Raw genomic sequence first — 114,516 nt, 5'->3', positions numbered from 1 at the left:
GTCTGCACCGCCGGCCGGAGCTGAGCTTTGAAGAGCATGAAACGGCAGCGTTTATTAGACAGGCGCTTGCCGGGCTTGAGCATTTAACAGTATACAGCGGAAGAGAAGAGACGGGTCTCGACACGGCCGTGATCGCAGAGCTCGGGGCCGGTGACGGCCCTCTCGTCATTCTGCGCGCTGATATTGACGCCCTTCCGATCCAGGAAGAAAATGACTGTGATTACACTTCCACGTATGAAGGGAAAATGCATGCGTGCGGGCACGATGCCCATACCGCCATGCTGCTTGGCGCCTGTTCTGTGCTTCACAAGCAGCAGGAGCATTTAAACGGAACAATCCGGTTTATTTTTCAGCCGGCTGAAGAAGATACGGATGAATACGGAAGCACCGGCAGTCCTTATTTAATCAGCCGTGGATGGCTCGAAGGAGCCGAAGCAGCCTTTGCGCTGCACATGGACCCTGAGTACACGCCGGGTCATGTAAGGCTGCAGGAAGGTCCGAGCATGGCAGGCATTGATACGTTTGAAGGGATCATCCGCGCAAGCGGCGGCCACGGGGCTTACCCGCACCTCGCCACGGATCCGGTCTGGATCAGCACATTTGTGATGCAGGCGATGCAGGGAATCGTCTCCCGCCGGACATCTCCGCTTGAACCGGCGGTTGTAAGTATCGGTGAATTAAAGGCAGGAGCGTCGACCAACGTTATACCCGACGAAGTCCGTATCCGCGGCACGATGCGCAGCTATTCGGACGCCACCCGTAAGCGGCTTCGCGAAGAGCTTCAGCAGGCCTTTCGCATAGCAGAATCGATGAACGCCTCCCAGGAGGTAACGATTGCTGAAGGCGAGCCGGCACTCGTTAATAGTCCCGATGCGGTAAAGGTTTACCGGGCGGTGCTTGAAGAACTGTACCCGGAAACGGTCATTCACGAAGAATCCTACGGCATGGGCGGAGAAGATTTTAGTTACATGGCCCGCCAGGTGCCGTCCTGCATGATGTTTCTCGGCGCAGGTTATCCTGATCGTGCAGACAGTGGGCTGCACATGCCCCAGTTTGATATTGAAGAAACCATTTTACCAATTGGCGCTTCCCTGCTTGCAGGAGCAGCTGTACACTATATGACAAAGCACAAGACAGATTAGACTGGGAGGAAAAAATATGCCGCATAAATTAGATTTTATCGGGTTTGGCGGAGTGGGACGCGGTCTTGCAGAAATACTGCTGGAACGGGGGAGCTGGCTGAAAGAAACCTTTGGTTCCGATTTTTTGGTAGTTTCCGTTTCCGATTTATACAAAGGCTCCCTTCACCACCCGGAAGGCCTTGACATGCAGAAGGTTCTTGATTGTCTGAAGAAAGACGGAACAGTGGAAAACTATCCTGATACCGAAGGGCTCGTGCGCGGTTGGGACAGCATCGAAACCATCACCCAGTCAAACGCTGATACTGTAATCGAAATCACGTTTACCAATGTGGAGACCGGCCAGCCTGCGATTGATCACTGCAAAACAGCGTTTAAGGCCGGTAAAAACGCCGTTCTTACGAATAAAGGCCCTGTAGCGCTTGCCTACAAAGAGCTTCAGGCACTGGCGGAAGAAAACGGAGTGCGGTTTTTATTCGAAGGGACGGTCATGAGTGGAACGCCGGCGCTCCGGATGCCGCTTACGAGCCTTTCCGGGAACCGGATTACTTCCATTAAAGGGATTATGAACGGCACGACAAATTACGTGCTCACTCAGATGGAGCAGGGCATGGGATACAGTGAAGCCTTACAAGAAGCCCAATCCCGTGGATACGCTGAGGCAGATCCGACGAGCGACGTTGAAGGCTACGACGTATTGTATAAAGTAGTCATCCTTGCCAATGTCGTCATGGGAGCCGATTTGAAAAAAGAAGATGTGGAGCGCCAGGGAATTACGTCTCTTTCTGCAGAAGATATGCTGCAGGCAAAAAATGAAAACAAGCATTGGAAGCTGATCGGGCGCGTCGAAAACGACCAGGGCACAATCAAAGGGTCTGTAAAACCGGAGCTGCTCTCCGAAGACGACGCTCTCGCCAACGTGGGAGGCGCGGTAAACGCAGTCACCTATGAATGCGACCTGAGCGGCCCGATTACGCTGATGGGCGCCGGGGCCGGCGTGCCGGAAACAGGATTTGCCTTGTTGATCGACCTGATTAACATGGACCGAAATACTATATAAAGGCGGGATAATATGACAACAAAAATCACAGAGCAAAAAATGCTGCTCGGCGGAGAATGGGTCGGCCGGGAGCAGACACTCGACGTCGTCAATCCCGAGGATCAGTCGGTTATCAGCACAGTGCCGATGGCAAGCAGTGACGATGCGCGTGAAGCCGTGCGGATTGCTGTTGAAGGAAAGGAAATCGCCGAAGCGCTAAGCACCCGGGAACGTATGGATATATTAAATAAAGTGGCGGATTATGTGCTCGATCATGCAGAGGAATTTGCGGAAATCATTGCTCTTGAAGGAAGCAAAACGATAGCGGAAGCTTCCGGCGAAGCACGGAGAACCGCTGAAACGATACGCCTTGGAGCGGAAGAAGCACGCCGTCTTTCCGGGGAATCGATTAATTTCGACCAGATGGAAGGCAATACGAACCGGATGGGCTACTACTATCATTTTCCGGTAGGTGTGGTAGCAGCCATCACGCCGTTTAATGATCCGTTGAATCTGGTGGCCCATAAGGTAGCACCGGCGATTGCCGCTGGGAATGCTGTCATTGTGAAACCAGCGACAGAAACACCGCTCAGCGCATTAAAGCTGGCCGAAGCGTTTATTGCAGCCGGTCTACCGAAAAAGGTGATGACAGTGATCACCGGAAGAGGCCGTGACATCGGCGATATCCTGGTGGAAGCAGAGGACGTACAGATGATCAGCTTTACCGGTGGCTATGAAACAGGAAAAAGCATTGCCCACAAAGCAGGGCTGAAAAAGCTGTCCATGGAACTCGGCTCGAATTCCCCGTTTATCGTATGGAAGGATGCAGACATTGAAAAGGCGGCGCAGTCCGGCGTGGATGGAGCGTTTGGAGCGGCCGGCCAGAACTGCCTGAGTGTTCAGCGGGTGTACGCTCATGAAGAAATTTATGATGCGTTTGAAGCATCGTTTGTGGATAAAGCTAAACAGGTGCGCGCCGGCAGAAAGATGGACAAAGATTCAGATATCGGCCCGGTCATCAACGAAAAAGAAGCCAAACGGATTGAAAGCTGGATTGAAGAAGCAGTGGAGGCGGGGGCCAAAGTGCTTGCCGGCGGTAAACGGCACGGGGCTTTTATTGAGCCGACGGTTCTTTCGAACGTGCCGGAACACTTAACGATTGTAAAAGAAGAAGTGTTCGGCCCGGTAGTGATACTTGCTTCTGTGGCAACGTTTGATGAAGCAGTCACACGCTCAAACGGAGTGCCTTTCGGCCTGCAGGCCGGCATTTATACGAATAATATTAATTTAGCGCTGAAGGCTGTGCGCAAGCTTCACGTCGGCGGTGTTATGGTAAACGACAGCAGCGATTTCCGGATTGACGCCATGCCGTTTGGTGGGGTTAAGCATTCGGGCATCGGCCGTGAAGGCGTAGCGTTTGCGATCGAGGAAATGTCGGAAAAACGGCTTGTATGCTTTACCATTGATGAATAATTAAGCGTAAACGGGATAAAAGGGGGGATCAGCTCATGTTATTTGAAAAAGATGAGTATCTGATGAGAATGAACCAGACGAAAATGAAAATGATGGAATATGGTATTGAAGTGCTATTGGTCTCCAATCCATCCAACATGTACTATTTAACAGGATATAACGCATGGTCGTTTTATGTGCATCAAATGGTGATTGTGATGATTGACGAAGATCAGCCGCTATGGATCGGGAGGGAAATGGATGCCCACAGTGCTGTGGTCACCACCTGGCTTGATGACGACCATATCATTCCGTATCCTGATGAATTTGTACAGTCAACGATCAAGCATCCAATGGATTTTGCGGCAAACATCCTGACCGAGATCGGCCAGGGCAACCGGAAAATCGGTCTGGAAATGGATGCTTTCTATTTTACAGCCATGTGCTACGAACGAATCCAGGCTGGTCTCCCAAATGCCGAATTCCGTAATTTCAGCACGCTTGTCAACTGGGTCCGGCTGGTAAAATCGGAAGCGGAAATTGAATGCATGTACCGCGCCGGCCGCATACTCGAAAATGCCATGCAGGCCGGATTTGACACGGTAGATGTGGGTGTGCGTGAAAATGAAGTGGCTGCGGCCATTACCAACGCCCAGATTCTCGGAACGAAGGAATTCGGGGGCGACTACACATCGATTGTGCCGATGATTCCCGCGAACGAAAATACAGCTACGCCGCATTTAACATGGACAGACCGCAAATATAACTACGGAGACTTTTTAACGATCGAAATTGCCGGAGCGTATATGCGTTATCACACTCCGATGGCAAGAACGATGGCGATCGGACAGGCTCCTGAAAAAATGTATGATCTGTCAGAAACAGTTGTTGAAGGCATCGAAACGACAATGGATGCGATTAAGCCGGGGATGACGGCAGAAGAGGTGGAAAGTGTGTGGAGCCGGACGATCGCAAGACGCGGGTACTTTAAGGAATCCCGCCTCGGCTACTCCATCGGACTGAGCTATCCGCCGGACTGGGGCGAGCATACGGTCAGCTTCCGGAAGGGCGATCACACTATTTTGCAGCCGAACATGACGTTTCATCTGATGCCTGGCATCTGGCTTGATGACCACGGAGTAGAGATTACCGAATCAATCCGCATCACGGAAAATGGCTGTGAACTGCTCAGCCACGTACCGCGGGATATGTATATCAAAGAACCTGGGGTGCTCGGTGACGGTTTTGCGGAAAACCGGATGAACGCCCATTACAAATAAAAAACAGGCAGCGGGCTCCCGAAAAGGAGTCCGCTTTTTTATGAATGGCACTCAGGCGTTGGCTATTTTTTCCGGATAGTGGTAGCATAAAGATGTTTGCAATGATGACTTGACTAAAAAGAGGAATGATCATGAACCGGCAGGCCTACATAAAACCAACACTAGGAGCTGCAGCCTTTGCGGCTGTATTTTTCTATTTTTTAGAAGTGCTTTTAGGCATTCCATTTGTCGAATACGGGTACAGCTTTATCGCCGGCGTGCTGCTAATGGCCTCGCTGCCTGTTATGCCTCCCCTTAACCGTCGGGTGGTTTACGTGCTGATTGCTGCCGGTATTGCTCTATTCTGGACTTACGGCGTCTCCTGGCAGACGGTGTGGACAAGCTTCGGAGAAAACCTGCCGCTGCTTGCGCTCTTTTTGACAGTGCCGCTGATTGGAACGTACATGTCGGAAGCGGGGCATCTGCATGCTTTTCAGCAGTACCTCGAACGCCAGAATGAAAAAAAAGGAGTGCCGCCGCACCGGCTTGGCTACGGCGTGACGGCAAGCATCGGTGCCATTCTTAATCTCGGCTCGATGCCGCTTGTGTACGGGATAGCCAAGGAAAGCTTTCCGTCGTTTGAACAAAAAAGAATGGCGTTAACGGTGCTCAGAGGATTTGGATCGTGTATGCTCTGGTCGCCGTATTTTGTAAACATGGCCCTGATTTTAAGCATCTATGATTTGAGCTGGGGAGAAGTCGGACCGTACGGGATTGTGATGGCTGCTGTATTCACGGGTCTGGTCGTTGTATTTTTCCGTTCGTCGGCATTCACCGATGACAGCTGGACGGTTCCGGAAAAAGAAAAAGAAGCAAATCCGCCGGTCTCTTCGATGCGCTCGTTTTTACTATTTTTAGGTATTTTGCTTGCTGCTTCTTTTTTACTTGAAGCACTGCTGCCCTACAGCATGCTGACGATTGTTTCGGTGCTTGCTCTTTTGTATCCGTGGGTATGGGCTCTGGCGCGACAACAGGCGGCCTCGTTTGCCCAGTCAACGTGGAAACACGTAAGCGGTTCGTTTGAGCGGCTGTACAACGAAATTGGTATTTTTGTGACGGCTGGGTTTTTCAGTGTTGCGCTTCGAAGCAGCGACGCCGGGGTATGGCTTTCTGAAGCCATCAGCTTTCTGTTCCAGGGCTATATGATTCTGCTGATTGCCTGGGTGGTCGCTATCGTGATGGGCCTCTCTGCGGTGGGCATTCATCCTGTTATCATTGTTACCGGACTCGGAGGGGCCCTTTCGCCGGAAATTTTCGGGGTGGGGGCTCCGTTTATGGCCGTGCTGCTGCTCATGTCCTGGATGCTCGGCGTCCAGGTGTCTCCGTTTACAGGAGCAATACTTATGACATCTCATTTAATGGGGGCGACCACCATTCAGGTGATCAGGAAAAATACAGCATTTATTCTAAGCGCAGCCGTCGTGCTGAGCATTGTATTATTTATACTGGGAGAAACAGTAATGTAAAATGAAGGAGAGAGGTTAGCATGCGTCCACTTGAAGCTGGAAAATTATATGGGTCGGTTATGCTTGTCATGCTGATGTGGGGGCTCAATGTCGTGGCATTGAAGGTGCTGGTGGCTGAAATAAACCCGGTTTATATGCAGGCTGCCCGCATTTTGCTCGCCGGCCTGTCTGTCGCCTTGTTTGTTTTTCTTCGCAAAGAACATGAACGGGTGCCACGGGCTGCTTTTATGTATATTCTGCTGGCCGCAGTGTTTGGCATGACCGGCCATCATACGTTTTTAGCTATAGGTTTAAGCGAGACAACCGCCGTGAAAAGCTCGCTCATCCTTGCGCTTCTTCCTATTACGACAGCGCTTTTGTCCATGCTGTTTTTGGGAGACGCCTTCACGAAGCTTCGCTGGCTCGGGGTATTTGCCGGGTTTGCAGGCGCAGTACTTATTAATATTACAGGAGAAGCCGGGGAGGCAGTACGGGGTGCTGCGAGGGGGGATGCTTTTATCTTTGCAGCCATGACTGCCCAGGCCGTGAGCTTTTTGTTCATTAAAAAAGCGTCTGAACTGGTGGCGCCAAGAGTATTAACGATTTACACCCTAATGCTTGGCTCTGTTGGTTTATTCGCGGTCAGCTTCGTGCTTTCCCCGTCTGGGTGGGAGTCGTATGTTACGGCTCCAGGCTGGGTATGGCTCGTGTTTTTACTTTCCGGGGTATTCGCCACCGGCCTCGGCCAGATTTTATATAACGCCTCGATTTCTAAAATCGGCCCGGGGAAAACAGCCATATTTAACAACTTTGTGCCCTTTTTCGGTCTGTTAAGCTCGGCGCTCATCCTCGGAGAAAACGTGTCGCCGGCCCAGCTTGGAGGATTTATATTTATTGTGGCCGGAGTGCTGCTTGGCACCGGCTGGGTGGACCAGCTGCTGTTAAAAAAACGAAAACAGACGTCCGTTAAGTATCATGCTTAGCGGACGCCTGTTTCTTTTTTTTCGGAACTTCGTCAAAACCGCCCGGGTGGAAGGGGTGGCATTTGACGATACGCCGCACCGTTAAAAAGGCCCCTTTCCAAAAGCCGAAACGTTCGAAGGCGGTAATACTGTACTGGGAACAGGTAGGATAAAACCGGCAGGAGGGAGGTGTGAACCGGGAGATATAACGTTGATACAGCCGGATCAGCGCCACCATTAATTTTTTCATACATACGCACTCCTATAGTCTTTTTTGCACTTAAAACGTAGCACAAATAAAAGCAGAACTGAAAAACCCCGCCTGAACCAGCGGGGTTTAAAACTGTAGACCTGTATTAGCCGACGTAAAAGGAGACAGCTGGTTCAACCACCTGGCGGAGAAGTGCTTCTTCTTCCGCATTTAAGCGTACCATTGGGAGGCGGACATCGCCGGAAATAATGCCGCGCATCTCAAGGGCTGCTTTGACGGGTGTTGGACTCGGCGCCGCGAACATGGATTTCATCAGCGGCAGCAGATCGCGGTGCCGGGAAGCGGCATGGACCGGCTGGCCATTAAAGAAGCTTTGGATCATGTCCTGCATGCTCTCTCCGGCCACATGGGCGGAAACAGAAACAACTCCGGTAGCTCCAACAGACAGAAGCGGAAGCGTCAGGCTGTCATCGCCGCTGTACAAGGTGAAGTCCTGCGGTGCATGCTGTAAAATATAGGCCGCAGCTTCGAGATCACCGCTCGCTTCTTTAATGGAGCAGATGTTTCTGACATGGGACAGTCGTACAATGGTTTCCGGTGTCATTCCGGCCGCGCTTCGCCCTGGAATATTGTAAAGCATAACAGGAGTGTTAATTCCTTCAGCAATGGTACGGAAATGCTGGTACATTCCCTCCTGAGAAGGCTTGTTGTAATAAGGAGTAACAAGCATGACGGCATCAATGCCGGTTTTTTCTGCTTCAAGGGATAAAGCAAGCGAAGCCCTTGTATCGTTGGAGCCTGTGCCTGCAATGACCGGCACCCGGCCGTTTACAGTCTGCACGGTGTGACGGAACAACGAGATTTTTTCCTCGTGGGAAAGCGTTGGGGATTCGCCGGTCGTTCCTGCGACCACAATGCTTTCAGTGCCTGTGCTGATCAAATGATTAATCAGTCTGGTTAATGCAGTGTAATCTATATCTCCGTGTTCATCGAATGGGGTCACCATCGCTGTACTCAATCTGCCAAAATTCATGTTTACTCACCCTCTTAAAAGTATAGTCTTGCCTAAAAAGAGAGGGCTTGCGGTTTCACGTCTTCGCCTCCGTCCGGACACGAAAAAAGCAACCATGGAAAGAGCCCATCGTTGCAGGAACGCTTCAGCTGTTAAGCAGAACCGCACGTGCGTGAGATAGCCCTCCATACAGAAAACCTGTATGACAGTCCCGTATTTATTCAATACGAGACCAGCGTTGAACGATTGAGTCGTTCGCAGCTTCGGCAAAAACCCCTTTCCGCTTTAATCACCAGAGCTCATTCTCTTCCTAAAGCGTACTAATAGTTTTCGCAGCCTCTAACCTCACTTCTCAAATAAAGAAGCAGGATATGAAATTAATTAACTACACCATAGCAGATAACGCCCCGAAAGACAATAGTACGGCTGAAAATCAATTGTATTTTCTGTATTGCCTGATTCCGGCTTGAGTAAACATAATTAAATATTGGCTGACTATCCCTTTACTGCACCTGTTTGGGCGGCTTCCTTCCAGGGCTCGCAAAAAATTTTTAAAAACACATTTCATTTTAGGGAATCTTTCTTATATAATGAGAGAGGGAAAACAGAACATTAGGGGGCCAATTACGTATGTCGCAGCTTCAGCAGATCGCTCTAGAACTTCCAGAAGAACTCTATACGGAAATCGAACATCTGTCCCAGTCAGAAAAGGATTCTTTTTTTCATCAGGTGTTAAAAGATCAGATTGAAAAACAAAAATCCAAAGACATGCAGGAACAATTGAAGAACGGATATGCAGAAATGGCTGCACTAAATGCTGAAATATGCGCTGAATTTGAATATGCCGAAACAGAATCTACACAGACGACAGAACGACGGCTGAACGAACAAGACTAGCTGTTCATCCTGTCCGGCAGCATAAGCGCGCAACCGGAAAAGGAGGTGAATGGGTGGTTTGAGTGATTCGAAACAAAACAATCAGCATCATAAAAAAGTAGTTAAACGGGGGGACGTATTTTTTGCGGACCTGTCTCCGGTAGTTGGGTCAGAGCAGGGAGGCGTCCGCCCCGTACTTATCATTCAAAATAATATTGGTAACCGCTTCAGTCCCACGGTGATTGTGGCTGCTATTACGGCACAGATTAAAAAGGCGAAAATGCCGACACATGTAGAAATTGATGCAGCCAAGCATCGGTTTGACCGTGACAGCGTTATTCTGCTTGAACAGCTTCGTACCATTGATAAGCAGCGGTTAACTGATAAGATTACCCACCTCGATGATGAAACCATGGAGCAGGTGCGTAAAGGTTTGGAAATAAGCCTCGGCCTGCATGAGTTCAATTAATCCATCATACATAACGACTGCGGGCCCCCGCCTGCATATTGATAAGTAAAACCTTTCCGGTCCGGAAAGGTTTTTTTGTTACAAAAAAAGAAGTGAATACCTTTAAAAAGCGATATATCATTCTGTGAGCCTATTAAAAGCTCTCAGTAGCGCAAAGATGTAAATTAATACGAAAAACTTTTAAATGCTCTATTTTATTTTAAGTTGTGATGTGATACACTGCTCTAGGAAATAAAGAGAGGGTTGGATAAACCAGCCTATAAGAGAGAGGATAAGGAAGGGAGGCTTTCATATGCTTAAAGCATTGAAGCAAAAATGGATGGATAAGCGCGACCAGCTCGCCCATCAGACAGAAGAACGGATTCAGGGTTATAATACGGATCTGCAGGTACAGATGAGGCAGAAACGTGAAAATGATGATTGGACTGATGAACTTCTCAATAAAGATATTGAAAAATATTTGTATACGATCCATCCGTCGTTTCTTCTGAACGACCGTGTGAACCGGGCACTTTACAACCGGCTGCTTGCCCGTGCGCAGGGGAAGTATTCGCTGACGCTTTCTGTTACAAGTGAAATGAAGCTTGCGCTCGATTTTTACAACACGGATCTTGCGGTATTTCTTCGTTTGATTGAAAAGAAAGGCTTTCAGCTTCAGGGAAATGAAGAGCGCTTTCTGCTGACGCTTATGAACCGCCTCAGCGAAAACAATTACCGCATGTATAAAGAACGTTACAGCGAATTGGATGCTCACAACGCTTCCTTATCAGATGCAGTCACTTCGTATCTGCAGCAGGTACCACGTGCTTATCAGCTGGAAACGGGGCGTCTTGACTTCTTTTACAAGTTCCTGATCAGTGAAGGTCTTCTTCCGGCAGGAACGACGAAGAAAAAGCTGAAGAAAGTAATTAAATCCTCAAATAAAAAGAGAGCAGGAGACCATCAGCTTGAGCGGATGGAGCGCCGGCTTGACCGGATTGGTTAATAGACGAACAAAACGCTGCAAAAATGCAGCGTTTTTTATTGTTCTGAAGACTCAGTGAGGACATAATCCTTTTCGATCAGGCGTTTCTGTGGCAGAATATAGGTAAATATACAGAAGGGATGGAGAGCTGATGAGTCAAAAGGAAACGAATCTCAGCACGTTTTTTGCCGGCAAATTGCAGGAAGCCAAAACTCAATTTGAGCGCACCATTGACTGTAAACACACAGCTTTTGACGATTTGTACCCTTATATGAATGAACAGCCGCAGTTTTTCTGGTATAAACGGTACGTAGCCTGGCAGGAGCTGCTGACTACTGTAGAGCTCGCCGAGGAACTAAATATCGACTGGCAGAAAGAGTTCAAAACGAAACAGCAGAAGTTTATTGAAAGCAAAATACTCGATGCAAAAGTGCTTGATGACTGGTACGGAAAACAACGTACAGAAGCATAAAGAAAGCCGGCGGATTCCCGCCGGCTTTTTATGACTTCTTCGATACATCTGCTGTTTTGTTAAAAGATAAAATGAGCGATCAAAACGATGACCGGAAGTGAAATGATGGTTCTTTCCAGAAAGATCAGCACAAGATCGATAAAGCGGACAGGAAGCTTGCTTCCGAGCAGCAGGCCGCCGACTTCAGACATATAAATGAGCTGACTGACCGACAGGGCCCCGATAATGAAGCGGGTCATTTCGCTTTCAATATCTGTACCAAGAATAGCCGGCAGGAACATGTCCGCAAAGCCAATGAGCATGGTTTCGCTGGCTGCTACAGCCTCCGGCACCTGCATCAGCTGCAGGAGCGGCACAAACGGAGCGCCGAGCCAGGCGAAAAGCGGCGTGAATTCTGCAATAACAACAGCGATGGTGCCAAGGCCCATAACGATCGGGATAACGCTGATCCACATATCAAGCACATTTTTTGTACCGCTGATCAACACGGAAGACCAGTGGGTACGTGATGCTTTATCGAGTGCTTTTTCCCACCCGGAGGATACAGGGTTTTTGCCTGTATGTCCGTTCTTGATTTCCTCTGCCGGCTGCTGGTTGTAATACTCGTTTTTCTTTCGCGACAGCGGAGGGATCCGGGGCATAATGAGTGCGCATACCACACCGGCTGCCACGATGGTGAGATAATATGGCAGCGTGTAGGCGAGCAGGTCAAGTTCCCCGAGGATCGTGATGGTGAATGTGATACTGACTACAGAGAACGTCGTACTGATAACAGCGGCTTCGCGCTGCGTGTAGTGGCCGCTTTCATACTGCTGGCTCGTCAAAAGCACCCCAATTGTGCCGTCCCCCAGCCATGAAGCAAGACCGTCAATCGATGAGCGGCCCGGAAGGGTAAATAATGGGCGCATTAAAATCGTCAGGATTGAACCGAAAAATTCAAGCAGCCCGAAATTAAGCAGAAACGGGAGAAAATAACCGGCAAAAAAGAAGACGGTAATTAAGAGAAGAATCAGGGAATAGAGCAAAAGACCACCGGTGGCGTCCCCGACAAGCCAGGCTGGCCCGATTTGAAAAAGAGTTAAAAAGGCAAAAATAAAGCCTAAAATCCGAATGAGCAGCCAGCCGTTAGTCACATGGAACAACGACACGGCAATACCTGAGGAAAACGGCCGGAACCTGGCAATAATGGCGCCGGCGACGGAGATGCCGATAAAAATAACGCCCATTGCAGGCAGTATACCGCTCAGTAAGCCTTCGAGCCATCCGGCAAGAAGAGCCACCGGAACGGTTAAGCCGTCCTCAGTAGAGATAGGTACCATGAATAAAAAGATCCCAATCAATGAAGGAATAATAAATTTAAGGGCGCTCGAGGCCCTGGTGGATGGGGTGGAACTCATTTTCTTCACCTCGATATTCATACAATTTTATGTATAATTACTACAAACATTGTACTAAATTAACACGAAACCCGCCATTTGCAAAGGACATTTTTATTCGTCTCAAGGGAAAGGAGCCACGATCAGGGCATGCCGCAGTATATCTTTGATGTTGAATCTGTTTATTTAAAGGAGCCGGAAGACGAACTTCGCACGCATATAGCGGAGGTGAGAACTGAAGTAATACACCGTGAAAAAGGAGATATTTTATTTGAAGCTGTCATTCCGGTAGCTTACCACGCTTACGGAGTTTATCCTGATGTGAAAGCAGTCGCCTCCCAGATCCCCCGTCCTTCGCTGCAGCGCGAGGTGCTGTTCCGCGTGAAGCGCTATGTCAAGAAACTTCGTCCATTTTTGTGAACCGGACGCCTGCTCAGCGAAGCAGAGGCACCAGATCCCCGAGAGCCGTCAGTTCATGCTCTGCCCGGAATTCATGGGCCGGGACGCTCCCATCGTGGTTAATCCAGGCGCTTTTGATCCCGGCTTTTTTTGCCCCGGCGATATCGGTGTTCATGTTGTCACCGACCATCAGCGTATCTTCCGGAGCAGCGCCTGCGAGCCGCAGAGCATGATTGAAGATTGCAGGATCAGGTTTTCCAATCCCGAATTCGCCGCTGATAATAATGTGGTCAAAAAAAGGCACGAGCGCCGGGGTCAGTGACAGCTTCAGCCGCTGCAGGCTTGGCGAGCCGTTTGTGAGCATCAACAGCTGATAGTCATCCTTTAATGTGTGAAGGACGTTAAACGTATCGGCATATACATAAGGAAGGTGACGCCGGTGCATAATAAAACGGTCTTTCAGCCATTCCCCTGTTGCCGGCTGATGGACGCCGTGGGCCGAAAGCGACCGGGTCCACGTTTCTTTTTGATAGGAGGAAATAAGCCGGCTCATCTCCTGGAAGCGCCGGTGTTCAATATCGTTAAAGTGTCCCCAGAGGCCTTCGAACGCGTTGATGCCTATCGTCTTAGTGAAATCATATACAGAGAGGTTCCTGTACAGTTCGGGAGCAGTCTGCTGCACGGTTTCCATGAGCAGGGGCGCCTGCACACCAGTTCGTATCTCGGCATCGAAAGCCGTAGCTCTCAGCGCTTCGGTAATGCTTTTTTTATCCCAGAGCAGGGTGTCGTCTAAATCAAAAATAAGTGTTTTCATGAAAATCCCCCTGTGAAAGTGAAAAAGTATGTATAAATCATAGCACAGCAATTAATGTTTAAGAAAAAGAAATATGCCTCTCTACCCGGAAAAGCAAATAATTCAGTTTAGGGACTGTCAAGTGAAAAGAATTAGTGTACAATATAGGTGTGTGAGAACGCTTCATAAGAAATGGCGCTTTAAAGATGCCGGAAAATAGAAATCAGGCGGATTTTCGGCCTCCTGCAGCGAGGAACATACATATTTTTCGTATACTTGGCTGTGCAAGGTTTTGAGCACCTGCTTTAAGCATGTTAAAATATGTCTGATTTATGAAAAGGCATGTTCTCGAAGAATTGGTTGAGTCGAAGAAGGGAAGTGATGGTGGAAACTCCATTCCAATGGTTCACCTTCATAGATATTAAACGACTAATATGATAATTTAGAAAACTTATTGATCACATAAGCTGGGGGTATCACTCGATGAGTAAGCATCAATCCAGGGCTGAAGAAGCCTGGCAGGAATTTTATGGTCCCAATCTGGGTTATATGTGGGAACAATACGACGTGTACAAAGAAGATCCAGACGCCGTGGAGCCGGAGATTAAAAGTTGGTTTGACCAGTACGGCCCGCCGTCTTCAAATGGGGAAGCAGCAGTCAGCTATGCTCCTGCTGTGGATGAAAAAGACCAGGCAGTCGGTGCCGGACTTAATATGGAAAAAATCGCGGATGCAGTCAAGCTTGCTGAAAATATCCGCATTCACGGCCATCTTTCTGCAGACATCAACCCGCTTCAGGAACCAAACGGAGAAACATCATTTCTTCGCATTGAAGAATACGGTTTAAGTGAGGAAGACCTTCGGACCATTCCAAAGGAAGTCCTCTGTCCGGACGCTCCGGCATCAGTGTCGGACGGCCTCGAAGCGATCGAGCATTTAAAGCAGATGTATACAAAAACCATCGCTTTTGAATTTGACCACGTCCATGATGTGGAAGAACACCGCTGGCTCAATCGCAAGGTCGAGTCAGGTGAAATTTACAGCGCGGTGTCGGAGGATAAACGTAAAGCCCTTTTGAAAAGCCTTACGGAAGTAGAAGCATTCGAGCAGTTTCTGCAGAAAACGTTTGTCGGCCAGAAACGTTTTTCTATAGAAGGAATTGACATTCTTGCTCCTATCATGGAAGAGCTCACTCACAGTGCGATGCAGGACGGGGCAAGAAATATTATGATCGGCATGGCTCACCGGGGGCGTTTGAGCGTCCTGGCTAAAGTCATCGGAAAGCCTTATGACCTGATTTTCTCCGAATTTCAGCACTCTCCGAACAAAGACCTCGTGCCTTCAGAAGGCTCCGTCGGGATTAACTACGGCTGGACAGGAGACGTAAAGTACCATTTGGGAGCAGATAAAAACATTAACCAGGAATCGTTTGAGTCCCGTATTTCCCTGGCCAACAACCCGAGTCACCTGGAATACGTCAATCCGGTCGTGGAAGGCTATACGCGGGCAGCGCAGGATGACTGCAGCGAACCGGGCTTTCCGCAGCAGGACGGCTCTAAGGCCATGGCTATTTTAGTGCACGGCGATGCGGCTTTTCCCGGCGAAGGTGTCGTAACAGAAACCTTGAACATGAGCCGGCTGAAAGGGTATCAAACGGGAGGCACTGTGCATATTATCGCCAATAACCAGCTCGGCTTTACCACCGATACGCACGATGCAAGAAGTACCACCTATTCAAGCGACCCGGCCAAAGGTTATGAAATCCCGGTTATTCATGTGAACGCAGACGAACCGGAAGCCTGTCTTGCGGCCGTGCAGCTGGCTTATGAATACAGAAACAAATTCAATAAAGACTTTGTGATCGATTTAATCGGCTACCGTCGTTACGGCCACAACGAAACAGACGAACCGGCAGCAACCCAGCCATACCTTTACGGCCTGATCCGTGAGCATCCGACTGTTCGGGAGCATTATGCGGATCATCTGGATCAAATCGGCTTCTGGAAAAAATCTGAAACCGATCAGCTGAAAGAGGATACGCTGAATCATCTGCGGGATCAATACAATAAAGTAGCGGAAGATAAAGAAGCGGAAACCGAGCTTGGACCGGTACCGGAAGAAGTGGAAAAACGTCTTCCTAAAGTGGAAACCGGCTATGACTTAAAGGAACTGAAAGAAATTAACCAGGAACTCATTACGTGGCCGGAAAACTTCAACGTCTTTCCGAAATTAAGAAAAATTCTTGAACGCCGCGGTCCGGCTATGGAAGAAGGCGGCAAAGTGGACTGGGGCCATGCCGAAGCGTTAGCGTTTGCAACGATTCTCGCGGATGGTACTCCGGTGCGTTTAACCGGGCAGGATTCCCAGCGAGGAACGTTCGCGCAAAGACATCTGGTGCTCCATGACCACAAAAACGGGGACATCTATTCCCCAATGCATGCGTTCTCGAAAGCAAATGCAGCCTTTGCACTCTATAACAGTCCGCTCTCCGAAAACGGTATCGTCGGTTTTGAATATGGTTACAATGTGCAGGCCCCGGAAACGCTGACACTCTGGGAAGCCCAGTTTGGTGATTTCGGTAACGCTGCGCAGGTAATATTTGATCAGTTCGTCTCTGCAGGCCGTGCCAAGTGGGGGCAAAAGTCCGGTATGGTCTTTCTGCTGCCGCACGGATACGAAGGACAGGGGCCGGAGCACTCGAGTGCAAGACTCGAACGTTTCCTGACGCTCTCGGCAGAAAACAACTGGAATGTCGCTTATCTGTCGAGTTCAGCACAGTACTTTCACCTGCTCCGGCGCCAGGCGGAATTTCTCGGAAAAGACGAAATGCGTCCACTTGTGCTCATGACGCCAAAAAGCCTGCTGCGTAATCAGACCGTCGCGAGTGAACCGGAAGCCTTCGGGGAAGGCGCTTTCCAATCCGTAGTGGAGGATCCGCTGACGGGCAAAGACAAAAAGAAAGTAAAACGTCTGCTTGTAGGTACAGGAAAAATGACTATCGACCTGCATGAAGCACTGGCTGACGGTGAAGTGCCGGGCGATATCCATATTGTCCGCATTGAAGAGCTTTATCCGTTTCCGGAAGAAGAAATCCGTGACATTTTAGAAACGTATCCAAACGTAAAATCAATTCAATGGGTCCAGGAGGAACCGAAAAACATGGGCGCATGGTATTACATGTACCCGCTCCTGCACAACCTGGCTCCAAAAGGAGTATCGGTGGATTATATCGGCCGCCGCAGAAGGTCGAGTCCGGCAGAAGGCGATCCGACGATCCATAAAAAAGAACAGAACCGCATCATCCAGGAAGCCCTAAAAGGAAACGAATAAGGAGGACGCAGTCATGGCAGAGATCAAAGTACCAGAACTAGGCGAATCCGTTACAGAGGGAACAATCGCAGAATGGTTAAAAAAACCAGGGGACAAAGTCGAACAGGGAGAAAACATCGCTGAGCTTGAAACTGACAAAGTGAATGTGGAAATCCCGTCGGAAAAAACAGGTGTCCTCCAGGAACTGTTAAAAGAAGAGGGAGATAACGTTGAGGTCGGCGAAGTAATTGCCGTAGTGGATGAAAACGGTGAAGCCGGCGGCGGAAGCTCAGAAGAGAAAAGCTCAGAGGAAGCGGCTCCGGAAAAGGAAAGCGAAGAAAAACAGGAAGCTTCCAAAGAGCCGGCAGCGGATAAATCGGAAGAAGGCACGAAAGAAGAATCGAAAGAAGAATCACCGGCAGACCGGCCGGTTGCTTCTCCTTCTGTACGCAAATACGCTCGCGAGCAGGGCATTGACTTGAACGAAGTGTCCGGAAGTGATCCAAAGGGACGCGTCCGCAAGGAAGATGTGGATAATGAAGTCAAAGGAAGCAGCAAAAAAGAGGAAAAACAGCCTGAAAAACCTGCTGCCAAAAGCGAGAAGGACGAATTCGAAGGCAAACCGGTGGAACGCGTCAAAATGTCCCGCCGCCGTCAGACGATTGCGAGCCGGCTGAAGGAAGTCCAGCAGGAGACAGCGATGCTGACCACGTTTAACGAAGTGGATATGTCAGCAATCATGGACCTGAGAAAACGCCGGAAGGATACGTTCCAGGAGCAGCACGACGTACGTCTCGGGTTTATGTCCTTCTTTACGAAGGGTGTTATCGCGGCATTGAAAAAATATCCGTTGTTGAACGCGGAAATCCAGGCTACAGAAGTGATTAAAAAGCAGTTCTATGATATCGGCATGGCTGTCTCCACTGACGACGGTCTCGTCGTACCGGTAGTCCGGGATGCTGACCGTAAAACATTCGCTGAAATCGAACAGGAAATTATGGACCTTTCCTTAAAAGCACGTGATAATAAATTAACCTTGAAAGATCTTCAGGGCGGTACTTTTACTATTACGAACGGCGGCGTTTTCGGTTCACTGCTTTCGACACCGATTCTGAACGCTCCACAGGTAGGTATACTTGGAATGCACACGATCCAGTGGCGCCCGGTAGCCATCGATCAGGATACGATGGAGAACCGGCCGATGATGTATACGGCCCTTTCCTATGATCACCGTATCGTAGATGGAAAAGAAGCAGTAAGTTTTCTCGTAACGCTGAAACAGCTGCTTGAAGATCCGGAAAATCTTCTGCTTGAAGGATAATATACGAGAAGAAAGCCCGCTTTCCGGCGGGCTTTTTTCTTTGCAGAAAAACAGAAGGCAGGGCTTATACCGGTGCCGGGCTGGCAATAAGAAAACTCATATTTTTTCATATTCCGCGATAATCTCTGATTTTTAGCCATTTTATCGTAAAAACAGAGCTGAAATGAAAATAAATGATTTTTTCTTCGTTTAACGCTTGCGTTCCGTTTCTATCTATTGATATAATCACTTATGTGATCGTTGAGAGAACACGATATACCAAGGAGGGATAGTATGAGCAATATTAAAATGGACCGAAAAACAGCTGCGCGTATTAGAAGAGATGGAGGCGTAGTTACGCTGGACCCATTTTATTTTTGGAATCAGAAAAAAGACAAAGGCCCAGTCGATACAGTAGTACAGGTAGGCACACCTGCTGAAACTGCCGCATATACGCGTTACCAGTTTGAAGACATCTCTGTGTACGTCCATGAACGCCTGCAGCTGAAAAAAGAATTGCGCCTATTCCTCCATGGATTCGGTCCGTTCGAACATCTCAACTGCGCAGGAGTTAGACGATTCAGCAAACCACAAAAAACAGCGAACGCTGTTTCTTAATAAGTTAAAAACGTCCTGGCAGCAGGACGTTTTTTGTATGGAAGTCAATTAATTTCACATACTGTATTAAACAAAAAAGTAAAAATCTGATATAATAAAACCAAACATATGATCCGGTTTTTAATCCGGCAGAGGAGAATGTTCATGAGCCTACAATTTTATCTTGGGCGTTCCGGGACGGGTAAGTCCACCGCCATGTATCAAGAGATTAATGAAATGATTACTCGTGAGCCTAACGGGCCGCCGGTAATCGTTATTACCCCTGACCAAATGACTTTCCAGGTGGAACAGCAGCTTGTCCGCCTCTCGGAAAAAGGAATGACGAGGGCCCAGGTCTACAGCTTCCCGAGGCTTGCTTGGAAGGTTTTTCAGGAAACAGGCGGTGCAGCCAAAACGGCCCTTCAGAAAACAGGCAAACAGATGCTGATCCGTAAAGTGATCAGTGAACAACGGAAGCATTTTCGCCTGTACGAAACCTCGAGCTATACTGATGGTTTCATTGATCAGGTGGATGAAGTAATTACTGAATGGAAAACACACAACGTGTCCAAAACGGTGATGCACGATATGGTGGCAGAGCTCGAAAGCACCGGAGCAACCGGGGCTGACCGCATTTTGACAGCAAAGCTTCAGGATCTTCTGCTGATTTGGGAAGAGATGGACAAGGTCATCGGTGACCGCTACATTGGAAGTGAAGAGCAGCTGTTCTGGCTGACTGAAAAAGTGGCCTCGTCTGCATACCTTGCAGAAGCAGTCGTTTATATTGACGGCTTCCACCGGTTCACTCCGCAGGAGCTTTCAGTAGTCGAGCAGCTGCTTCAGTACTCGCAGGACGTGCGGGTGGCGTTGACGCTCGACGATTTAACGAACAAGGAAGACGCGCACCCGGCTCCGGATATGTTCAGGCAGACAGCAAAAACGTATTACCAGCTGAGCGGACTGGCAGAAGAGCACGCTGTGCCGGTGGATAAGCCGTACTGGTTTAACGGGGGCAAGGTAAATAAGCACGAAGCACTGCAGCATTTAGAGAGATTCATGGAAAACCGTTCCTATAAAACAAGCTCGGGCGAAGATGCTATTACGGTCAAAAATGCGGTCAACCGCCGCACGGAGGTGGAGGAGTGCGCACGCGATATCGCAGCGCTTGTCCGGGATCATAATTACAGGTATGAAGACATTGCCGTCATCGCCAGAAACCCGGCGGACTACAATCATATAATTGAAACCGTATTCCAGGATTACCGGGTTCCGGTGTTTGTGGATGAAACGCGCCCGGTGCTGAATCATCCGGTAGTGGAATTTATCCGATCGGCGCTTGAGACGATTGCAGAACGGTGGAGATACGAATCAGTATTCCGGACATTTAAAACAGATATGCTGTTTGACGTGCATGAGTCCTGGACAGAAGCGAGAAAACAGGTGGATTTTCTGGAAAACTATGTGCTCGCCCGAAACGTTAAAGAAAAAGACTGGAAAAGCGAAGAGCAGTGGGTGTACCGGTATCATGCCACCAATGTGGAGGACGACTGGGAGCATAAAGACAACCACGAAATCGAAAGAGACATTCATCAAACACGAATGCGGCTGAGCGCTCCGTTGTTTTCGCTGCAGGCAAGACTAAAAAAAGCCCGGACTGTAAGGGAAAAAGCGGGCGCATTGTTTACGTTTTTAGAGGAGCTCCGGATACCGGAAAAACTTGAAATGATGCGCGATGACTGCCTTAAGCATAACCGTCTGGAAATGGCGAGAGAGCATGAGCAGATCTGGGACATGACCGTGGACCTCCTTGAGCAGATGGTAGAGGTCGCGGGCGATGATAAGGCAGGCATGCAGACCTTTCAACAGATGATGGAAGCCGGCTTTACGAAAGCGACATTTTCGATTGTGCCTCCTTCCCTGGACCAGGTTACCGCTGCTGATATGGAACGTTCCCGGCTGCTAGGTATTAAAGTAGTGTATCTGCTTGGCGTAAACGAAGGTGTCCTTCCGGCTGCCCTCGAAGAAAGCAGCATGCTGCAGGAGACAGACCGTGCCTGGCTTGAGCAGCAGGGCATTGAGCTTGAAGAAAGCGGGGAGGCAAAGCTTTTAAACGAAAACTTTCTCATCTACCGAACGATGAGTCTCCCCTCCGACAGACTGATTGTCAGCTATCCGATGGCTGACGAAGAAGGGAAGCGGCTGCAGCCGTCGATTGTGATCCAGCAGCTCTTGGATATGTTCCCGGACCAGGCGCTGGTGCTGATTCAAAACGAACCAGGGGTCTACAGCAACAAGGAGCAGCTGCATTTTGTGAATGCTTCCATGAAAACAATGAGCTTTTTGATTGGGGAACTCGAACGCCACAGGCAGGGAGAGGATGTAGCCGATCTTTGGTGGAGTGTGTACAATGTTTTTGTGAAAAACAACCGTATGGAAAAACTGACGAAAAGCCTGTTTTATCGTAATGAAGCAGTAGCTCTGTCGAGAGATACAACCCGGGAACTGTACGGCCGGAAAATGAAAACGAGCGTGTCGCGGATGGAGCAGTACGAAGCCTGTGCTTTCCGGCAGTTTGCTTCCTACGGGCTAAAGCTCAAGGAAAGGCAGCTGTATAAGCTCGAAGCGCCGGATATCGGGCAGCTGTTTCATGCGGCTTTAAAGGATGTAACAAAAGCGGTGTACCGGGACGGGCGTACGTGGGAGGAGCTTTCCGAACAAAACGCCCGCGATTATGCCGAAGAAGCGGTGCATGAACTGGCTCCGGCTATTCAGCGCCAGATTCTTTTAAGCAATTCCAGGCACCAGTATTTACTAAAAAAGCTCGAAGAAACCGTGCAGCGGGCTTCAATGATTTTAAGCCAGCAGGCAAAATCGAGCCGTTTTTCGCCTATCGGGCTTGAAGTTGGTTTTGGACCGAGCGAGGAAATTCCGCCGCTCCTATTTGAACTGGCGGATGGCACCCAGATGGAAGTGGCGGGAAGAATTGACCGCGTGGACCAGGCAGTGTCAGACAGCGGGGTGCTGCTCCGGGTAATTGATTACAAGTCGAGTGCCAAAGACCTGCGTCCGGAAGAAGTATTTTTCGGCCTGGCGCTGCAGATGCTCGTCTATCTGGATGTAGTGCTCTCCTTTTCCGAAGAGTGGCTCGGAACGAAAGCAGACCCGGCCGGTGTACTGTATTTCAACGTACACAATCCTATTATCCAGGCGGGACGGTCTTGGTCTCCGGAGGATATTGAACAGGAGATGATGAAGCAGTTCCGCATGAAAGGCATTCTGCCGGATGATCCCGGCATTGCTCAAATGATGGATGAACGGCTTGAGGCGGGCTCGGATTCGTTTATCGTGCCTGCGCGTCTGAATAAAGGCGGAGGGTTTAATAAACAATCACCGGTCGTGTCAAAAGAACAGTTTGAACGTCTTCGTGGACATATCCGTGAAAAAATCCGCCATATCGGTGAACAGCTGAGAGCAGGCGATACGAGCATTCAGCCTTTTCAAATGAAACAAAAAAAAGCATGTGATTACTGTGAATTTCATTCTGTATGCCAATTCGACCGCGGGTTTCCGGGCAACGAATTCCGGAGCTTTCGCAGCGGTGGCATGAAATGGGAAACGCTGTTCCAGGAGGAGGAAAACGATGAGTCTGAGGACCATTCCTGAAAAACCGACAGACGCCCGTTGGACGGACAGCCAGTGGGAAGCCATACAGGCAGAAGGATCAAATATTTTAGTGTCTGCCGCTGCAGGAAGCGGGAAAACCGCTGTGCTCGTGGAGCGGGTCATTCGGAAAATTACGCAGGCCGAAGAGCCTGTGGACGTAGACCGGCTTTTGATTGTCACGTTTACAAACGCAGCCGCAGCAGAAATGAAAACAAGGGTAGGCAAAGCGCTCGAGGAAAAATTAAAAGCAGACCCTTCCAACCTGCATATCCGCAGGCAGCTGGCGCTGTTAAACCGGGCATCGATCTCCACGCTTCACTCATTCTGTATGAACGTCATCCGGACGTATTATTACCTTGTGGATGTGGACCCGCAGTTTCGCATTATGGACCAGAATGAAGGGGCCATGATCCAGGAGGAACTGCTTGAGGAACTGCTCGAGGAAAACTATGCCGCCGAGAACAACGACGATTTTGTTCTGCTTGCCGACCGGCTGAATAAAGACCGCAGCGATGACTCGCTGCGTGAAGCAGTACTGCGCCTGTTTCAGTATTCCCGGGCCCACGCGGATCCGTCGGCATGGCTGCAGGAGGTGGCTGACCAGTACCGGACAGATAAAAGCAGGTCGGTTGAAGAGCTTCCGTGGGGACGCGAAATGATGCAGCAGGCAGAGACTGCTCTTGCCGGCGCTGTGCTGAAGTATGAAAATGCGATTGCAGCGGCCGGTCAGCCGGACGGACCGAAAGCAAACCTTGAACTTCTGCAGGAGGAGCTTGACACGTGCCGAAGGGCTCTGGAAGCCACGACGTGGAAAGACATGCAGCAGACGCTTGCCGGCTTTACCTTTAAAAAGCTGTCCAGCAAAAAGGAGGCGGACGCAGCACCAGAACGACGGGAACAGATAAAAAACAACCGGGACGGAGCCAAAAAGGTCATTCAGAAGCTTCAGGAGGAAATGGTGGCGGAAAACCCTGAGGATGCGTTGAGCGATATGGCGGCCCTCTATCCGTCGGTCCGGGAGCTGTGTCAGCTTGTGCAGACGTTCAGCGAGCGGTACTATGAGGTGAAGCAAAAGCGGGCAATGATGGATTTTTCCGACCTGGAGCATACATGCCTGCAGATTCTTGCTTTTGAAGAAGCTTCCGATCATTACCGCGGATTTTTCCAGGAGGTGCTCGTAGACGAGTACCAGGACACTAACTTTGTGCAGGAAAAAATCGTCACTCAGCTCGCTTCCGGTAATAATCTGTTTATGGTTGGAGATGTCAAACAGAGCATTTACCGTTTTCGTCTGGCAGAGCCGGATTTGTTTTTAGAAAAATTCCAGCGTTACGGAAAAAGCGATGACGGCGAACGGATTATGCTCGATAAAAACTTCCGCAGCCGCAGGCAGGTGTTAGATGCCGTCAACTACTTATTCCGCCAGCTGATGGATAACGACCTTGGAGGCATTGCCTATGACAGCGAGGCAGAGCTGAAATGGGGCAACGATCAGTATCCGGACCTCGGGGACATGGTAACCGAAGTGGCTGTAATTGATCAGGAGGATGTTGCAGAGAATGATCCGCAGGCAGCGGAGCTGACCAACGCCCGGGCAGAGGCCCGGTGGATCGCGCAGGCGGTCAGCCATTCGATGCAGAACGGCTGGGTGACCGATCAGGAGACAGGCGAAAAGCGCCGGCCGGTTTACCGGGATCACGTGATTTTAATGCGTTCGATGCCGTGGGTGAATGAAATGATGGAAGAAATGCAGGCGTACGGCATCCCTGTATACGCAGAAGTGTCCGGTGGGTATTTTCAGGCAGTTGAAATTCAGATTATGATTTCCCTGCTGCAGATTATCGATAATCCGCTGCAGGACATTCCGCTTGCTTCAGTGCTCCGCTCGCCGATTGTCGGCTGGGATGAAGAGATGCTCGCAGAGGTGCGGCTGGAAGACAAAAATGCTTCCTTTTATCAGTGTGTAGAGCTGGCCGCTGCCGGCTCCTCGAGTATGCAGCCGAGAGCCCAGGCGTTTCTGGAACAGCTGGAAGGCTGGCGCAGCCGATCCAAATACGAACCGTTGTCAGAGTTCATATGGGCGCTGCTCGAAGAAACCGGGTACCTGGACTTTTGTTCCGGTCTGCATGGAGGTAAACAGCGGCGGGCGAACCTTCTTGCCCTTTATGACCGTGCCCGCGTGTATGAATCGACGTCGTTTCGCGGCGTGTTCCGCTTCCTTCGTTTTATTGAAGGCATGAAAAACCGAAAAGAAGACCTGGGGACCGCCCGGGCGCTTGGGGAACAGGAAGATGTCGTCCGGTTTATGAGCATTCATAAAAGCAAAGGGCTGGAATTTCCGATCGTTTATGCTGCCGGGCTGCAGAAGGGCTTTAACGTGCAGGATCAGCGGCAGCCTCTCCTGTTTCATAAAGAGCTTGGCATCGGCATGAAATATGTCGATCCCAAGCAGCGCGTCAGCTGGCCGACCCTGCCGCACGCAGCCATCAAAAACCGGATGAAGACGGAAAGTCTTGCTGAAGAACTGCGTGTGCTGTATGTAGCGTTTACAAGAGCAGAAGAACAGCTGATTCTCGTAAGCTCGATGCAGAAGGTAGAAAAGAAATTTGAAGAATGGGAGCAAAAAAGCGCTCAGGCCGGAAGCACGCTTGAACTGCACGACCGCTTAGAAGCACAGCACGCATTTGACTGGCTGATGCCCGTCCTGCTGCAGCATGCTGAAGTGGATCCGTTAGAGCAGCAGACCTCAAAGAATGTGGCGGATCCTTCCTCCTGGAAGGTTCATATTGTACCGGCCTCGACCCTGCAGATTGGATCAGTGCAGGAGGAGGCGGCAGCGCAGGACTGGCTGCAGGCGGTAAAGGATAAAGAAGAAGTGCCGGCGGGAGAGGAATGGGACGAAGAAGTCAGGCGCCGTATGTACTGGCGTTATCCCTATAAGGAAGACACCCGTCATGCGGCCAAAATTTCGGTGAGTGAATGGAAACGACGTTCGGAAGATCCACAGGCTGAACAGCGGCATGCTGCTACTTTTACTTCCTCCTATGCACGAAGGCCGTCATTTATGATGGAAGAAGCCGTAAGTCCGGCAGAAAAAGGAACCGTTCTTCATATTGTCATGGAGCAGCTTTCCTTTACCGGTATCCCGGACGAAGAGCGGGTGCAGCGGCTGCTGCGCAGGCTGACAGACGATGAATACATTACCTCTGCCCAGGCGGAAAGTGTTGACACTGCTGCAGTCACTGCCTTTTTCGAAACTGAATTGGGCCGGCGCGTGCTGGCAGCCAAAACAGTTCAGCGAGAAGTCCCTATTACAGCAGGAGTGACCGGGGACGGGCTTTGGAACCGGCAGCTGCTTCAGGGAGTTGCAGACCTCGTGATACAGGAAGCGGACGGCCGCTGGGTGCTGATTGATTACAAAACGGACCGGGTGCAGTCCCGGTTCCCAGGAAATCCAAAGCAGCAGCAGGAATTTTTACGGGAACGCTACCAGACCCAGCTGGACTTATATCGCTCGTCCCTCGAGAGCATATGGGGAACGGCTATACCGGAAGCATACATTTTTGCCTTCGACGGCATGCAGGCTATTCCGATGAACGGCCGATAAGAAAAGAAAAGGAGGCAATAGTTTATGCGCTTACTGCACACCGCTGACTGGCACTTGGGGCGGACGCTTGAAGGGCGTTCGCGGCTCGAAGAACAGCAGGCCATCCTTGATGAAATTATCCAGATTATCGAAGAAGAAAATATTGATGCGGTCCTGATGGCAGGAGATGTGTTTGACTCTGTCAATCCGCCTGCTGCTGCAGAAGAAATGTTTTATGAGGCCATGGCCAAAATGAGCGATAACGGACGGGTGCCGGTCATCGTGATTGCCGGCAATCACGACCATCCGGAACGTCTGGCGGCCTCGCGGACGCTTTTGCAAAAGCACGGTATCCATTTACGCGGGTACCCTGGCATCGATCCGGTGATTGTCCCGCTTTCAGAGGAACGGCTGTATGTACAGACGCTTCCGTATCCTTCGGAATCAAGGCTGAAGCAGGCATTTATGCAGGAAGCAACAGAAATTGATCTCCGCGATGCGTACAATCAAAAAGTCCAGGAGATTTTTCAGCGGCTTGCATCCTCCCGGCGGCCAAAAGATACGCTTGTCGGCATGAGTCATCTGTTTATTGCCGGCAGCGATGCCAGTGATTCCGAACGTCCGATTGAAGTAGGCGGAGCTTATACTGTCACCGCCGACAGCCTGCCGGAGCACGCCGTTTATACGGCGCTCGGCCACATGCACCGGCCTCAGGATGTACGAGGAGCAGGCGGCCCGGCGAGATACTCCGGGTCTCCGCTTGCCTACAGCTTTTCTGAAGCAGGACAGCAGAAGTCCGTGACGATTATTGACACAAATGACAGTCAAAAAGAAGCTCATATTTCTACGGTTCCTTTAACGGCAGGTAAGCCGCTCAGCATATGGAAAGCAAGAAACGGGCTCGCCGAGCTGCAGCAGTGGGTGGAGGAGCAGCGGGACTGGAACGCCTGGGTAGAGGTGGATGTGTACGTGGAAAATCAGCTGTCGATTGAAGACATTCACGCTCTGCGGACAAAGCATACCGGCCTGTTGACGATTCGTCCGGTGTATTCCCGGCAGGAGCTTGAACCCGTGGAAAGCAAAAAACATATTCCCATCGATCAGCTGTTTGAACGCTTTTATGAAAAGCAGTCCGGGGGAGCAGTGCCTGACCCGTCGGTAACCAATCTTTTTTTAGAACTTATTCAGCAAGAGGACGGATAAAATGAAACCATTACAACTGCAGATACAAGGGCTGCACAGCTTCCGCCAAAAGCAGACAGTGGATTTTAAAACGCTTTGTGAAAACGGGGTATTCGGTATTTTTGGACCGACCGGCAGCGGGAAATCATCGCTGCTTGACGCCATGACGTTAGCTTTATACGGAAATGTGGAGCGGGCTTCCAAAACCGAAGGAATCATGAACCAGTCGGAAAATGAGCTGCGCGTCTCCTTTACGTTTTCACTCGGCCCGTCGGTGTATCATATCGAGCGCCATTATAAACGCACAGGGGAAGCAACCATGGCAGGAAAGCTGTGCCGGTTAACTGACCTCACGGAAGAGCCGGTAGTGCTCGCAGAAAAAACAAAAGCGGTCAATCTGAAAATCGAAGAACTTCTCGGCCTGACCCTCGATGATTTTACCCGTGCGGTCGTACTTCCACAGGGGAAATTTGCGGAGTTTCTTCATCTCGGGGGCAGTGACCGAAGCAAAATGCTCGAGCGGCTGTTTCATCTCGAGCGGTACGGCAACCAGCTTATTGCCTCCGTCAAATCCCGGAAAACCACCGCCGAGCAGGACGTACATAACATTGAAGCGGAACAGCAGGGACTAGGACCGGCTTCCGAGGAGGACTTAAAAAAAGCCGGAGAAGAGCATGCCCGTTGGGTGCAGCTTGTTCAAAAGCAGCAGAAGCATGTGGAAGAGCGAAGGAAGCAGTACGAAGAAATGAAACAGAAGTTTCATTGGACCGAAGAGCTTAAGCTGCTGGAAGCCTCCATGCAGGAATGGGAAAAAACGAGACATTCCATTGAACACAAACGGCAGACGTTAAAAGAAAATGAAATGTATGAAGCGCTGTATCCGTATGCGGACAGCTTTCAAAAAGCCCGTCAGGAATACGGGGAGCAGGAGCACGACTTAAAAGAAAAACAAAAGGCGCATGAAGAAGCAAAACGCAAAAAACAGGAAGCCGGAAAAAAAGCAGAGCAGAATGAAAAACGATGGGAGGAAGAAGAGCGTCTGCTTCAGCAATGGCATCGCCGGTTTGAGCAGATCGAAACACTTGAAGCTCAGTATCAGCGGCACAATGAACTGGAGAAACAAAAGCTTCAGGAGGTCGAAAAACAGCGCCAGTTTTATCAGGGAGCTTCCGATCAGTGGAACGACCTGCAGAATAAAGAGCAGGAAGCGCGGGAGCTGCTTGAAAAGCTCAAACAGGAACATGCCGAGGCCGAACAGAAAGAAGAGCACCTGCCGGATATGGGGGAGGCTTTGTCGCAAAAGCAATGGCTTGACGCCCTTCAGCAGCAGCTGAATGAACAGCGTACCCAGGAAGCTGCGGCTAAAGAAAAATTGGCGGAGACAGCTAAAGAAACCAATGAGGCAGAAAAAGAACAACAAACGCTTCAAAAACGTACGAAGGAAACGGCGCACAATATCTATTACTGGTATAGCCGGGCAGCAGCGAGCCTCAGGCTCATTGAGCAGGAGTTAAGGCGTTTTGAAAAAAAGCAGCAGGCCGAGCAGAAACGGCAGCTGCATGCGCTTGCAGAAGAACTGAAAGACGGAGAAGCGTGTCCGGTATGCGGGGCTTTGGAGCACCCGGCGCCGGCTGTGAGACCGGAGGAAGAAGCAGAGGGGTACACAGAGGAAGAAATCGAAGCGCTGCGCCAGTGGAAAACTGCCTGGGAGCACACGAAAGTCGGCCTGCAGCATGTGGCTTCGACGCTATCTTCCGGAGAAGAACAGAAAGAAGAAGGTCCTCCGGAGGAGACAGAGGAAAGCATCGCGTTTGCCCGCTGGGAAGCAGAGCTGGAGACGATAGACCGGCTAAAGGAGCAGGCGCAGGCATTGAATCGTTCCTGGGAGGAGTGGAATCGGCTAAATGACCGTCTTTCCATGAAAGCAGCCCAGCAGGAAACAGAAGCCAAGGAACAGGAAAATAAACTTGAACAGCAAAAAAAGCAGTGGCAGGAGCAAAAAAAGCAGTGGGAACAAACATTTGCGCCACTTTCCCTGGAGCAGTTTGACACGGAATACGAACAGGCGAAAAAGCGTAGAAAAGCAATCAAAGAGCTCCAGCAGCGCATTGATAAAGGCCAGAAGTATCTGGAAACAAAACGCGACGAACGCGCTGCCCGGGAGCGCGAATTCTATGAGGTGAAAAGTCGTGAGGCTGTAGCGGCGTCAGAATGGAAGCAGACCACAGAAGCCAGGCAGGAAGCGGAACAGAAGCTAAATGAGCAGCTCGAAGGCAGAACCAAACAGCAGTGGAAAGACGCGGTCGACAAGCGGGAGGATGCGCTTAAAACGGAAAAAGAAGAGCTGCTGGAACTGCAGAGAGAAGCGGAAAGGGAATACGAGCAAACTAAAGCCTCAAGCAGGGAAAGCGCTGAATCACTGCAAAAATCTGAAGCCAAATGGAAAACGGCTGAAGCCGAATGGTCCCGCCAGAAACAGCAGAGAGGTTCCACGGTTTCTCCAGAAGAGGTGCTTGCCTATTCGTTATCGAAAGAACAAAAAACAGAGCTGCAGCGTCAGGTAGAAGAGTATGACACGAAACAAAAAGAATTGCAGTACGAACAGAACCGGCTGCAGACAAAGCTTGAAAACGAACGGGTAACAAAAGAAGCTTTCAACAAAATAGAGCAGCAGTACCACGAAGCTTCTAATGAGTGGGACAAATACAAAGAAACGCTTGGCGGCATCAAAGAAAAGCTTGAAGATATCGAGCGGAAGGTAGAGCGTTATCAGGAGCTCGAACAAAACCGGATCGAGAGGCAGGCAGAAAAAGAGCGGCTGGCAGACCTCGACTATATCATGAAGGGAAGAAAATTTGTCGAATTTCTGGCCGAAGAACAGCTCGTGCAGGTGACAAGAGAAGCCTCCCAGCGGCTTCACGCCTTAACAAGAGGGCGCTATGCCATTGAGGTCAATGAGCAGAATGCTTTTGTGATTCGTGATGATGCCAACGGAGGAGTGTACCGCCCGGTTTCCACGCTGTCCGGGGGAGAGACATTTTTAACCTCCCTTGCTCTTGCACTGTCGCTCTCAACGTCCATTCAGCTGAAGGGGCAGTATCCGCTGGAATTCTTCTTTTTGGATGAAGGATTTGGAACGCTCGATCAGGACCTGCTTGATACGGTGATGGAGGCTCTGGAGAACCTTCACGGGGAATACTTATCGGTAGGGGTTATCAGTCATGTACCGGACATGCAGCAGCGGGTGCCAAAACGGCTGATGGTGACCCCGGCAAGTCCTGGAGGTAATGGATCGACTATAATGATGGAAACGATGTAGCCCTTGAGAAATCAGGGGCTTTTTTAATAGAATCAATAAAAATTTCATTTACTGTAATATAATTATTTTAAATTAATAACAAAAAAACACCTGCCGGTTTAAAACTGGCAGGTGCACAAGTGAAATACTATTGATCTTGAGTACTGTTCTGGTTGTTATTTTGATTGCTGTTTTGCTCCATGCTATCAATTACATTGGAATGGTCTGCTTCAAACACGAGGTGTTCTCCGTTTTCCACAATGGCATCTTTATTTTGGGTATCCTTCGTCAGTTGACGGAAGATCCGTTCACGGTGGAACGCACTTTCGACCGGGCGCGGGGTAGCTTCAAATACCCGGAAAGGCTGCATTTCCAGATGGGCAGTGCCGTCGGCACCAAGAGAATAGTTCGCAATGACGCTGTCTCTCGTTCTAGTCCAGCCCTGATCAAACACGAAGTTACCAATAGAGTGCATGATAAATGTGTCGTTGTATACTTCTGCCGATTGCAGCACGTGCGGGTGAGTACCGACAATTACATCAGCGCCAGCATCCGCGATCGCTTCTGTCATCTGACGTTGGCGTGTGGTAGGCGTGCTGTCGTATTCCTGGCCGAAGTGCACGTTCACGATAACCAGGTCCGCATTTGCATCTGCACGTTGAACAGCGTCAATATAAGCACTCGGATCCTGGCTCGTTAAAATACCAGGGGAGTTTGGACCAGCCTGTTCCATATTCGCATACGTAATATCGTTAACACCAAGTGTAGCCACATCCATGCCATTGTAAGTGTTCAATAAGTAGTCATGAGCTTCGGTTTCATTAGCACCGGCACCTACTACATTAATACTTGAATTTTGAAATGCTTGAAGGGTTTCATTCAAGCCAGCATATTGATAGTCCATCATATGGTTATTTGCCAGGTTGACAGAATCAAAACCTGCGTCTTCAAGTCCGCCAATAATCCCGGGCTTAGACGAAAGATTAATAATTTTATCTGCTGGTTCGGTCTGATCTGGATTAGCAACGATTGGATTTTCAAAATTTCCGGTCGTATAATCAGCTGCCTGGAGCGTTGGTTTTGCATATTGAAAAAGAGAGTCATACCCTTCCTGTTCAGCAATTTCTTCTACGTGACGCCCGGTCATCATGTCACCGACCATGGCAGAGGTGAAAATAGTGTCCTGCTCCTGTTCGTACTCGCTTTCAGCAGCAGAAGGTTCTACAACACGAATAAGGGTCATTGCCACCAAACATATAATAATGCCGAGTACAGCATGTTTACCAGCTTTACGCCGCTGGCGTTTGGTATAGGCTAAATATTTTTCTTTGAAGTTTAATAATCGCTTGGCCATATGTAAGAACCCCTAAATTAAATAGTATAGCGTGATGATTACAAATGTCGCAGCGGTAAGCACAAGCGTACTTGCCACGGTAGGAACAACGCCCTGGCGCTGCATTGCGTTTGCAATCAATCCCGGAACGATAACCCCGAGACCGCGAAACTCGTATATTTCAAAAGGCAGAATAGGGTAAAAGTAGTCAAAGATTAACTTTAACACAATCCCTGTGGACAACATGGCTGCAAATTTGCGGCGTCCGTAAAGAATCATAATGCGGGACAATCCGTGGGCAACAATCAAATACGTCAGGAAACTGATGAGAAAAATCGTTAATAGAAAGACAGGCTGATCAAAAACAATTGCCAAATAGCCGGGCGCAATAAGCCCGGCCGGCATAATTCCTGTCTTTTCTGCGTATATCAAACTGATAATAACTCCTACGACTAATGCGATATAAAGATCTGTACCAAACAATGTTACATGGCCTCCTCGCCGACTTTACTAATGAGTGTTTCCGGTGAATCATAAAGTTTTTCCATAAATTCTTCAGCAGCACCGTGAATGTTTCCAATCCCGAAGATAAGTGAGTGGGAAGCTTCCCGCTTCACCCGGGCCAAAATGGCATCTGCATCTTCGCCTTCCAGATTGATAACGGAATTAAATGGCAGATCGCCCTGGTCAAAAGCCTGAGTAATCGGCCGTACGTTTCCGCCGATAAGAATTAATTTCTCTGCCGGTAAATAAGGAAGAACGTACTTTGTAAATTCTTCGGTCCGGTCTACCCGGTCTTCACGGCAGTTGATAATGATCATCGGATTGTCGGTCATATAGCTCGAAGACCTCACGCGTGACCAGATCTCAAGTGTGGACCTGGCATCGTTTGCGGCGAAGCCGTTTACGAAGTGTGAGCGTTCCCGGCTGCCGTCTTCAAGAGTAACAATCCTTAGAGCACCAGGGTCCGGGTTGGCATTCAGCATTCCGGAAAGAGCCGTACGCTTATCGATATCGACAGCGCGGGCTACTGCAAGGGCTGCAGCAATGTTTTCCGGAAAAAGCATATAATCGAATTTGTCGATAAAACCGTCCGGAATTTCCTCCGGATTGGCAAGATAAACTTCCGTATTTCTTTTTTCGGCTATTTCACTGAAATAGTGGAAGTAAGGGCCATTGGACAAAATAAGTTTGCCGTTATACGGAATAGTGGAGCTGAATGCTTCTGCTACGTATTTCAGCGTTGGACCGAGCGTTTCCATGTGGTCTTCAAATACGTTTAAAATGACGCTGACGTTCGCCTGCAGGAATTTTTCCTGCAATACACGCTGATAGTCTGGATTAATTGCCATACATTCGCTGACAAATGCATTGGCTTCAAGACTCGAAGCGTGCTTTAAGATTTCTTTCTGTTCCCGAATATTCGGTCCCTCTAGTGAACGTTCGATTGGTTTTTCCGTCCGGTCCCAGTAAATTCTCCGTGCCTGTGTGCCTGTCGTTTTTCCAACTACTTTGTAATCAGCCTCGCTCAGCATCCCCGTAATCAATCGGGTTACTGTAGACTTGCCGCGAACGCCGTTTACATTTATGCGTAGTGGGATCTGATCGACCCTTTTCTGGTGCCGGCGCAGCTCAAAAATGCCCACTAACGCAATTGCAATACATGAACCGTACAATAATATCATCGACGCTTTCCCTCCTCAATACTCTCTAATTATTATCTCCCTTTGAATGTCAAATAACACCAACAGTATTCCATACCCGCTTATGCCAGGAGTAATCGCCTCATTGCAAGCGTAGAGTGTCTCTTGTATTTAAGAGACACTCCCCAAAAAACAATGCCTATACTAAGACGCTGATTCAAGAAAATAGTTACTGGGTATTTGTATTTTCTTGTTCAACTTCCGGCGGGCTATTCAATGCGCTGTTGATTTCGACTTCTTCTGTGGTGGACAGCTCAGCATCCACCTTAAAGAAATACATAAACAACACTAAAGCAAACAAAAAGAGGTAAGGGCCGATTTTTTTTAAAATGTTCACATTCACTTCTCCTTTATTGAGTCTGAGCAGAGCCTCCGCGGCGCTGGTCAATGATACCCTGCATTTCTTCATCGTCATAGTCTTTGATTAAAGCCGTGACGTTTCCAAAATAGGAAGGGCCTTTGTCCGGGGCAATAAAGTAGCGGTCCCCGTATTTGGTGTTAATTTCTTCAATGAGCTCAGCGTTCTCTTCCTGATCTCCGTTTTCGATAGCGAGTGTTGCCTGGCCTTCTACGACGTCCACAAAGGAACGGTTCGCTGCAAATGCTTCTTCATAGCTTTGGTCTAAGTATTCCATGCGGAAGATGACTTCTGCCATAACAACTGGGATACGTGACCCACCCGGGGAACCAATACCCATCACCGTTTCTTCCTCCGGATCCTGAATGATGGTCGGAGCAATAAAGCTTCTCGGACGCTTGCCGACTTCAATGTTGTTCGGGGAAGACTCCGTTTCATTATAGTTGTTCAGCTGGTTGTTTAAAAACATACCGCCAGACGTCTGGCCGCTGCCAAAGAAATTACCAAGCGTATTCGTAAGGGCTACTGTGTTTCCGTCTTGATCCATTACGTTAACGTGGGTGGTGCTGGAGTGGGTGATCGTATTTTGTCCGTCGGAAGACTCGTATCCTACTTCGTTTTCGAGCTCTTCTGTATCAAGACGATCTTCACGGACATTTTGTGCTAAATCATCGATGGTACCCTCACTCACGTATTCCTCTGTTGTAATTTCATTAAACTCCGGATCTCCTAAGTTTTCAAGGCGCTGATAATAGGCTTCCCGTGTAATGGCGCTCATTGTATGAATATAATCCGCTTCATTTCCACGCAGAGCTTCACCGATATTCAGGCGCTCGCCCATACCAAGCATTTGAATTAAAGTTACGCCAGACAGAGGGGACGGGGCACTGTACACATTCTGCCCTTCAAATGTCCCTTGAGCCACATCCGGTGTCTGCACATTATACTGTTCGAGACTCTCCGGAGTTATGTGCGAATAATCGGTCGTCAGCTGCTGAGAAATGGCTCCATCTGAACTGTAAAAGCTATCTGGTCCCTGCTCCTGGAGTGTGCGGAGCGTCTGGGCGTATTCCTCCTGGACGAGTGTATCACCTTCAGTAAGAATGTTTCCATTCTCATCGAAGAAGTCAGGAGAGTTTTGTTGATTTAACCTCGGCTGAGCGTAATACATGCGGCTGGCCAGATAACTATTAATTTCATATCCGTTTTCGGCATAATCAATGGCCGGTTGCATTAACTCAGCAAGCGTAAACTGACCGCTGCCTTGTTCTTCGTGCAGGGCAGCCATGCCTTTGACAAAGCCAGGGACGGCTACGTTCAGGGCCCGATTAGTGGTGGAAGCTTCCTCCCGGTAATCGTACGTAGCAGGTTCATCGTTTGGTCCATCCATCACGAGAGCCGCGCCACCGCCGCCGATACCGGAGCCGTATGGTTCAGTTACCGTCAGAGCGAAGGAGGTGGCAACTGCGGCATCTGCTGCGTTGCCTCCCTGTTCAAGGATTTCCATGCCTGCATCTGTAGCAAGCTCGTTATCCGTACTGACTCCGTATCCTTCATAGTCGGAACCGGAGGCTATGTCGCTTGAGGCACCAGAACTGGAATTTGAGTCATTTTGAGCACTTTCTTCCTCTGAACTGGAGCCGCTTTGATCGCTTCCTCCAAAATTTGTTACTCCTACGTAAATGAGCAGTCCTGCTACGACTACCGCAGCAAGTATGTACGTTATTTTTTGTGCATTCACGGGTCGGGTCAAACTCCTTTCTGGTTGGTCTGAGTAGTTTTTGAACGTCATTTGACTCCGCCTGTGCTTCACCTATTAACGACTAATCTATAATAAAGGCATTTATGTTGAAAAGAAAGGTCAGGAAGACCTAATGGTTTTCAAAAATTTCTCAGCCCTGTGACATCGAAAAATAGATAGAAGCATGGCGCTGGCATCCTGGGTTGAATGCCGCATGACAATTCGGGCATCGATGATCAGCATGAAGATAAGCAGACACGCTCATAGTGTGCCAGCACTTTCCACACAAAACTGCTTCTTCGGAAAATAAAGAAGAAGGCCAGGGTTCTATGGGGTGGCTCTCGCTTTCTTCATGACACGTGTGGCAACTGTACCAGCGTCCACAGCAATAAAACTTCATGGCAACAATATCGACAGATGTATGATAATGGGCGCATCTTGTTTCTTCATCTAAAGAAACGCCTCGAACTTTCACCTTTGAACAGCTCAAAAACTCATCTCCTTATATTAACACTCTCTATCGTATTCTAACAGTAAAAGTGCAATTTTTACGAGATGTTTTAAAAGTATGAAAATAAGGTATAATGAGAAAGCATTCCAAGTGAATGCAACAGAGAACATTGTTTGAATTTTCTTTCATTTTATCGACAACCGCTTTCAATTATGATATATTTATTTACACACATGGACGAATGTATATCGTGGGGAGTGGTAGGCAAACCAAGCGGTAAAACGAGATTTTTAAGGAGGCTATAAAATGGAAGTACAGGAAAATCAACTGACATTCGTTCAGGAAAAGGCGAAAGAATTGTCAAACGCGATGGAATTAAGAGGGTGGGCCAGTACAAAACTTGTCCCGACTCCTCCGTATGGATATACGTTAGTAAGCATGACCGGATGCCGTGCCTGGTTCGGAAAGCGCTGGGGCATGATTAATGATGACAGGGAAAACTTCCTGAAAGTGGTACTTGATATTCCGAAAGGCAGAACTTCCATTGAAGATGTAAGCGAACGCCTGGATCTCGATATTGTGCATGGTAATGAAGGGAAGACCGGCGTAGAAATGATTGATAACCGGGACCGCCATACCATTGTCATCTATCTGTTTAAAGAAACGCTCGAGCATACTGCTTTTCGCGACAGCGAAACCCTCGAACTCATCAGCGATGTAAGACGCTGGTCCTGCCTTTAAAAATTAAAATTTTTCAAACGCCCGGTTTCTGGGCGTTTTTTTATGCTGATGTGCATATGGTTCGATAAATGAGCTTATTTTTTCTATACTTAAAATCGAACAGAAAAGCAGGGCAAAGGAGTCCAAAAGACCGATGAAAAATATTCATGTTGACGTAAAAGCATACAAGGGAACCTATGCAGACATCGGCTATAAGCAGGGCCGCTACTTAAAAGACACGCCGCTCGTTCGTTACCATTATAATGAGCGTTTAAATCGTTCGCTTGCGAAATTTGATGTTCCGATAGAAGACGTAAAAAAACTTTACCAGCTGTACGTGCCTGGTTTGTGGGAAGAACTGAAGGGCCTGGCTGAAGGGCTGGAGTGGCCGTTTCAGGATGTACTCCAGGAATTCAGCGGCTATCAGGCATCAAAGGTGCGTTCCGGATGCAGCGGGCTGATGGCCAACGGCATGTACATTCGAAACTATGACTACCTGCCGAGTACGTATGAAGGACGGTTTTTATTCACTAAGCCAGTCAATGGACCTGGCACGGCGGGGTTTGCTCAGCGGATTATCGGCCGTTCGGATGCGATGAATGAATACGGCCTTTCTATCGGCTATCATTTTGTCCACCGCATTAAGCCAAAGCCTGGGATTGTCTGCTCCAACCTGCTCCGGATTGTACTCGAAACGTGCCGGAGCACAGCAGAGGCGGTCCGACTTCTGCAGGAACTGCCGCACCGGCACTCGTTCAACTACTCCATGATGGACGCCTATGGAGAGAGCGCAGTGGTGGAAGCGTCACCCCGTGGCACTGCTGTGCGTCCTCCAGGGGAAGTAGCCTGCACCAATCATTTTAACATGCCATTCATGCGGCAGGAAAACCGCCATTTGATGGGCAATTCCCGGGAACGAGAATCCCGCATCCGCTCCATCGACTGGAGCCGGGAAACAGCCTACAGTGCCTTCGCCCGCTTTAATCATGACACCGACTCTATTTATTCGAATGATTATGAACACTGGTCGGGCACTATTCATACAGCGCAATACCTTCCTGCGGAAAAAAAGATAAACGTGGGTATCGGCGGGAACCGGTATCCGGTACTTCTTCCGTTTGCGGGCTGGCTGAATGAAGAACCGCTGCGGATCACAAAAATCCGGGGGGCTGTAGATACGAACATGCCTTTTTCCTTTGAATGGTAGCCAGGGCACGGCCAATCTAAAAAAAGTAAGGAAAACAGTAGGAAACACTAGAGCAAGATGTTATAATATTTTAAAATATGCTCGAAAATAGTAGAAAGACGGGGTGCAGCATGAAAGCGTATCGTCGCAAATTCTTTTATCTGCCTTTACACCAGGAAAAGATGGAACCAATGAGTATGGACCGTGTCCGCCAGGCAGGCTTTGATATCGTTATTACAAGGGACGATCTTCCGTACATGATCAGTTTCTGCCGCGAATGGCGCTCGTATTTTGAAGAAAAAGCAAAAAGTGTTCAATCCGTGTATCGTCCGTACGTAGAGGATGCTGCTGCTTTTTTTGACGACCAGGTAGAGCAGATGACACTGTGCACATCTCCGCACCATGGCACTGATAAATATATTTTACCTCTTACAGAGATGGTCAGTTCATTAATGCTTGCCTACGACGCCTTTGACCGGGTGATGGATGAATATCATCATATGCCTGCACATTTTGAAACAGCATTAAAATATTACCGCCAGTTTAAAATGAAGGTAGACACAAATAAAGCTCAGTTTATTTTAAATCACTTGCCTGATCTGCGATTAAGCGTGGAGTAGATATAATATTGTGTAGAAAACCCTGAGGATTTACCAGGGTTTTCTAATTTTATCATCTGCGAATTTCGTAACCGCTTTCTTATTAATAGCGGTGTAAACTTACTGATAATTGAGAAATTACATAATTTTTAAGCATAAGAGTAGATAGTTATTTACTTCATGCCCGCCTTTTGATACATTAACTTTGATCTATTCTTTAAGGATTAGATCAATCTTACATACATGGTGGTGGGTATATGAACATATTATGGGGATTGATGGGAATTGTTTTTGTCCTGTTTTTAGCTTTTTTACTATCTTCCCGCAAAAAATCAATTCGTTTTCGTCCCGTACTCGTAGGGCTCCTGTTCCAGCTCGTATTTGCATTCTTAGTATTGGGGTCGCCTTGGGGAAGTAGTTTATTCGAAGGTTTGGTGCGTGCTGTCCAGGCAGTGATAGATACTGCCAGTGAAGGATACATATTCCTGTTTGGAGAAGATATTACAGAAACTGGCGCGTTTGCGTTTACCGTGCTTCCAGTTATTATCTTTTTCTCCTCACTGATCGGTATTTTGTACTACGTCGGAGTTATGCAGGTAATCATCAAATTTATCGGCGGGGTACTTTCCGCGCTGCTGAAAACGAGTAAAGCCGAATCCATGTCAGCGGCAGCCAACGTATTCGTCGGACAGACGGAAGCACCGCTTGTGGTTCGTCCGTTTTTGCCGAACATGACAAAGTCCGAACTGTTCGCTGTTATGACCGGCGGACTCGGATCGGTGGCCGGTTCGGTACTGTTTGGTTATGCAGGGCTTGGCATCCCATTGGATTATCTGCTTGCAGCGAGCTTCATGGCTGCGCCGGGCGGTCTGATTATTGCGAAAGTGATTTTCCCGGAGCCGGACCTCAGTCTGACCACGGATGAAATTAAAGTGGAAAAAGACACGGAGTCCCACAACGTGATCGACGCAGCAGCCCGCGGAGCTTCTACCGGCCTCCAGCTTGCTTTGAACGTCGGGGCGATGCTGATTGCGTTTGTTGCTTTGATTGCGCTGGTTAATCTGTTGCTTGGTGCAATTTTTGGGTTGTTTGGTGCTGACGGCATTACGCTTGAACTGCTTCTTGGTTATGTGTTCGCTCCAGTAGCCTTTATGATAGGCGTTCCGTGGAGTGAAGCTCTTCAGGCCGGCGGATTTATCGGCCAAAAGTTGATCTTGAATGAATTTGTCGCATACGCGAACTTTGCACCGGAAATTGATTCCTTCAGCGAAAAATCCCAGGCAATCATTACCTTTGCGCTTTGTGGATTTGCAAACCTTTCGTCCCTTGCTATCATTTTAGGCGGCTTCGCTTCACTGGCGCCGACACGCCGCAATGATATCGCTCAAATGGGATTGAAAGCAGTAGCAGCGGGGGCTTTAGTATCGCTCTTGAGTGCATCGATTGCCGGCATGTTCGTACTGTAAACCAAGTACTATCGCAGGCGCTCCTTTTCGAAGGAGCGCTTTTTGTATCAATGGCGGCGTCGCGGCAGGTGATATGCTACAATAAACAAATACTCAGATGATTAGGAGGCTTATCATGATCCATGAGCAGTGGAAAAATAGTGAAACCTTAAAATATGTAACATGCAGGCATGCACAAGCAGCCAAATACAAGGTGGACAGCGTGCTGACCCCGGGAAAGCAGTATCCGGTAAAAAACGAAACGGATGAATTTATTTTCATTATCGACAATACCGGGCGTGTCGGCGGGTTTTATAAAGACTACTTTGAAGAAGAATAAAAAAGGAGCTGCAGTGATTGCAGCTCCTTTTGGTTTACATAATGTAATTATGAGGAGAGAAATAATCAGCAGAAACGACCGAAGACATCCAGGAGGATAAACGTTCGGCAAGGAAATCCCGGTCAGCATCAAGCGTCGCTACATGATAGGAATGTTCGAGCCACTCAAATGATTTAAAAGAAGAAGAAAGGTTCTCGTGTATAGCGACGGCATTGGCCGGCGGTACAACATGATCGATTCGTGATGCTGCGACAAACGCCGGACATGAAATAGAAGATACCTGCGGGCTCACGGAGGCGGTTAACTCAAGCAGAGAATGTACTGAAGCTGTCGGAACGTGGGAATACGTAATTTCTTCTTCTTGAGGAGTCCGAATATCAGGACGCTCTTCTTTAATGAAAGCAGCAGACGTCTGCGTAACCGCACGCTCCATTTCCGGAACGTCTATGGCTGGGTTTATTAAAGCAATACCAGCAGCATCCTGAAAGAAAGCAGCGGTGTGAAGGGCGAGGGTTCCACCCATGGACTGCCCAGCAATAAAAACACGGCTGTGTTTAGCGCGGAGCGACCGGTACGCGGTATGAATGTCCTTGACCCAATCGTGGTGCGTAAAGCGTGCAAGATCTTGATAGGAGGTGCCATGGCCTTGTAGTCTGGGAGCATAAACCGTAAACCCATTTAGTGCTATCCGTTGGCATACATGCTGCACACTCTGCGGAGTGCCTAAAAAACCGTGACAGAACAGTACAGCTGTTTTGCCACCAGGGAAATAAAGCGATTCAGCGCCAGGGAGCACCCGGGGAACCTGAGGCATGGTTAATCCCTCCTTTAAAGTGAACTATTCTGATTAATTTACTAAGGATTATTATAGCTTCAGACATGAATTTTGTCAATTGGAGGAGGTTCATAATGCAGATAGTATTTGTATATGGAACACTGTTGCAAAAATTAAACAACTATCATTATATCGAGAATAGTGTATATAAAACAGAACAAGGAAGAGTGAAGGGATATTTATACAACACTGGGCCGTACCCTGCAGTTGTTGTCGATGATAACGGAATGATAGTTGTAGGCGAATGGATACATATAGATGAAGGAGCTATGAGCGTGTTGGATTGGCTTGAGCAGTATGAACAGCCGGGCCAGGTAAATGAATACGAAAGGGTGTGGGTAAAAGACGCTGAGAAAGAAAGAGAAGGGTGGATATACACGTACTCCCTTTCGCAGGCAGGGTGCTATCCACTTATTCCTTCAGGGTCCTGGCGTGAGCATCTGTTGTCCTGCGGGAAGAGACAGGATTGAAGCCAAAAATATATTCAAATAGTTTTATTGTCTCTTTCATGGAGACAGGCATTCCATTCTCCGCCTAGAAGAATGGCGAACCCTGTAAGATAAAACCATAGCATCAGCACGATTAAATTCCCCAGATTGCCATATATCATAGAATAATCACTGATGCTGACGTAAAACGAGAATCCAAAAGAAGCTGCCTGCCAGGTGAACAGGGCCAGGGTAGCCCCGGGAAGGGATTCCTTCCAGGTGGTTCTGCGGTTGGGTACTACTTTATAAATCATGGCAAGGATCGCCCCTATGACGAAAAAGCTGATAACCCAGCGAATCCAGCTCCACAGCTGCAGGAAATAACCATCGAGGCCGATAAAGCGAAAAAGAAAGGCACCGAGCGGTTGACCGTAGATAGGAAGCAACAGGGATAAAATAATGGCGAGCAACAGAGACAAAACAATAATGATGCCTTTTCCCAACATGGATAATAGAGAAGGGACCTTTAGGCGATAGGCAGCATTAATCGCACGAATAATGGCAAATGTCCCCAGGAGGCTCAGCCAGAGAGTAGCAGCTGTGCTAAGAGATACCAGACCAAATGACTGCGAATTCAAAATTGTATTCAGGTTGTTTTGAATAATGGTAAAGGCTCCGCCTGGAACGTAGGCGCTGATGAGTGAGAGGATATCGTCCGTTTCGATAGAGAAAAAGCCGATAATGCTGATCAACAGCATTAACAGAGGGAGCATGGCGAGAAGGAAGTAATAAGCCAGCTGGGCCGCGATGTCATAAATTTTATCTTCGATGCTTTTCTTAAAGAAAGATTGAAGAAAATGCATAAGATAATCCTCCTTTTTGCGGAAATCTCTTTTTCTCATTATAATACAGAAGTAGATAATGAGAAGGGGCGGAAAAGGAGAGGTGTATGAGAAGAGACGAAGACAGGGAAGAGCGCTTCGACGGTGAGCCGGATCCGGAAGACTTTGAGCCGGGACCGCCGCGGAAGCCGAAACATAAGCGTCGTGGTTTGTTTCGGGTAATAGCAGTGCTGATGGCAGGGATGCTGGTTTTTCAATCTGCCTATTATTTAATTGATACCTTTCGTCTGGACGCGTGGTCTTTTTTAACCGCTTCGTACGAGCTGTCCAAGCAGGAGGATGTGCAGGAGTGGCAGAATGCAGTCACGAAAATACAGGCCATTGAGAACGGGGAAACGTCTTTTGGTACCGGTTTCTTCGTCGAAGACGCCAGCGTTTTCATTACCAATTATCACGTTGTTGAAGGAGCGGACAGTGTAGCGGTCGAAACCGAAGAGGGCGATCTTGCAGAAGCCGCAGTGGTTGCTGTAGATAAACAGGATGATCTTGCTGTGGTGACGCTGGAAGAGCAGTGGCAAGGGGGCGGTGTTACACTGGCGGAAACGAGTGCGTCTGCCGGCTCGGATGTTATTGTAATCGGAAATCCGCTCGGCTTTTCAGATGTAGCCAATCGGGGAGCCATCATCGAGAGGGAGGAGGGCCGGTTAGTGCTTGACGCTCCTGTGTTCAACGGAAGCAGTGGCAGCCCGGTGCTGACAGAAACAGGAGAAGTGGCCGGTGTTGTGTTTGCGAGCAGAGAGCAGCAGGGGGAAAGCTACGGACTCGCAGTACCAGTAGAGCGTGTCCGTGAGATGATCGCTCAAGCAGAAGATAATTAAAAGCAGCGAATTACCGTAGACAGCAGAGGGTTGCGGTAATTATTATGTTTAAATAAAAATTTCATTTACCGTAATTATTATAGAACAAAAAATAACTTTTTAAGAAGTCAGTAGGTAAAACTTTATAAACACAAAAAAAGCACCGGGATGCGAACACCCTGGTGCCTGATAAATTACATAGAAACGTTATGCGCGAGCGTATTGCTCTTCGATATACTCGTCGTAGCTCATTTCTTTGTCGATCATACCTTCCGGAGTGAATTCAATAATCCGGTTGGCAATTGTCTGAACAAATTCATGGTCATGGGACGTGAAGAGGACCGAACCGTTAAACGACTTCAAGCCGTTGTTTAGCGCCTGAATAGCTTCGAGGTCCAGGTGGTTGGTTGGCTCATCCATAATCAGAACGTTCGCGCCGCTCAGCATCATTTTAGAAAGCATGCAGCGGACCTTTTCACCACCGGAAAGCACATCCGCTTTTTTGAATACTTCTTCACCGGAAAAGAGCATCCGTCCAAGGAAGCCACGGATAAATGTTTCGCTCTGGTCGTCCGGGGAATACTGGCGCAGCCAATCCACCAGGTTGATGTTCAGCCCTTCAAAGTAAGCGGAATTGTCCTTCGGGAAGTAGGAGCGGCTGGTGGTCAGTCCCCATTTATAATCACCGCTGTCCGGCTCCATTTCCCCGGCCAGAATCTGCAGCAGAACCGTTTTTTTCGTTTCCTCTTCGCCGACAAAGGCTACTTTGTCACCGCTGTTGAGGGTGAAATTGACGTTATCAAGCACTTTGACACCGTCGATTGTTTTCGACAGGTTTTCCACGGTCAGCAAATCCTTGCCAAGCTCCCGATTCGGCTTAAATTGTACGAATGGATACTTTCTCGAGGACGGCTTAATGTCATCAAGTGAAATTTTATCCAGTGTCTTTTTCCGGGAGGTCGCCTGCTTGGACTTGGAAGCATTCGCGCTGAAGCGGGCGATAAAGTCTTTCAGTTCCTTGATTTGTTCCTCTTTTTTCTTGTTCTGTTCGCGGGCCATCTTCTGGGCGAGCTGGCTGGATTCATACCAGAAGTCATAGTTGCCGACGTACAGTTCAATTTTGTTAAAGTCGAGGTCTGCAATGTGCGTGCACACCTGATTCAGGAAGTGACGGTCGTGGGAAACGACAATGACCGTGTTTTCAAAGTTAATCAGGAATTCCTCGAGCCAGTGCACCGCCTGCACGTCCAGGTTGTTGGTCGGCTCGTCCAAAAGCAGAACGTCCGGATCGCCGAACAGTGCCTGCGCGAGCAGCACTTTAACTTTCTGGGAGCCGCTTAACGAAGACATCGGCTTCTGGTGCAGGTCCTCGGTAATGCCGAGGCCCTGCAGCAGCTGGGCGGCTTCTGTTTCCGCTTCGTACCCGTTCATTTCCGCAAATTCCGCTTCAAGCTCTGCTGCTTTCATGCCGTCTTCGTCGGAAAAGTCCGGCTTCATATAAATTTCGTTCTTTTCGTTCATCACTTCATATAAGCGGCTGTGGCCCATGATGACCACGTCGATAACCGTATATTCTTCGTACGCGAAGTGGTCCTGTTTCAGCACGGCAAGCCGTGAGTCTTTATCCATGATTACGTTTCCGCTCTGGGAGTCAATTTCCCCGGAAAGAATTTTTAAGAACGTGGATTTGCCGGCCCCGTTCGCCCCGATCAAGCCGTAGCAGTTGCCGGGAGTGAACTTTATATTAACGTCTTCAAATAAAATTTGATCCCCGAACCGGAGTCCAACGTTTTGTACATCGATCATGTTCATATCTCCTTTATAAATAACAGTCTGTTTCATACTAACACGCGGCGGTTCAAAATGAACAGGGAAAGGAGGAGTTTTCCACAGAAAAGAAGACCGGCAGTGCTGTCAGAGACAGAAAAAGCATGATATAGTAAATGCAGAAAACGGATAGATACCAAAGGAGGCATTTCGGTGGCCAAAGGATTAAGCGGGCGGCAGGTAATTCTTGCCGCATCCCGGAAAACAGAGGAAATGGAAGAGTTGATTCGGCGGCAGGGGGGAGAGCCGCTTAACTATCCGCTCCAGGGAACATCGTTTTTAAATGAAGAACAGCTGCGGGCGCCGATGCGGGCCTATCTTGAGCAGCCGGTGGACTGGAGCATATTCATGACGGGCATGGGGCTGAACGCAATGCTGGGTATTGCCGAAGAGGAGGGCATCCGGGAAGCATTTGTGCAGAAAATTCAGCAGACGAAGGTAGCGGCACGCGGCTACAAGACCGCTAATGTCTTAAAGAGCCTGGACTGTGATATCGCGGCCCGCGATGATGATGGTACGACCGAAGGCATGATCCGTGCCTTTGACGGCCATGATTTCCGGCAGAAGCAGGTGATGGTGCAGCTGCACGGTATCGAAAATCCGAGACTCCGGCAGTACCTCGAGGAGCACGGGGCCGAAGTGTATGACATTCTGCCGTATCAGCATACGCCTCCCGAAGAGGCAGTCGCAGCCGAATGCCTCGAAAATATTTTGAATGCCGGCAGCGACGCGATCTGTTTTACCACCGCCATCCAGGTGCACGCTCTCTTTCAGTATGCCGCGCAGGCCGAACGCACCAGGGAGCTTGAGGAAGCACTTCGCCGTCAGGTGATGCCCACAGCGGTCGGGAAAGTAACGGCAGAGGCATTAAGAGAAAGAGGCATCGATGACTATGTGGTGCCGGACAACGAACGGATGGGCGCCATGATTGTCGCTCTGTCCAAACATTTTGAACAACGAAAGGACTAATCCATTGAAACAACTATTCTCACGCATGCAGCGATGGAACGTATTAAATGATAAAGGCGAGTACTATGTGCTCGCTTCGGGAGCCCAAATTGCCCGGCTGTACAAAGAAGATACGGACGGGGAGCTTTCCCCCGGAGACCAGGTGGAGGCGATCAGCTGGTTTGACGAAGAAGGAAACAAGCGGCTGGATGTGCATCTACCCGATGTAGAGGAGGAAGGCTTTGCCTGGCTCGCGGTCGTGACAAGCGACGCGGATCATGGCATCGAGGTAGCGGTTGATGAGCGGTGGAAGGCGCCGGTTGAACGGCATGACTACCTGCAGGACGAAACGTACTGGCCCGCTCCCGGGGAGTTTCTGTTTGTGCACCTGGAGTACACGACCGGCGGCCTGAGAGCCTTTCCGGCCAGTGAAGACGACGTGCAGCAGGTGATGGCCCAGGCACCGGCAGGCCTGCACCACAGCTGGGTCAACGCCACGGTTTACAGTTCGCCCCCGTTTGGTGCCTTTTTATTAACCGCCGACCGCTATAAAATATTTATTCATGAATCGGACTGGACCCACCGGCCGCGTGTAGGCGAAGAGCTGAAGGTACGTGTTACTCACCGCCAGGAGGACGGATCATTAAACGCCTCAATGTATCCGCCAAAGGAAGTAGCAATTGGCGAAGACGCCCGGCTGCTTCTCGAGCGGATCCAGCAGGAAGGCGGCACGCTCCCGTTTGGGGACCGGAGCAGCCCGGAAACCATCCGGAAGGAATTCGGCCTCAGCAAGGCGGCATTCAAGCGGGCGGTTGGCTCGCTGCTGAAGGAAAAACGCATCCGCCAGGAAAACAATACCCTTATCCTGGAGCCGTCGGAGGAGCAGACAGATTAACGGCTTCAGCTATACGTTGACGGGCAGTGTAGAAAAATAGAAAAAGCGGGCCTTGCCGGGACCGCTTTTTTTGTGCCCAAAACGCCTTAATCAACGGGCCTGACGTTAGCGGGAGCAGAGCCCGCCGCCTCTAGACCTAAAGTATGTTTATGATACGAGTTTGGCTTAAGAACAAACAGATACGGGTATGGTACATGCAATCATACCTTTGAATGGTGGTGGAACATTGAGCAGCAAGAAGAAAAGCTCCAGGGGCAATGACAACCTTACCTATGCGTTCATGGCTGCCGGCAGTTTAATCGGCGGGGCGCTGCCATTGCTGCGTAAAGACATCGGCAAAAAAGCAGAAAAAAACGTCAACCAGACCGCGAAAAAGGCCCGGAAGCTGAGCCCGGAGCCGCTGAGTCAGGCCATTAAATCCGGCCAGGGCATGGAGAAAAAAGCCAAAGGCACGGTAAAAACCGTCAAGCGGGCCGCCAAAGTATCCGCGGCTGCATTTGCGATGGCCAAGGTGCCGAAAAAAATCAAAAAGCAAATCTACACCCTGCGCTATCATGTCGGGGAAGCCGTCATCCATACTGGTGAAAAAATCCAGGGATCCGCCTATGCTCCTGACAGAACGGCCGCCGAGAGTACAAACAGCGAAGAACAGACTTCGTCTGCACCTGAAGAGAGTCCTGCAGAAGCTTCTGAGAGCAGCGGAAGCGAAGACGCCTGGGAACAGGAAGAGGAGTACGAGGAAGAAAAATTTGAAGGTACGAAAGCCTCGACGCAAAAGCCGGCAAAAACGATAAGAAAATTAAAAAAAGCATCCAATGCCTAAAACAACCAATACTAATTTTATGAGGTGAAGCGAATGGAACCTAAGTTCAAAATTTTCCATAACGACGAAACGTTGAGTGAAACGATTGATAAGCTCCGAAATGACGGTATCCGAGACGAAGACATGTACATCCTCGCGTACGATAATGACCACGACCGCCGGGCGAGAAAAGATACTGACGCCAAAAAAGTGGGGATGAAGGTGGTCGGTTTCGGCACGAGCCTGAAAAACGTCTTCCGTGGAAAAACGAAAACGATTTTAACCAAGCTGCAGAAGCTCGGCTTTGATTCGGAAAAGTCCGAACGCCTTGAAGAAGAACTGCAAAAAGGCAAGACGCTGCTTGTCGTGACCAATCAGGATCAAGTGGAATTTTAAGCCCTGCGCCGGGGCTTTTTTATTTTACCCATCATAACCATTTTTTTACATATAAATAGCTGATATAATAATGCTTAGCTTTGTTCCCGGCTCTTCGCCATTGGTCCTTTGCCTGAATCCTGTTATGGAGTGAAGGAAATGTGTTAGACGCAGGCAGGGCTTTTTATGCGTTATAAGACGCCTCCCAGAAAGAAGTTTTTGAGTAGCGTTTTACGAATATCCTATTCCCTTTACAACAGTAATCGGAAAGAATGGGCTCGGGTCCTGCTGATTACAGCGGGTTTCAGTGTATATTTCGTAAATTTATTTCAAAGGTGTGCCTATCCCCGGAGCGGGAGCGGACCCTTCTGCTGTTGGAAAATACGGGCAACATGACGTACGTCTATGCTAAGGTGGAGCGGGAGCTTCTTTCATTTTATATAAACAAGGAGGCGATAGTCTGTCTGGTGAAAAAGCAGGTCTCCTCGGAACATGAAAAGCCCGTGGCCGCTCCAGGCTTACGTAGATATATTTTTTAGGAGCGGTTAAAAGATGTACATATTATTTTAAATGAGAAAAGCAGCCTGGGAGAAATCCAACATGTCCGCTGTGAATTAATGACCGCTGGCTAAAAAGGCTGCTCACACTATTTTGATGCCTATCGAACCTAATTTTATGACGCTTGGAGTGTTTTTTTGACGATTTTACTGACTGCCTTACTTGTAATGATTTTTTCTTTTATTGCCGCTGTGGTTATTGCTGCGATCCGCCCGCGTTTACTGGTTAAATCCGTTCTACCTGCGCTTGGGCTGACATTTGTTTTAGCCGTCATTGCCAGCTACTTCTTCCTTCCGGCATGGACGATGCTGTCGCTGGCCGGCCCAAATCTGGTGGCGCTTCTGGTGTTCAGTGCGATCTTTTATACCCTGGCGAAGACTTCAGGAGAAGGGGTGCCTGATAAAAGCATCAACATATCCGCACTTGGCGGCGCGGTGATTCTTCTCTTTCTGCTTGTGCTTCTCGTGCGGAGCCTGTTTGGATACGAAAAGACCCATGAAGCGATTGACAACAACAGTCAGGTGGCGGACAATCCCCCGTCGTTTTCCGAGGAGGAGACGCCGGTACAAGTGGCGCCTGAGTCCGCCCGTAATAAAATGCAAAAAGCGATGTCGGAAGTGGATAATGCGCAGTTTTATGACTTTGGCGACATTCAGGCCCAGGTGATTGATGGGGAGCCGATGTATGTTGCCAACGTGGATTATACAAACCTGTTTCGCTGGTTCCGTGGTGATGGAACACCGGGATACTTCCAGATTTCTGCGGTCGATCCGAACGACAATCCGACCTTTGTGGAATCGTCCATGCAATACACGAACAGCAGTTTTTTTAACGAGAAGCTGAACCGGGTAATTTATAGCGCCTTTCCGTCCTGGTACCAGAGCGGGAGCACCTACCTCGAGGTGGATGAGGAAGGCAAGCCGTGGTACGTCCAGACCGTCTATCAAAACCGCGCCTTGACGTGGCACACGGATCACACGAACGCGCAGGTGGTGGTTGTAGACCCGGAAACAGGGGAGGCGTCCAAATACAAAGCGGATAACGCTCCGTCGTTTATTGAAAGTTCGTACAGTCCAGCTATGGCGAGCGACATGAATGACAAGTACGGAAAATACGGGCAGGGCCTTCTCAATTACATGTTTGGGAAAGAGGACGTCTTGATTCCAAATGAAAACGGCACGGAAAATAAGGTAACGCCTGTCTTTGATGCCGAGGGAAATATGAGCTATTTTACGGATTATACCAGTCCAAATGAAGATTCGGACTCCACGCTCGGTGTCTCCTTTATTGATGCCCGTACCGGAGAGCTTCGTCTGTACAACGGCGAGGAATATACAGGCGCCATGGACACTCAGGGGGCGCGAGGCATTGTAAACCGCCAGTTTCCTGAAAAAGAGTGGACCGGCAGCATGCCAATTATGTACAACATTAACGGTAACGCGACCTGGGTCGTTAATACACTTGATCCGTCGGGACTGTTCCGGCAGTACGCCTACATTAAAGCCAACGATGCCGATGTGTACGCGTTTGGCGACACCGCGCAGGGCGCCCTGGAAAATTACCGTTCCGCGCTTGCTTCCACTGATGAAGGCGTGGAAGCGAGTGAAGCTGACCGGGAAGAAGCCCAGGGAACCGTTGACCGGGTCGTCATCACATCCGGCGCCGAGGACGCCAATCTTGTGCAGTTTAAGCTCGAGGGCGATGACACCCTTTACGTCTACAACACATCCAGTGATGCCGATGCTGTGCTGATGCAGGAAGGCGACGAGATTACCTTTACCGTTAACCGCAGCGAAGACATGGGGACAGTCCAGGAAATCACCGACCATCCGTGGTAGGGATTTTATAAGCTGCGCGCTCTCAGGGATTTCACTTCATACAGAGACGTATATGTGTCCTTGAAGCGGCTCGGAGCGGGAGCGGTGTCTCAGGGCCATTAAAACAGGCGTTGTCTGCGGTTAAACAGAGCAAAAATGTCATGAAAGACTCCTTCGGGGGTCTTTTTTTGGTTTTGATGCGGAAAACATCTCCAGCTTTAATTAGCGGTGGTGGATTGAAACGGGGGTTGTCTCATTTGATTTTGAGACAGATGAAGAATTGATAAGTCGTGCAAATATAGCGGAGAATTAGATGGTAATTATGGAATAGCAAATAATGCAGCAAACTCTTAAAACAGAAATGACTTATAACAAGAATGAAAATGCGTGGAAAGAAAAAGAACAAAAAGCTGCCGGGCACTCACAAAGGTTTATTTGAACGACTGACAAAAATACGGCTGTTATGAGTTGGCTGATTCAAAAACCGCTACTGCGATTTACGAGTTCGGCTGTAATGAATAATCGCGCCTTGGCCACGGGCAGTTGTTCCCGTAAAGTTAAAAGCATACAAAAAATTTAGCATAGCTGAAGCTTATTCAATAGCTTGAGTTGAAAACACAGGGAAACGGATTTATAAAATTTGCCTGGAGAAGACGGGGAAGTGAAATGAAAATTAAAGACGCAGCCCGCATACAAAGTTGATGACTAAAAGGGAAGGTGAAGTTATAAAGCCAAATGTGGACCCTGGAGTGCTTTATTTATTTCTAGTTAACATAATATATATTATCGGAAGTTATCGATTTATTATTTCAATACTGAAGATAACTTCATGTTTTGAGACAGCACAAACAAAAAGCACCAGTATGATTCATGACTGATGCTTTCTCGTTGGAATTTGCTTTTTTATTGTACTGGTTTACAACGTGTTTACAGCGTGAGATCGATCGAAAACAGCTGAAAGCTCACGTAAAATAATCCGGCGATGAGCAACGCGTTGATCAGTCCTTCACCAAAGGTGGATCCGGTTTTTGTGGTAAATGGGAACCGAAAGGCATAGTGCAGCGGAAACAGCACATGGACGCCCTTGGTGGTCATCATGTCGAGCACGATATGGCTCACAATCCCGAGGCTGATGCCCCACTGCAGCGCGAGGCCCCATCCTTCCTGCCACTGGGCAAGTGACAGGAAGACGAGCAGCACGAGCAGAAGGCTGTGGGTGAAGGTGCGGTGCCCCACCAGCTTCGAAATCAGATGGGAAACGCCCGGCACCCGCCTCCCCATCCACGAGTTGGGCTGGCAGATATCCGGCGCCAGGCCTCCGAACACCAGGCTTGCGACATAAATGCTTGTCTCCCATTCAAAAAAGGCAAACGGCACCGGCGTCAGCCACTGAACGGCCAGGCCGCCTGTGACTGCTCCGATCACATGTGTTCCTGCTTTCATGGTTGTTCAGCGTCCTTTTTGTTAGCGAGCGGAGCGTTGTTTACTGGTACGGAACATCCTTCCATACCGCTTCAATTACTCCGTGCTTTTTCGTATCAATAACATAGGAACCGTTGCTGTAACGGTCGACCCGCCGGTATTTCGCCGGATCAATCGTGACGGTCGTGTTTTTCGTGCGGGCCTGCAGTACAAATGGTTCGCTGTCCAGGATATAGCTTGCGATGATCCGGTGCGGTTTGGATTTGACTTCTTTCCAGAGAACAACGCCCCGCTTGGCTCGGTTCGTCATCGGAATATCATCGAGGCTCATGCGTTTGACGCCACCGCGCTGGGTGACCATGACTGCATCCTCGGTTTTATAGGCTGACGTTACATGTGCCCCAGTGACCACATCGTCGTCTTTCAAATCAATGGCTTTGACACCGGCTGCCCGGACACCGACCGGGGACACCTCCTGTTCATGGAATCGGAGGCCGTAGTTTTGATGGGTGGTGAGAAACAGCTCCTGTTCCCCGTTCGTCTGGTACACGGAAAGCACTTCGTCCCCGTCCTTTACATTCACTCCGATCATGGAGCGTCCGTAGCGCGAAGCCTGGTAAGCGGTCATCGCCGTTTTTTTGATCATGCCCTGGCGGGTGATAAACACAAAATAATCTTCTTCGGTAAACTCCTGGACTGGCACTACTGCCACCAGCGCATCCCCCGGGTCAAGCGGGGAAACGTTGCCGATATGCTGGCCGTTATCCTTCCAGCGGATGTCGGAGAGCATATGTACCGGCAGATAGATAAACTGTCCTTTTTTCGTAAACAGCAGCAGCATGTCTGTGGTATTCATGTCGCGGAAAAACAACAGGGCGTCTTCTTCCTTCATTCCCGGCGGTTCGGTGTTCGAAGCCGCATAGGACCGCTGGCTCGTGCGTTTAATGTATCCCTCTGCCGTAGCGGTAACGATCACGTCCTCGGACGGAATCATCACTTCGCGGTCGATTTTAAGCTCTTCGATTTCCGCTTCAATCGCGGTGCGCCGGGTGTCGTCATACTGCTTCTTAACTTCCTCGAGTTCCTTTTTTACGACCTGCTGCAGCTTCTTTTCGCTCGACAGGATGCCGCGGAGCCGCTTGATTTCTTTTTCGAGCTGTCCGGCTTCTTTTTCGAGCTGGGTAACATCGGTATTGGTTAACCGGTACAGCTGCAGGTTCACAATGGCCTCGGCCTGCGCATCGGTAAAGGCAAACCGCTCCACCAGATTTTCCTTCGCATTTTTCTTGTTTTCCGACTGGCGGATCGTATCAATCACCTGGTCAAGTACGCTGATCGCCTTGATCAGACCTTCGACGATGTGCTGACGCTGCTCCGCTTTGTTGAGGTCAAACTGGGAACGGTTGGTGACAACGCTCCGGCGGTGGCTGATATAGGCATCAAGCAGCTGTTTTAAATTCATCAGCTGCGGGGTGCGGTTGCTGATGGCGACCATATTGAAATTGTATGACACCTGCAGGTCGGTCATTTTATAGTAAAAGTTCAGCACGCTCTGGGCGTCGGCATCTTTTTTCAACTCAATGACGACCCGAAGCCCGGTCCGGTCCGTATCGTCGCGCACCTCGGCGACGCCGTCCACCTTGCGGTCAAACCGGAGCTCGTCCATTTTCTTCACGAGCGTGGATTTGTTGACTTCGTACGGCAGTTCGGTGATCAGAATCTGTTCCCGGCCTCCCCGCACCTGCTCGATGCTCGTTTTGGCACGAACGACAACTTTCCCCCGTCCGGTCTCATACGCCTGGCGGATGCCGTCCTTGCCCTGAATAACGCCGCCGGTTGGAAAATCAGGACCCTGCACGTACTCCATCAATTCATCGGTCGACACCGACGGATTCTCGAGCTGGGCGACGGCAGCATCAATAATTTCCCCCAGCTGATGCGGCGGAATATCGGTCGCATAGCCGGAGGAAATACCGGTGGAGCCGTTTACCAGCAGATTCGGGAATTTCGCCGGAAGCACGGTCGGCTCCTCCTGGGTATCGTCAAAGTTTGTTACATGCTCTACCGTTTGTTTTTCAATGTCTTTCAACAGCTCCGACGAAACGTTGGCAAGCCGCGCCTCCGTATACCGCATCGCCGCCGGCGGGTCGCCGTCGACCGAACCGTTATTGCCGTGCATCTCCACAAGCGGGGCGCGGACCTTCCACTCCTGGCTCATCCGCACCATCGCTTCATACACGGAGGAATCGCCGTGCGGGTGATAGTTCCCGATCACGTTCCCTACCGTTTTTGCTGCTTTGCGGAATGGTTTGTCCGCGGTGTTACCGTCCTGAAGCATCGCAAACAGAATCCGGCGCTGGACGGGCTTTAACCCGTCCCGTGCGTCCGGGAGCGCACGCTCCTGAATAATGTATTTGCTGTAGCGCCCGAAGCGTTCGCCGAGAACATCTTCGAGGCGCAGGTCCAAGTATTGTTCTGCGTCAGCCACTTACGGTTCCTCCTTAATAATCTGCAAATCAGTGTTATCCAAAATATTCAAGTCCTCTTCCATGCCAAACGCCACGTTGGATTCAATCCACTTGCGCCGGGGCTCCACTTTATTGCCCATCAGTGTGGACACGCGACGGTCCGCGCGGGCGCCGTCCTCCACGGTAACCCGGATGAGGGTCCGGCTCTCCGGATTCATCGTCGTCTCCCACAGCTGGGAGGCGTCCATTTCCCCAAGTCCTTTGTAGCGCTGGATAGCGTAGCCTTTCCCAATGCGCTGAATGGCTTCCTGGAGGCCGTTCTCCTCCCAGGCGTATTCGGATTTCTGTTTGGCACCGCTGCCCTTGCTGATTTTATAGAGCGGCGGCAGGGCAATATAAACCTTTCCTGATTCCACAAGCTCCCGCATGTAGCGGTAGAAAAATGTCAGCAAAAGCACCTGGATGTGCGCCCCGTCAGTATCGGCGTCTGTCATGATGACGACTTTATCGTAATTCCGGTCCTCGAGGGTGAAATCCGTGCCAACACCGGCTCCGAGGGCATAGATGATGGTGCGGATTTCTTCATTTTTCATGATGTCATCGAGCTTCGCTTTTTCCGTATTAATGACCTTCCCGCGCAGCGGAAGCACGGCCTGGAATTTCCGGTCCCGCCCCTGCTTGGCCGAACCGCCGGCCGAATCGCCCTCGACGAGGTACAGTTCATTGCGGTCCGGGTTTTTGGACTGGGCCGGGGTAAGTTTCCCGCTAAGGAGCGCGTCTTTTTTCCGGTTCTTTTTGCCGTTTCTGGCTTCTTCCCGGGCTTTTCGTGCGGCTTCGCGCACCTGGGCGGCTTTGATGGCTTTTTTGATCAGCATCGTGCTGATCGTTGAATTTTCCTCCAGAAAGTACGTCAGGCGGTCGGTAATGTACTGATCCACCGCGGAACGGGCTTCCGGGGTCCCAAGCTTGCTTTTCGTCTGCCCTTCAAACTGCAGCAGATGCTCCGGGATCCGGATGGAAACCACAGCGGTCAGCCCTTCGCGGATGTCGCTGCCGTCAAGGTTTTTGTCCTTGTCCTTTAACAGCTGAAGCTTGCGGGCGTGTTCGTTGAGCACGCGGGTGAACGCCGAGCGGGCACCCGACTCATGGGTCCCGCCGTCGCGGGTGCGGACGTTGTTGACAAACGACAGCATGTTCTCGGTATAGCCGTCGGTAAACTGAAACGAAAAGTCCACCTCGATATCCTGCGACCGGCCCTCAAACGCCACGACCGGATGCAGGGTCTCCTTGTCTTCGTTTAAATATTCGACAAAGGCCTGAATACCGGTGTCAAACTGAAACTCTTCGGTTACCGGTTCCTTGTCGCGTTTGTCGTGCAGGCGGATGCTTGTGCCCTTTAACAGAAAGGCCGCTTCGCGCAGGCGTTCGGCAAGCACGTCAAACTGGTAGTGCACCGCATTGAACATGGACGCGTCCGGCTTAAATCGGATCGTTGTCCCGGTTTTTTTGGTGTTGCCCTTCTGTTCAAGCGTCGTCACCGGACGGCCGCCGTTTTCAAAGCGCTGCTCGAAAATCTGGTTGTCCCGGTAAATGGTGACTTCAAGCCATTCTGACAGCGCGTTGACCACCGAGGCGCCGACGCCGTGGAGCCCTCCGCTTGTTGCGTAGCCGCCCTGGCCGAATTTTCCGCCGGCATGAAGCACGGTCAGGATCACTTCCGGGGTCGGTTTGCCCGAGCTGTGGGTGCCGGTCGGCATGCCCCGGCCATGGTCAGACACGGACACGCTCCCGTCCTTGTGGAGCGTCACTTCGATCACGCTGCCGTAACCGGCGATCGCTTCATCGACCGAATTATCAAGAATTTCAAAAACCAGGTGGTGAAGCCCGCGGCTGTCCGTGCTTCCGATATACATGCCCGGCCGCTTCCGGACCGCCTCGAGCCCCTCCAGCACCTGAATGGATTCATCATTGTATTGATAGGGTTTATCTGCTGCCACTCCTGTCTCTCCCTTCTTCATTCTCCGTTCTAGTTATATTTCATACTAACACAGTTTGTCAATGAACGGGAACATATGTTTCGATTTTAGGACAATCCCCTCTGCAGACAGGAAAACCTTGGCAGGAAAACCCGCCAAGGTTGGTTGCTGTCCGGTATATCCGTGTTTAGGCGATCGCATGCTCCACTTTAATACAGCGGTCCATGATCACCGTCATGCCTGCGTTGACTGCAATGTCGTACGCGTCTTCGCTCACCAGGCCGAGCTGGGTCCAGAACACGTCTGCGTCCACCTGGGCCGCTTCCTCGGCTACGCCTTTGAGAAATTCGCTGCGACGGAAAACGTTTATGATATCAATGTGTCCTTCGATGTCTTTGAGCGAATCGACGGCCGGAATGTCAAAGACTTGTTCCACGGTCGGGTTGACCGGAATGATGTCGTAGCCCGCTTCAAGCATCACTTTGCTGATCTGGTAGGACGTCCGGTACGGGTTATCCGACAGGCCGACGACCGCGATACGTTTGCTGCGGTCAAGAATGGCCCGTATTTCTTGTCGTTCAGGGTTTTTCATTGGGTATCCCTCCTTAAGATAATAACGGGCAGTCCGTTAGTTGCTGCCGAGCAGGTTGTTTTCCTCAAGGTAGTCCCGGGCAACCTCCCGGTGGTCGGCGCCTTCGTAGTCCACCTCGTAGTTCATTTCCTGCATTTCTTCATTGGTAATCTGGCCGCCGAGGCGGTTTAACGCTTCTTCGAGGCCGGGATTGTCATCCAGGGTTTCCTGCTTTAAAAGCGGAGCGCCCTGGTACGGTGGAAACACATTTTCGTCATCCTCAAGCACGGTAAGCCCGTACTCTATGATATACGCATCGGTGGAGTAGGCGTCAATCAAATCGATCTGGCCCTCCTGCAGCGCGTTCGAACGAAGGCCGGCGTCGAGGGTTTCCACTTCGTCAAACTCAAACCCGTACGTGTCGACAATCGCTGGGTAGCCATCGGTCTGACGGTCAGCAAATTCAAAGGTGAATCCGGGAACAAGCTCATCGGTGTGCGGCTCGAGGTCCGAAATGGTTTCAATGCCCAGGTTGTCGGCTTCCTCCTCGCGGAGCGCCAGCGCATACGTATTGTTGTATTCCATCGGCTCGAGATAGGCCAGGCCGTCCTCGGCAAGCAGGCCGCGCGCTTCCTCGTACACTTCTTCGCGGGTGCTTCCGGACGGCACCCCCTGGTCATACAGGTTGGCGGTCACGGTACCGGTAAACTCCGGATAAATGTCAATATCGTCCGACTCCAGGGCGTTAAACGCGATGCTGGTGCTCCCCAGGCCGGCTTCCACGCTCGTTTCAAGATCGGTGTTTTCCTCAATCAAGAGCGAGTACATGTTGGCAAGAATTTCAGGTTCGGCCCCTTCCTTCCCGCCGATCACGAGCTCTTCCTGCTGAGTGGAGGCAAGCGCCGGCGTGATGACGACTAACAGGGCGACACCCAGCACAACCGCGACCGGAGCAAGCGCTTTGCCCTGGGACGTGCGTTCGGTGATGCGCAGCACCAGGTCGAAGAACAGAGCCAGAAGAGCGGCCGGAATGGCGCCGAGCAGAATATAGGCGTTGTCTGCCCGGTCGATGCCCGTCATGATGAAATCACCGAGGCCCCCCGCGCTGATCAGAGCCGCCAGGGTGGCGGTGCCGACAATCAGTACCATGGAGGTCCGGATGCCGGCCATGATCACCGGCATGGCCATTGGCAGCTCAATTTTGCGCAGGCGCCGGAAGGAATTCATTCCCATCCCGGTGGCCGCCTCCACCAGGGCCGGATCCACGCCGGCGATGCCGGTGTAGGTGTTACGCAGAATCGGAAGCAGCGCATAGGCGGTCAGCGCGACCACGGCCGGTACCGTGCCAATCTGGTTAAGAATAAGAATCATAAACCCGAGCAGGGCCAGACTCGGAATCGTCTGCAGTACTGCAGCGATGCCGATGATCGGCTCGGCGATCGACCGGCGGCGGGTTAAGAGGACGCCGACCGGCACCGCAATAAACGACGCGCACAGAAGCGAAATCAGACTCATGTTGACGTGCTCCCACACGAGAGTCCAGAACTGTCCCTGTTCATCGGTAAACAGCTGATAGGTGTTTTCAAGTAGATTCATGTTTCCGTGTCACCTCCCGCGGATGCGAGCTTTGCTTTCTGCAGAAACTGCATCACGTCCTTGTAGCTGAGCGCGCCGACGAGCCGTCCTTCTTCGAGCACCGGCAGCGCTTCGGCATCGGTATCGTTGAAGGTTTTGAGGGCGTCATACAGCACGTGATCCGGGGAAATTACGGTTTTCTGGGACGCAATGGAGTCGCCGTCCCGGCGGCCGAGAAACGTGTCGTTCTGGTCGAAGATATAAAGCGGCGCCGGGTAGAGCGGCATTTCGGGCATGTCGTGGACGCTTGCGATGTACTGGCTGTCGCGTCCGCTCATGACCGACCGCACCGGGGTGTCCCATTCGTCCCGGCGGTCCCCGATAAAGTCGCGCACAAAATCGTTGGCCGGCTCATTTTTAAGCTCGCGCGGCGTGCCGATCTGCACGATATCGCCGTCCTTCATGAGGCAGATCCGGTCGCCGAGGGCAAGCGCTTCGTCCATGTCATGGGTGACAAAAACGATCGTTTTCTGGATGTTCTGCTGCAGGGCGCGGATGTCCTCCTGCAGCTGTTCGCGGCTCAGCGGATCGAGCGCGCTGAACGGCTCGTCCATCAGAATGATGTCCGGATCCGCGGCAAGGGCCCGTATCACCCCGATCCGCTGCTGCTGGCCGCCGGAGAGCTCCGACGGCTTCCGGTTGCGGTATGTATCCGGATCGAGGCCGACCATCTGCAGCAGTTCATCGACCCGTTCTTTGATCTCGTTTTTCTTCCAGCGCCGCATTTCCGGAACGACCGCAATGTTTTCAGCAATTGTCATCGTCGGAAACAGCGCAATCTGCTGCAGCACGTACCCGACGTTCCACCGCAGCTCATGGCGGTCCCACTCCCGGATGTCCTTATCCTGGATTCGGATGGTGCCGGTGCTTGGCTCAATCAGCCGGTTGATCATTTTCAGCGTGGTCGTCTTGCCGCACCCGCTCGGGCCGATCAAAACGAAAAATTCCCCCTGCTCGACCGTGGCGTTAAAGTTTTGAACGGCCGGGTCGTCAGCGCCGGGAAACGTCTTTGCAATGTCAGTGAATGTAATCATGCCAATCCCCCTCTAATGGTTCTGGTGCAAGGGACATCTAAATTATTAGAGTCTCTACTTTATTTCACAAAAGCGCATCCTTCAAACGTCCCGGGGCAAAACCCCCGCTGCACCGGGCAGCGGGATCAGGACCAGCGGTACAGGCCCTGGTACTTATGGGACAGGTGGGCAAGCAGCGGCTCCGGGTTGGTCCCTTCCCCGGTCGCGGCCGCAATGATGTCGGCGGGCCGCTTCATCCGGCCGTGCTGATGAACGTGCTCGGTCAGCCAGTGCCGGACCGGCGCGAGGTCCCCGCTTGCGATCAGATCGTCGAACGCCGGCAGATCGCGGGCCATTGCCTGCTGGAGCTGGGCGGCGTAGATATAGCCGAGGGCATAGGACGGAAAGTAGCCAAAGGCGCCGCCCGCCCAGTGCACATCCTGCAGCACGCCCTCCGCGTGATTGGACGGCACGACCCCGAGGTACTGCTTCATTTTTTCATTCCACGCCTCCGGCAGATCCTTCACCTGCAGGCTGCCTTCGATCAGGGCTTTTTCGAGCTCGTAGCGGAGAATAATGTGCAGCGAATAGGTCATTTCATCGGCTTCAATCCGGATGAGGGATGGTTCGACGCTGTTGACGGCAAAGTAAAAATCGTCGAGGGCCACGTACTGGAACTGGCCGCTCAGCTCCTGGAGCCTGCCAAAGTTGTTTTCCCAGAACGAACGGGTCCGCGCCACGAAATTTTCCCAGAACAGCGACTGCGATTCGTGGATGCCCATGGACGCCCCGTCTGCGAGAATCGTCCCGGCCAGGTCCGCGCCGAGGTGCTGCTCGTACAGCGCATGGCCGCCTTCGTGGATGGTGCCGAACACGGCGGTCCGGAAGTCGGATTCGTCGTATTTGGTGGTGACCCGCACGTCGTTTCGGTTCAGGCCGACGGCAAACGGATGCACGGTTTCATCGAGCCGTCCGGCTTCAAAATCGTACGTCATCTGCCGGAGCACATGCTCACTGAAGGCGCGCTGCCGGTCCTTCGGCACATGGGCGTGCAGAAACGAGGTGTCCGGCTGCACCGGCGCTCCCTTCACCTGCTCCACAAGCGGCAGGAGGCCGTCACGGAGCCGGGAAAAGGTGGTATCGAGAGTGGAAACGGTCATGCCGGGCTCAAAGTCATGGAGCAGCGCGTCGTACGGATGCCCGTTGTATCCGAGGTACTCGGTGAACCGGCGCTGGTAGGCCACGATCTCTTCGAGGTACGGGCGGAACCCTTCGAAGTCCCCGGACGCTTTCGCCTCCTCCCAGTACGATTCGGTTTTGGATGTAAGCGTCGTAAACGCCTGATACTCGTCCTGGGGCAGGCGCTCCATCCGTTCCACCTCGGTGAGGGTTTCTTCCGCCGCTCTTCGTGCAACTGCAGAGACCTGCGAGGCCGCTTCCGGCTCAAGCAGATACTGGCTCATTTCCTTCAGGCGTCCGGAGGTTTTCCGGGCAAACAGCTCGGTGGCAAGCGCCCCCACCACTTCCGAACGCTCCTCCACCCCTTTTTTGGGCGCTCCGGTCCGGGCGTCCCATCCGAGCAGGCTGAGAGCCTGATCATAGGCATTCAGGCTGCGCTGCTCCGTCAAAAAATCCCGTTCGATCTGTGCATAATCCGGCATGGCGATTCCTCCTTGGTATGAACTCTGTTTGGTATGACTCCCTCCTTCATGATATAACAAAGAGTGGAAGGGAGCGAAAGATACGTATGCAAATGACGATTACTGAAGAAGCAGGACGCCACTACAAACAGGAAATGGAGCTCGATAACGGGGCGGCCGTGCGCCTGTTTGTCCGCATCGGCGGCGTGGGCTCCGGCGGTTTTTCCATCGGGGTGGAACCCGGGGAGCCGTCCGGCACCAGCTACCAGACCGAAGCAGGCGGCCTGCGCTTTTTTGTGGAGCCGCAGGACCGGTGGTACCTCGACGGCATGACGATCAGCTATCATCCGGCCATCGACTACCTGCATTTTGACAATCCCCGGCTCGGGGATACCGATCATCCGAACAATTAGGACGAACGGGGCGGCCGCGGTCCCCAGTACTGGTAATAATCCGTTTTGAGGTTGCCGTTGTAAAGCTTGCGCCGTTTGGTCGCCTCCCGGCCGAACAGCGCTTCAAACCGTTCATGCGACGTCAGCACGTAGTAGGACCAGGTTGGCGTATCCCGGGCGATACGCCCGAGGGCCCGGTACACTTCCTCCACCTCGGCAAGGTCCCCGATTCGTTCCCCGTACGGCGGGTTGCTGATCACCGCGCCGTACTCGCCCTTTGGCTTAAAGTCGCGGGCGGCCATCTGCTTGAACGTGATCAGGCCGTACATGCCGGCTTCCTTGGCATTTTCCTCTGCCACTTCGATGGCCTTCGGATCCAGATCGGTGCCGGTAATCATGAGCGGCTGATCGTCCCGGAGGAGGTCTTCGGCTTCCTGGCGGGCGTCGTTCCACCGCATGGCTTCCGCCCACGGCCACGTTTCGCTCACAAATGAGCGGTTCACGCCGGGGGCCATGTTCTGGCCGATCATGGCGGCTTCAATCGGAATCGTGCCCGAGCCGCAGAATAAATCCACGAGCGGGCGGTCCGGATGCCAGTTGGCAAGCATGATCAGGGCTGCCGCCAGCGTCTCCTTGAGCGGCGCCCGGGCATGCGTTTCCCGGTAGCCGCGCTGGTTCAGACCGGGGCCGGACGTATCGAGCGACAGCACGGCTTCATCCTTATGCAGCGCCACGTCGAGCTTAAAGAGCGGTCCGTCTTCCGGGAACCATTCGCGTTGGTAGGACTGCTTCAGCCGTTCCACGATCGCTTTTTTGACGATCGCCTGGCAGTCCGACACGCTGAACAGGGTGGATTTGACCGAGCGGCCGCTGACGGGAAATTCGGCATTTTCAGGCAGAAACTTCTCCCACGGGAGGGCCTTCGTCTGTTCGAACAGCTCATCAAACGTTTCGGCGGTAAACGAGCCGATTTTGATTTTAACCCGGCCGGCGGTGCGCAGCCACAGGTTAGCCCGGGCGATGCCTTCGGCGGGCGCTTCGAATTCCACGCGGCCGTTTTCGGTGCGCAGGTGCCGGTAGCCGAGTGCTTTGATTTCTTTGGCGACCAGGGCTTCGAGGCCCATCGTCGCCGTGGCGATTAAGGTGTATGTTGGTTGGGTCATAGGTTCCTCCTTGGACGTTAATGTCCGTTCATATCTACTAAAAAAACCCCTGAATTCCTCCAGGGGTTTTGCTTCAAGAAGCCGGGACCGTTCGTGTAAGCCATGTTCTGTTCCCTTGTGCTGCTAGCGGCTGTTCACCTTGCACTCGGGTGGTAATCATCTATCTGCAGAAAGAATTCTGCCCTTTCGTTCCGTTGTGTTCCTTCCGAAAGGCGCCCCTACCTAATTTTGGGTTTCTCGCTCGAGGGGTTTACCGCGTTCCACTCCGGCCGTTTCCAGCCGGACTACGTCACTGTGGCACTGTTCAGGGGACTCCAGCCATATCCGGACGGACACAGGCTGTTTCCCCGCCGTCAGCTCCGAAACGAAGCTGCTCTGACTTATGGTTTCGTCAGACACGAACACTACAGCCGTCTCAGGCTGTGCGAGCATGGACTTTCCTCTGTATGGGTACATACAGCGATCACCTGAACGAATCCCGGCTCTTTATGGCCAGGTGCTATTATATCGGTTCCGGGCGGAAGAAGCAAGAAAAGAAACTGCAGGTCAGCACGGATCTTTTTTGCCCGAAGCGAGCACGGCCTGTCTGGCCAGCCGGTCCGCCGCCCGGTTGTCCCGGGAGGGCACCCATTTGAGAAAACAAAGGGGCAGCTCCTCTTCGGCGCGCAGAATTTTGGCTAAATACGGCTGATAGAGCTTTCGTTTCACAAACCGCTTTTCCACCGACGCATTCACAAGCTGCGAATCGGTCCGGATCGAGGCTGAATGCCAGCCGCGCTCGCGGCAGAGCTCGTACGCCTGCACGCACGCTTCAAATTCCGCTTCGTTGTTGGTCAAGCACCCGAGCGGGCGGGAAAACTCCTCCACGCTGCCGTCATCGTGCTTGACGAATATGCCGATGCCGGAGGGCCCGGGCTGCCCGGCGCTTGCCCCGTCAATATGAATCGTCCGCATATTCACGCGTCCCCGCCTTTAATCGTATAGTTTTTTGCCGAATACTTCTTTTTCAAGGTTCGAGAGCCGTTTTAAAATATCGTAATTGGTTGTCCCGGCGGCCGGCTCGGCTGCGGTGGTGTTCGAAGCGGTGTCCGTACTGCCGGCGCCGCTTTCGGACCGGGTGGAAATCGACGACGTTACGGTACGCTGGTAGCGGGAATCCCCTTCCGGCGATGCGGCTGTCCGCTGTTCCGGCGAGCGGTTCAGCTGGTCTTCGAGCTCGCGCACCTTTTGTTCGAACCGTTCATAGTCCTGAATAATAATGTCTAAAAATTGGTCGACTTCGTCTTTGTTGTAGCCTTTGACACTGTTTTTAAAATCTTTGTCTAAAATGTCTTTGGCAGATAACTGTGTCTGTTCCATCAGCAAGGACCACCTCTGCTTTATTTGTATGATACATTCGCAGCCGCCGGCGCCTGCCGGGCGGACGACCACGCATTTATCTGCTTATATTCTTTCAGAATACATAAAAAAAGTCAATTTCCTTCCTGTATCTATCCGTCCCATTCCCGTTCGGCTTCCTCGCGCACGGTTTCCTCAAGGTCCTCCGGCACGATCGTATAGACCGGATAATGGTCGCTCTGCTGGCGCCGCTCGGCGGAGGCGAGCATATATTTGGGCACCCCCTCCTGCTCCTCGTCATACAGAATCAAAAGGGCGTCCGTATGGGAAATAATAAAGTCGTTTTTGGCCTTCAGCTGTGACGGATTCACATACGGGCGCTTGGAAATCGCATCCACATAGTCGGCGCTCTGCTTCAGCTGTGCATAGGCGGTGCGGACGTGCTCCGGCCAGATGGAATCCTGTTCGAGAAACGGCTCGAGCACGGCGAGCTGAATGTGGTCATACTCCTTTCGCAGCCCGTTCCAGGCTTCGGCGGCCCACCATTCCACCCCGGGCTGGCCGGAAATAATCAGCCATTCGCTTCCCTCTTCAATCAGGGCCCGCAGCCGCTTCTCGAGCGTTTTCCGGATGTAGGCAATTTCCGGGGCGTCGTCCTTGAAGATCCCGATCTCTGCCGGCTTGTAGCCGGTGGCGGCCAGGCGCCTCAAGACGTCCGCCCCCGTTTATGCATCAGCCGCTCGAGCCGTTTATGCAGATCCGCCTGTTTCCCGGTCGAGAGCTGGATCCCGGCCCGTTCGGCCTTGCTCTGGACCCCTGCGGCGTACAGAAGCGCCCGCTCGGGATGCTTCGCCTGGTGCTCCTCCCATTTGGCAAGCTCCACGCCGGCCTCGAGGGTATACCGCGAATCCTCGTTGCGCTCCCAGACCTTCTCAAACCAGGAAACCGCTTCGGCGTACCGGTGCTGTTTTTTTAAATTGAGCCCGTAGCGGTGCATCGTTTCGCCGTCCTCGTCCCCGTTTTCGACCATGGCCGTATAGTGCTGGGCGCTTTTGGTCCACTCCTTCTGCTGGTCAAACCATTTGGCGACGGCAAGCGACTGCTTTTCGCCCGTGCCGTCAGCAAGAATTCGTTTGGAAATATCAATGTAAAGCGTGATCAGCGACAAAATATCCTGCTCGTTATGCTCCAGGATCCCGGTTACAAACTCGGGAAGCCCTTCGTTCACATAGTCAAAGTACAGCATCGGCGCGAGGTATCCCGGCGTGTCGTCCTGGCGGACAAACCCGAGAATATCCCGCTCCACCACGCTCAGCCGGCACGATTCCAGCCGCTCGGCAAACAGGCGGCGGCTCGCGTGCAAAAGATCAAAGTGGCCAAAGGCCGGAAGCTTCGGCACCTGGTTGCGCACGAGCGTATGCCGGGTCTGCACCTGCGGCCAGTCAAACGATTTCCCGTTGTAGGTGACCAGGTTTTCCGCCGAATAGCATTCGGTCAGAAAGTAATGATACAGCGCCACTTCATGCTCCGGCCCGGGGAGAAAGTACTGTGACACCTCGACGCGGTCGGTGTACACCCGGGCGCCGCCAAGCAGAAAGATGGTGGTGCCGGTCCCTCCTTTCAGCCCGGTCGTTTCCGTATCAAAAAACAGCAGGTCCTCCGGGCGCCGGCCCTCCGGATGGAGCGGATGAAACGCGGGCTCCTGCTGCCAGCGGTCAAACACCGTAAACAGCTCGCCAAAGGAGGCGCTTCCGTGGATGTAGTCCAGCGGATACGTAACGGTCCGCTTTAAAATCGTTTCCCCGTCGTAGTGCTTCGGCACTGCGCCGAAGGCTTTCCATTCCTCCAGGTGCAGGATGCTTCCCTCTTCCCTGTTTTCTTCGGGCGGAGCGGGAGCAGCCGGGGTTTCTTCCTGCAGATGCGTTTTCATTCGCTTGAGTTTATTTTTCATGCTCACCGGTTGAGCTCACCTCCTGTTCGGCCTGAAGCCGGTGAATGAATGCGAGCACGGTCGCTTTCGTGTTTCCACTCAGCATAATATCCGATCCGATGCAGGACGGGCATCCGTCGTGGCACGGACAGGCCTCGATTAACGAAGCGCAGTCGCGGAGCACGTCGGGCAGGTCGGTAAAAATGGTGGACGAAAGACCGACGCCGCCCGGATAGCGGTCGTATAAAAAGATGGTCGGCTGCTCCGAATGGGTCGCCTTCATCTGCGGCACCACGTGAATGTCGGACGGGTCGCACATGACCCGCACGGGCGCCGTGTGCCGGAGGACATTCGCAAGCCCCATCATCGCCTGCTCGAGGGTATCGCGCCCGAATTCCCGGACGGTCTCCTCGGGAAAATGGAGCCAGCAGGCATTTGTATGCAGCTCCTCCTCCGGCAGGTGCACGGTTCCCGAGCCGATATTTTCAAACGTCGTCAGCTTGATTTTTTTAAAGATCGTCACCTTGGCGTGCACCATCACATCGCCGAAGCCGGCGTGGTAGGACGGGTAGCCGGCCGTTTTATCCTCTTCGAGCACCTTCAGCTCAACGGCCATGTTGGCATCAGTATAGTAGTCGACCCGCACCTCTTCCACGTACGCTTTTTTCTCGTCCCAGTCCAGATAAACCACCTGGTACTGCACGCCCTGGTGAATGTAGATGGCTTCGTCATGCAGCAGGGTCATTGCGCTGAAGCGGTCCATCTGCCCGATCACCTTGGACGCGGACGGCACCGTCTGGTCGATGATGACGACGTTTTCCTGCGAGGCGGAGCGCAGGCTGATGCCGTGTGCCGGAAACGCATCGCTCATCCAGTACCATTTGGAGCCCCGGTGGTGCACGACGTTTTCCTCCGACAGGTACTCAAGCACGTCGCGCACGTCAACTCCGCCGAACGTGTCATCGTCCCGGAACGGCAGTTCAAAGGCGGCGCATTTCACATGGTCCACGAGAATGATCAGGTTATCGGGATGGATGCGCGCGGTTTCGGGATTTTTCTCGAGAAAGTAGTCGGAGTGCTGGATCATGTACTGGTCGATCGGATTGGAGCTTGCGATCATGACGATCAGCGACTCCGACTGGCGTCGTCCCGCGCGTCCGGCCTGCTGCCAGGCACTTGCAATCGAGCCCGGATAGCCGGACATGATGCACACCTGCAGCTGGCCGATGTCGACGCCAAGCTCAAGCGCGTTGGTGGAAATCACGCCCATGATATCGCCGGAGCGAAGGCCCTCCTCAATAGCCCGCCGCTGGTTTGGCAGGTAGCCGCCGCGGTAGCCGGTCACGAGGCTCTGCTGGCCGGTCTGCCTGCTGTTTAAATGCTGCAGGTGACTTAAAATCACCTCCACCATCACCCGGCTTTTCGTAAACACAATCGTCTGGACGTGCTGCTCGAGAAATGTGTTGGCAAGCCGGTTGACCTCAGAGAGAACGCCCTTGCGGATGTTCATCGCTTCGTTAATCACCGGCGGGTTGTAAAACACAAAATGCTTTTTCCCCTGCGGTGCCCCGTTGTTATCCACGAGTGTAAAGGGCTGTTCAGTGAGAGTTTCGGCAAGTTCGCGCGGATTGGCGATGGTTGCCGAGGTAGTGATAAAAGTCGGCTCTGCCCCGTAGTAGCGGGCGATACGCAGCAGCCGGCGGAGCACGTTCGCCACGTGGCTGCCAAATACCCCGCGGTACGTATGAATTTCGTCAATGACGATATAGCGAAGGTGCTCAAACAGCGACACCCATTTGGTATGATGCGGCAGAATGGCCGAGTGCAGCATGTCCGGATTGGTCATGACAATATGGCCGGCACGCCGGATCGACTGCCGGATGGTCGGTGGCGTGTCCCCGTCGTACGTGTAGCTGTTGATGGAAGCGCCGATTTCTTCGATAAACTCATTGATCTCGCTTTTCTGGTCCTGGGCGAGGGCCTTGGTCGGAAACAGATACAGGGCGCGTGCTTCCGGCTCGTCCATGATCGTCTGCAGCACCGGGAGGTTGTAGCACAGGGTTTTCCCGGAGGCGGTCGGTGTGATGGTAACGACATTGTTCTTCTGGCCGTAAGCCTCCTCAAACGCCGAATGCTGATGGGTGTACAGCGAATCGATGCCGCGGGCGGCAAGACCGGCGCGCAGGCGCTCATGCAGCTGGTCCGGGTACGCCGCCGTTTTCGCCGGCCGTTCGTCAACGGTATGCCAGAATTCTATATTGGGCGCAATGGATGGGTCAGTTTTCATCCACTGCATTAACTCCTGTAAGGATTGTTTTTTCATGGTTGCTCACCTCAGCATATCCCCATTATAGCGAATGTACGTTTGTTTTTCTATCCAGGCTGTTTTTGGTGTTATAACACAGAAAAGGCCTCCCGCAACGTTGTGCGGGAAGCCTTTTCGGGACGTGAGCGTTATTTAGTGTTGGTGTGATAGTCATTAATCATGTCGAGAATCGTCTGATTTTCCTCTTCCGGGGTATAACGGTCTTCTTTCGATCTAGTGAAATGACGCATCCTAAAATCGCTCCTTTTCGTTAATGTTGTTATAATGTAATTCAAATTATATACTGTTGTTATAATACAGTCAACGGTTATTTCAAAATTTTTTCGAATTTTTTATAAAAAAGCCCCTCTGCCCTGTGGCAGAGAGGCTCTATTTATGGCTTAGCGGCCGGCAGCGGCACGGATGCAGCTGTCGATGGTTTTTACCAGGGTATTAATTTCGGGCTTGCTCACCTGGGCGTCGGCCCCGACTTTTTCCCCTTTGTGGAACAGATCCGCCGTGATCAGCGACGAAAAAATAATGACCGGAAGGCTTCGGAGGTTTTCATGGTCCTTGATTTTTTTCGTCAGATGGTGGCCGTCCATCTGCGGCATTTCAATGTCAGTGATTACAAGGTCCGGGAGGCTTGATGCTGCGTCGTCTGCGAGTAATGCTTCTAAGTACTCGTACGCTTCCCGGCCATTTTCAAAGGAGCGGTGCTGTTTGTAACCGGCCTCTGCGAGGGTATCAACAATCAAATGCTTAAGCACCGGCGAATCCTCCGCAATTAACACGGTCGTGTTTTCCCGGTCCGGCTTGTATGCCGGCAGGTGCTGGTCAAACAGCGTGTCCGGGGAAATGTCGCTTATGATTTTTTCATAATCGAGCAGAAAGACCATGGCGTGCTCCATTTTCACAATCCCGATGGAGCGTGCTTCAAGTCCCTGGGACAGGGCGTTGGGCTTTTCAATATCCTCCCAGCTGATGCGGTGGATACGTGAAACCTCCTCCACATGAAACGCCACCTTCACCTGGTTCAGCTCTGCGATAATGTACTTGTCGTGCCGGGCGTCGTCCGCCCCCTCATGATGGAGTACTTTTTTTAAATCGATCACCGGAATCACTTCATTGCGCAGCCGGACGATTCCCTTCACGTGCTCGTGGTGATTGGGTACGGGAGTCACCTCCACCTGATGAATGATTTCGCGAACCTTCAGCACATTGATACCGAATTGACTGTTTCCGACGGAAAAAAGAACGATTTCGAGCTCATTCGTCCCGGATTCTAATAAAATATTTTTTTCACCTGCTAAGGACATGCCGTTTCCCTCCTGGTCTCTTTACTTCATATATCGGCCCGTGTCAGCATGTGTTAAAGATTTTCAGGCAGGAGTTTTTATTTTTTGGATGTTTTTGGGCCGGGCACGGAAGGTATAGATGAACAGGAGGCTGATAGAATGAAAGCACTTGTACTGAATGAAGCCGGAGGACCCGGTCAGTTAAAGGAAGAAAATATCGACATGCCGGAGCCGGAAGCTCATGAGCTCCGGATCAAGGTACACGCCGTTGGATTAAATCCGGTTGATTATAAATTAATGGGCTCTCCCCTCCCGGAATGGTCGTTCCCTCATGTTTCGGGGCTGGACGTTTCCGGGGTAGTCGATGCCGTCGGCGCGGAGGTAACCGATTGGTCGGTCGGCGATGAAGTGTATTATCACGGAAATATGACAGAGGACGGCGGGTTTGCGGAATTTACGACCACGCGTGCAGATGTGGTTTCATCCGTGCCCAAAGGACTGACGCATGTGGAAGCAGCATCCATGCCGACAGCCGGTTTCACGGCCTACCAGTCGCTGTACCGGAAGGCGCCGCTTCGCCCCGGGCAGACGATTATGATTCAGGCCGGATCCGGCGGTGTCGGCAGCTTTGCCGTCCAGCTCGCCAAGCACCTCGGCCTTACGGTCATTTCCACCTGCTCGAGTGACAATGCGGACTATGTCAAAGACCTGGGCGCCGATCATGTGGTGGACTACCGCCGGGAGAATGTGGTGGAGGAAGTACACAAATGGACCGACGGCCGCGGTGTTGATGTAGTGCTTGATCTGGTAGGACAGCAGACGGCCACAGAAGCACTGGATTATCTTGCCTTCAACGGGCATTTGATTGCTGTTGTGGAATGGCCGGATCTTTCCCACTACGTAGCGAAAACGCTCGCCCCTTCCATTCATGAAGTGGCACTTGGGTTTGTGTACCGCTCCGATGACGAAGCGCAGATTAAAGATCTCGGGTTCATCGCCCGGGAGCTTGGAGAACTGGCTTCTCAGGGAAAAGTGAAGCCTTCCGTCAGCCGGACCGTCAGCTTTAGTGATATTCCGGATGCGTTAAAGGACATGCAGGACGGTCATACTCGCGGGAAAATCGTCGCGTCGTTCGAGGCATAACCACATTCCCGGGCCCTTTCCTGTATTAGGAAGGGGCTTATTTTTGGCATTTTTGCTTGACTCTTTAATTATATATTTTTTTATTTATATTAATTACGGTAATTGAAATTTTTATTGTTAACCGAACAGCTAGGTTCGGCGTCAGCGTATCGGCGCTCCCCCGATGATAAACCACGGCCGCTGTTCATGCCACTGGATGCTTCCGTTTACGTCAAATGCGGTCGAAATTTCCTCATCTGTCAGCACGTCCTGTTTTTTCCCATCTGCCTGCACCCGTCCGTTTTTCATAATCGTTGCAGCTTCCACAGCTCCCGGCAGTTCTTCGAGATGATGGGTTACATACAGTACCGTCGGGGCCTCGGGGTTTTGCAGTGATGCTTCAAGCCCTGCGATCAGCTCTTCTCTTCCCTTTACATCAAGCCCGGTGCATGGCTCGTCGAGAAGCAGCAGTTTTGCTCCTGTTGTCCAGGCTCTCGCAAGCATCACCCGGCGCTTCTCTCCCTGCGAGAGCGCTGCGTACGGCACATCCCTGTACTGGGAAACCCCAAACGTGTGCAGCGCGTTTTCCGCCCGGGCGGTGATTTCTTCCGGTGCCTGCTCGTAAATACCGATACTCGCAAAATAACCGCTTAACGCGACATTAAAGGCGGTTTCCCCCGCCCGGTGCTGGTACTGGTCATCGAGGGCGTTGCTGACGATACCGATTTCCCGGCGGAGATCCTGCATGTTCACCCTGCCGTGACGGCCAAACCAGGTATGCACTACGCCTTCCGTGGCCCAAACCTGCCCTAAAATCGCCTGCAGCAGGGTGGTTTTGCCGGATCCGTTCAAGCCGAGCAGCGCCCGGTGCTCGCCCTGATTGACTTCAAATGAAACGTCTTCAAGCCTGACCCGTCCGTTGGTCCGGACGCTGACGTTTTTCATGTCCACTAAACGCTCCATTGCCTGGTCCTCCTTACGCTTCGGTGTGTTCATACAAATGAATATTGTTTGCGATCGTCTGGTTTTTATTTTTCAGCATCCACTTGAGCGTTGGGTGATAGTCGAGCACCGGCGACGGCTCGATCAGATGCAGGGTGTCTTCATCGGCAGCCCGGACGTCCGGTGTTGTACCCGGGGAGGCGTGCAGCTGGAATTCCTGAAGCCCCTGACACCCTCCCGTGAATTCATAGGCAATCGTTATCGTCTGGTTGTCCCCGAGACGGCGGATCGCCTCTTTCGCCCGGTCCGTTACATGTATTTGCATAGCTTCTGCCTCCTTTTCCTCTGTTCATTATAGCAAAGCTTGTCCCGGTATATAAAAAAAGAAGCCCTGAAAGGCTTCTTTTTAGGCATTCAATGGAAGCGGCCGGTGCAGAATCTTCACTCGTTCCGGAAGTTCCCCGGACCTGCGTGCTTCCATCAGTCTCCGGTACATCCGTTTACCGCCAACTGCATTAGCTGAGTGTATAGTAATTTTTGAAGGGATAATTTGTTTTTCAAGTAAATACAGCACGACGGAAAATCCATTAAAGTACTTCGTTCCCAAATCGTGGTCAAGCGACAGATGACTCACATCAGCCGTGTTTTGCAGCAGTCGCATACATTCTTCTGCTGTTTTCACTAATACGTGATTCTCCGGAGACTGTCGGACGTCGTCTAAAAAAATATTTGTTCCGTTCATGTCCCCATCCTTTGTCTTACAGAGTACTTGTATTATAACACACTCACTCTTTCTGTCCAACCAGCCTCCGGACCTCTGCTTCAAGCTCGGCCCACTGCCGTTCGCTTTCCCCTGTTTTTTCCTGCCGGAGCCACTCCGCCTGCCGGCGGGCCGCCGTTTCCCAGTCAGCGGTGCGCTCTTCCCAACGGGCCCGGGCGGCTGCCTCTGCCCAGGCGTAGACCTCTGCTTTAACGATCTGCAGTTCTTCTTCGACGACGGGACGCAGCTGTTGTTCCAGCGCCTCCCGGTACCCTTTGTTCTGCCCGTTCATAAAGAAATCATGGTGGGTCAGCGTTTTCCACTCGCCTTCCACTGCTTCTGCAATTGCCGGCACCTCCGGCGGGGAGAATTCGATTGGCGGAAAAGCTGCTTGCTCCCCCGAAAATACATAGCGCAAATGATCCGGAAGCTGCTGTCTCCAGTGCTGTTCTTCTTCGTCCATGGTCCGCTGCATCCACTGTTCAATCCGGGCGGAGGTGATCCTTGTTTCCTGCAAAAACCGCTGCAGCACCTGCTGCACCGCCTCCGTCGTTTTTCGGCGGAGCTGAGAGCGAAACGACGGCTGCTCATAAAAGTAAGCCCGTGAAAACCAAAACATAAATTCTTCCCGGTAGTAATAAAACAGGCGCTGGCGCACGTAAAAAAACAACTCCTCCGTTTCCTCCGTGAGCCGCTGTTCGATCCGTTTCCATGATTCTGTCCATTTGTCCTGTGTGATGAACTGCTCGAGCTGTGCGATATCGTTTTGCTTTTCCTGCTCCTGTTCGGCATCCGTCCGTTCCGCCTGTGCCCGCGCTCGTTCCACATAGGCCAGCACCTCCGCTGCTTCCCGGCTGCCCTCTTTCATGACAGTCGTCTCAAGCGTCGAGAAAAGAAACTGCTCAAACACGGCGTCGAACCCTTCCAGGCCGCCGGCCGTTTTATCCTGAAGCGATACCTTCCCGGAAACAGGCAGGACGAGTGGCTCACGGATGCCAATCGCGGACAGCTCCTGCCGGACGTAGTGAAGAACCTCTTCGAGCTCCTGGCGCCCCGCGGCCAGGTCCGATGCATTAACCAGGAAAAGGAGCTTATCATAGGAAAAGGTCTGGTTCACCGCAGCCAGCTGTTCCAAAAACGCTTTGTCCCCGCGGGAAAACGCATGGTTATAATAGGATAAAAACAAAATAGCGTCCGCCCGCTTCATTTCCTGAAACGAAATGTCCGCATGCCGCTGGTACACGGAATGGATGCCGGGCGTATCAACGACTTCCATTCCTCTTTCGGTCCACCCTGTCGAAAGGTAAACATCCGCCCGCTCGATCATCATGGCGGCTTCTTCAGTGCCTGCGGCCTGCTGAAACGCCTCCAGGGACACCGTATCCGGACGGCCGGCACGGCTTTTTTGCTTTTCATAGGACGCCACATACTGATCAAGCATCCTTTTTTCTTCCTCCCGCATGGCGTCAAACGCGAGCGGCTCCAGGTGCTGCTGCTCGAGCTCCGTCCGTTTCTGCTTTTCAGCCTTCTCCGCCCGCTCCTGCACCTCTTCTTCATAGGCGGCGTACCGGCTGTGCCACTCCGACACATGCGAAAGACGCACCTCAAACGGCGCGAGCAGGTCATTCATATCCTGCAGGACGTCAGCCTGCTGTTTATAATAAATGACCGCGCTCCGGTCTGCGTGCCGGTCGTCCGGCGCTTTCATATGCGTGATGGCTGCTGTGGTCGGGTTCGCTGACACCGGCAGAACGGCTTCTCCGGCCATGGCGTTGGCCACGGTGGATTTTCCGGCGCTGAAGCCGCCGAAAAAGGAAACACGAAACGCCTGCTCCCGAAGCCGCCTTGCCCGGGACTCAAGCCTCTGGGCAAAGCCTTCAAGCGGCGCATACGGCTGCACGAGACGGGCGAGCTTCTGCCACTTCTCTGCCTCGGCCTCCGGATCTGCGAGGGAGGACCGCTCCCGGCCGGCGCGGTCCAGATAATCCCGGTACCATTCCTGCACCGAGTAACCTTCTGCACCCGTCGAAGGGGCCACGGCCTGCATGACCGGCTCGCGCTCTTCCGGCTGCGCGAGCGGAACCGCCTCCTGGGCCCACCACTGCTGCTGGGCTTCGAGCAGCTCCTTCTCTTGATAAAATTCCTCCCGCCACGCTTCGTAGGCCCGCCATGCCTGCCGATGGGCAGCCGCGTTTGATTCCTGGCGCTCGGCTTCCGTCTGTTTGTGGGCATGAGCCTTCTCTAAAAACAGCGGCATCCATTCGGCGAGCTGGCGCCGGTACGCTGTCTGCATTTTTTCCTCGAGCGTGCGGCAGTAGGTTCTTGCATAGGCCTCCGTGAGACGCGCTCCCTTATTTTCCGCTTCCTCGAGCATCGCGGAGTCTGCGCGCACCTTCATGGCATCAATAGCAGCTTCCACCTCCGGGCTTTTGCCCGCATACCGTTCGGCGGTCTGCTTCATGTCACGTTTTAAATGATTTTCGAGCTCGTTTTTTATGTTTTCATTCAGTTCTTCGAGCACCCGGGCCTCGCGCTCTTTCCGTACCCGGGCTGTCTTCCGGGTGCCCAGCCAGCTTTTCACCCGGAACGTGACCAGGCGGGATTCCAAATACGCGTGCACGGCGGCCCGGGTATGATAGGGCATCAGCTTGGCACGGGCAAAGCCGTCGTGGATGGTCCGGCGCATTGCTTTTTCCGCCTTCGTTTCCCAGTGCCTGAACTCGCCGGCGGCCTCTTCGTCGGCTAAGAGTGCCTCGTAAAGGGCCCCCGGTGTGGAAAACGTCTCCCAGACGCGCTGCATGTCCCCATCCGGCTCCGCAGCAGCAAGACGCCGCTTTAAATGGGAAACCGTGATGTAATAGGCTCTCGAGGCGCATGTCTGCCGGATGCGCTCCTCCCGCTCCCGGGAACCCTCGGGCAGCATTTTCTCCTGCAGCGCTTTCCAGGAAGCAGCGGTCCGTTCCGGATAAAGAGCGGACACAAAGAAAATGGCTTCGTATTCGATCTGCCGGCGCTCCAGGCTCTGACGGATCCGGTCCTGATACGCCTGAAACGAAAGCTCCCCCTCCTCATGCTTATCCACCTGGTTCACGATAAGACACGGGCGGACGTACTGCTCGTTCAGCTGCTGCAGAAATAAGAAATTTTCCTCCGACTCCACCTGCTGGTAGTCGGTGACGTAAAACAGCTCATCGGCTACCATCCATTCCGACTCCGCCGCCCGCTGATGAGCCGATTCGGTGGAATCGATGCCCGGCGTGTCAAAAAGCGTCACCCCCGGCGGCAGCGGAAGGGCAGGATGCTTCACTTCCACCCGCTCGGTCTCTCCGGCCATCATCCATGCGTTCGTCCATTCCCCGGGCGGTACGGCCGTTGTTTCTCCGCCGGTGGTCACCTCATAGGAGGAAGCGCTTCCGGTCGTAAACGAAACGATATTGGCACTCGTTGGCACCGGGTGGGCCGGCAGCCATTCTCCGTCGAGCATCCGGTTGATCAGCGTGCTTTTACCGGCGGAAAAATGGCCGCAGACGAGCACATGGTACGCCGCCGCGCTGTTTTTCGCCTTCAGCCGCTCAAGGTCCTTCTGCTCCTCTTCGCTCAGCGCCGCCGCGGCCTGAAGCTCTTCCAGGCCGTCCGCGACCGCTGCCTCTGAAAACGTATGCCGGGAGAAAAAGCTCCGGACCGTGTCATTATTCCATTGATACATTTCAAGACTTGGCCGCTGCACCGATACCGCGCTCCTTTTTATGTAAAAACGCCGCCCCTCCGCAGAAGGAGAAGCCGGCGCTGTTTACAGCAGATAATCTTTTTCATACAAAAACGCATAAGGAATGTCCACAAACACGTACAGATCCTCCGTGATCGGATGGGAATACGTCCGGATCATTTCATCGCTGTGAAAGTCCGTATACATATCAGAAAGAATCCCCCGCTGTTCAAAGTTCATGCGCACAATGTTTTCGAGGAAATACGGCCGCCAGCTCCAGTTGCGGTTGCGCTCCTCCGTCCGGTATTCCCAGGCTTCACCGCTCTGACGCGAGGCGTTGCCGGAAAGCTGATACCCTTCCCGGTCGCACACGTACACCCTAAAGCTCATTTCCTCGAGCGACTCGGCGGTTTTCATCGTCCAGCCGTCAATGTCCTCCATCACGTCCGCGTGCTTGAGCCGGTCGTTCAGCCGCTTGTTCAGCTCGGCGGTCAGCTGGATCTGGGCTTCAATTTTTTTGCGTTCCACATCAATAAAATGGTGGATGTCTTTTTTCATCCGTTCCTGAAACTGATCCTTTTCAATGAACGTTTCTTTCGGCTTATCCAGATAAAATCCCTGGTAGTACCGGGCGCCGTTTCTCCAGGCGTAATTCAGCTGATTAAAGGACTCGATCTTTTCAAATAAAAGCGAAGCCCCGATTTTTCTCGACAGCGTCGATAGCGAATGCAGCACGTCCCGGTAAATGCTCGGGACGGCAAAATTTTCAGAAAACGTCACGTCCACCTTCAGGACATTCGGCTTTAAGTAGGCAATTTGCTCCAGATGAATCGCTTCCTTGCCGAGATTGTCAATCGCAATCGACAGGCCGGCACTCTGAGCATACTGCATAAAATGCTTCAGGCGGGACAGGTCCTGCTGAAAGTCCGTCGCCTTCAGCTCCAGGCAGATCGAGGTCGGGGCGATGCCCCTTTCTTCGTAGCCGAGCAGAAATTCAACGAGCCCGTCTCCTCCGTCGCCCAGGATGGTGGCCGCATCCACGTTCAAAAAAATCATGTCCGTCCGCTCTCCGGTCACAAAGGTATCCAGGGCAGCCTGGTGCACGGCACGGTCGATTTCCTGCTTGTACTCCCACGGCACGCCCGGGTCCCGAAAGCAGCTCTCGAGCGTTTCGGCGTTCCCGTTGTCGTTTTGGAAGCGGCCGAGCACTTCATACGCAGAAATTTCCAGCTTATCTGCACTCAGTATCGGCTGAAAGTATACCATGATCCGTTCCTTGTTCATCAATACATCTAGCGCATCCAACTCCATCACCCAATCTTTTGCTCTCAGTCTTCGGCGGCTCTGCCATTTTATCATTGCCTGCTGTTCACATACGCGTCTATTATATCATCTTTTCTCCGCCGACTGAAAAAACTGTTTCCAAATTGGAAACAGTTTTAGGCAAAATCGAACGGCGTCTCCTGATACACATAGTAGTTCAGCCAGTTCGTAAACAGAAGCGTCGCGTGGGCGCGCCACATTTTCAGCGGGGAATACAGGTGGTTGTCGTCCGGAAAGTAGTTTTCCGGCACCTCTGTCCCCAGGCCGCGACGCATATCGCGTTCAAATTCGTCGCGCAGGGTTTCTGCATCGTATTCGCTGTGGCCGGTCACGTAAATCCGCTTGCGGTCCTTGGTCGCTACGATATACAGCCCGGCTTCGTCGGATTCCGACAGAATATCAAGGTCCGGACAGGCTTCCACGTCCTCGCGTCTCGTTTTTGTGTACCTCGAATGCGGCACGTAAAACTGATCGTCGAACCCGCTCAAAAGCTTTTCATTGCGTCCGTTAATATAGTGCGGGTACACGCCGAACTGCTTTTTCGGGAGCGGATATTTATCGATGCCGTGGTGGTGGTACAGCCCGGCCTGGGCGCCCCAGCAGATGTGCATCGTGTTCGTGACGTTCTGGTCGCTCCAGTCGAGAATGCTCTGCAGCTCTTCCCAGTAGTCCACTTCTTCAAATGGAATTTTTTCAAGCGGAGCGCCGGTAATGATCATGCCGTCGAATTTTCGGCTCCGCACTTCATCGATCGTTTTATAGAACGACGACAGATGCTCGCGCGGCGTATTTTTGGACCGGTGGGTGTCCGGATGCAGAAACGATACGTCCACCTGCAGCGGCGTGTTACTGAGCATCCGCAGAATCTGGGTCTCGGTGCGTTCCTTTAGGGGCATCAGGTTTAAAATGACAATTTTCAGCGGGCGGATATCCTGCAGATAGGCCCTGCTTTCGTTCATGATGAAAATATTTTCTTTTTCCAGCGTATCCTTGGCCGGTAAATAGTCAGGCACTTTAATAGGCATGGCACTATCGTACTCCTTTAGCGTATTTCGGTGTTCTCTCCTTTTCTTTCTGTTATCTGTATATCAAACATCGCGCCCGGCGTCCAGTATTTCTGTATTTGTGAAAAACGGATGGCCGCAAGGGACCATCCGCAGACGCTTGTTATTCTTTCCACCACGTATCGTATAACGATGCCGGCAGCTCCCGTTTATGCGCCGTTTTGTTATACATATCCACCAGCCGGTCATGGGCCTCAGGATCGATGCTGCGGCCTTCGAGAAAGTCGTCAATCTGGTCGTACGTCAGCCCGAGCGCTTCCTCGTCCGGAAGACCGGGACGGTCGCTTTCAAGATCAGCGGTCGGCACTTTTTCAAACGTCGACGCCGGTGCCTCGAGCTCGCGCAGCAGCATTTTGCCCTGCCGCTTGTTCAGGCCAAACAGCGGTGCCACATCACAGGCGCCGTCCCCGTGCTTCGTATAAAAGCCGGTGACCGCTTCTGCCGCATGGTCGGTGCCGAGCACAAGCAGCCCTTCGGCCCCGGCGACGTCATACTGGGCCTTCATCCGCTCCCGGGCCTTGGTGTTGCCTTTGATAAAGTCGGACATGGTGGTTCCGAGGGCTCGTTCAAACGCCTGCACCGACGCGTCCACGCCCGGCTGCACGTCAATCGTATACGTTTCCTGCGGCTCAATGTAGTCAAGTGCCTTTGCCGCATCATCTTCATCATGCTGTTTGCCGTACGGCAGACGAAGAGCGACGAATTTAAACGGCACGGCCTGCTCGGTTTCGAGCTCATCGACCGCCATCTGGGCGAGCTTGCCGGCGAGCGTCGAATCCTGGCCGCCGGAAATGCCGAGCACAAAGCCTTTGGCCCCGGCCTGCTTCGCGTATTCCTTTAAAAAGTGCACGCGGCGCTCGATTTCCTGCTTCGGGTCAATCTCCGGCGTCGTCTGCAGTGCTTCAATAATTTCATTCTGCGTTGCATTCATAGATCGTGCCTCCAGATTAAATTATTTGTTTGAACGAGGAGCCTGAATACCAAACCGCTGCATCTGCGCCCACTGTTTTTCCTCGGACAGAATGTGCGCTTCGTAATCTCCCAGCAGGTCAAAGTGCGGGTAGTCGTCGCGGTAATGGATCCAGCCGGCCTTCAAGCCGTACTGCCTGCCCCAGCGCGCAAGTGTTTCCACGTCCCGGCAGGAGGCTTTTGTGACCGTATCACAGTCGGGAAAGCGCGGGTCATACCAGTAGTGCGTTAAGAGGGCGACCTCGCCCGCGGCAGCCTTTCGTTTCCAGGCTCTTAGTTCCTGGGCTTTAATGCCAAATGCCATCATCTCCACCGCCTTTGGCAGACCCGGCGGCTGTGGACGCCGCCAGCCGGTTGTATGCCTCGTGCCAGTCCGGCAGTGCCCTTCGGATAGCCACCGGTTTGAACGTTTCCTTGCGGACGCACACGTGGCTTGAAAACGCCCGGATGCACGTCTCGTTTTTAGCGTTAGTCACAATATACCCATATTTTACACGCACTCCGTCATAAGAATCAATCCACGTTTCAATTTCCACATCCTCGCCGTAGACGGCCGGCGTTTCGTAATCGATATTAATGCTGAGCACCGGAAACAAATAGCCGGCCCTTTCAATATCCGGATAGTAAAAGCCCATCTCCTTCATATGGTGTGTGCGTCCGATTTCGCACCATACCACATAGGAGCCGTGATGGACGATGCCCATCTGGTCCGTTTCAGCATATCGTACTTCAATTGGTGTATGAACGCTCTTCATGTCCTTCTTCTCCTTCAGATTTCACCCGTACTTCAAGCGCATGCTTCACGTCTTCAGCCGTCAGCTCGTGCAGGTCTTCATCGTTTTCCTCCGACTGGAACAGCCGGAAGGCCTGCTGCTGAAAGATTTCTTCGGCCACGTCTTCGGCGAGCCGGGCGTTGCCGTCCGTGTTGGAAACGGCGTATCTGCTTTCAAGCAGCTCGCGCGCCTCCGGCTCAAAATGATAGCCAAAACGCTCCACCGAACGCTCTGTGATCTCTGCCAGATCCTCCGGCGTGTACGGCGGGAAGTAAAAGGTTTTTTTAAAGCGGGATTCAAGACCCGGATTCATTTCAAGCAGCTGCTTCATCGGCTCCGGATAGCCGGAAAGCACAACCACCAGATTTTCGTCGTGCTTGGTCATTTCTTCGACGAGGGTATCCATCGCTTCGCGGCCGAAGTCACTCCGCGAACTCGACATCAGGGCGTACGCTTCGTCAATAAACAGTACCCCGCCGAGGGCTTCGCGGACCTTGCGTTTCGTTTTCGCGGCTGTCTGGCCGACGTACTCGGCGACCAGGTCGCTGCGGCCGGCTACGATGCAGTGGCCGCGCTTTAAAAACCCGTATTCCTTCAGGATACCGGCATACACCTGGGCAAGCGTCGTCTTGCCGGTGCCCGGCGGCCCGGAAAACACGGTATGGAGCTGAATCGGCACAGTCGGCGCGCCTTCTTCGCGGCGCTGCTGCTGCACACGGATAAAGGAGGCCAGCTTTTTCATTTCCTGCTTCACATGGTCAAGGCCGATAAAGTCATCGAGCTGCTGGACGGCAGAGCGTTTGTCCTTCGACTGTTCGCCTTCAGGCTCCTGAATGTCATCGGCCGTCAGCAGCGAAAAGTCATCGATGCCGATATAGTCCTGGTTGCCGATCGCCGCCCCTTTCTGGAAAATGCTGTCGAGCACAATATTTTTCACGGTCCGGCCGTTGCCAAACGTTTCGTCCACCTGTTCTTTTTCGATCCGCTCTTCAAGGACCCGTTTGCTTTCCTCGCTCAGGAAAAAGTCATTTTCAAGCGCAACCTTTTCTCCAATTTCCATCAGCTCATCCATGCTGTAGTCGGGCAGATGAATATGGTTGCTTTCCGGAAACCGGCTGCGAAGTCCCGGATTGGCGTGCAGAAACTGCCGCATTTCTTCCGGGTAGCCGGCCAGAATAACGGCAAACGTACCGGCGTATTCCCCGCTCGTCATGGCAGAAACCAGGGTATCAATCGCCGTCTGTCCAAAGTCGTTTCCAGCCATGCCCTCGCGTTTTAAGCTGTAGGCTTCATCAATGAACAGAACGCCGCCGACCGCTTCCTTGATCAGCGCCATTGTTTTTTCCTCGGTCTGGCCGACGTACGAGCCGACGAGACGCGAACGGTCGGTTTCGAGCACTTCATCGCGCTGCAGCAGGCCGAGCTGGTGATAAATTTTAGCCAGCAGGCGGGCGAGCATGGTTTTACCCGTGCCGGGGTTTCCCGTCAGGATCATATGAAGGCTTCGTTCATCCTTCCACTGGTATCCCTGCTCCTTGCGCCGCTTCTGATACTGCAGATAATGATACATGTTATGCACGCGGGACTTCACGCCGTGAAGCCCGATCATGTCATTGAGCTCTTCAAGCGGGTCGGCATACTCCTCGCCCACCTTCGTGAGGGAGCTCGACGCCTCGTTCCATTTTTCCTTCAGCTGCTCCACATGGCTGATCGCTTCTTTAATTTCGCGAACGGCTTCAGGAGAATAAAACGACCCCGACGCCGTATCCATATAGGCCTGGGCACTCGACGCCAGCCGTTCGCACGCCTGCTTGATGTTTTCAAGCAGAAACGGGAGCTCGCGCAGGTGTTCGTTTTCCACCACGTTCAAAAAGTCCACTGTCAATTCTTCCGGATTCCACGTGTCAAGCGTGTCATCGAGATACTGAATCATCTGGCGGCACTGCTCGCGCAGCTGTTCAGCCACGCGGTAGCGGGCCGACGCCGGATCCGTTTCGCGCAGCGGCGTCAGCTGGGTGTCCAGAATGTTTTCCTGGATGCTGTCGATCCGCTCCATCGGCCGCAGCTGCTGCAGAAGCGGCACCGAATCGTCGAGCTCCTCTGCTTTTTGCAGCCAGTTGCGGATCATCGGATCAAACCGGCGCTGGTGCTTCCACCGGTCTCTGGCCATCAGCGCATATACGCGGGCGCAGCCGGAGGGCTGCTCGTTTTCTTCGAGCGTCCGGATGCACTCGTAGGCCCGTTTGACCGTAATATTATTTTCTTCTTTTTCCCATCTATCGATTATATCGTAAATGTTATTTTGCTCGTTAATTTGCAATAAAGGCACCCCCTATCGGGAAAAGGACGAAAATGAGTTGTCATCTTTATCGTATTCCCTGGTTGAACACGCATTAGTCCTTATTTTTATTATAAGAGGTTGAAGAATGTGTGACAAATTTTATCATTACGGTATGTGAAATTTTAAATGCCTTTCAAACGAAAGCCCCGGCGGACCGGGGCCTTCTTTTAAGCAATTACTGATTGCGTTTTGCTTCTGCCGCTTCAAGGTTGTTACGGAGAACCATCTGCAAAATACCACCGTGACGATAGTAATCCATCTCAACGTCACTGTCAAAACGGGCAACCACCTGGAAGGTAGTCGTTTTGCCGTCCTGGTCAGTAGCAACGACGTCTATCATGTCATGCGGTTTTACGGTATTATCAATTTTCACATCGAACTGCTCTTCTCCGGTCAAGCCAAGAGAATCAGCGTTTTCCCCTTCCTGGAACTGCAGCGGGAGCACGCCCATCAGCACAAGGTTACTGCGGTGAATACGCTCGAAGCTTTCCGCAATAACAGTCTTAATGCCGAGCAGGTTTGTTCCTTTCGCTGCCCAGTCACGGGAGCTTCCCATGCCGTAATCTTTGCCGGCCATTACAAGCAGGCCAGTGTTTTCCTCTTTGTATTTCATCGCTGCATCATAGATGGACAGCACTTCGCCGTTTGGCCAGTAGGTCGTATAACCGCCTTCTGTGCCAGGCGCCAGCTGGTTTTTAATCCGGATGTTGGCGAACGTTCCGCGCATCATCACTTCGTGGTTACCGCGGCGGGAGCCGTACGAGTTAAACTGCGCCGGCTTGAGGCCTTTTTCCATCAGGTAGCGGCCGGCCGGGCTGTCCTTTGCGATGGACCCTGCCGGGGAAATGTGGTCGGTCGTAACCGAGTCGCCGAATTTCGCCACGGCCCGCAGAGCAGCCAACGGTTTAATATCTTCCGGCTCCTTGGACATTTCTTCAAAGAACGGCGGGTTCTGAATGTACGTGGACTCATCGTCAAAGTCGTACAGCTGCGCATTTTCGTCCGATTGCAGCTCGTTCCAGCGCTCGTTATTGTCAAAGACATTCTCGTACTCTTCTTTAAAGAGGTCCGGAGACACGTTTTGCGTGATAAAGTCTTTGATTTCGGTCGCGGACGGCCACAGGTCGTTGAAGTATACGTCGTTGCCGTCTTTATCCTTGCCGAATGAATCACGGTACATATCAAAGTCCACCGTACCAGCCAGCGCGTAAGCTACAACGAGCGGCGGCGATGCCAGGTAGTTGGCTTTGACGAGCGGGTGGATCCGTCCTTCAAAGTTACGGTTACCGCTCAGTACAGAGGAAACAAGGAGATCGCTGTCTGTGATCCCTTTTTCGATCTCTTCGAGCAGCGGGCCGCTGTTACCGATACATGTCGTGCAGCCGTAGCCGACCAGGTTAAACCCGAGATCGTTCAGATACGGCATCAGGCCGGAATCGTCGAGATAGCGGGTCACAACTTTGGAACCCGGCGCGAGCGACGTTTTAACGTATTCCGGTACTTCAAGCCCTTTCTCCACCGCGTTACGGGCGACAAGGCCTGCACCGATCATCACGTATGGATTGGACGTGTTCGTACAGCTTGTGATGGCTGCGATGGCGAGCGCCCCGGTTTTCATCGTCGACGTTTTGCCGTTTGGATGTTCGATTGTCGCTTCGTTGTCGATCTCCTCCGGAGACAGGCCGAATCCCTGGTTGCCGGCTGGAGCCGTCAGCGCTTCATTGAACTGTTTTTTCATGTCGGATAAAGTAATCAGGTCCTGCGGGCGCTTCGGTCCGCTCAGGCTTGGTTCAATCTCCGCGAGGTCAATTTCAATCACCTGGGTGAACTGCGGTTCTTTTTCGGATGGATCAAAGAAGATGTGGTTGTGCTTGCAGTAGTCTTTAACAAGCTGCACATGCTCTTCGTCGCGGCCGGTCAGACGCAGATAGTTGAGCGCTTCTTCGTCAACCGGGAAGAATCCACAGGTCGCGCCGTATTCCGGTGCCATGTTAGAAATCGTCGCCCGGTCAGCAAGCGGCATTTCCGCCAGACCTTCGCCGAAGAATTCTACAAATTTGCCGACAACGTTCGTTTCCCGGAGCCGCTGGGTAACGCGCAGCGCCAGGTCTGTCGCTGTTGAACCATTCGGCAGGGAGTTTACGAGACGAACTCCGACCACTTCCGGTGCCGGGAAGTAGGATGGCTGCTGCAGCATGCCCGCTTCCGCTTCGATACCGCCAACACCCCAGCCAAGCACGCCGAGGCCGTTGATCATGGTCGTGTGGGAGTCCGTACCGACGAGCGTATCCGGATACGTGTCCACTTCGCCGTTTTCAGTTTCCTTCGTGTGTACGACGGAGGCAAGATATTCCAGGTTCACCTGGTGCACAATGCCTGTAGCCGGCGGCACAGCGCTGTAGTTGTTAAACGCTTTGGTCGCCCAGCTGAGGAGCTTGTAGCGCTCTTCGTTTCTCGAAAATTCAAAGTTCATGTTCTGGTTTAACGAGTCATTAGTACCGTAACGGTCCACCTGTACCGAGTGGTCCACCACAAGATCAACCGGAATCGCCGGGTCGATGACATCCGGGTCTCCCCCAAAATCATTCATTGCTTTTCGCAGTGATGCAAGGTCCACGACTGCCGGAACCCCGGTAAAGTCCTGGAGGATAACGCGGGATGGTTTGAATGGTACGTCATACTTGGATCCTTCTTCCGAACCCCATTTTGCTAAGCTTTCTACGTGTTCCTGTTTAATTACGTGTCCGTCCAACTGTCTTAGTACAGATTCGAGCAGCACACGAATGGAATATGGCAGCTTCGATACATCGCCGACTCCTGCATCCTGAATAGCTTTAATGTCGTAGTAGTGATACGTTTTGCCATTCGATTCAAAAGCCTTGCGAGCATTGAATACGTCTTGATTTTGAGCCATATGTACCCCTCCTTCTTGATCTATTATACAACAATCCAATAACGTTGTCGAAAAAGTAGATGAGGATAAGCAGAAAGGCCTGCAGCTGTATTACTTCACTGCCGCCTTTCCTGATCTGTTTCTCGACCCACTTTCATAGAATAGCAAAACTTTCCTCAAAGATAAATATTTTCGGATAAAAATTCGGAAAACGCTTGCCTCTTTTTCGTTTTTCAGATGCCAAGCAGCTTTTTCCACCACGGTTTTTTCTCTCCCGCGGCTGCTTCTCCGCTGTTCTCTTCCGGCTCATCCTCGGCAAACACGTCCTCACGGTTAATGGCCGTGTCGGAGGTGACGACCAGGCCGTAGGTGCCCTCCGGGTCGTCGAGCGTGACGCGCCGGTAAGGTACGCGCCGGGTTTCGGCTGCTTTCCGGTACGGCCGCAGCGCTTCGAGGCTCAGGTGACCGTCGACCAACACTTCTTTCGCCTTCCGGTCATGCATCGCATTCAGCACTTCCTGGCGTATGCCTTTTTCCATCACCTGTTTTTTCGTCAGCGCAAGGATAACGCGTTCCCGGTACGTATCGAGATACAGACGCCGCTCCGCTTCATTGGGCAGTTTTTTGCCATGAATTTCATTTTGCAGGTGTTCATTTACATCGTTTGACATCGGCACTTCTCCCTTTCCTTAAGATGAATGGCGGGAGGATACAGAGCTCTCAGGCTCCGGGTCCCGCTGAAGAACCTTTTCAAGCTGTTTGTATTTCACGGCCATGTAGACGCGCCACGGCACAAGCATGGCAAAGGCCAGCAGGAAAAACATTCCGGCAAGCACCGCCGGCTCAATGGCATCGCCGATGATCAGCTTAATAATCGTACGTACGATTAACAGGCCGACCAGAATAAAGGAAAAGGCTTTGGACCGGCGCACAAAAATCCGGCGCTCCCTTATTTCAAACGACGTGGTGGCCATCAGCAGAAAGGAGAAAATAAATCCGACGAGGAGCGCCTCGCCGACTTCCAGTCCGGTTGGCCGCGCCGGCGGATAAACAAACATCAGCGCTCCCGTCGCCATAAAAAACGGCGGCAGCACGATTTTTTTAAAAGTCGCGGGCTGCTTGATGGCTTTCATGCGGATAACAATCACGACAGAAGCCATAAAAAAGGCCGTGAGGGTCGTAATAATCAGCAGTGTGCTCACTTCGGCCGCCTTCCTTTCTATAAAAATAGGGTGTATCACATGAAGGCTTTCCTGCCTTTATGATACACCCCGCAGCGGCGGCTCGCAATTATTCGCTCTTTTACAGCACCTCTTCATTTTCATGCTGCAGCCGGTACATTTTCTCATACAGCCCCCCGGAGGCAAGCAGCTCCTGGTGCGTGCCGCGTTCGGCGATTTCGCCCTGGTGCAGCACGATAATCTGGTCGGCATGCCGGATCGTGGACAGCCGGTGAGCGATCATGATGGTTGTCCGGTTCTCCACGAGGTTCGCAAGCGCCTGCTGGATCACCGCTTCACTTTCGCTGTCAATGTTGGCCGTTGCTTCATCGAGCACGAGCACCTTCGGGTCATGGGCCACGGTACGGGCAAACGTAATCAGCTGTTTTTCGCCGTTTGAAAACGAGCTTCCCCGCTCGCCCACCTGCTCGTCGTACTGGTTCGGTAGTGCTTCAATAAACTGATCCGCGCCGACAAAAGCAGCTGCCTGCCGCACGTCCTCATCGCTTAGTCCGTGGTTGTGCATCTCAATGTTTTCGCGCACCGTGCCGGTAAACAAAAACGGATCCTGCAGCACGAGGCCAACGTGGCGGCGCAGCGCCTGCTCCGGCCAGCGCTGCAGCTCCTTTCCGCCGAGGAAAATGGTACCGGCATCGTGTTCGTAAAACCGGAGCAGCAGGTTAATGATGGAGCTTTTGCCGCTGCCGGTGTGGCCGACAATTGCAATGGTTTCGCCTTCTTTGACCGACAGGTTAATGTCCCGGAGGACCGGATGCTCGCCGTCATAGCTGAACGTCACGTGGTCAAACTCAATCTCTCCGCTCTCTGACGCCTCCCCGGTCTGCCGGTCCCGGGCGACTGCTGATTCCTGGCCGGTCACATCCATTAAATGAAACACCCGGCCGGCGGACACAATCGACTGCTGATACAGCGACATCTGCTGCATGATTTCATTCACCGGTTCGAAGAAGCGCTCAAAATAGTTGACGAAGGCATAAATCACCCCGACCTGCACCGCCCCTTCCATGGATAAAATGCCAAAATACGACAGTACGCCGACGAGCGCCAGCACCGACACGAGGTCGATCGCCGGGCGAAGCAGCAGGCCGTCGATTTTCATGCTTTTCAGCCCGGCTTCGTAGTGGGCGTCATTGATCCCGGAAAATTCCTGCTTCATCCGGCTCTCCTGCCGGAACAGCTGGATCACCGACATGCCCTGCAGGCTTTCGTTAATTTTCGTGTTCAGCCGGCTCAGCTTTCCACTCATCTCGCCGTAGTACCTGGCGCTGTAGCGGCGGTAGAGCATCATCAGAAGAAGCAGAAGCGGCATAATCAGTATCGCGGCGGCGGCCAGGCGGACGTCCAGAAAAAACATGGCGATAAGCACCCCGACGAGAAACACCCCGTTCTGGATAAAGGTCGAGAGCACCTCCATGTACAGCTCCCGGATCCGCTCGGTGTCGTTGGTGATCCGGCTCACAAGCGCTCCGGACGGCGTCTGGTCGTAAAAACGCATTGATGCGCCCTCGACGCTCGAAAACACATCGACCCGGATCTGCTGGATGCTTTTCAGGGCGATGCGCTGAAACCAGTAGGTGTGAAAATACACCATTACCGCGGAAAGCACGGTGGCTGCCGCAAAAATGGACGCCAGCCACGTTAATTCACCCGCCGGAAACACTCCCGGTGTCACGTAGCTGTCGATAAAGATCTTTACGAGATACGGGCTGAGAAGCTCCGCCCCGACCCCGATGACGAGAAACGTACAGGCAAACGCCAGCAGCCGTTTATGCACTCCTGCGTATTTTAAGAGCCGCTTCACGATCGCCCGCTGCTCCTGTTTGGTTAACACTTTATCTTCGTGCAGCATCAGCGGTCCCCCCTTTCCACCTGGGCCTTCAGCTCTTCACGCTTCACCATTTCTGCATAAATGCCTTCGGCTTCCATTAATGCACGATGGGACCCGTGCTCAACAATGGTGCCGTGCTCCATTACCCATACCGCATCCGCTTCTTTTACCGTGCTCATGCGGTGCGTGACGATAAAAGTTGTTTTTCCCCTCCGCTCCTGCTTCAGCGCTTCGAGGATCTGCTGCTCGGTATTTGCGTCCACAGCGGAAAGAGCGTCATCCGGAATAAGGATTTCCGGATTCTGCAGAAGCGCCCGCGCAATCGAAATACGCTGCTTCTGGCCTCCGGAAAGCGTAACGCCGCGCTCACCGACAGCTGTCGCATAGCCGTAGGGAAGCGCCACGATATCGTCATGAATGGCTGCAAGCCCGGCCGCGCGCTGAATGTCCTGCTGGGTGGCTTCGGGATTTGAGAACGCGATATTGTCTGCAAGCGTCATCGAAAACAGGAAATGCTCCTGCGGGACGTTTCCGAACGCCAGTCGGTACGTGTCCAGATAATAGGCCTCCGCCGGGGTCCCGCCGATCGTAATGGCTCCGTCCCCGCTTTTCAGCTCACGCAGAAGCAGCCGCAAAAGCGTGGTTTTCCCGCTGCCGGTCCGCCCGACGATCCCGATCGTCTGTCCCGGCTGCACCGACACGTGAATGTCGTGCAGCGCTTTCGTTTCCGCCCGCGGATAAGAAAATTCGTCTATGTCGATCTGCACCGCCCCGGCCGGCACTTTATCCACTCCGGCTTTCTGGTCGGTAATATCGGTCCGTTCGGCCATCAGGCTGCGAATCCGGTCATACGAGGCGTGGCCGCGTTCAATAATGTTAAAAAACCACCCGAACGCAAGCATCGGCCAGATCAGCATGCCCAGATAGACGCTGAACGTCGTTAACTGACCGATGGTAATGGTTCCGTCAGTCACATACCCGGCCCCAAACCCAATCGCAAGCAGATAGCAGACGCCGATAATGAGCGTGATCGTCGGATCAAACAGGGCATCAATGCGGGCGACCCGCTCGTTTTTATTTACGACGTCACGGGACTGCTCATCAAATGCTTCGATGTCTTCTTGTTCGTAGCCGAACGTTTTTGTTACCTTCACGCCGGAAATGCTCTCCTGCGTCCGGTTGTTCAGCTGCGAAAAAGACTGCTGGGCAGCACCGAACCGTTGATGAAGCAGATGGCCGTACCAGCTCGTCAACAGCGCCATCAGCGGCATCGGCAACAGCGTAATCAGCGTCAGCTGCCAGCTGATGCCAACCGCCATGGCCAAAACCACGAACCCTCCCATGACGAGCGAGTCCACAATCGTTAACACGCCCTGTCCGGCCATCATCTGGACCGCTGTAATATCGTTGGTGGCATGCGCCATCAAATCCCCGGTCCGCTTCCGCCCGAAAAAATCGCTGCTCATCCGCGTAAAGTGCTGATACAGATTATAGCGAAGCGTACGGCCAAGATGGAGCGAGGAACCAAAAATCATAATACGCCATACGTACCGGAGCACGTACATGCATATTCCAGCCGCGACCATCGCCCCCATCCAGCCGGCAAGCATTCCGGTCGTCAGGCGGTTTTGTTCGATGGCGTCCACCACCACCCCGACCACATACGGCGGCAGAAGCGACAGCAGTGCCACAATGACAAGCAGCAGAATGCCGAAGCTGTACTTAAAGCGCTCCTGCCAGAAAAACCAGCGCAAATCCCAAAAAGCGCGCATTCGCCTCACCCTCTCTATGGATAAAAAAGCACCCTCTAGAAGCTAGAAGGGTGCTGACCGTTATTTCTTATCTTGTTGTCGCTGCATTGCTTTCATCATTTGGTTGATTTTTTTCTGGGACGGGTTCTGCCCCATCTGCATCATCATGACGCGCAGCATCTGTTCATTAATAGGAGGATTCTTTTTCAAATAATTCATCATCGTTTTTCTTGCGATAAAGAAACCGATGGCTATACCAACTAGTAAAATGACGATGCCGATAATTGTTAACCATAGCCAGCCCATGTGTCTTACCCCTTTCCCGAATACCTAACATATATACGTGTTCCTGTTAGTGTCTCTAAACAGACCTTGTTTATTATAACGCATTCTTTTATGTAAAGAAAGCACCGATTCGAAAGATTCAGCCATGCTTTCCGTTTTTCCCATTCGATGAAGATAAAATAAGAAAAAGCAGCCTGCGGGCTGCTTTTCCCCAACACATAGTTATTTGATCAGCTGTCTGGCGGCGTCTGCGACCTTGTCCGGGGTAAAGCCGTACTTTTCGACGACTTCCCCGCCCGGCGCGGACGCCCCGAAGCGGTCAATGCCGTACACGGAGCCGTGGGAGCCGACGTACTTGTACCAGCCGAAGGACGATCCCATTTCCACCGCCATCGCCGGTACGCCGTCCGGGAGCACCGAGCGGCGGTAGTCCTCGGACTGATGATCGAACGCATGGAAGTTTGGCATGCTGACGACGTTGACCGTCCAGCCGTCCTCCTGCAGCTTCGCTTTCGCGTCCACCGCGAGAGACACTTCGGAGCCGGCCGCCACAAGCAGCAGGTCCGGGCTTTCGGCCTGTTCGCCGATCACATAGGCCCCTTTGCGTACGCCTTCGACCGCTTTTTCCTTCGTATCCTCCAGCGTCGGCACGCCCTGACGGGTCAGCACAAGCGCCGTTGGCGTTGTTTCACTTTCCATCGCCACGCGCCACGCCGCGACCGTTTCGTTGCCGTCCGCGGGACGGATGACATTCAGGTTCGGAATCGCGCGGAGAGCAGCCAGCTGTTCCACCGGCTCGTGGGTCGGGCCGTCTTCGCCGACCGCGATGCTGTCGTGGGTGAACACCTGGGTGAGCGGAAGCTCCATCAGCGCACTCAGGCGCAGCGCCGGACGCAGATAGTCGGAAAAGACCAGGAAGGTCGAGCCAAACGGCTTCAGGCCGCCGTGCAGCTGGATGCCGTTGACGGCTGCGGCCATCGCGAATTCCCGGACACCAAACCAGATGTTGCGGCCGGTGTAGTCGTTGCGGCTGAAATTATTCTCCGCTTTGATGAGCGTCTTATTGGAGCCGGCCAGGTCCGCCGATCCGCCGAACAGGGACGGCACGGCTGCCGCTACTTCCTGCAGCACGTCACCGGAAGCGGCACGCGTCGCGACTTTTTCATCCGTAAAGACCGGCAGCTTCGCATCCCAGCCTTCCGGCAGCTTGCCGGCAATCGCCTGCTCGAGCTCTTCGGCGAGTTCCGGATTCGCCTGCTTGTAGGCGTCAAACAGCTCGTTCCATTCCTGTTCGGCCTTCGCGCCGGCCTGTTTCACTTCGTCAAACAGCTCGGTCACTTCCGGCGGAACGTGAAACGCGTCGTATTCCCACTGATAGGCTTCTTTCACCAGGTTGTACTCGTCTTCACCGATCGGCGCGCCGTGGGCGGCATTGGTGCCGCCTTTGTTCGGTGCTCCGTAGCCAATCACGGTTTTCACTTCGATCATGGATGGCTTCGGGGACTGCTTCGCTTCTTCGATCGCTGCCTCCAGGGCATCGACGTCGTTGCCGTCCTCGATAAAGATCGTATGCCAGCCGTACGCCTCATAGCGCTGCAGCACGTTTTCGGAAAACGACTGGTGGAGCGCCCCGTCCAGGGACACGTCGTTGGAGTCATACAGCACCACGAGGTTGCCGAGCTTCAGGTGGCCGGCGAGCGAGGCCGATTCCGACGCCACGCCTTCCATCAGGTCGCCGTCTCCGCAGAGCACGTACGTGAAATGATCCACGACCGCGTGGTCGTCGGTGTTGTACTTGGCCGCCAGGTGGCGTTCGGCCATCGCCATGCCGGTACCCATGGCGAGTCCCTGCCCGAGCGGGCCGGTCGTTGCTTCCACGCCGGCGGTGTGTCCGTACTCCGGGTGGCCCGGCGTCTGGCTTCCCCACTGGCGGAAGTTTTTCAGTTCCTCGAGCGACAGGTCGTAGCCGCTCAGGTGCAGCATGCTGTATAGGAGCATCGATCCGTGTCCGGCGGACAGCACGAAGCGGTCGCGGTTAAACCAGGACGGATTGCCCGGGTTATGGTTCATCGCTTTGGTCCAGAGCGCGTACGCCATCGGCGCGGCGCCCATCGGAAGCCCCGGGTGACCCGACTGGGCTTTTTCAATGCTTTCGATGGACAACGTCCGGATCGTATTAATTGCTAATTGTTCTGTGCTAATTGCCATGCATATGTCCCTCCACTGTATGTATTTTTGGGTGGAAACCCGCACCTGTGAGTTGAATCCGCGGGAATTTCCGTGTTCATGTACGCTTTTATGATAAAGGTTTTAAAACGATTACACAAGCGGGTTCATAGAGAAAGAAGAAAATCAAAAGGCCTGCTCTTTTTTAAGACCAGGCCTTTCTTTTCTCTTAATGCCGGAAGCTGCGGTTCCGGCGTTTGACACGCTCAAGCTTGCTCGGAGTTACGTCCGTGCCTTCTTCATCCACCACTTTAACGTTTTCGAGCTGGTTTTTAAACGAAGAACGGAATTTACTTAAATATTCTTGACGCAGCGCATGCTGTTCTTCTTCTTCTTCAGCCGTGAGTCCCGTCGATTTTTGACGTTTGGCCAACTCATTAATTCTGTCAATTTTTTCTTTCGAAAGCATAAGTTGCCTCCCTTAAAATGTGCGTTCCTTTTTTATTATATTAAAAACAGCGCCGTACCGCAAACAAATCACTGCGGATCCGTGTCTGCACGCTGATGTTCATATTCTTTATAACGGCGGTGCACCGTCGCTTTGGAAATATCGTAGCCAAGGCCGCGGAGCGTGGAGGCAATATCTTTAAACGTCAGCTCCCGCTGTTTCAGTTTAACAATTTCTTCAATAGGAACCTCTTTTTTCTTCCGGCCCCCGCTGCGGTTCAGACCGAAGTTTTCTTCCGGGTGATACCCGTTTTCCACCGCCCGCTGCATCCCCCGTTTAATCTTAAAATTATGCAGCCGGCGCTGATGCTCTTCCACAATAGACAAAATCTCCATAATCATATGATCCGTATCCGCAATTTCAAGCTCTCCGCTGTCTTTTACTGTATAGATAAACGTGCCCCTTTTCTGCAGTTCATGGAGCACGGCAATTTTAGCGTTTCCACGTCCAAGGCGCGTGTCATCGGTGATAAGCAGCGTATCCGCCCCGGTGTCATCGAGGAGTTCAAACACACGGAGAAGCCCATCCCGTTCCACCGAATAGCTGCTTTCCTGTTCTGTGACGGTCTGCTGTACCTCCCAGCCATTCGCAGCCGCAAGAGCCTCGAGCTCTTCCTGCTGTCTGGCAAGCGAGGACTGCTGTTCTTCTTTTTCCGTACTTACCCGGGCATAAATAATGCAGGTTTTCATGTGTCAGCGGTCCTTTCCGTTCGCGTTTTACTGTTCGGGTGCATCAAACGACACCGTTTGCTCCCATGGCTCTTCCTGATAGCCCGGCCTGTCCTTTAAAACCGGATGCTCCTGTTCATAGACGATTTCTGCCGAACGGTCTGATTCCGTGCCGCCCAGCGTATCCGGAGTGATGGAAGCGTCCGCTGAATATACCAAAAATAAAAGTGCAAATGCAAATAAGATAAGCATGGTCCAGTCCGTTGAAGTAAAAGCTTTGAGTTTATTCATATGCATGTTCCCCCTGAATGAGAATGTATGTTCTTATATTCACCCAGTATACCAGAATACCTGTTCCCGTCAACAAAAATATTAGAACGGGTGTTTGCGTTTTTGTTCCCCTCATGCTATACTTTATTCAGAAAAATTCCTCAAAAGGAGGTGCGGAGATGAAGCTATCCAAGCGCCAGCAGCAAATTCTTGATTATATAAAAGAAGAAGTAAAAGAAAAAGGCTATCCGCCTTCGGTACGGGAGATCGGGGAAGCCGTCGGACTCGCTTCGAGTTCTACGGTTCACGGGCACCTCGCCCGCCTTGAAAATAAAAACTTAATCCGCCGCGACCCGACAAAGCCACGGGCGATTGAAGTACTTGAGCTTGAGGATCAGGGCAGTGAGCCGATCCACGAAAGCAAGGCTGTGTACGTGCCGGTCATCGGTAAAGTCACGGCCGGCGAGCCTATTACCGCGGTGGAAAATGTCGAAGAATACATCCCTCTTCCGGAACGCATGGTTACCGATGAAGAACAGGTCTACATGCTTACCATCCAGGGCGACAGCATGATTGAGGCCGGCATTTTTGACGGGGACCTTGTCGTCGTTCAAAAACAGCAGACCGCAGACAACGGCGATATTATTGTCGCTATGACCGATGAAATGGAAGCAACGGTTAAACGGTTTTATAAAGAAGAAAACTTTATCCGGCTGCAGCCTGAAAATGCCACCATGGATCCGATTATTCTAGAAAACTGTACGATACTCGGCAGAGTCACCGGCGTTTTCCGCACCATCTTTTAATCACACAAAACAGGCCGCCTGCTTTTTTTAAAAAAGCAGGCGGCCTGTTTCATTATTATGCCCGGATGGCAAGCGTCTGGTAGTCCGTAATGATTTTGTCTTTTTGAATATCCCGGTCAGTAATTACGATCACCGTGGCTGACGTAATATTTTCCCGTTCAATAAATTCGAGCCCCCGGTGCCAGAGCCATTCATACACCGTGGTCATGTCTACATTCAGTTCGTTTTTCTGGAGCGCCTCTGCCGTAATCTGCATCGACAGGAGCAGCTGTTCGCGCTCAAAGATGTGAAGCACCGGTCCATTAAAATGTTCAGACTCTCCCGGGCTACCTTCGTACGGTCCGTGGTAAAAATCAAGCAGGCGTGCCATCACGATTCCCCCTTTAACGACTCCGGCATTAATTCCTGTCCGAAGCTCGTCTTTCTATTGGTGAATTGTGATTCCTTTTCCCGGCCACCCTCCTGCTAAACCCGAATTTCCCACGCGCTTCCTAAAAGGTTACTGGTCGAGCCACTCTTTAATCTGCTGTTTGTCGTTTTCATCCAGGTTGCCTTCCTCGATCCAGTAGCTCACCAGCTTCATCATGCCCTGCTTGGACAGCCCCACCCGGCTGCTGTCGGAGGGATGGCTGCTGATGTCCGTTTTTCCGTATTGGTAAATGGATACATACGGCGCTTCCGCATGGTTTAAGTTGTGAAGATCCTTCTTTTCAAAATGCAGCATTGGTATGCCCCTTTCTATTTTCCGGAATGTTTTTATACCTGCGCCCGCCACAAAAAAGAGCCTCCCGGGAAGGAAAGCTCCGCTTAGCGTTTACATAGATTTAGAATACGGTTTGTGACAGATCGAGTGATCGATCGTTTCATCGGGCTCACCGCTGTACACACAATCGCAGGTGTCTAACACGTAAGTATGCTCTTTGGCGTGAATGACCTGACTTCCCTGATGAAATAACAGTTTTTCATCGGCCGGCTGAAAATTACTCATCGAATGAAGCACCACTTCATAGCCATCGGCGTATTCAATCACCTTGTAATGAATTTCATGACCTTCACTGCTATACGTCACCTGCGGCTGCGTTCTGCATTTGAATTCCACTAAAGCCACTGTCATCCACCCCCTCCACTTATTTATACCACAGTTTGTGCTGTTCGAGAAGACACCCGCCTGTTTTTTTCAGAAAGAATTTCCTGCCGGGCCCAGTGAAAACCGTTTCTCAGGACCGCCCCCGCAAACGATCAGTCAGCCTGTTTCTTCTATAATAAATACGATAGAAATATAAATTAATAACATTATGAAAATACTAGTAGAAAATGGAACAATTTGTCGCTATTATAAGTATAAAGACTCTCATATGAAAAATACAGCTTCATTTTAGCTGTATTTTTATCATACATTATACACAAAGGGGATAGTCTCATGAGAAGAACACCTTGGTTAGGTTTTATTGGAGCAGGTATAGTTGTTTTAACTGGATGCGGAGCTGAAGATGTGGACAGCGAAGCCCCCGAAGCTAACGAAGAAACTACCTCTGAAAACGATAAAGCGGAGGAAGGATCAGAAGAAAATTCTACTGCCAATGAGCAGAACTCTGAAGAAGATTCAAAAGATGAATCAGCAGAAGAATCCTCTTCCATTTTTGACTTTTCTGGCTTAGGTCAAGCGGAAATTATCAAACACGGCACCGGTGAAGCGATAGGAAACACTATGTCGATTGGGCCTATGGAATTTTCGGTGAATCACGTGGCTCTTATTGAGCTGGAAACGTCTCAAGAAGCCAAGGATTATTATTTAGACGAACCAGCTGATCAAGTAAAACTGCTGGCAGTAGATGTGGAGGCGACAAACACCACAGAGGATGATGTCTCCTTTTATCCGGGTTCGTATTTGACTACGGATTCCGGCGAACAGTTGGAAAGCGACATGATGTTCAGTACTTGGCTTGGGGACGATTTCCTTGGAGACGTCAGCATGGGAGGGACAATGTATTACGTACTGAGTGATGCTGAAGCAGAGGTTTCAGAAGTCACTTACATTATTGATGCTCCGTATGATTATGATGACATGGACGACCTTGCCGAAGAAGAGCGCTATACATTTCCATTAGAAGAAGGTTCCGGAAATTTGACTCAAGACGATTTGGAAGTGGATACTTGGTAAAAGTCGATTAAGCGGGTGTTTTCAGCCCGCTTTTTTTGTTACTTCTCTCATGGGGTAACAACAATTAAACTTCCGCCATCAACTTTCGATTTCATGAAATTTTTTATTATTTACTGTCTTCTATATAACAGAAACAAAAAAGCGCCCTCTCAGCTTGAGGGCGCTTCAAAATCTCTTAATAAATTGTCATACGATTTGTTTACTTCTCCGTCCGTGACGTCCTGGACGGTGAGGACGAGACGTTTTCTTTCCGTGGGCTGTTCCTGCTTCAAATAGTCCATGCCAATGTCCCACAGCCATCCCGGCACGTTTTCTTCCTTTAAACTGGCTTCGGCTGCCATCGCCGAGGTGGTCACCTGGACGAGCAGCACCAGTTCTTCGTCCCGGTACACTTCAACTGATTCTCCGGCAAAATGGGTCGGACGTACGCGGTAGCCTTTCAGTCCCTCCTGGGAAAAATCCGGTTCCTGTGCCATAGTTATCCTCCTTTTATCCGATTACGATTGCTCCTGGAGCGCACTGCTTCCTTCAAGCTCGATGCTTTCCTGATCCACCCGGGTAATATACACCTGGCCGCCAAACTGAAACCCTTCCCGGGTGTAAAAATACAGATCCAGTGCAGGCGAGGCACTGTTGAAGGCCTGGTGGAAAAATTCCTCGTTTTCGCAGTCTGTAATGGAGACGGTCCAGCGCTCGAGCGGCCCGTCTCCAGCCTGCAGCTGTCCATCATTTACATGGATAACTTCATTTGTGGAGATTGTTTTAACAGATTCAAGTGCTAATGTCGGCATCGCGTCCTCCTGGGTGTTGTTATTTCTTTTAGCTTCATTCTTTAAAAAAGGCGGCTTGTTCAAAATCTCCTGTTGGGTGCATTAATTTCTATTCGTCCACCTGCCGTTTATATTCTTCATAAAGCTCGCGGCCTTCTTTTGTAATCTTAATGCCGCTGTAAACCGCCTGATCTTTCTCTCCGGAGGCGTCGTCATACGTCACGTATCCGTGCTCCGCAAGCTCCTGAAAACGGTCCTGCTCGATTTCATCTACCGGCGACCACTCGGCTCCGATCTCCCCGCGCTCGACTCTTCCAGCGAGCTGGGCCATCGCTTCTTTTCTCGGACTCATGGCTTTCTCTCCTTTCCCAATCATTGAGCATCTTTTCACAGCTATAATCCCCGAATTCACGCGTATTAAACGTTCATCCGGCTGCCAGCTTCCCAACATGCAAAAACAGGCGCCAGCTTCAGCTGACACCCGTTTTCTAGTTCTTCTTTATATTTGCACCAGTTCATCGAGGCCGTCGAGATGACAGTGCTTCTTCTCGCTGCCTTCAATATTTTTAAATTTAACGAGTCCCTGGTACTCTGCTTCTTCGGTTTTGATCCGAATGCTGATGCTGTTTCGGTTCGTAAACTCCTCGGAAAATTCCTGCTCTGCATTGTAAATGACTATCGTCCAGGCGCTTTCCCCGATCCGCTCCGGACCGGACGTTTCCAGATACAAATACGCAGAATCAAATCGCAGCTCCGATTCGTCGAGTACAATTTCGTTGATTTCCTGAGTTTCCTGTTTCATTTTTGTCGCCCCTTCACTCTAATAGGTGCTGCACATGCCGGCAGAATCCCCGGCTTCTTTTTACCCTATTACACCCGGACGGTGATTTGAAACCTCGGAAAAGAAGCGCCCGGGTAGAAGCCCAGGGTCATTCCTTCCATTTGTGAATAACATAAAAAGCGACTGCCGGGGTCGGAAACTGCGTTAATCCCCACAGGCCCCATGTCCATTTTGCTTTTCCCTGCTTTTCTGCTTCCCGGTAAAGCCACCAGGCCTGCAGAAGCAGCAGCGGGACCAGCAGCCAGGCGGTATTTCTTCTCTTTTTCATCATCATCTTCCTCTCTGACAAAGACTGGGAGGTACTTTGTTCATTATACTACGTCAGCGCTTTCAAAAGCCTTCCGCCTGACAAAAAAAACGGACTTTTCTGAAGAAAGTCCGGTACGCACCTAAGTAATAAATAAAACGCCCGCCTGCTCCGGCATAAGCGAATCGTTTTTACATATTGTCTTTGTTTTTCCACTGTTCATTTAAAACCGGCAGGTCGCTTACCACAGATATGATTCGTTCATTTTCCCGAAAATCCCGTATGCCTTTCAGCAGGTCCTCTTCGGTGTTAAAAATATGCTTTTCCCTGTCCGGAAACTTTTCCTTAATGTCTTCTTCTGTCCCTACGAAAACTTCATTTCCTTCTTCATCAATCACATAAGAAAATTGAGAGATAGCGCATGCTCCTTTCAACTCCTGTTCCGCCCAAAGCATAACACTCCCACTTCCCGATGTATAGGAAATATATGGTGCCCGGTATGCTCAGCACACATCCCCTGTTAAAACTACAAAAATTCGTCCTTTGAATAAGTGTATATAAAAAAAGAAACATGAATCGATTTAGAAACACATCAAACGACACACTTAGTTTTTATACATCAATTCAACATGTATATAAAATAATACAAAGAGGTGCCGTGCATTTCCGGACACCCCTTGATTTATTGCCAGCCAAAATATGATTAATATAAAATATATGTGTTTCCATGGAGCGTCATTGTTTCCTGGTCAAACGGCATATAGATCCGGTCGTACTTAGGGGAAAACGAGCTGTCATCAAGCGCATGTACGTCAAACACAAATCCTTCATCGGTCTCCCAGGTTAAACAGTGCAACAGACTCCCCTCATCGCTTAACAGCACCTGAACATAACGAACATGGCGGTTGACATACACGGTAGCCATCGCTTATCCCCCTCTCTTTTATAATACTTCAATTTCAAGTAATAAAGTACTATTATTTTTCAAATTAAGGAATTTATTTTCTGATGCTTTTTAACCTGGGCGACCCGTGTTCCCACTGTATATTTTTTTGTTGTTTTTGTGCATCAATACACTGTTTTCTTTTTTATTAAAAACACTACGCTTAAAAAATAAAAAAAACAGCCCGGGTTGTTTTCCGGACTGTTTATGTCGATTTTATTCTTCAATATAAGGAAGCAGTGCCTGTTTAAATAATATCGACGCCTGTTCTTCACTGAATACAGCACCTGTTTCCGTTTCCCATCTGCAGGAGTTTAAGTCCTTCAGGTAAGCACTGCGCGGCCTGACGTCGCTGACGTTATAGGCAGAGTCATTAATACGAATTTTAAAGCTCATTTCCAAAAAGCCTTTACGGGTGAAAATCTCCCCGGACTCAATGATCAGCTCGGAAACGCCGTAAAAATATTTTACATGCTTGTTGCTTTTTACCTTTTCCACTTTTAAGTCTGACCGGCCGTTGATGGTCCCCATCAATTCATCGAACATGCCTGTCAGCTGCTCGGAGCAGGCACGTATGCTTTCCATCTGCTTTTCTTCTTCCACGGTGGACGCCTGTTTTTTATTCTGGCGGGCCGTGCTTGATAATTGATGAATCCAATTGTCCATGTAAGACCCCTCCTTTTATCGCAGGAATTTCATTTTACTGTTTACGTCATCGTCAAGCGGCGCATAGGCCCCTTCGATGTAGTTCCACTTGATGAGAAATTTTGACCGGACGAATTTTTTCTCGCGCTGCGTCTGCAGCAGCTTTTCTCCGTCTTCATCTTCATCGAACTCAGCTTCTATTTCGTGTTCGATCCATATGCCCATCTCATCGATGGAATCGATTTTTACGATAATAAATTTTTCCATCGTTTTAGGCGCCAAAATTAATTGCAGTACTTTATCTTCTTTGGCTATATCTGCAAGAGCAATTCTAACATTTTTTCCTATAGAATTTCGAAATGACATATTTACCTCCTGGGGAAACTTTTTTTACTCTGCTGTTTAGTACCCGGACCCTTCGAATTCTTTCAGAAGATCTTCATAGGAGGTAATCAATTTCCCGTTTTCAAGATCTGCTTCTGTAATCACCATCCGCTGGCGCTCGCCGGGATCATTTTTCTCCAGATAGCCGACGCCGGTGTCCCACAGCCAGTGCAGCAGGTTGTCCCTGTCCGGCCGGTGCGGTGAATTTACTGCCTCATCGGTCATCTGGATAAGCAGGGCCAGCCCGTCGAAATCCAGTATCTCGATGGAATGCGCAGCGTTCAGGGCATTTGGAAAAAACGGACGGTATTCCGGGTGTTCATAATACGTGTCCATACAAGTCGTTCCTCCTCTGCGTCCGACGTATTCATTGAAAAAGCACCCCGTCCGGGATGCTTTATTAGTACTTGCTAATTTTCCCCTGGCCTTTAATGATTATATTTCCTTCCGAGTCTTCATCGCCTGCTTTCGACGCCCTGCCTTTTCCTTCGTACTCCACCAGGCTGTTATCCTTAATGCGGAACTCATTGCCCTGATCGGAGAACAGCTCCATGCCGCCGGTGAAATTAATTAATTCCGCCTGCCATGTATTGTCGTTTTCGATAGTCAATATGCCGCTTTCTATCGGGATTTCTCCCCGTTTATCGACCGTTATAAATTGGAATTCCAGTTTCTCCATTACCAGAGTCCTCCTCCACATGCTGTGCGGCAGTGCAGCTTCCGTCTGCCGTTCTTTCTATTCTCGTCTTTCCCCGTTCTGACCGGGTTAAAAACCAGGATCCTCGTTTTTTATGAATGAAACTACAGTTTTTTTGCCCAGACGATTGTATCGTGCACAGCTTTGGCCTCATGCCGCAATTCGTTGCTTTTTTTCATCCGGTCAATTCTGACCAGTACGGTAGCAGCATGCAGCTTTCCTTCAAACCGCTCCGACAGCTCGTCTGCCACCTTCAGCTCATGAGATTTTCCCCGGTCCTTCAGATAATCAATAATCAGCCTGTCCAGCTGCTTTTTCTGCTTTTTATTCACGGCGATCCCTCCTTTAACGTACGCATCATGGTCGTTAATCCCTTTTACCCGCTTTTACTGCGGTCGTAATCCTTTTTCTGCTTCGCTTTAAGATATTTTTCAGTTAACATAATTATATTATGCATTAAACGAAAAGCGTCTCTTCCCAGAGACGCTGCCGGCTTTTACAATCTTTTCACTAGTGCTACTACCTCTGTAGTCGCCGCGTTTTCCCCAAACATTGTATACTCTATATCAATCACCCGGAATTTTTCGTCCGGTTCGAGGGCTATAGTTTCACCGATGCGGGGGATAAAGCTTGTTTTCTGTTCTTTTCTGATCTCGTTTTCTCCCTGTACAGCGAGTTTCACGGTTGCTTCACTCATGCTGAAAGCTCCTTTCTTTTTACGGCCCGGGGATTATTGCCCCAGCCATTCACGTGCCTCTATCTTTTCTGTCTGCCCGAAGTGCTTTGTTTCGATTCCAGGCATAAGCTTACTGAAGGTTTCCACTGCTTTCATGCCTTTTTCATCACTGACAATTGCCATTTTTTGAAATTCATTTATGCGTCTCAGCCATTTCAGATCCTCTACAATCGCCTGGGGCGTCATGCCCTTCCAGTCGCCCGCCACCGCAAGCAGATTAATCGGAGTTTCGTCCTGCTTCACAGAATGAAACCACTTCCGGAATGTTTCATAATCCTCTTCTGTCAGCTTTCCGCTGATTTCAATCTCGATTATACGATCTGTTTCTGCCGAGGTAACGCTCAGCATGTTTAAACACCTCCCGGAAAAGTCTACTGGTGTAATTCCCGGCAGTCACCTGTCTTAATCGGTCAATGTGGAATTTTCAGCTCCCGGAAAACAGGAAAATGCATATAATAACTAGAAGTAAACGAGTGGAAACACAATTATTTCTTTAGGAGGCAAATCATGCATACCATGGACGTTATTTTAGTTGCCGTAGATGGTTCCGAGGAAGCCGATTACGCGTTTGAAACTGCTCTTCCGATTGCTAAAGCCCAGGGGTCGCAGCTTGTGATCACCCAGGTGATCAACCGTAATGCCTACCGGCCGATGAGCAATTACGATTCCACCGTTATCAGTAATGTAGAGGATGATGCACGCCAGCTGCTTGATAAATATAAAAAGCAGGCAGAAGAGTTTGGCATCACGGACGTGGTGGCTGACATCGAATACGGATCGCCAAAAACAGCCATTCCACGCGATCTTGTGCCAAAATACAACGTCGATTTAATTGTCACGGGTGCGACTGGCTTAAATGCCGTCGAGAAGATTTTTCTTGGCAGCGTGTCCGAGCACATTACAAAAAATGCCGACTGCAGCGTGATGGTCGTACGGTTATAGTCCGGTAAACATGATAAAACCCCGGGGCCTGAAAGAGGCTTCCGGGGAAATTCACATCATTACAGACGGCATATTTCGCTCGAGCAGAGGTTGTGCAGCGGGCAGTTGCACAGCTCTCGCAGATAAAGCATGTCGTGAATAACAATGCGGCCGTTCTCATAGGAGAGGACGCCGGCCTTTTTCCACTCATTCAGGCAGCGGTTCACACCCTCTCTCGACAATCCGATGTATTCCCCGAGATCGGCGTTCGTGAGCTTCAGCTGCAGTACGGTCCCATTCTCCGTACCGGCGCCGTACGTGGTGCTGAGCCGGATCAGCGTTGAAGCGAGGGCGCCGTTTTTCCCGTACAGCAGCAGATCCCGGAATTTCGACTGTTCCTTTAACGTATTGCTGCCCATCCACTGCATCATTTTCAGGGAAAAGGTGCCGGACTCTTTAATCAATGCTTCGATTTGTGTTTTTTTAATAGCGCCGACCAGGCTGTCGGTGGCGACTTTCGCGGAAAAATCATGGCGCACCGCGTTCAGATTGCCGTATTCACCGGCCAGATCTCCGCTCCCGAGCAGCGTGATCGTCAGTTCCTTGCCGTCGCTTGTGCTTTTTTGAATTTTCACGGTTCCGTTGTAGAGAAAATAGAAATAATCAGAAGGGTCTCCTTCTAAATACAGGTACGTGCCGGCCCGTTTGTGCACCGGCTGCGTGCGCGCCTGGAAACGGTCAAATTCTTCAGGTGACAGCATACTCGCAAAAGATCCGCCCGGTTTCTCGTGCACTGGAAGACTTTGAAGGGGCCTGCTCATTATTTCCATCTCCTTCGATAGTATTACCATGATACTATCAAAGGGTATTTTTAAAAAATATAAGGGAAAACCCTTAATTATTTTTTCCTGCTTTTTTAACACTTCGTGGTTAATCCTCTGGGCAGGAGTTCCCGAAGCGCCTGATTGTATGAATGCCTAACCATGCATAAGAAGGTGACTGTATGATTTCGATTGTATTAATAAGCAGACGCCCGATTTACCGCAAAGCGCTAAGAACACTGCTCGACGAAGCGCCTGACTGTACCGTCGTTAAGGAAGCAGCTGAGTGGCCTTCTGCAGATGCTTTTCCGTCCGGCAGTCCGCGGACCGTCTGTATCGTTGATGCCGGCACGTTGTCGCTGGTTCCGGCGATCGCGAGCCGTCCCCTGCTTCCGGCCGTGTTTTTAGTCTCCGGAGAGGAAACGCCCGCATTTCTGCAGCAGGTATACGAACGAGCGGCCACCGGGTGCCTGCTGCACACCGATCCCCTGGACGATTTATACGGGGCCATCCGGGCCTCCGCCCGGCACACCCGCTACGCCTCTGCTTCCTTCCAGGCCTTAATGCAGGCCCAAAGCCTCCCGTCTGCCGGCCAAAGCCCGAGGCGGCTGTCCCCGCGGGAGTGGGAGGTGCTTTATTATATAACGCTTGGCTACGCCAATAAAGAAATTGCCGATACGCTCGTGATCAGTGTTAAAACCGTGGAGGCCCACCGCACCAATTTAATGGAAAAGCTCGCAATGAAAACCCGCAAGGAGCTCGTGGAGTACGCCTATCAAACCGGGCTGATTCATTCCAGAAAATAGCCCTACTGCTCTCTATGCTCGAGCGGCTGGCGCACCACCAGCACGTCACAGATCGCCCGGTGGGCAATTCCCTCCGCCACACTTCCGAGCAACAGCCGCTCCGTCCTGTTCCTTCCGGACGCGCCGCTTACGATCAGGTCAATTTCGTGCTGCACGGCATATTCCTGTGGAATAATCAGCTTGGCCGCCCCGTAGAGCAGCGACGTCGTTACGTCTGCAACACCGAGACGCTCTGCTTCTGCTTTATAATCCTCCAGCATTTTCCGGTCATCGTCCTCGATCGTTTTCAGAATATGGGCGTTCAGGGAGGTGGAATACAGCAGATACGAATTAAATACGTGCACAATAAACAGTTCCGCCCCCGTCTGCAGCGCAAGCTGGACGCCTTTTTCAAATGCGAGCCCCGCCTCCTCAGAGCCGTCCACGGCTATCAGAATTTTTTTATAGGCACCGGCGTCTTCCTTCCGGACGATGAGCACGTCCTCCCTGGCCCGGCGGAGGATGCCGCTCGACACGCTCCCCATCACCAGTTTTTCCACGGTACCCATCCCGGAGGCCCCGGTCACGATCAGGTCAGCCGCAAACTCCGGGGCGAGCTCCTTTGGAACCATTGACTTAGGAGCACCGGAGCGCAGCACCGTCTCCACCTTCGTCACTCCCCCGCTTTCGGCTTCGGCTGTAAACTGCTGCAGCATCGCCTCGTTCGTTTTTTTCGTTTCCTCCCAGGCGGACGGCACGTAATACTGAAACGCGCTGAAATCCCGTTCGTTCACTACATGCGCAAAAACAAGCGTAGCCTCAAAACGGCCGGCAAGCATGACAGCGGTCCGGGCTGCCCGTTTTGCTTCCTCAGAACGGTCCACTGCAGCAAGAATGGTTTTATACATATCGCATCTCCTCTGTACGTTTATTTTCTGTTATGTTTCCTGCCTTCAGGACAGCGGCAGATCCGCTTCCGAAAAATAGTACGTCACCATGCCGCCCCGGTACGTCCGGTATACCGTCTCAAACGGCGGAACCCGTTCAATTCCGACAATTTTAAACGTCCGGTTCCCCACCGTCACAGCGTCCGCAAGCGCAAGCTCAATATTTAAAAGATCCACGCTCGCACTCTTTCGGACGTTTTCCCTCGTGCCGATGTAGAGTACCTCCTCCCGCCGGTACGGCTCGTCAAAAATGTACACAAACCGTATATACTCTTCTTCTCCTGCCTCTTCCGTGCTTTCTCCGGCATATCCGTAGTGATGCTTCTGCATATTCAAGCAGTCCTCCTTTATTACTTGGGCGCTTTGAGAACGTTCTCATTTTTGCGGGCCATATCTACATCACCCGGAAGGTCCACGTGCCGGACCACCTTTTCGCGTTCGCCTCCCCGGCCGGAAGGGCTGCTTTTGTCGTTAAGTAATAGTATTTCCGGAAGACGTGCAGCGTCCATTCCTCAAGGGTAAACAACGTCACTCCGTCCTCCGGGAGCCTGCTGATGAAAGACAGCCCGTAAAAGTACCGCTTCATCTGCGCCGAGGCCTGCAGGGACGGGGTGTCGAGTGCAATAAAGGCGGCGTGGTTCAGCGTGCCGGGAAGCGCGCGCTCTGTCATCAGCGAGTATTCCTGCCACTCATACGTATGAAAGTAATACACGTAAAAGGGAAGCAGGCAGGCGATTTCTGTATTGCCGTCCGCTTTGTCATTTAATTCCGGCAGCGTACGCGGCACTTCTCCATACTCATTCAGCATTTCCTTCCAGACAATCTGCTTTAATCGATCCGTCATACCGAAACTCCTTTGTGCTTTATTTTCACAGCCCATCCAGGCTGTACCAGTTTTCATTTACAGCTCCTTGTGAGCACAGTATAAATAAAAAAGTCCCGGTTGGATGTGAGGTTCCTCACACGCAGCGAAGAAAAAATGAGCTAAACTATAGATACCATCAAAAAGCCAGAAGGGACTGATTGCAATGACGCTGCACTATGAACGTATTCTCGTCGCTCTCGACGGTTCGGATGAGGCGGAATACGCTCTTCAAAAAGGCATCGAAACCGCCCTCACCTACGAAAGCGCACTTGCATTCTGCTACATTATCGATTATCACAACATCCGCGAGCTCCGCCAGGAATCGCCGGATCTGTTAAGCGCGTCGGAGCGTATCGGCACCGACATTTTAAACCGGGCCAAACAAAGCGCCGAGGACCAGGGCGTAAAACAGGTGCTGACGTTTTTAAAGGAAGGCCCTCCCAAAGCGTTAATCCCCGGCGAAATCGCCCATGAGTTCGGAGCCGACCTAATTCTCTCCGGCGGCTCCGGGGCCGGGACGTTTGAAAAACGGATTTTTGGAAGCGTTGCCGCAAGCATCGTCCGCCACGCCTCCTGCGACGTCTGGATTGTTAAAAACGAAGAGCCGCCGGCGCCCTACCGTTCTGTACTGATCGCTGTGGACGGCTCCGAGGTGTCCACCAGCGCTTTGTATGCCGGACTCGACATCGCCAAACGGGAGAAAAGCCGGGTGCAGGTCGTATACGTGCTGAATACGCCGTTTATTTCCTCGGCCGAATACCATACCGAGGATATTATCGAGATGTACCGGGAACGCGGCAAGGAGCTGCTTGAGGAATACCGGAATTTAAGCGCTGCGGAAAATATATCGGCGATTGATTTTTCCGTCGAATACGGAGCGCCGAAGATTGTGATTCCGACCGAGGCAGCCAAAAAATTCGAAGCGGATCTGATTGTGGTCGGCTCCTCCGGGATGGGACGCGCCGAGCGCCTGTTTCTTGGCAGCGTCTCGGAGAGTCTCGTACGCCGGGCTTCCTGCGACGTGCTGATTATCCGAAACGACTATCTCCCGAAATAACATTGATGCCGCCCCCTGTGCTGCAAAGGCGCAGAGGGCTTTTTTACTGCCATTTCATCGCATAGGCAATACCAGATGTGTAGTTTTTATTGCAGTTATATTCTGCTTTGCACAGATCACGAAATACACTGCCGGGTTGGTTATTTTCTTTTTACATGCTTTCTTGTACACTGTTATTAATACTAATAACCGATACTTTTTTCACACATTACGTCCATCTATTTCCTGACTACGTGCCAACCAATTATGCAGCGGGGTGATTCTATTGAAAAAACCAGTCAGGCTTTTGTCCTCCGCCCTGGCGCTCACGCTCTTTCTGTCGGCATGCAGCGAAGAGTCCGGCCAGGAAAGCGGCGGTGACGCCACGGAGGAACAGACGAGCGAACAAGCCTCAGAGGATGAAAACACCGAAGACACAGACGACCAGGCAGAAGATAATAACGAAGACGCTGCGGACGGGGAAGCCTCCGACAGTGAAAGCGGCGAAACGGCCGAGGAAGACCAGCAGGAGAACACGTCGAAGGAGGAAAACTCCAGTGAAGCTGAACAAACGTCTACCGGAGATTCCTCTGACGACAGCGACAGCACCGAAGAAGAAGCCCCGGCAGACACCTCGTCCGACTCTAATGCTGAAGACACCAACGCGACAGTAACCAACGTCGTCGACGGTGATACGATTGATGTGGACTATGAAGGCGGCGAGGAGCGCATTCGTCTCATTCTTGTCGACACTCCTGAGACCAAGCATCCGCAGATGGGCGTGCAGCCGTTCGGCCCGGAGGCTACAGAATTTACGACAAGCGAGCTGGCCGGTGAAGATGTGCGGCTCGAGCTTGGTGTCGAGGAACGCGACTATTACGGCCGGCTGCTTGCCTACGTATTTGTTGACGGGGAAAACTTCAATCAGCAGCTGATCGAGGAAGGACTCGCCCGGGTAGCTGTCTATCCGCCGAACACGGAGTACCTCGACGAATTTGAAGCCGCCGAGGAAGAAGCCCGGTCGGCCGGCATCGGCATCTGGTCGCTCGATGATTATGTGACCGACGACGGCTACGTGGAGCAGGACGAGGAACCGGAGGAGTCCTCCGGGGATTCCGGTTCTACGGAAGACGCTGATTCCTCTGAGAGCGACGACGTGTATTATGAAAACTGCGACGCTGCCCGCGAAGCCGGGGCTGCCCCGGTCCGCGAAGGCGACCCGGGCTACGGCGGCCACCTCGACCGTGACGGGGACGGCGTCGGCTGCGAAACGTAAATAGAATAAAAATAAAAGCAGGCCCCGGCTGCGTACGCCGGGCCTGCTTTCTATTCGCGGGAGGCTGACTTACCCCTGTGGCACTACCTCCACATAGTTTTCATGGGTCGTAATATACGTGCCGGAAATAAGTTCAAACAGATCCGAGCGCTCCTCCATCGGCACGCGCCGCTCAATCGTAAACGCCTCTCCCTCGGTGGCTTTTCCCGCAACCGCTTCGCTGTCCCAGGACGGTTCGCTGCGGTAATTCACCTGGCTCGCGACCACCCGGAGCAGGTCTCCCTTTCCGCCGACGTTGGTGAGCGGATCTGCTGTGTTGTCGACGACGCGCCGTGCCCCGACGTAGCGGGACTGCCAGTAGTCGCGCGTCGAATCGGCGAACGCCACCCCGGTGGAGCCCTGGGCCCCTAAAAACGTCTGGCCGTCCACGTAGAAGCCGACGTGGGTCACTTCGTTATGGTTCAGATCCTCCGAGCGGGTGTCCTTCCAGAACAGCAGATCACCGGTGCGGAGATCTTCCTCCGCAACCTCAGTCCCTGTCTCCGACTGGCTGGCTGCGGTCCGCGGGATGATCTCCCCGGTAACATACTCAACCACGTAGCGGACAAAGCCGCTGCAGTCAAAGGTGTCCGTGCCGTCGCCGCCGAATTCATACGGCGTGCCGAGATGATCCTCCCCGTACGTAATCAGCTGATGCCCCAATGTGTGTGCCAATGCTCATCATCCTTTCCTGAAGCGAATAGGTGCCGGCTTGTTGCCGCCCTACCCAGTAAAGGAACCCGGGCCTCCTTTTTTACAACCATCCGCCGGAAATTTTTTCATCGATAAAAAAAGCACCCGCCCGCAGGCAGATGCTCGCTGTTAAATAAAGTTGACGCTGACGCTTGTTACTTTTTTGCATTCCACTTCGGTGTTGAACCATTCGCTGAATACCTCGGACATTTTCAAATCCTGCTTTTTGCCCTTTTTCAGCTTTTCAATAATTTCATCCACGCTCGGGGTCTCGTTGGACTTCGGCACAATCAGCCGGTCCCCGTCTTCGATGAAAAAGATAATAGATGTGTACATAACGATCCCTCCCAAATTTATAGCACCGCCATCTATTTTACATATAATCAGGCCAAACGACCACCAATTAAGAAAAAATGGCGCTGCCGCGCTCAGATTTGTCCCGCCCGGTGCCGCTCCCAGCTGCACGCAAACACCTCCCCCGCTTCCCACAGGTCGCTTTCATGATGCCATCCCGAGCGGACCGGCGTGAATTTAACGTAGTACCAATGCGGTCCCAGATGGTGATTCTGAAGCACCACCACCCCCCACTGCTGTCTCGCCTCGCTGAAGACCCGCGTGCCTGGTTCGTAATACACACTAACCGCCCCTTTGCATTTTCATTTTAAGCTGTACGTTCAAAAGGCAGGCTGCAGGCGTATTTGACAACCCCCTCCGCTATTTTCCTGTGGTACAATAGGCTTAATAAATCACGGAAGGCGGGAGATGATGGCTTCCATTATTGCCGCTTTGATTGTCATTTACCTCGGGTGGACAGCGTACGCGAAAAAGAAAAAGCAGGGCTGAGCCTGGAGTGTCAGCAATGGACCGGCCTGATCTTTCCAGGAGGGATGCTTTGTGAGCGTTTTTCTGATTAGTGTCGATTTAATCAACAACACCAAAACCAGCAACTACGATGATCTGCTTGATCTGATCACCCACTTATCCGAGCACGACAACGCCAGGCAGGTTACCCGAAACGTCATCGTGTTTGAAAGCAACCGGGAGACAGCAGAAATCAGAAAGGCCGCAGATGCTTTTTTAAGAAGCTTAAAAATCAGCGGCGAAATTGCTAAATATCATTTCGTTTTAAGCAAGGTCAGTGAACTCGAATTCAAATCGAAAGAGGAGCATTTCTTAAAAATGATTAAACAGACGAACCAGGTATAGGTTCATTTGGATAGAAAGCTTATCCAGGGGGGAGTTTCATGCAGAAAAAAAGGAAATGGCCACGTCTGCCCGGCCTGCGGTCAGATGCCAGATGGAAGCTTATGCTGGCCACGCTCGTTTACGCCCTGGTTCTTGTTGGCGTTATCACTCTGGTATTCAGGGGGGCACCAGCAGATAACGCAGCGGAAAACGTGCGCAGTGAAGATGCTGCTGCCGAAACAGAGGTAAAAAGCTGCAGCGACTTCGAAGACGATCAGGAGCTGTACGACTACTGGACGGAAAACAGCTTCAGCTCTGAAAATGATCCGAGCGATCTTGATGCGAATGGGGACGGGGTGCCCTGTGCGGTACTGTCCGAAGACATGGAAGGCGAATTCACCGCCTATGAAAAAGAACAGACCGGGGGAGCTTCTGAAGCAGAAATCCCCTCCTACACCCTGCACGAAGGCGAAAGCAGCAGCTACGAAGATGGCGTTTATTTAGATTATTATGTGATCCCGGACGCAGCTCCCACGTCGATTGATGAAACGGATATCGACACGATCAGCGATGAAGTGATCATGAATGCCAAAGAAAAAGAGCCCTTTCACCTGCTGACCATCAATTTTGTCGACGCCGAAGAGGCGATGGACTACGGCAGCTATGTTTACGGAAAAACGGATTATTTCCCGAACGGCGAAATCGAAACCGCGGAAAATTATGAACCCGGTGATTACAGCGACCATGAGATCAACACGGTATACGGCTCCATCAACAATAAAGGCCTGCCGAAGCAGCAGGACAACTACCCGACCGAAAAACAGCTGGATATGTATTTTTACTGGGCGGGCCCCGCGTACGATGAAAGTCTCGATTCAAAAAGCAGCCCCGTGGAAGCGACTGCTGATAAATTCGGCGTTTCCGGCGAAAAGGTCGAGCAGGCTATTCAAAAAGCCAGCAACCGTTAACGGCTCCATTGGGCAGCCGCCGGCAGGTTTTTAATATTTTTGACATTATTTATACCAAATGACTCATTAATGAACATTATTCATCCGATAAAGTGCTTATGGGATGAATATGTCATCCCGCTCCTGAGACTGGCCCCGTGTTCCCCGCGGGGCCTTTTTTTATTCAGCAAAATAGTCTCAATTCTTAAAAAGGGACTATTGCCTCGTGATTTTTATATGAAAGCGCTTTAATATAAAACATGTACCGCTTTCCCAGATCGTCTCCCTGGTGGAAGGAAATGATGCTAGTTTGCAAAGGTATATTCCCTCAGCTTGCCCTGCGTGCGCGCAGGGTCTTTTTATGCAAAAAAGGAAGCCGGCTTATAGTCATTTACTTCAGTAAATAGCTTTGGAAGGTGTAGGCAAGGATCTTGTCCAAATCATTCTGCTCCAGCTCTTTCCCATCCGCTGCATCAATGCTCCACGTGCCTTCCTCTGTTAAATATAGCGCTTCAAACGGCTTTTCTCCGCCTGCAATTTCTGTGTTGTGCCGGTTCGTTTCGAAAACAATCCTCGCGGTGTATTCGCCGGTTGGCTTCCTGTCAAATACAACACGAAGGTTGGTCTCCTCCTGCCCGGCACTGGTATTGTCTTCGTTACCATATTCATATATTACAGACGCTCCGTCCTCCGTCCTTGTTTTATGGACAGGCACGCCGTGATCGTTTTCCAGCGTAGCACCTGAACGGTCCAGCCCAGCTTCGAGTTCTTCTATTTTTGCGGTTATTTCTTCTTTATTCATTGAAATTCCTCCCACTATTATAGTGATCACTATAGCCTTTAACCATAAGGGGGAAACCTTTATTTACTGGAAATTAAAAAGCACCCGCCCTCGTGACGGATGCTTTATTGAAGTCATGATTTTCATGTGCTGATGTCTACGTATTCCACTGTGTTCTCCCCTGCACCGTCTACTTTCCTGGCACTTATATGGCCCTCTTCAATCAGTTCATCAAAGGCTTTTTCTTCCCGCCCTTTCGATGCTTCAATGGACTGCCCTTCTTTGACTGACTTTGCCTGCTGCAGTAAATGTTCTTTCAGATCATCCATACAAAATACCTCCTTTAATTATTAAGTGAACCACACATTTGAAATAATTGATTAGAACTGCCATTCCCATATTCATAAAACATAAAACCGCTAGCATTGAGAACTTGAGTAAATTTTCTGAAATCCAATAATAAGTTTGGTCTCATTTCAGGATTTATTACATATTACTAATCCCTCAATTAATTATTAGCCAGCATAGCTGTACTGGAAAAGAAAGCTATTAATTGATATAAGTCTTTTTTTGTCCATTCATTAGGTTTATCATTGCCATGCCCTACAAGATTTCTATTCAACCCTTTTATATTCTCTCTATCAGCTACTTTTCCACGTAAAAAATTGTCTTTATATATAAAGCTGATTATCCTGGCAAATTGTTTTAAATAAGGGTGATCGGCGTACTCATCTTGAAATTTTTCCAGAAATTTATTTATTTCATTTTTTAAATCATTGCCATAAAGCTTACTGTGGTCACTATGTTCATCGATAACGTTTTTTATCCCTTTTTCTATACCGGTAACTAATAAAGGTATTACCGGACGATATGTATATTCAATTACTAATTGATATACTTCATCAATAGTTTGTTCCCACTCTAAACCGACCAAGGTTTTAATGTTTGCAAATTCCGCCGCAAGCACCTGTGAACGCTAGAATAAAGTTGACAGATTTTGCTTGATTCGATTTTACACTTTTGCTCCATCAACCTGCTCCTTTAGTAAAATAGATAATGACGTTATTTTACTGGGGGGTCAGGAACTTGGAGGAGAAATTAGTGTTATATGTCAAGATTCAGGAATTACACAAACGAAAGTTGAAAGTCACACAGATCGCTCAAGAGTTAAAGATATCCAGACCGACGGTCTATAAATATTTAGAGATGACGCTACAGGAGGCACGAGCCTTCATCGAGCAACCCCATCGAAGAACCAAGAAGTTAGACGAGCATAGCGACTGGATACGTGCCTGGCTGGAAGAAT

At 51.3% G+C, this 114,516-nt stretch carries 115 protein-coding genes, 1 other RNA gene and 1 riboswitch (1 of these 117 only partly in view); of the genes, 41 read left to right on the top strand and 75 right to left on the bottom strand.

Annotation, left to right across the window (positions count from 1 at the left end; genetic code table 11):
* The 6 genes from G548_RS0100615 to G548_RS0100590 form a co-directional block, all read left to right on the top strand.
* A protein-coding gene (locus G548_RS0100615) for a M20 metallopeptidase family protein (RefSeq protein ID WP_022792208.1) crosses the window boundary here: on the top strand, window positions 1-1,142 show its 3' portion. The gene continues 73 nt to the left of window position 1, outside the view; only the last 1,142 of its 1,215 coding nucleotides appear in the window; its start codon lies beyond the left edge, outside the window; its stop codon occupies window positions 1,140-1,142.
* Window positions 1,143-1,158: 16 nt separating this feature from the next.
* Window positions 1,159-2,199 (top strand): homoserine dehydrogenase, encoded by a 1,041-nt coding sequence (locus G548_RS0100610; RefSeq protein WP_022792207.1) that lies wholly within the window; start codon window positions 1,159-1,161, stop codon window positions 2,197-2,199.
* Between the two features lie 12 nt (window positions 2,200-2,211).
* Window positions 2,212-3,651 carry an aldehyde dehydrogenase family protein gene (locus G548_RS0100605; RefSeq protein ID WP_022792206.1) on the top strand — a complete coding sequence of 480 codons (1,440 nt, stop codon included), beginning with the start codon at window positions 2,212-2,214 and terminating at the stop codon, window positions 3,649-3,651.
* Between the two features lie 35 nt (window positions 3,652-3,686).
* Window positions 3,687-4,910, top strand: coding sequence for a M24 family metallopeptidase (locus G548_RS16930; RefSeq protein ID WP_022792205.1), 1,224 nt, complete (start codon window positions 3,687-3,689; stop codon window positions 4,908-4,910).
* Between the two features lie 131 nt (window positions 4,911-5,041).
* Entirely contained in the window at window positions 5,042-6,415 is a 1,374-nt protein-coding gene (locus tag G548_RS0100595) for a hypothetical protein (RefSeq protein ID WP_022792204.1), read from the top strand.
* Window positions 6,416-6,435: 20 nt separating this feature from the next.
* The gene (locus G548_RS0100590) at window positions 6,436-7,377 is read left to right on the top strand and encodes a DMT family transporter (protein ID WP_022792203.1); all 942 of its coding nucleotides are present in this window, start codon (window positions 6,436-6,438) and stop codon (window positions 7,375-7,377) included.
* Here G548_RS0100590 and yidD read toward each other — a convergent pair.
* Window positions 7,361-7,606, bottom strand: coding sequence for a membrane protein insertion efficiency factor YidD (yidD, locus tag G548_RS0100585; RefSeq protein ID WP_022792202.1), 246 nt, complete (start codon window positions 7,604-7,606; stop codon window positions 7,361-7,363). The two genes, G548_RS0100590 and yidD, sit on opposite strands and share 17 nt — an antisense overlap.
* A 106-nt stretch (window positions 7,607-7,712) precedes the next feature.
* Window positions 7,713-8,600 (bottom strand): 4-hydroxy-tetrahydrodipicolinate synthase, encoded by an 888-nt coding sequence (gene dapA, locus G548_RS0100580; protein WP_022792201.1) that lies wholly within the window; start codon window positions 8,598-8,600, stop codon window positions 7,713-7,715.
* 149 nt (window positions 8,601-8,749) lie between these two features.
* Window positions 8,750-8,929, bottom strand: a riboswitch (Lysine riboswitch).
* Between the two features lie 280 nt (window positions 8,930-9,209).
* On the opposite strand from dapA, the gene G548_RS0100575 reads away from it, so the two are divergent.
* The 4 genes from G548_RS0100575 to G548_RS0100560 all read left to right on the top strand — a co-directional run bounded on the left by G548_RS0100575 (window position 9,210) and on the right by G548_RS0100560 (window position 11,360).
* Window positions 9,210-9,476: a hypothetical protein gene (locus G548_RS0100575; protein ID WP_022792200.1), complete on the top strand. Its 267-nt coding sequence runs from the start codon at window positions 9,210-9,212 to the stop codon at window positions 9,474-9,476.
* A gap of 58 nt (window positions 9,477-9,534) precedes the next feature.
* A complete protein-coding gene (locus G548_RS0100570; RefSeq protein WP_022792199.1) occupies window positions 9,535-9,924 on the top strand; it encodes a type II toxin-antitoxin system PemK/MazF family toxin in 390 nt (129 codons plus the stop codon).
* A 292-nt stretch (window positions 9,925-10,216) separates the two neighbouring features.
* The gene (locus G548_RS0100565; protein WP_022792198.1) at window positions 10,217-10,909 is read left to right on the top strand and encodes a hypothetical protein; all 693 of its coding nucleotides are present in this window, start codon (window positions 10,217-10,219) and stop codon (window positions 10,907-10,909) included.
* A gap of 130 nt (window positions 10,910-11,039) precedes the next feature.
* Window positions 11,040-11,360, top strand: a complete 321-nt coding sequence (locus G548_RS0100560; protein WP_022792197.1) for a hypothetical protein — start codon at window positions 11,040-11,042, stop codon at window positions 11,358-11,360.
* A 59-nt stretch (window positions 11,361-11,419) separates the two neighbouring features.
* On the opposite strand, the gene G548_RS0100555 is transcribed toward G548_RS0100560, so the two are convergent.
* Entirely contained in the window at window positions 11,420-12,757 is a 1,338-nt protein-coding gene (locus tag G548_RS0100555; RefSeq protein WP_022792196.1) for a YjiH family protein, read from the bottom strand.
* Between the two features lie 129 nt (window positions 12,758-12,886).
* Here G548_RS0100555 and G548_RS0100550 point away from each other — a divergent pair, with 129 nt between their 5' ends.
* A complete protein-coding gene (locus tag G548_RS0100550) occupies window positions 12,887-13,156 on the top strand; it encodes a hypothetical protein (RefSeq protein WP_022792195.1) in 270 nt (89 codons plus the stop codon).
* A gap of 13 nt (window positions 13,157-13,169) precedes the next feature.
* On the opposite strand, the gene G548_RS0100545 is transcribed toward G548_RS0100550, so the two are convergent.
* Window positions 13,170-13,949: an HAD family hydrolase gene (locus tag G548_RS0100545; protein ID WP_022792194.1), complete on the bottom strand. Its 780-nt coding sequence runs from the start codon at window positions 13,947-13,949 to the stop codon at window positions 13,170-13,172.
* A gap of 462 nt (window positions 13,950-14,411) precedes the next feature.
* Between G548_RS0100545 and G548_RS0100540 the strand changes: the two genes are divergently transcribed.
* The 7 genes from G548_RS0100540 (at window position 14,412) to G548_RS0100505 (ending at window position 30,884) form a co-directional block, all read left to right on the top strand.
* Window positions 14,412-17,258, top strand: coding sequence for a 2-oxoglutarate dehydrogenase E1 component (locus G548_RS0100540; protein WP_022792193.1), 2,847 nt, complete (start codon window positions 14,412-14,414; stop codon window positions 17,256-17,258).
* Between the two features lie 13 nt (window positions 17,259-17,271).
* Window positions 17,272-18,558 (top strand): 2-oxoglutarate dehydrogenase complex dihydrolipoyllysine-residue succinyltransferase, encoded by a 1,287-nt coding sequence (gene odhB, locus G548_RS0100535; protein ID WP_022792192.1) that lies wholly within the window; start codon window positions 17,272-17,274, stop codon window positions 18,556-18,558.
* Between the two features lie 273 nt (window positions 18,559-18,831).
* Window positions 18,832-19,155, top strand: coding sequence for a hypothetical protein (locus G548_RS0100525; protein WP_022792191.1), 324 nt, complete (start codon window positions 18,832-18,834; stop codon window positions 19,153-19,155).
* Window positions 19,156-19,299: 144 nt separating this feature from the next.
* The gene (gene addB, locus G548_RS0100520; protein WP_022792190.1) at window positions 19,300-22,797 is read left to right on the top strand and encodes a helicase-exonuclease AddAB subunit AddB; all 3,498 of its coding nucleotides are present in this window, start codon (window positions 19,300-19,302) and stop codon (window positions 22,795-22,797) included.
* On the top strand, window positions 22,775-26,404 hold the full coding sequence (gene addA / locus G548_RS0100515) for a helicase-exonuclease AddAB subunit AddA (protein WP_022792189.1): 3,630 nt from the start codon (window positions 22,775-22,777) through the stop codon (window positions 26,402-26,404). Before addB ends, addA begins: the two co-directional genes overlap by 23 nt.
* 24 nt (window positions 26,405-26,428) lie before the next feature.
* Window positions 26,429-27,586 carry an exonuclease SbcCD subunit D C-terminal domain-containing protein gene (locus G548_RS0100510; protein ID WP_022792188.1) on the top strand — a complete coding sequence of 386 codons (1,158 nt, stop codon included), beginning with the start codon at window positions 26,429-26,431 and terminating at the stop codon, window positions 27,584-27,586.
* A 1-nt stretch (window position 27,587) separates the two neighbouring features.
* Window positions 27,588-30,884, top strand: coding sequence for an SbcC/MukB-like Walker B domain-containing protein (locus G548_RS0100505; RefSeq protein WP_022792187.1), 3,297 nt, complete (start codon window positions 27,588-27,590; stop codon window positions 30,882-30,884).
* 127 nt (window positions 30,885-31,011) lie between these two features.
* Here the strand turns inward: G548_RS0100505 and G548_RS0100500 are convergent, their stop codons facing one another.
* The 6 genes from G548_RS0100500 to G548_RS18920 form a co-directional block, all read right to left on the bottom strand.
* Window positions 31,012-32,217 (bottom strand): CapA family protein, encoded by a 1,206-nt coding sequence (locus G548_RS0100500; RefSeq protein ID WP_022792186.1) that lies wholly within the window; start codon window positions 32,215-32,217, stop codon window positions 31,012-31,014.
* 12 nt (window positions 32,218-32,229) lie between these two features.
* Window positions 32,230-32,679: a poly-gamma-glutamate biosynthesis protein PgsC gene (gene pgsC, locus G548_RS0100495; RefSeq protein WP_022792185.1), complete on the bottom strand. Its 450-nt coding sequence runs from the start codon at window positions 32,677-32,679 to the stop codon at window positions 32,230-32,232.
* Window positions 32,680-32,681: 2 nt separating this feature from the next.
* Window positions 32,682-33,881 carry a poly-gamma-glutamate synthase PgsB gene (gene pgsB / locus G548_RS0100490; protein WP_022792184.1) on the bottom strand — a complete coding sequence of 400 codons (1,200 nt, stop codon included), beginning with the start codon at window positions 33,879-33,881 and terminating at the stop codon, window positions 32,682-32,684.
* Between the two features lie 187 nt (window positions 33,882-34,068).
* Window positions 34,069-34,236 carry a hypothetical protein gene (locus tag G548_RS19120; RefSeq protein WP_022792183.1) on the bottom strand — a complete coding sequence of 56 codons (168 nt, stop codon included), beginning with the start codon at window positions 34,234-34,236 and terminating at the stop codon, window positions 34,069-34,071.
* Between the two features lie 13 nt (window positions 34,237-34,249).
* Window positions 34,250-35,998, bottom strand: a complete 1,749-nt coding sequence (locus G548_RS16925; protein ID WP_022792182.1) for a gamma-glutamyltransferase — start codon at window positions 35,996-35,998, stop codon at window positions 34,250-34,252.
* 151 nt (window positions 35,999-36,149) lie between these two features.
* The gene (locus G548_RS18920; protein ID WP_211218993.1) at window positions 36,150-36,473 is read right to left on the bottom strand and encodes a CHY zinc finger protein; all 324 of its coding nucleotides are present in this window, start codon (window positions 36,471-36,473) and stop codon (window positions 36,150-36,152) included.
* Between the two features lie 282 nt (window positions 36,474-36,755).
* Here G548_RS18920 and G548_RS0100475 point away from each other — a divergent pair, with 282 nt between their 5' ends.
* The 5 genes from G548_RS0100475 to G548_RS0100455 all read left to right on the top strand — a co-directional run bounded on the left by G548_RS0100475 (window position 36,756) and on the right by G548_RS0100455 (window position 40,739).
* Window positions 36,756-37,190: a hypothetical protein gene (locus G548_RS0100475; RefSeq protein ID WP_022792181.1), complete on the top strand. Its 435-nt coding sequence runs from the start codon at window positions 36,756-36,758 to the stop codon at window positions 37,188-37,190.
* Between the two features lie 133 nt (window positions 37,191-37,323).
* Window positions 37,324-38,376: an acyl-CoA--6-aminopenicillanic acid acyl-transferase gene (locus G548_RS0100470; protein ID WP_022792180.1), complete on the top strand. Its 1,053-nt coding sequence runs from the start codon at window positions 37,324-37,326 to the stop codon at window positions 38,374-38,376.
* A gap of 110 nt (window positions 38,377-38,486) precedes the next feature.
* Window positions 38,487-38,975: a hypothetical protein gene (locus G548_RS0100465; RefSeq protein WP_022792179.1), complete on the top strand. Its 489-nt coding sequence runs from the start codon at window positions 38,487-38,489 to the stop codon at window positions 38,973-38,975.
* Window positions 38,976-39,211: 236 nt separating this feature from the next.
* Window positions 39,212-40,420 carry a NupC/NupG family nucleoside CNT transporter gene (locus G548_RS0100460; protein ID WP_022792178.1) on the top strand — a complete coding sequence of 403 codons (1,209 nt, stop codon included), beginning with the start codon at window positions 39,212-39,214 and terminating at the stop codon, window positions 40,418-40,420.
* 115 nt (window positions 40,421-40,535) lie between these two features.
* The gene (locus G548_RS0100455) at window positions 40,536-40,739 is read left to right on the top strand and encodes a DUF6501 family protein (protein ID WP_022792177.1); all 204 of its coding nucleotides are present in this window, start codon (window positions 40,536-40,538) and stop codon (window positions 40,737-40,739) included.
* Between the two features lie 34 nt (window positions 40,740-40,773).
* Here the strand turns inward: G548_RS0100455 and G548_RS16920 are convergent, their stop codons facing one another.
* Entirely contained in the window at window positions 40,774-41,553 is a 780-nt protein-coding gene (locus G548_RS16920) for an alpha/beta hydrolase (RefSeq protein ID WP_022792176.1), read from the bottom strand.
* Between the two features lie 95 nt (window positions 41,554-41,648).
* On the opposite strand from G548_RS16920, the gene G548_RS0100445 reads away from it, so the two are divergent.
* Window positions 41,649-42,044 (top strand): gamma-glutamylcyclotransferase family protein, encoded by a 396-nt coding sequence (locus tag G548_RS0100445; protein ID WP_022792175.1) that lies wholly within the window; start codon window positions 41,649-41,651, stop codon window positions 42,042-42,044.
* A gap of 14 nt (window positions 42,045-42,058) precedes the next feature.
* Here G548_RS0100445 and G548_RS0100440 read toward each other — a convergent pair whose 3' ends face one another.
* Window positions 42,059-42,865: a YihY/virulence factor BrkB family protein gene (locus G548_RS0100440; protein ID WP_022792174.1), complete on the bottom strand. Its 807-nt coding sequence runs from the start codon at window positions 42,863-42,865 to the stop codon at window positions 42,059-42,061.
* Between the two features lie 86 nt (window positions 42,866-42,951).
* On the opposite strand from G548_RS0100440, the gene G548_RS0100435 reads away from it, so the two are divergent.
* Complete coding sequence (locus G548_RS0100435) at window positions 42,952-43,722, top strand: S1C family serine protease (RefSeq protein ID WP_022792173.1); 771 nt, start codon at window positions 42,952-42,954, stop codon at window positions 43,720-43,722.
* Window positions 43,723-43,908: 186 nt separating this feature from the next.
* Here the strand turns inward: G548_RS0100435 and G548_RS0100430 are convergent, their stop codons facing one another.
* On the bottom strand, window positions 43,909-45,507 hold the full coding sequence (locus G548_RS0100430; RefSeq protein WP_022792172.1) for an ABC-F family ATP-binding cassette domain-containing protein: 1,599 nt from the start codon (window positions 45,505-45,507) through the stop codon (window positions 43,909-43,911).
* Between the two features lie 174 nt (window positions 45,508-45,681).
* Between G548_RS0100430 and G548_RS0100425 the strand changes: the two genes are divergently transcribed.
* The 5 genes from G548_RS0100425 (at window position 45,682) to G548_RS0100400 (ending at window position 50,944) form a co-directional block, all read left to right on the top strand.
* Window positions 45,682-46,497 (top strand): uroporphyrinogen-III synthase, encoded by an 816-nt coding sequence (locus tag G548_RS0100425; protein WP_022792171.1) that lies wholly within the window; start codon window positions 45,682-45,684, stop codon window positions 46,495-46,497.
* A 4-nt stretch (window positions 46,498-46,501) separates the two neighbouring features.
* Window positions 46,502-47,371 carry a S1 RNA-binding domain-containing protein gene (locus G548_RS0100420; RefSeq protein ID WP_156847886.1) on the top strand — a complete coding sequence of 290 codons (870 nt, stop codon included), beginning with the start codon at window positions 46,502-46,504 and terminating at the stop codon, window positions 47,369-47,371.
* Window positions 47,372-47,597: 226 nt separating this feature from the next.
* The gene (locus tag G548_RS0100415) at window positions 47,598-48,194 is read left to right on the top strand and encodes a hypothetical protein (protein WP_022792169.1); all 597 of its coding nucleotides are present in this window, start codon (window positions 47,598-47,600) and stop codon (window positions 48,192-48,194) included.
* Between the two features lie 33 nt (window positions 48,195-48,227).
* Window positions 48,228-48,569 carry a YflT domain-containing protein gene (locus G548_RS0100410; RefSeq protein ID WP_022792168.1) on the top strand — a complete coding sequence of 114 codons (342 nt, stop codon included), beginning with the start codon at window positions 48,228-48,230 and terminating at the stop codon, window positions 48,567-48,569.
* Window positions 48,570-49,243: 674 nt separating this feature from the next.
* Window positions 49,244-50,944, top strand: coding sequence for a hypothetical protein (locus tag G548_RS0100400; protein WP_022792166.1), 1,701 nt, complete (start codon window positions 49,244-49,246; stop codon window positions 50,942-50,944).
* Window positions 50,945-51,850: 906 nt separating this feature from the next.
* Here G548_RS0100400 and G548_RS0100390 read toward each other — a convergent pair.
* The 7 genes from G548_RS0100390 to G548_RS0100360 all read right to left on the bottom strand — a co-directional run bounded on the left by G548_RS0100390 (window position 51,851) and on the right by G548_RS0100360 (window position 61,669).
* Entirely contained in the window at window positions 51,851-52,366 is a 516-nt protein-coding gene (locus G548_RS0100390) for a metal-dependent hydrolase (RefSeq protein WP_022792164.1), read from the bottom strand.
* Window positions 52,367-52,406: 40 nt separating this feature from the next.
* On the bottom strand, window positions 52,407-54,833 hold the full coding sequence (parC, locus tag G548_RS0100385) for a DNA topoisomerase IV subunit A (RefSeq protein ID WP_022792163.1): 2,427 nt from the start codon (window positions 54,831-54,833) through the stop codon (window positions 52,407-52,409).
* Complete coding sequence (gene parE, locus G548_RS0100380) at window positions 54,834-56,810, bottom strand: DNA topoisomerase IV subunit B (RefSeq protein ID WP_022792162.1); 1,977 nt, start codon at window positions 56,808-56,810, stop codon at window positions 54,834-54,836.
* Window positions 56,811-56,976: 166 nt separating this feature from the next.
* Window positions 56,977-57,381, bottom strand: coding sequence for a CoA-binding protein (locus G548_RS0100375; protein WP_022792161.1), 405 nt, complete (start codon window positions 57,379-57,381; stop codon window positions 56,977-56,979).
* A gap of 36 nt (window positions 57,382-57,417) precedes the next feature.
* Window positions 57,418-58,956 carry an ABC transporter permease/substrate-binding protein gene (locus G548_RS0100370; RefSeq protein WP_022792160.1) on the bottom strand — a complete coding sequence of 513 codons (1,539 nt, stop codon included), beginning with the start codon at window positions 58,954-58,956 and terminating at the stop codon, window positions 57,418-57,420.
* The gene (locus tag G548_RS0100365) at window positions 58,953-60,029 is read right to left on the bottom strand and encodes an ABC transporter ATP-binding protein (RefSeq protein WP_022792159.1); all 1,077 of its coding nucleotides are present in this window, start codon (window positions 60,027-60,029) and stop codon (window positions 58,953-58,955) included. The genes G548_RS0100370 and G548_RS0100365 overlap by 4 nt, the downstream gene beginning before the upstream one ends.
* A 125-nt stretch (window positions 60,030-60,154) precedes the next feature.
* Window positions 60,155-61,669 (bottom strand): carboxypeptidase M32, encoded by a 1,515-nt coding sequence (locus G548_RS0100360; RefSeq protein ID WP_022792158.1) that lies wholly within the window; start codon window positions 61,667-61,669, stop codon window positions 60,155-60,157.
* Window positions 61,670-61,755: 86 nt separating this feature from the next.
* On the opposite strand from G548_RS0100360, the gene G548_RS0100355 reads away from it, so the two are divergent.
* Complete coding sequence (locus G548_RS0100355; RefSeq protein WP_022792157.1) at window positions 61,756-62,061, top strand: HesB/YadR/YfhF family protein; 306 nt, start codon at window positions 61,756-61,758, stop codon at window positions 62,059-62,061.
* On the opposite strand, the gene G548_RS0100350 is transcribed toward G548_RS0100355, so the two are convergent.
* From G548_RS0100350 to G548_RS0100310, 8 genes are all read right to left on the bottom strand, one after another.
* Entirely contained in the window at window positions 62,058-63,203 is a 1,146-nt protein-coding gene (locus G548_RS0100350; RefSeq protein ID WP_022792156.1) for a THUMP domain-containing class I SAM-dependent RNA methyltransferase, read from the bottom strand. The genes G548_RS0100355 and G548_RS0100350 overlap by 4 nt on opposite strands.
* A gap of 91 nt (window positions 63,204-63,294) precedes the next feature.
* Window positions 63,295-63,678: RNase P RNA component class B (rnpB, locus tag G548_RS18915), an RNA gene on the bottom strand.
* Window positions 63,679-63,749: 71 nt separating this feature from the next.
* Window positions 63,750-64,157: a ribonuclease HI family protein gene (locus G548_RS0100340; RefSeq protein WP_022792154.1), complete on the bottom strand. Its 408-nt coding sequence runs from the start codon at window positions 64,155-64,157 to the stop codon at window positions 63,750-63,752.
* Between the two features lie 18 nt (window positions 64,158-64,175).
* The gene (gene gpsB / locus G548_RS0100335; RefSeq protein WP_022792153.1) at window positions 64,176-64,562 is read right to left on the bottom strand and encodes a cell division regulator GpsB; all 387 of its coding nucleotides are present in this window, start codon (window positions 64,560-64,562) and stop codon (window positions 64,176-64,178) included.
* Window positions 64,563-64,693: 131 nt separating this feature from the next.
* Window positions 64,694-65,251, bottom strand: coding sequence for an SLOG family protein (locus G548_RS0100330; protein ID WP_022792152.1), 558 nt, complete (start codon window positions 65,249-65,251; stop codon window positions 64,694-64,696).
* Entirely contained in the window at window positions 65,248-66,492 is a 1,245-nt protein-coding gene (locus G548_RS0100325) for a ribonuclease H-like domain-containing protein (protein ID WP_051143816.1), read from the bottom strand. Before G548_RS0100325 ends, G548_RS0100330 begins: the two co-directional genes overlap by 4 nt.
* Window positions 66,482-68,794 carry a DEAD/DEAH box helicase gene (locus tag G548_RS0100320; protein WP_022792150.1) on the bottom strand — a complete coding sequence of 771 codons (2,313 nt, stop codon included), beginning with the start codon at window positions 68,792-68,794 and terminating at the stop codon, window positions 66,482-66,484. The genes G548_RS0100325 and G548_RS0100320 overlap by 11 nt, the downstream gene beginning before the upstream one ends.
* A 383-nt stretch (window positions 68,795-69,177) precedes the next feature.
* The gene (locus G548_RS0100310; protein ID WP_022792148.1) at window positions 69,178-70,095 is read right to left on the bottom strand and encodes a chemotaxis protein; all 918 of its coding nucleotides are present in this window, start codon (window positions 70,093-70,095) and stop codon (window positions 69,178-69,180) included.
* A gap of 138 nt (window positions 70,096-70,233) precedes the next feature.
* On the opposite strand from G548_RS0100310, the gene G548_RS0100305 reads away from it, so the two are divergent.
* Window positions 70,234-71,217, top strand: coding sequence for a zinc-binding dehydrogenase (locus tag G548_RS0100305; RefSeq protein ID WP_022792147.1), 984 nt, complete (start codon window positions 70,234-70,236; stop codon window positions 71,215-71,217).
* 141 nt (window positions 71,218-71,358) lie between these two features.
* Here the strand turns inward: G548_RS0100305 and G548_RS0100300 are convergent, their stop codons facing one another.
* The 20 genes from G548_RS0100300 to G548_RS0100200 all read right to left on the bottom strand — a co-directional run bounded on the left by G548_RS0100300 (window position 71,359) and on the right by G548_RS0100200 (window position 94,705).
* The gene (locus G548_RS0100300) at window positions 71,359-72,159 is read right to left on the bottom strand and encodes an ABC transporter ATP-binding protein (RefSeq protein WP_022792146.1); all 801 of its coding nucleotides are present in this window, start codon (window positions 72,157-72,159) and stop codon (window positions 71,359-71,361) included.
* Between the two features lie 13 nt (window positions 72,160-72,172).
* Window positions 72,173-72,463, bottom strand: coding sequence for an iron-sulfur cluster assembly accessory protein (locus G548_RS0100295; RefSeq protein ID WP_022792145.1), 291 nt, complete (start codon window positions 72,461-72,463; stop codon window positions 72,173-72,175).
* Window positions 72,464-72,544: 81 nt separating this feature from the next.
* Complete coding sequence (locus tag G548_RS0100290) at window positions 72,545-72,880, bottom strand: cyclic-phosphate processing receiver domain-containing protein (protein WP_022792144.1); 336 nt, start codon at window positions 72,878-72,880, stop codon at window positions 72,545-72,547.
* Window positions 72,881-72,923: 43 nt separating this feature from the next.
* A complete protein-coding gene (locus tag G548_RS0100285) occupies window positions 72,924-76,625 on the bottom strand; it encodes a dynamin family protein (RefSeq protein WP_022792143.1) in 3,702 nt (1,233 codons plus the stop codon).
* Window positions 76,626-76,688: 63 nt separating this feature from the next.
* Window positions 76,689-77,963 (bottom strand): EAL domain-containing protein, encoded by a 1,275-nt coding sequence (locus G548_RS0100280; RefSeq protein ID WP_022792142.1) that lies wholly within the window; start codon window positions 77,961-77,963, stop codon window positions 76,689-76,691.
* Between the two features lie 80 nt (window positions 77,964-78,043).
* Window positions 78,044-78,952: a homoserine O-acetyltransferase MetA gene (metA, locus tag G548_RS0100275; protein ID WP_022792141.1), complete on the bottom strand. Its 909-nt coding sequence runs from the start codon at window positions 78,950-78,952 to the stop codon at window positions 78,044-78,046.
* Window positions 78,953-79,094: 142 nt separating this feature from the next.
* Window positions 79,095-79,922: an ammonia-dependent NAD(+) synthetase gene (gene nadE, locus G548_RS0100270; RefSeq protein ID WP_022792140.1), complete on the bottom strand. Its 828-nt coding sequence runs from the start codon at window positions 79,920-79,922 to the stop codon at window positions 79,095-79,097.
* A 21-nt stretch (window positions 79,923-79,943) separates the two neighbouring features.
* Window positions 79,944-80,264 carry a hypothetical protein gene (locus tag G548_RS0100265; protein WP_022792139.1) on the bottom strand — a complete coding sequence of 107 codons (321 nt, stop codon included), beginning with the start codon at window positions 80,262-80,264 and terminating at the stop codon, window positions 79,944-79,946.
* Window positions 80,248-80,715, bottom strand: coding sequence for an acyl-CoA thioesterase (locus G548_RS16915; RefSeq protein ID WP_022792138.1), 468 nt, complete (start codon window positions 80,713-80,715; stop codon window positions 80,248-80,250). Before G548_RS16915 ends, G548_RS0100265 begins: the two co-directional genes overlap by 17 nt.
* Entirely contained in the window at window positions 80,690-83,053 is a 2,364-nt protein-coding gene (locus G548_RS16910) for an AAA family ATPase (protein WP_022792137.1), read from the bottom strand. Before G548_RS16910 ends, G548_RS16915 begins: the two co-directional genes overlap by 26 nt.
* A gap of 196 nt (window positions 83,054-83,249) precedes the next feature.
* Entirely contained in the window at window positions 83,250-85,988 is a 2,739-nt protein-coding gene (gene acnA, locus G548_RS0100245; protein ID WP_022792135.1) for an aconitate hydratase AcnA, read from the bottom strand.
* A gap of 212 nt (window positions 85,989-86,200) precedes the next feature.
* Window positions 86,201-86,638 carry a YueI family protein gene (locus G548_RS0100240; protein WP_022792134.1) on the bottom strand — a complete coding sequence of 146 codons (438 nt, stop codon included), beginning with the start codon at window positions 86,636-86,638 and terminating at the stop codon, window positions 86,201-86,203.
* Between the two features lie 18 nt (window positions 86,639-86,656).
* Window positions 86,657-87,169, bottom strand: coding sequence for a CcdC family protein (locus tag G548_RS0100235; RefSeq protein ID WP_211218991.1), 513 nt, complete (start codon window positions 87,167-87,169; stop codon window positions 86,657-86,659).
* A 100-nt stretch (window positions 87,170-87,269) separates the two neighbouring features.
* Window positions 87,270-89,057 (bottom strand): ABC transporter ATP-binding protein, encoded by a 1,788-nt coding sequence (locus tag G548_RS0100230; RefSeq protein ID WP_022792132.1) that lies wholly within the window; start codon window positions 89,055-89,057, stop codon window positions 87,270-87,272.
* Window positions 89,057-90,808 carry an ABC transporter transmembrane domain-containing protein gene (locus G548_RS0100225; RefSeq protein ID WP_022792131.1) on the bottom strand — a complete coding sequence of 584 codons (1,752 nt, stop codon included), beginning with the start codon at window positions 90,806-90,808 and terminating at the stop codon, window positions 89,057-89,059. The genes G548_RS0100230 and G548_RS0100225 overlap by 1 nt, the downstream gene beginning before the upstream one ends.
* Window positions 90,809-90,868: 60 nt before the next feature.
* Window positions 90,869-91,093 (bottom strand): YneF family protein, encoded by a 225-nt coding sequence (locus G548_RS0100220; protein ID WP_022792130.1) that lies wholly within the window; start codon window positions 91,091-91,093, stop codon window positions 90,869-90,871.
* A 201-nt stretch (window positions 91,094-91,294) separates the two neighbouring features.
* Complete coding sequence (tkt, locus tag G548_RS0100215) at window positions 91,295-93,280, bottom strand: transketolase (RefSeq protein ID WP_022792129.1); 1,986 nt, start codon at window positions 93,278-93,280, stop codon at window positions 91,295-91,297.
* Window positions 93,281-93,467: 187 nt separating this feature from the next.
* Window positions 93,468-93,707, bottom strand: coding sequence for a DUF896 domain-containing protein (locus G548_RS0100210; protein WP_022792128.1), 240 nt, complete (start codon window positions 93,705-93,707; stop codon window positions 93,468-93,470).
* 68 nt (window positions 93,708-93,775) lie between these two features.
* A complete protein-coding gene (locus G548_RS0100205; RefSeq protein WP_022792127.1) occupies window positions 93,776-94,435 on the bottom strand; it encodes a YneB family resolvase-like protein in 660 nt (219 codons plus the stop codon).
* A gap of 27 nt (window positions 94,436-94,462) precedes the next feature.
* Window positions 94,463-94,705: a hypothetical protein gene (locus G548_RS0100200; protein ID WP_022792126.1), complete on the bottom strand. Its 243-nt coding sequence runs from the start codon at window positions 94,703-94,705 to the stop codon at window positions 94,463-94,465.
* 158 nt (window positions 94,706-94,863) lie between these two features.
* Here G548_RS0100200 and lexA point away from each other — a divergent pair, with 158 nt between their 5' ends.
* Complete coding sequence (gene lexA / locus G548_RS0100195; RefSeq protein WP_022792125.1) at window positions 94,864-95,490, top strand: transcriptional repressor LexA; 627 nt, start codon at window positions 94,864-94,866, stop codon at window positions 95,488-95,490.
* A 55-nt stretch (window positions 95,491-95,545) separates the two neighbouring features.
* Here the strand turns inward: lexA and G548_RS0100190 are convergent, their stop codons facing one another.
* The 3 genes from G548_RS0100190 to G548_RS0100180 form a co-directional block, all read right to left on the bottom strand.
* A complete protein-coding gene (locus tag G548_RS0100190; RefSeq protein WP_022792124.1) occupies window positions 95,546-95,860 on the bottom strand; it encodes a hypothetical protein in 315 nt (104 codons plus the stop codon).
* Window positions 95,861-95,989: 129 nt separating this feature from the next.
* Complete coding sequence (locus G548_RS0100185; RefSeq protein WP_027847106.1) at window positions 95,990-96,214, bottom strand: hypothetical protein; 225 nt, start codon at window positions 96,212-96,214, stop codon at window positions 95,990-95,992.
* Window positions 96,215-96,304: 90 nt separating this feature from the next.
* Entirely contained in the window at window positions 96,305-96,598 is a 294-nt protein-coding gene (locus G548_RS0100180; RefSeq protein WP_156847884.1) for a hypothetical protein, read from the bottom strand.
* Between the two features lie 312 nt (window positions 96,599-96,910).
* Between G548_RS0100180 and G548_RS0100175 the strand changes: the two genes are divergently transcribed.
* A complete protein-coding gene (locus G548_RS0100175) occupies window positions 96,911-97,651 on the top strand; it encodes a hypothetical protein (RefSeq protein ID WP_022792121.1) in 741 nt (246 codons plus the stop codon).
* Window positions 97,652-97,800: 149 nt separating this feature from the next.
* Here the strand turns inward: G548_RS0100175 and G548_RS0100170 are convergent, their stop codons facing one another.
* From G548_RS0100170 to G548_RS0100105, 14 genes are all read right to left on the bottom strand, one after another.
* Window positions 97,801-98,127: a hypothetical protein gene (locus G548_RS0100170; protein ID WP_022792120.1), complete on the bottom strand. Its 327-nt coding sequence runs from the start codon at window positions 98,125-98,127 to the stop codon at window positions 97,801-97,803.
* 21 nt (window positions 98,128-98,148) lie between these two features.
* The gene (locus G548_RS0100165) at window positions 98,149-98,442 is read right to left on the bottom strand and encodes a hypothetical protein (RefSeq protein WP_156847882.1); all 294 of its coding nucleotides are present in this window, start codon (window positions 98,440-98,442) and stop codon (window positions 98,149-98,151) included.
* An 88-nt stretch (window positions 98,443-98,530) separates the two neighbouring features.
* A complete protein-coding gene (locus G548_RS0100160) occupies window positions 98,531-98,773 on the bottom strand; it encodes a hypothetical protein (RefSeq protein ID WP_022792118.1) in 243 nt (80 codons plus the stop codon).
* Between the two features lie 147 nt (window positions 98,774-98,920).
* A complete protein-coding gene (locus tag G548_RS0100155) occupies window positions 98,921-99,223 on the bottom strand; it encodes a hypothetical protein (protein WP_022792117.1) in 303 nt (100 codons plus the stop codon).
* Between the two features lie 127 nt (window positions 99,224-99,350).
* Window positions 99,351-99,530: a hypothetical protein gene (locus G548_RS0100150; protein ID WP_022792116.1), complete on the bottom strand. Its 180-nt coding sequence runs from the start codon at window positions 99,528-99,530 to the stop codon at window positions 99,351-99,353.
* A 170-nt stretch (window positions 99,531-99,700) separates the two neighbouring features.
* On the bottom strand, window positions 99,701-99,964 hold the full coding sequence (locus tag G548_RS0100145) for a hypothetical protein (protein WP_022792115.1): 264 nt from the start codon (window positions 99,962-99,964) through the stop codon (window positions 99,701-99,703).
* Between the two features lie 248 nt (window positions 99,965-100,212).
* Window positions 100,213-100,434 (bottom strand): hypothetical protein, encoded by a 222-nt coding sequence (locus G548_RS0100140; RefSeq protein WP_022792114.1) that lies wholly within the window; start codon window positions 100,432-100,434, stop codon window positions 100,213-100,215.
* Window positions 100,435-100,668: 234 nt separating this feature from the next.
* Window positions 100,669-101,118 (bottom strand): hypothetical protein, encoded by a 450-nt coding sequence (locus G548_RS0100135; protein WP_022792113.1) that lies wholly within the window; start codon window positions 101,116-101,118, stop codon window positions 100,669-100,671.
* A gap of 15 nt (window positions 101,119-101,133) precedes the next feature.
* Window positions 101,134-101,463, bottom strand: coding sequence for a hypothetical protein (locus G548_RS0100130; RefSeq protein WP_022792112.1), 330 nt, complete (start codon window positions 101,461-101,463; stop codon window positions 101,134-101,136).
* Window positions 101,464-101,499: 36 nt separating this feature from the next.
* A complete protein-coding gene (locus G548_RS0100125; protein ID WP_022792111.1) occupies window positions 101,500-101,817 on the bottom strand; it encodes a hypothetical protein in 318 nt (105 codons plus the stop codon).
* 64 nt (window positions 101,818-101,881) lie between these two features.
* Window positions 101,882-102,160, bottom strand: a complete 279-nt coding sequence (locus tag G548_RS0100120) for a hypothetical protein (protein ID WP_022792110.1) — start codon at window positions 102,158-102,160, stop codon at window positions 101,882-101,884.
* 122 nt (window positions 102,161-102,282) lie between these two features.
* Complete coding sequence (locus tag G548_RS0100115) at window positions 102,283-102,510, bottom strand: hypothetical protein (protein WP_022792109.1); 228 nt, start codon at window positions 102,508-102,510, stop codon at window positions 102,283-102,285.
* 164 nt (window positions 102,511-102,674) lie between these two features.
* Window positions 102,675-102,875 (bottom strand): hypothetical protein, encoded by a 201-nt coding sequence (locus G548_RS0100110; RefSeq protein WP_022792108.1) that lies wholly within the window; start codon window positions 102,873-102,875, stop codon window positions 102,675-102,677.
* Window positions 102,876-102,908: 33 nt separating this feature from the next.
* A complete protein-coding gene (locus G548_RS0100105) occupies window positions 102,909-103,262 on the bottom strand; it encodes a SpoIIAA family protein (protein WP_022792107.1) in 354 nt (117 codons plus the stop codon).
* Window positions 103,263-103,421: 159 nt separating this feature from the next.
* Between G548_RS0100105 and G548_RS0100100 the strand changes: the two genes are divergently transcribed.
* Window positions 103,422-103,856: a universal stress protein gene (locus tag G548_RS0100100; protein ID WP_022792106.1), complete on the top strand. Its 435-nt coding sequence runs from the start codon at window positions 103,422-103,424 to the stop codon at window positions 103,854-103,856.
* A gap of 59 nt (window positions 103,857-103,915) precedes the next feature.
* Here G548_RS0100100 and G548_RS16905 read toward each other — a convergent pair whose 3' ends face one another.
* On the bottom strand, window positions 103,916-104,656 hold the full coding sequence (locus G548_RS16905) for a Crp/Fnr family transcriptional regulator (RefSeq protein ID WP_022792105.1): 741 nt from the start codon (window positions 104,654-104,656) through the stop codon (window positions 103,916-103,918).
* A gap of 182 nt (window positions 104,657-104,838) precedes the next feature.
* Here G548_RS16905 and G548_RS0100090 point away from each other — a divergent pair, with 182 nt between their 5' ends.
* On the top strand, window positions 104,839-105,462 hold the full coding sequence (locus tag G548_RS0100090; RefSeq protein WP_022792104.1) for a response regulator transcription factor: 624 nt from the start codon (window positions 104,839-104,841) through the stop codon (window positions 105,460-105,462).
* Between the two features lie 2 nt (window positions 105,463-105,464).
* Here G548_RS0100090 and G548_RS18645 read toward each other — a convergent pair whose 3' ends face one another.
* From G548_RS18645 to G548_RS0100070, 3 genes are all read right to left on the bottom strand, one after another.
* Complete coding sequence (locus G548_RS18645) at window positions 105,465-106,349, bottom strand: universal stress protein (protein ID WP_051143815.1); 885 nt, start codon at window positions 106,347-106,349, stop codon at window positions 105,465-105,467.
* Between the two features lie 45 nt (window positions 106,350-106,394).
* Window positions 106,395-106,718, bottom strand: a complete 324-nt coding sequence (locus G548_RS0100075) for a hypothetical protein (RefSeq protein ID WP_022792103.1) — start codon at window positions 106,716-106,718, stop codon at window positions 106,395-106,397.
* A gap of 64 nt (window positions 106,719-106,782) precedes the next feature.
* Window positions 106,783-107,232, bottom strand: coding sequence for a hypothetical protein (locus G548_RS0100070; protein WP_156847878.1), 450 nt, complete (start codon window positions 107,230-107,232; stop codon window positions 106,783-106,785).
* A 184-nt stretch (window positions 107,233-107,416) separates the two neighbouring features.
* Between G548_RS0100070 and G548_RS18640 the strand changes: the two genes are divergently transcribed.
* Together G548_RS18640 and G548_RS18635 are read left to right on the top strand one after the other, a co-directional pair.
* Window positions 107,417-108,310 carry a universal stress protein gene (locus G548_RS18640; protein ID WP_022792101.1) on the top strand — a complete coding sequence of 298 codons (894 nt, stop codon included), beginning with the start codon at window positions 107,417-107,419 and terminating at the stop codon, window positions 108,308-108,310.
* 265 nt (window positions 108,311-108,575) lie between these two features.
* On the top strand, window positions 108,576-109,565 hold the full coding sequence (locus tag G548_RS18635; RefSeq protein WP_022792100.1) for a thermonuclease family protein: 990 nt from the start codon (window positions 108,576-108,578) through the stop codon (window positions 109,563-109,565).
* A gap of 69 nt (window positions 109,566-109,634) precedes the next feature.
* Here G548_RS18635 and G548_RS18630 read toward each other — a convergent pair whose 3' ends face one another.
* The 3 genes from G548_RS18630 to G548_RS0100040 form a co-directional block, all read right to left on the bottom strand.
* Window positions 109,635-110,279 (bottom strand): C40 family peptidase, encoded by a 645-nt coding sequence (locus tag G548_RS18630; protein WP_022792099.1) that lies wholly within the window; start codon window positions 110,277-110,279, stop codon window positions 109,635-109,637.
* A 147-nt stretch (window positions 110,280-110,426) separates the two neighbouring features.
* Complete coding sequence (locus G548_RS0100045) at window positions 110,427-110,633, bottom strand: hypothetical protein (RefSeq protein WP_022792098.1); 207 nt, start codon at window positions 110,631-110,633, stop codon at window positions 110,427-110,429.
* Between the two features lie 92 nt (window positions 110,634-110,725).
* A complete protein-coding gene (locus G548_RS0100040) occupies window positions 110,726-110,932 on the bottom strand; it encodes a hypothetical protein (protein ID WP_022792097.1) in 207 nt (68 codons plus the stop codon).
* A gap of 259 nt (window positions 110,933-111,191) precedes the next feature.
* On the opposite strand from G548_RS0100040, the gene G548_RS0100030 reads away from it, so the two are divergent.
* Together G548_RS0100030 and G548_RS18625 are read left to right on the top strand one after the other, a co-directional pair.
* Window positions 111,192-111,503: a hypothetical protein gene (locus G548_RS0100030; protein ID WP_022792096.1), complete on the top strand. Its 312-nt coding sequence runs from the start codon at window positions 111,192-111,194 to the stop codon at window positions 111,501-111,503.
* A 38-nt stretch (window positions 111,504-111,541) separates the two neighbouring features.
* The gene (locus G548_RS18625; protein WP_027847105.1) at window positions 111,542-112,450 is read left to right on the top strand and encodes a hypothetical protein; all 909 of its coding nucleotides are present in this window, start codon (window positions 111,542-111,544) and stop codon (window positions 112,448-112,450) included.
* A gap of 370 nt (window positions 112,451-112,820) precedes the next feature.
* On the opposite strand, the gene G548_RS0100020 is transcribed toward G548_RS18625, so the two are convergent.
* From G548_RS0100020 to G548_RS0100010, 3 genes are all read right to left on the bottom strand, one after another.
* A complete protein-coding gene (locus G548_RS0100020; RefSeq protein ID WP_022792094.1) occupies window positions 112,821-113,231 on the bottom strand; it encodes a hypothetical protein in 411 nt (136 codons plus the stop codon).
* 122 nt (window positions 113,232-113,353) lie between these two features.
* Window positions 113,354-113,539, bottom strand: coding sequence for a hypothetical protein (locus G548_RS0100015; RefSeq protein WP_022792093.1), 186 nt, complete (start codon window positions 113,537-113,539; stop codon window positions 113,354-113,356).
* Window positions 113,540-113,718: 179 nt separating this feature from the next.
* On the bottom strand, window positions 113,719-114,177 hold the full coding sequence (locus G548_RS0100010; RefSeq protein WP_022792092.1) for a hypothetical protein: 459 nt from the start codon (window positions 114,175-114,177) through the stop codon (window positions 113,719-113,721).
* Window positions 114,178-114,311: 134 nt separating this feature from the next.
* On the opposite strand from G548_RS0100010, the gene G548_RS16865 reads away from it, so the two are divergent.
* Window positions 114,312-114,516: helix-turn-helix domain-containing protein (locus G548_RS16865; RefSeq protein ID WP_245558578.1), on the top strand; the 205-nt coding region annotated here is incomplete at its 3' end.

This window comes from Marinococcus halotolerans DSM 16375 (assembly GCF_000420725.1).
In the GTDB taxonomy this organism is placed as follows: domain Bacteria; phylum Bacillota; class Bacilli; order Bacillales; family Marinococcaceae; genus Marinococcus; species Marinococcus halotolerans.
The sequence above is the reverse complement of the archived record's forward strand: the minus strand, read 5'-3'. Positions and strand labels throughout refer to the sequence as shown.

What these genes read in the sequence shown, in the direction of transcription:
- G548_RS0100610 (WP_022792207.1), top strand. Translation starts at nt 1,159, where the DNA reads ATGCCGCATAAATTAGATTTTATCGGGTTTGGCGGAGTGGGACGCGGT.
- G548_RS0100605 (WP_022792206.1), top strand. Translation starts at nt 2,212, where the DNA reads ATGACAACAAAAATCACAGAGCAAAAAATGCTGCTCGGCGGAGAATGG.
- G548_RS16930 (WP_022792205.1), top strand. Translation starts at nt 3,687, where the DNA reads ATGTTATTTGAAAAAGATGAGTATCTGATGAGAATGAACCAGACGAAA.
- G548_RS0100595 (WP_022792204.1), top strand. Translation starts at nt 5,042, where the DNA reads ATGAACCGGCAGGCCTACATAAAACCAACACTAGGAGCTGCAGCCTTT.
- G548_RS0100590 (WP_022792203.1), top strand. Translation starts at nt 6,436, where the DNA reads ATGCGTCCACTTGAAGCTGGAAAATTATATGGGTCGGTTATGCTTGTC.
- yidD (WP_022792202.1), bottom strand. Translation starts at nt 7,606, where the DNA reads ATGAAAAAATTAATGGTGGCGCTGATCCGGCTGTATCAACGTTATATC.
- dapA (WP_022792201.1), bottom strand. Translation starts at nt 8,600, where the DNA reads ATGAATTTTGGCAGATTGAGTACAGCGATGGTGACCCCATTCGATGAA.
- G548_RS0100575 (WP_022792200.1), top strand. Translation starts at nt 9,210, where the DNA reads ATGTCGCAGCTTCAGCAGATCGCTCTAGAACTTCCAGAAGAACTCTAT.
- G548_RS0100565 (WP_022792198.1), top strand. Translation starts at nt 10,217, where the DNA reads ATGCTTAAAGCATTGAAGCAAAAATGGATGGATAAGCGCGACCAGCTC.
- G548_RS0100560 (WP_022792197.1), top strand. Translation starts at nt 11,040, where the DNA reads ATGAGTCAAAAGGAAACGAATCTCAGCACGTTTTTTGCCGGCAAATTG.
- G548_RS0100555 (WP_022792196.1), bottom strand. Translation starts at nt 12,757, where the DNA reads ATGAGTTCCACCCCATCCACCAGGGCCTCGAGCGCCCTTAAATTTATT.
- G548_RS0100550 (WP_022792195.1), top strand. Translation starts at nt 12,887, where the DNA reads ATGCCGCAGTATATCTTTGATGTTGAATCTGTTTATTTAAAGGAGCCG.
- G548_RS0100545 (WP_022792194.1), bottom strand. Translation starts at nt 13,949, where the DNA reads ATGAAAACACTTATTTTTGATTTAGACGACACCCTGCTCTGGGATAAA.
- G548_RS0100540 (WP_022792193.1), top strand. Translation starts at nt 14,412, where the DNA reads ATGAGTAAGCATCAATCCAGGGCTGAAGAAGCCTGGCAGGAATTTTAT.
- odhB (WP_022792192.1), top strand. Translation starts at nt 17,272, where the DNA reads ATGGCAGAGATCAAAGTACCAGAACTAGGCGAATCCGTTACAGAGGGA.
- G548_RS0100525 (WP_022792191.1), top strand. Translation starts at nt 18,832, where the DNA reads ATGAGCAATATTAAAATGGACCGAAAAACAGCTGCGCGTATTAGAAGA.
- addB (WP_022792190.1), top strand. Translation starts at nt 19,300, where the DNA reads ATGAGCCTACAATTTTATCTTGGGCGTTCCGGGACGGGTAAGTCCACC.
- addA (WP_022792189.1), top strand. Translation starts at nt 22,775, where the DNA reads ATGAGTCTGAGGACCATTCCTGAAAAACCGACAGACGCCCGTTGGACG.
- G548_RS0100510 (WP_022792188.1), top strand. Translation starts at nt 26,429, where the DNA reads ATGCGCTTACTGCACACCGCTGACTGGCACTTGGGGCGGACGCTTGAA.
- G548_RS0100505 (WP_022792187.1), top strand. Translation starts at nt 27,588, where the DNA reads ATGAAACCATTACAACTGCAGATACAAGGGCTGCACAGCTTCCGCCAA.
- G548_RS0100500 (WP_022792186.1), bottom strand. Translation starts at nt 32,217, where the DNA reads ATGGCCAAGCGATTATTAAACTTCAAAGAAAAATATTTAGCCTATACC.
- pgsB (WP_022792184.1), bottom strand. Translation starts at nt 33,881, where the DNA reads ATGATATTATTGTACGGTTCATGTATTGCAATTGCGTTAGTGGGCATT.
- G548_RS0100475 (WP_022792181.1), top strand. Translation starts at nt 36,756, where the DNA reads ATGGAAGTACAGGAAAATCAACTGACATTCGTTCAGGAAAAGGCGAAA.
- G548_RS0100470 (WP_022792180.1), top strand. Translation starts at nt 37,324, where the DNA reads ATGAAAAATATTCATGTTGACGTAAAAGCATACAAGGGAACCTATGCA.
- G548_RS0100465 (WP_022792179.1), top strand. Translation starts at nt 38,487, where the DNA reads ATGAAAGCGTATCGTCGCAAATTCTTTTATCTGCCTTTACACCAGGAA.
- G548_RS0100460 (WP_022792178.1), top strand. Translation starts at nt 39,212, where the DNA reads ATGAACATATTATGGGGATTGATGGGAATTGTTTTTGTCCTGTTTTTA.
- G548_RS0100455 (WP_022792177.1), top strand. Translation starts at nt 40,536, where the DNA reads ATGATCCATGAGCAGTGGAAAAATAGTGAAACCTTAAAATATGTAACA.
- G548_RS16920 (WP_022792176.1), bottom strand. Translation starts at nt 41,553, where the DNA reads ATGCCTCAGGTTCCCCGGGTGCTCCCTGGCGCTGAATCGCTTTATTTC.
- G548_RS0100445 (WP_022792175.1), top strand. Translation starts at nt 41,649, where the DNA reads ATGCAGATAGTATTTGTATATGGAACACTGTTGCAAAAATTAAACAAC.
- G548_RS0100440 (WP_022792174.1), bottom strand. Translation starts at nt 42,865, where the DNA reads ATGCATTTTCTTCAATCTTTCTTTAAGAAAAGCATCGAAGATAAAATT.
- G548_RS0100435 (WP_022792173.1), top strand. Translation starts at nt 42,952, where the DNA reads ATGAGAAGAGACGAAGACAGGGAAGAGCGCTTCGACGGTGAGCCGGAT.
- G548_RS0100430 (WP_022792172.1), bottom strand. Translation starts at nt 45,507, where the DNA reads ATGATCGATGTACAAAACGTTGGACTCCGGTTCGGGGATCAAATTTTA.
- G548_RS0100410 (WP_022792168.1), top strand. Translation starts at nt 48,228, where the DNA reads ATGGAACCTAAGTTCAAAATTTTCCATAACGACGAAACGTTGAGTGAA.
- G548_RS0100390 (WP_022792164.1), bottom strand. Translation starts at nt 52,366, where the DNA reads ATGAAAGCAGGAACACATGTGATCGGAGCAGTCACAGGCGGCCTGGCC.
- G548_RS0100375 (WP_022792161.1), bottom strand. Translation starts at nt 57,381, where the DNA reads ATGAAAAACCCTGAACGACAAGAAATACGGGCCATTCTTGACCGCAGC.
- G548_RS0100370 (WP_022792160.1), bottom strand. Translation starts at nt 58,956, where the DNA reads ATGAATCTACTTGAAAACACCTATCAGCTGTTTACCGATGAACAGGGA.
- G548_RS0100365 (WP_022792159.1), bottom strand. Translation starts at nt 60,029, where the DNA reads ATGATTACATTCACTGACATTGCAAAGACGTTTCCCGGCGCTGACGAC.
- G548_RS0100360 (WP_022792158.1), bottom strand. Translation starts at nt 61,669, where the DNA reads ATGCCGGATTATGCACAGATCGAACGGGATTTTTTGACGGAGCAGCGC.
- G548_RS0100355 (WP_022792157.1), top strand. Translation starts at nt 61,756, where the DNA reads ATGCAAATGACGATTACTGAAGAAGCAGGACGCCACTACAAACAGGAA.
- G548_RS0100350 (WP_022792156.1), bottom strand. Translation starts at nt 63,203, where the DNA reads ATGACCCAACCAACATACACCTTAATCGCCACGGCGACGATGGGCCTC.
- G548_RS0100340 (WP_022792154.1), bottom strand. Translation starts at nt 64,157, where the DNA reads ATGCGGACGATTCATATTGACGGGGCAAGCGCCGGGCAGCCCGGGCCC.
- gpsB (WP_022792153.1), bottom strand. Translation starts at nt 64,562, where the DNA reads ATGGAACAGACACAGTTATCTGCCAAAGACATTTTAGACAAAGATTTT.
- G548_RS0100325 (WP_051143816.1), bottom strand. Translation starts at nt 66,492, where the DNA reads ATGAAAAATAAACTCAAGCGAATGAAAACGCATCTGCAGGAAGAAACC.
- G548_RS0100320 (WP_022792150.1), bottom strand. Translation starts at nt 68,794, where the DNA reads ATGAAAAAACAATCCTTACAGGAGTTAATGCAGTGGATGAAAACTGAC.
- G548_RS0100310 (WP_022792148.1), bottom strand. Translation starts at nt 70,095, where the DNA reads ATGTCCTTAGCAGGTGAAAAAAATATTTTATTAGAATCCGGGACGAAT.
- G548_RS0100305 (WP_022792147.1), top strand. Translation starts at nt 70,234, where the DNA reads ATGAAAGCACTTGTACTGAATGAAGCCGGAGGACCCGGTCAGTTAAAG.
- G548_RS0100300 (WP_022792146.1), bottom strand. Translation starts at nt 72,159, where the DNA reads ATGGAGCGTTTAGTGGACATGAAAAACGTCAGCGTCCGGACCAACGGA.
- G548_RS0100295 (WP_022792145.1), bottom strand. Translation starts at nt 72,463, where the DNA reads ATGCAAATACATGTAACGGACCGGGCGAAAGAGGCGATCCGCCGTCTC.
- G548_RS0100290 (WP_022792144.1), bottom strand. Translation starts at nt 72,880, where the DNA reads ATGAACGGAACAAATATTTTTTTAGACGACGTCCGACAGTCTCCGGAG.
- G548_RS0100280 (WP_022792142.1), bottom strand. Translation starts at nt 77,963, where the DNA reads ATGATAAAATGGCAGAGCCGCCGAAGACTGAGAGCAAAAGATTGGGTG.
- metA (WP_022792141.1), bottom strand. Translation starts at nt 78,952, where the DNA reads ATGCCTATTAAAGTGCCTGACTATTTACCGGCCAAGGATACGCTGGAA.
- nadE (WP_022792140.1), bottom strand. Translation starts at nt 79,922, where the DNA reads ATGAATGCAACGCAGAATGAAATTATTGAAGCACTGCAGACGACGCCG.
- G548_RS0100265 (WP_022792139.1), bottom strand. Translation starts at nt 80,264, where the DNA reads ATGGCATTTGGCATTAAAGCCCAGGAACTAAGAGCCTGGAAACGAAAG.
- G548_RS16915 (WP_022792138.1), bottom strand. Translation starts at nt 80,715, where the DNA reads ATGAAGAGCGTTCATACACCAATTGAAGTACGATATGCTGAAACGGAC.
- acnA (WP_022792135.1), bottom strand. Translation starts at nt 85,988, where the DNA reads ATGGCTCAAAATCAAGACGTATTCAATGCTCGCAAGGCTTTTGAATCG.
- G548_RS0100240 (WP_022792134.1), bottom strand. Translation starts at nt 86,638, where the DNA reads ATGTCAAACGATGTAAATGAACACCTGCAAAATGAAATTCATGGCAAA.
- G548_RS0100230 (WP_022792132.1), bottom strand. Translation starts at nt 89,057, where the DNA reads ATGCTGCACGAAGATAAAGTGTTAACCAAACAGGAGCAGCGGGCGATC.
- G548_RS0100225 (WP_022792131.1), bottom strand. Translation starts at nt 90,808, where the DNA reads ATGCGCGCTTTTTGGGATTTGCGCTGGTTTTTCTGGCAGGAGCGCTTT.
- G548_RS0100220 (WP_022792130.1), bottom strand. Translation starts at nt 91,093, where the DNA reads ATGGGCTGGCTATGGTTAACAATTATCGGCATCGTCATTTTACTAGTT.
- tkt (WP_022792129.1), bottom strand. Translation starts at nt 93,280, where the DNA reads ATGGCAATTAGCACAGAACAATTAGCAATTAATACGATCCGGACGTTG.
- G548_RS0100210 (WP_022792128.1), bottom strand. Translation starts at nt 93,707, where the DNA reads ATGCTTTCGAAAGAAAAAATTGACAGAATTAATGAGTTGGCCAAACGT.
- G548_RS0100205 (WP_022792127.1), bottom strand. Translation starts at nt 94,435, where the DNA reads ATGAAAACCTGCATTATTTATGCCCGGGTAAGTACGGAAAAAGAAGAA.
- G548_RS0100200 (WP_022792126.1), bottom strand. Translation starts at nt 94,705, where the DNA reads ATGAATAAACTCAAAGCTTTTACTTCAACGGACTGGACCATGCTTATC.
- lexA (WP_022792125.1), top strand. Translation starts at nt 94,864, where the DNA reads ATGAAGCTATCCAAGCGCCAGCAGCAAATTCTTGATTATATAAAAGAA.
- G548_RS0100190 (WP_022792124.1), bottom strand. Translation starts at nt 95,860, where the DNA reads ATGGCACGCCTGCTTGATTTTTACCACGGACCGTACGAAGGTAGCCCG.
- G548_RS0100185 (WP_027847106.1), bottom strand. Translation starts at nt 96,214, where the DNA reads ATGCTGCATTTTGAAAAGAAGGATCTTCACAACTTAAACCATGCGGAA.
- G548_RS0100175 (WP_022792121.1), top strand. Translation starts at nt 96,911, where the DNA reads ATGAGAAGAACACCTTGGTTAGGTTTTATTGGAGCAGGTATAGTTGTT.
- G548_RS0100170 (WP_022792120.1), bottom strand. Translation starts at nt 98,127, where the DNA reads ATGGCACAGGAACCGGATTTTTCCCAGGAGGGACTGAAAGGCTACCGC.
- G548_RS0100165 (WP_156847882.1), bottom strand. Translation starts at nt 98,442, where the DNA reads ATGCCGACATTAGCACTTGAATCTGTTAAAACAATCTCCACAAATGAA.
- G548_RS0100160 (WP_022792118.1), bottom strand. Translation starts at nt 98,773, where the DNA reads ATGAGTCCGAGAAAAGAAGCGATGGCCCAGCTCGCTGGAAGAGTCGAG.
- G548_RS0100155 (WP_022792117.1), bottom strand. Translation starts at nt 99,223, where the DNA reads ATGAAACAGGAAACTCAGGAAATCAACGAAATTGTACTCGACGAATCG.
- G548_RS0100150 (WP_022792116.1), bottom strand. Translation starts at nt 99,530, where the DNA reads ATGAAAAAGAGAAGAAATACCGCCTGGCTGCTGGTCCCGCTGCTGCTT.
- G548_RS0100145 (WP_022792115.1), bottom strand. Translation starts at nt 99,964, where the DNA reads ATGCTTTGGGCGGAACAGGAGTTGAAAGGAGCATGCGCTATCTCTCAA.
- G548_RS0100140 (WP_022792114.1), bottom strand. Translation starts at nt 100,434, where the DNA reads ATGGCTACCGTGTATGTCAACCGCCATGTTCGTTATGTTCAGGTGCTG.
- G548_RS0100135 (WP_022792113.1), bottom strand. Translation starts at nt 101,118, where the DNA reads ATGGACAATTGGATTCATCAATTATCAAGCACGGCCCGCCAGAATAAA.
- G548_RS0100130 (WP_022792112.1), bottom strand. Translation starts at nt 101,463, where the DNA reads ATGTCATTTCGAAATTCTATAGGAAAAAATGTTAGAATTGCTCTTGCA.
- G548_RS0100125 (WP_022792111.1), bottom strand. Translation starts at nt 101,817, where the DNA reads ATGGACACGTATTATGAACACCCGGAATACCGTCCGTTTTTTCCAAAT.
- G548_RS0100120 (WP_022792110.1), bottom strand. Translation starts at nt 102,160, where the DNA reads ATGGAGAAACTGGAATTCCAATTTATAACGGTCGATAAACGGGGAGAA.
- G548_RS0100110 (WP_022792108.1), bottom strand. Translation starts at nt 102,875, where the DNA reads ATGAGTGAAGCAACCGTGAAACTCGCTGTACAGGGAGAAAACGAGATC.
- G548_RS0100105 (WP_022792107.1), bottom strand. Translation starts at nt 103,262, where the DNA reads ATGCTGAGCGTTACCTCGGCAGAAACAGATCGTATAATCGAGATTGAA.
- G548_RS0100100 (WP_022792106.1), top strand. Translation starts at nt 103,422, where the DNA reads ATGCATACCATGGACGTTATTTTAGTTGCCGTAGATGGTTCCGAGGAA.
- G548_RS16905 (WP_022792105.1), bottom strand. Translation starts at nt 104,656, where the DNA reads ATGAGCAGGCCCCTTCAAAGTCTTCCAGTGCACGAGAAACCGGGCGGA.
- G548_RS0100090 (WP_022792104.1), top strand. Translation starts at nt 104,839, where the DNA reads ATGATTTCGATTGTATTAATAAGCAGACGCCCGATTTACCGCAAAGCG.
- G548_RS18645 (WP_051143815.1), bottom strand. Translation starts at nt 106,349, where the DNA reads ATGTATAAAACCATTCTTGCTGCAGTGGACCGTTCTGAGGAAGCAAAA.
- G548_RS0100075 (WP_022792103.1), bottom strand. Translation starts at nt 106,718, where the DNA reads ATGCAGAAGCATCACTACGGATATGCCGGAGAAAGCACGGAAGAGGCA.
- G548_RS0100070 (WP_156847878.1), bottom strand. Translation starts at nt 107,232, where the DNA reads ATGACGGATCGATTAAAGCAGATTGTCTGGAAGGAAATGCTGAATGAG.
- G548_RS18640 (WP_022792101.1), top strand. Translation starts at nt 107,417, where the DNA reads ATGACGCTGCACTATGAACGTATTCTCGTCGCTCTCGACGGTTCGGAT.
- G548_RS0100045 (WP_022792098.1), bottom strand. Translation starts at nt 110,633, where the DNA reads ATGTACACATCTATTATCTTTTTCATCGAAGACGGGGACCGGCTGATT.
- G548_RS18625 (WP_027847105.1), top strand. Translation starts at nt 111,542, where the DNA reads ATGCAGAAAAAAAGGAAATGGCCACGTCTGCCCGGCCTGCGGTCAGAT.
- G548_RS0100020 (WP_022792094.1), bottom strand. Translation starts at nt 113,231, where the DNA reads ATGAATAAAGAAGAAATAACCGCAAAAATAGAAGAACTCGAAGCTGGG.
- G548_RS0100015 (WP_022792093.1), bottom strand. Translation starts at nt 113,539, where the DNA reads ATGGATGATCTGAAAGAACATTTACTGCAGCAGGCAAAGTCAGTCAAA.